Origin of the sequence: Microbacterium deminutum (genome assembly GCF_039530205.1) — a bacterium.
Lineage (GTDB): Bacteria > Actinomycetota > Actinomycetes > Actinomycetales > Microbacteriaceae > Microbacterium > Microbacterium deminutum.
Map to the genome: position 1 here is coordinate 1 of NZ_BAAAOG010000009.1, position 115,343 is coordinate 115,343.

Here is a 115,343-nt window from a genome sequence, read left to right on the forward strand (position 1 = left end):
ATCACACCCGGCATCGGCAAAACGCATGAACGCCAACCCCAACGGGAGCGGCAGGGACGCTACGAGCCAGACACCAGGTGATCAGGATCCAACCACCGCAACGCGGCACTGTCACCCTGACACTGAGGTCACGCTATCGACCGCCGCCGACACCGCCCTAGAGCCAGCCCTTGCCCTTGAACACGGTGTAGAGCGTGAGGCTCGTCGCCAGCATGAGACCCAGCGCCATGGGGTAGCCGAACACCCAGTTCAGCTCCGGCATGTACCGGAAGTTCATGCCGTAGATGGTGCCTACCAGGGTCGGCGCGAAGAGGATGGCGGCCCACCCCGACACCTTCTTCACCTGCTCGTTCTGCTGGAGGCCCGACTCCGCCATCCGCCGCATCGCCTCGTTGTTCTCCTGCTCGACCATCGTGGCGTGCACGGTCAGCGCGCTGTCGAGCGTCGCGCGGAAGGTGTCGACCTGTTCGACGACGAGTCTGGCGTGGTCGTCCACATCCCGCAACGCGGGCGCCTCGGACTGCCCGGTCACCTCCATGACGATCTTCTGGAGGCGGTCGAACATCGACACCAGCGGGGTGGTGGCATGCTGCAGATCGATGACCTCGCGCTGCAGCCCGAAGATGCGCTTGGAGACCTTGGGGTCCCCCGAGAACAGCTCGTCCTCGATCTCGTCGATGTCGTTCTCGACGCCTTGGACCACGGGCAGATACTGGTCGATGATGTCGTCGCAGACCGCCCACACGACCGCGTAGGGCCCGAGCTTGAGCACGTGCGGGTTCTCCTCGAGCCGGTGGCGCACCGCCGCCAGGTTGGGATTCTCGGCGTGGCGCACCGTGATGACGTATCCGGGCCCGACGAAGATGTGCACCTCGCCGAACTCCACCGTCTCGGTGTCGTCCATGTACCGAGCGGGCTGCAGCACGAGGAAGGTCATCTCGCCGTAGCGTTCCAGTTTCGCCCGCTGATGTCCCACGAGCGTGTCCTCGACGGCGAGCGGATGAAGATCGAGTGCCTGGGCGATCTCGCGCATCTCATCGGAGTCGGGCCGGTATAGCCCGACCCACGCCATGCCGCCGAACGCCTTCGCCTCGTGAAGGACCTCGGCGGCCGTTCCGCTCAGAATCCGGCGGCCGTCCCGATACACGGCGGCATCCACGAGAGTCATGTGCCAACCCTAGGTCAGCCCGCGCGGGGCTAATGTCGAACGGTGACGAGTCGACGCATTCTCTACATCGGCGGTACCGGAACCATCAGCGCTGCCTGCGTGCGCAGATCCCTCGAGCGGGGGGACGACGTGACCGTGCTCAATCGCGGGTCGGCGCGCAGACCCCTTCCCGACGGCGTGCGCGAGGTCGTGGCCGACGTCCGCGACGCCGGGGAGATGCGTGCAGCCGTGGCGGGACGCGAATTCGACGTGGTCGCGGAATTCCTCGCCTTCACGACCGATCATGTCCAGCAGGACCTCGACGTGTTCGAGGGGCGCACAGCGCAGTACGTGTTCATCAGCTCGGCATCCGCCTACGAGAAGCCGCCCCGGCGGCTGCCGGTGACCGAGTCGACGCCGCTGCGCAATCCGTTCTGGCAGTACTCCCGCGACAAGATCGCCTGCGAGGACCTGCTCGTCGCCGCGCACCGCGACCGCGGGCTTCCGGTCACGATCATCCGGCCGTCGCACACCTACGACGAGCGGATGATTCCCACTCTCGGCGGCTGGACCGACATCGCACGGATGCGCGCAGGCCGGCCGGTGGTCATCCACGGCGACGGCACCAGCCTGTGGACGATCACCCACGCCGACGACTTCGCGGTCGCCTTCGCGGGACTGCTCGGAAATCCCGAGGCGATCGGCGAGGCGTTCACGATCACCGGAACGCACGCGCCGAGCTGGAACCAGATCTACGGCTGGCTCGCGGATGCCGCGGGAGTCCGCGAGCCGGATTTCGTGCATGTCTCATCCGACGCCATCACCGCGTTCGCTCCCGACCTGGGCCCCACGCTCATCGGGGACAAGGCCCATTCGATGCTGTTCGACAGCAGCAAGGTCACCGCGCTCGTCCCCGAGTTCCGCACCACGATCACGTTCGACGAGGGTGCGCGCCGCATCGTCGATCATTTCGACGCGCACCGTGAGGACCAGCGGGTCGACGCGGCGCAGGACGATCTCTTCGATCGCATCGCCGCGTACGCCCGCTCCGCCGGCTGACGCTCAGCGGGTGATGTCGCGCACCACGCCCTTCTCGAGGCGCAGCCGCCGTCGCGCCCGTTGCGCGACGGCCGAGTCATGCGTGACGACGATGAGCGTCAGCCCCTCGGTGCACAGCGACTCGAGCACGGCGAGGATCTCGTCGCGCATGCTCTCGTCGAGGTTGCCCGTCGGCTCGTCGGCGAGCAGCACGCGAGGGCGCTTCACGATCGCGCGCGCGATCGCGACCCGCTGCTGCTGACCCCCCGAGAGTTCTCCGGGTCGATGATCGCCGCGATCCGAGAGACCGACGTGATCGAGCGCCTCGGCGACGCGCGCCGCACGCTCCTGTTTCGGGATGCCGAGAGGCTCGAGCGCCATGGCGACGTTCTCGGCGGCCGTCAGCGTCGGGATCAGGTTGAACCCCTGGAACACGAAACCGATCTCGCGCGCACGCACTCTGCCGAGCTCGGCGTTCGTGGCGCCCCCGAGGTCGAGCTCGCCGAGCCGGACAGAGCCCGACGTGGGACGATCGAGGGCGCCGAGCAGCTGCAGCAGGGTGGACTTGCCGCCGCCCGTCGGGCCCTGGATCGTCACGAAATCGCCGGCGGCGATCTCGAGGTCGACGCCCGCGAGCGCCTTCACGATGCGGTCCTTCTGCCGGTAGATGCGGGTGACGTCGGACAGCCGGAAGAGCGCAGGGGTCGCGGCATCCGGATCCGTCGTCGGAGTCGCGTCGGTCAAGGTCATGGTGGTCTCTCCTGTCGAGTGGGGCGGGGCGGGCGGAATGGTGGGGGCGGTCAGGTCGGACACGTCGCTCACCCGACCGATCGCAGCGCCTCGGCGGGGCTCAGCCGCGCTGCGCGCCATCCGCCGAAAGCGCCTGCCACGAGCCCTCCGAGAACGGCGAGGCCGACCGCGGCGACGACGACCCAGAGCGTCAGGGGTGCGGATAGGACGATGTCCGTGCTGCCCTGTGCGAAGGCGCTCCGAAACGCTGGACCGCCGGTGCCGCCTGATCCCCCGGTTCCGGCGAACGCCTGCGGAGCCGTCGAGATCGTCGGCGAGATCACGTTGATGATCGCGATGCCGATGAAGCCCAGCACAAGGCCGGCCGCGCCTCCGACGAGACCCTGAGCGACGGATTCGCCGGCGACCTGGCCGACGACACGCCGGTTCGACCAGCCGATGGCCTTGAGCGTGCCGAACTCCCGCGTGCGGCGCGAGACGCCCGAGATCGTGAACAGCACGGCGAGCGCGAGCGCCACCGCGAGGACGATCAGCGAGAGCCAGGTGCCGAGGTTGGTGATGAGCGAGGATGCGCTCGAGAGCGACCCCGAGACCGTCGAGGCGAGATCGGACTGCGAGCTCACGGTCGCATCCGGCAGCTGCTTCTGAAGGGCGGTCTGCACGGCAGCGATCGCGTCAGAGGAATCAGCCTGCACATAGACGGTGGAGATCACATCGCCGGCGCCGGAGAGCGTCTGTGCGACATCCAGCGGGATGTACACGTTCGAGGCCGTGTCGGCACTGCTCGAGGCAGACGCCACGATGCCGACGATCTTCATGGTCTTCCCGCCGACGTCGAGCGTGTCTCCGACTGCCAGGCCCGCTGTCGAGGCGTAAGTCGCGTCGAGCACGGCGACATCCTTTCCGGCGTCGTCGGCGGAGAGTTCGCGCCCATCGCTGAGCGTGACGGCGGAAAGGGGACCCACAGCGCTCGCCGCGTCGTCGATGCCGAGGACGGTGAAGGAGTTCACGTCGAACGAGCCGCCGCCGAACCCGCCGGCGGCGCCGTTCTGCGGCGGCGTGCCCTGGGTGGTCGTGCCCTGCGTGGTGCCGGAGCCGGCGGATGCGTCGGGGCGCTGCGGAAGCTGACCCGAGAAGGTCATATTGGTCAGGCTGAGGGCGCCGGACGCCGCGGCGACGCCGTCGACCCCCGTGACGGTCGCGAGGGTGCTCGCGTCGAGCGTCTCGCGCATCGGGTCGGTCACGAGCCGGGACTGGCTGAGGTTCGTCGTGCCGTCACCCGCGGTCGTGCCGCTGTTCTGGTCGAACTGGAAGGCCGGACCGCCCCCTTGACCGGGCTGGGTCCGCGCGCCTGTCACGGTGAGGTCGGTGCCGACTCCGTACACCGACTGCAGCGCCTGCGCCTGCGCGTCGCGGACGCCGGCCGCGAGCGAGTTCACGATCATCACGAGCGCGATGGCGATCGCGAGGCCGGTTGCGACGATGATCGTCTGCTTCTTGCGGCCGACGAGTTCGCGCCGCAGATAAGTGCCGTACATGGGTCTCCTCCCGGCGGGCCACGCGCCTGCCGTCCGGGGCGACGCTAGAAGCGGCTGCGATGCACGAATCCAGCGAGAGCTATGAGAAGGCGATGAGCCTCCCGTCCACAGGGTCGGGAGACTCACAGGCGATGGATAGGTGCGTCCATAGGAAGCACATAGGGAGACGCGCACAATGGAGTCATGACCAGCCCTGCTCCCGCACTCCTCCGCCCCGACGGCTCCGCCCTGCGCGTCCTCGTCGTCGATGACGAGCAGATGCTCACCGACCTGCTGTCGATGGCGCTGCGGATGGAGGGATGGGACGTCCGCACGGCGGGTTCCGGGTTCCAGGCGCTGCAGACCGCTCGCGAGTTCGGCCCGGACGCCATGGTGCTCGACATCATGATGCCGGATCTCGACGGGATGGCGGTGCTCCAGCGTCTCCGGCAGTCGGGCGACGACGTGCCCGTACTTTTCCTCACCGCGAGGGACGCCGTGGTCGACCGTGTCGCGGGGCTCACCGCCGGCGGCGACGACTATGTGACGAAGCCGTTCAGCCTCGAAGAGGTCGTGGCGCGGCTCCGCGGGCTCATGCGCCGAGCCGGCACCGCGCACGCCAGCGGAGCCGAGCCCATCCTGCGCGTGGCGGATCTGACGCTCAACGAGGACAGCCACGAGGTGGAGCGCGCCGGTGGGGAGATCGAGCTCACCGCCACCGAGTTCGAGCTGCTGCGCTACCTCATGCGCAACCAGCGCCGCGTGGTCTCCAAGGCTCAGATCCTCGATCGCGTCTGGAACTACGACTTCGGCGGGCGTTCGAGCGTCGTCGAGCTGTACATCTCGTACCTCCGCAAGAAGATCGATGCCGGCCGCGAGCCGCTCATCCACACGGTCCGCGGCGTCGGGTACATGATCAAGGCCCCACAGTGACCGATCCCGGCCCGGCAGACCGCGGCGCGGCACACGATGCGGCACACGATGCGGATGCCGCGGCCGACGGCGAGGAGACGGTGGACGACGATCGGACGAATCCCCCAGCCGCCCCGCGCGACGACGCCGAGCCCGAGGCCGGGGGCGGGGCCATCCAGAAGGCGAAGGGCCGGCCGCAGCGCGAGCCGAAGCCCAAGCGCGAGCCGAAGCCGAAGAAGGCGAAGGGGCCGAAGCCGAAGAAGGCGAAGGGGCCGAAGCAGCGTCGGCGACGCCGACCGTGGACGCTGCAGCGCCGTCTCATCGTCACGGTGGTCGGCATCACGTCCGTCATCATGGTGCTGGTCGCCGTCGCGACCAGCGCGATCCTGGGCTCCGTGCTCGAGGGCCAGCTGAACGCCCAGCTCGAAGTGCTGAAGAATCACTCGGCCAACGCTCGTCCCCTCATCGAGGGCGGTCTCACCGCCGAGGAGATCATGCATGAGCAGCCGCAGCCGCCGGGCACGCTGCTCGCGTTCGCGACGCCGACCGACCCGCCGAGCGGTGCCGTCACGACGAGCCAGGGCGATGTGGTGGCACTGACGAACACTCAGATCCAGCAGCTCGCCGAGGGCCTCCGCGGTCACGGACAGCTCGTGGTCACCATCGATCAGTTCGGCACCTATCGCATCGAGGCGTATCAGCTCGGCCCGTCGGTCGTCGTTGTGGGCGTGTCCCGCTCCCAGGTGGCGGAGACGCTTACCCAGATGCTGGCCACCATCGCCCTGCTCACTCTCGGCGGGCTCCTGCTCCTCGCCGCGGCAACGGCCTGGACCATCCGCGCCGGTCTCGCCCCGCTTCGCTCGGTCGCTGACACTGCCGCACGGGTGTCGAAGCTGCCGCTCGACCAGGGCGAGGTCTCGATCTCAGAGCGCGTCCCGCCGCGAGAGTCCGACCCCCGCACCGAGGTGGGGCGCGTCGGCGAGGCTCTCAACACGCTGCTCGACCACGTCGACGAGTCGCTCGACGCGCGTCAGCGCAACGAGGCGCGCATGCGGCGGTTCGTCGCGGATGCGAGCCATGAGCTGCGCACGCCGCTCGCGTCGATCCGGGGATATTCCGAGCTGTCGCTGCGCGCACTCTCGCAGAGTCATGACCCGCAAACGCTCGAGACGACGGAGTCGTCGCTCGACCGCATCCAGGCCCAATCCCTGCGGATGACGACCCTCGTCGAGGATCTGCTGCTGCTCGCGCGTCTGGACGAGGGCCAGGAGCTCGTCTACGGATCGGTCGATCTGTCGCGGCTCGCGGTCGAGGCGGTGGGCGACGCCCGCCCCGCAGGTCCCGACCACAACTGGGTGATCGATATCGGCGAAGAGCCCGTGATGATCGCCGGCGACAACGGCCGCCTCCATCAGGTCGCGGCGAACCTGCTCGCCAATGCCCGCACGCACACTCCGGCGGGAACAACGGTGACCGTGAGCGTGGGCACTGAGGGGCGGGATGCTGTACTCCGCGTCCATGACGACGGCCCGGGCATCGATCCCGCGATCTCCGCCGAGCTGTTCGAGCGCTTCTCGCGAGCCGACCGGTCGCGCGCGCGCCAGACCGGCGGCACGGGACTCGGCCTGTCGATCGTCCGCGCGATCGTCGAGGCCCACAGCGGATCCATCTCGGTCCGGAGCCTCCCCGGCGACACGACGTTCGAGGTGCGCCTGCCGAGGCGGCCCGAGGATCCGTCCTGACCCGCGACCTCGCGAGGATCAGTAGCCGCTGAACGCGTCCGTGGTGATCGAGCGCGCCTGATCGAGAGCCGGTGCGAGGTCGGCGATCAGCGCAGCCGGGCCCGAGATGAACGCGTGGCGCGACGCGATGTCGGGGACCACACGCAGCAGGCCCTCGGCGTCCAGGCGCACCCCGCGCGCCCAGGACCAGTGCTGCGGCAATCCGCCCGGCTCGTCGCGCGTGAACACGACGACGCGCGCGTCCGAGGCTTCGAGCTCGGTACGGAAGGGCAGCTCGGATGCCTCGGACGCGACGTAGACGAGCACCACATCGCGATCCTCGCCCGCCAGGCGCGCATGACGCAGCTGCGAGACGAACGGGGTGATCCCGATTCCGGCCGCCACCATGAGAACGGGCGCGCCGCTGCGCCGGGGCAGCAGGAAGTCGCCCCAGACGCCCGTCACCGCCAGCCCCGACCCCGCCGTCACCTCGGCGAGGGCCCGCTTGTAGGAGCTCTGCGGCGCGCTGGACGCGCCCTCGCGGAACGCCACCGTCAGCAGCGGAAGGTCTTCGGGCGCGGACGCGATGCTGAACTCGCGCCGGGTGCCCCGCGCGTCCGGGTGTCGATGCGGCACCTCGAGCTCGAGGTACTGCCCCGGGATGAAGAACAGCCGGCTGTGCGCCCGGAAGGTCAGCTCGCGGACGGTCGGCGTGAGGTCGGCGCGGGACTCGAGCGTGAGGCGCACGGCGGTGCGCAGCGAGAACGCGAAGGCGACGAGGTTTCCGATGAGCAGCGCCCGCTCCTGGCCGAGGGTGATCACACCGAGGTCGATGGGCCAGCCCGCCAAGACTCCGACGACGCCGGCGACCGTGAACTGCTGCCAGCGCCGCGGCGGCAGCGTCAGCGGCTCGGACAGCATGAACGCGCCGAGGAACAGGAACGGCGACGACCAGAGGATCTGCCAGAAGACATCCAGGGCGGAGACGGAGACTCCCGCGGACTGGTACTGGACCATCGTCCGGATCATCGCGACCGCGACGGCCACGACGAGGAAGAGCACGATCATGCGGATCTTCTCGGTGCGCCACAGCACCGTGAGACCGAGCAGCATCACCGGCCCGGCGAGCGCCGGGGTTCCCACCCACCACGATGAGGATCCGAGCGCGGGGACCGCCAGACTCAGCAGCGTGAGGACAGCCGCCCCGATGGCGGCGGGGTTGAAGATGTGGCGGCCCTGCCAGGCGATGACGTACTTCGACAGTGCCGCGACGGCCCCGGCGATGGCGATGCCGCCGAGCGCCGCGAGGTCGATCGTGGGCCTCAGCACGAAGAGCAGGATCTGGGCCGTGATGAGCGAGGATTCGATGCGCCACGGCAGATGAAGCACGCGCTGGGCCGCGGCATCCACCCCGACCGACACCACGATGAGCACGGCGAGCGTGGCGATCAGCTCGAAGGGGGTGGGGGCGACCTGACCGAAGAACGACAGCAGGAGCGCGATGCCTGCGAGCGTCGCGAGTGCCAGGAACGCGAGGCGGTACATCGAGACCTTGCCGAGGACCGCGAAGACCCGGTTCCACATCGAGGTGAGAGTCGCCAACACGGTCATCGCCTCCGCAGATCGGTCACGGATCCACGCTAGCGGTCCGCACGAACAGCTCTGCCCGGCAGCCGGGCGACCACTGCAGAGTGCCGTCCGTGGTCATCCGGACCCACTGGGCTCCCCACTCGTACGCGAGGCGCGGACCGCCGTCGAAGAACAGCGCCGTCGCGAGGGCGTCGGCGCGCATCGCCGTGTCGGCGACCGCCCACGACGCCGCGATCGCGCGCACCGGCATCCCGGTACGGGCGTCGAGGACGTGGTGGAGCCCGTCTCCCCAGGCCCGCCGGTTGGTCGCGGACGCGCAGAGCGCGGCATCCGTCACCTCCCAGACGCCGATCGCGCGTCGCGTGTCGAAGGGATGCTCGAGCCCGACCCGCTGCGTGGCGCCTCGCATCGCGAGATCGCCGCTGGCGTCCACGACGACGTCGCCGGTGCTCACCGGCGCGACGATGTCCATCACGAGATCGACCAGCCGGCCCTTGCCGAGAGCGCCGACGTCCAGCAGGGCGGGCCGCGTGAGGGCGAGCCGGCCGGAATCCCACGAGACGATCTCCCGCCAGGCGGCCGGCGCCGGAATCGCACCGCGATCGAGGAGCGACCCATCGGCGTCGTAGCCGAGGCTCTCGAGCGACGCGCCGATGAGCGGATTCACCGCGCCGTCGGTCGCCTCGGAGAGCGCCGCGTACGCGTCGAGCATCGGCGCGGCGTCGGGCGGTGCGGCGACGGCGCCCGCGCTGCGCGCCAGCCGCGACACCAGCGAGTCGTCACGGAACCGCGACCAGTCCGCGTCGAAGGCGGCGATCAGCGCTTCGACCGCGCGCCGTGCCGGGTCTGCGAGGGGCTCGGATGTCTCGATCTGCCAGGACGTGCCGATCGCGTCGAACGCCCAGACCGACGGCCGCGCGGACATACTGCTCAGGCCGCGGCCTCGGCCTTGATGGTCTGGATGGCCTCGTTGAATCCGCCGCTCGTGAGCGATGAGCCGGCGACGCGACTGACGGCGATCTTGTCGATGTCCTGCCCGACGACGACGTCGGCGATTCCGCCGATGAACCTCGACTGGTACTCCACGGACTCGTGCTTCTGCGGATTCCCACTGACCTCGACGTCCGTGATGACGTCGTCCTTGAGGGTGACCGTCACGGAGAGGGTCTCGACGGACTCGGGCGTGGCGTAGGTGCCCTGCGCGGTGTAGGTCCCGTCGGTGTACGTGCCCCCGCCGGACGAGGAACCGGTGCCGGTCGTGGATGACCCGGAGGTGCCGGATGTGGAGCCGCTGGAGCCGTTCGACGTCTCGGCGACCGCTCCGGAGCAGCCTGCCAGGGCGATCGTGCCGGCGATGCCGACCACGGCGACTCCTGCGCGCAATGAGCGGGGTGCGGCGGTGTGGATCATGGGGGTCCTCCTTCTGCGGATCCTCGCGTCGAGGTGCTGCCACCCTAGGGACGGCTCTCAGCCATCCTCCCTATGTCAGCTATGAGTCCCCTTTGAGCGGTGATGTCGCCGCGACGCCGGATGAGCTTGAGCAGCTCGACGGCGAAGAAGATCCCGATCGACAGCACGATCGGGAGACCCCACGACCAGATCGCGAGCGGCCGCGACCCGAACAGATCGTTCATGAACGGCACATACGTGTACACCAGCTGCAGCAGGATGAGCGCGAGAGCGGACCACCAGATGACCGGATTGCCGCGCAGGATCTCGGGGGTGATGCTCGATCGGGAGAGGAACCGGCAGTTCAGCAGGTACGCGAGCTGACCGATGGCGAGGACCGCCACCGCCTCGGTACGGGCGTACGCGAGATCGCCGCCGGTGGCTGCCACGGCGTAGAACACGGCGAGCGTCGCCCCGCCGATCAGCAGCGACACGATGAGGACGAAGCCCAGCTCGCGCCGCCGGATGATCGAGCCGCCGGGCTCGCGCGGCGCGCGCGACATGATCCCCTTCTCGGCCGGCTCGTACGCGAGGGCGAGCGAGAGCGTGAGGGCGGTCACCATGTTGACCCACAGCACCTGCACGGGGGTCAGCGGCAGCGCGAGGCCGAACACGACGGCGACGAGGATCACGAGCGACTGCGCTCCGTTGGTCGGCAGCAGGAAGACCACGGACTTGCTGAGGTTGTCGTAGATCCGGCGTCCCTCACGGATCGCGCTGCGGATCGTGGCGAAGTTATCGTCGGCGAGCACGATCTCCGCAGCCTCTTTCGTGGCCTCCGTGCCCTTGATGCCCATCGCGATGCCGACGTCGGCGCGCGTGAGCGCGGGGGCGTCGTTCACGCCGTCGCCGGTCATCGCGACCACTTCGTCGTGCGACTGCAGGGCGCGCACGATGCGGATCTTGTGCTCGGGGCTCGTGCGCGCGTACACGTCGACGTCGCGGACGACGTCCTTGAGCTGCTCCTGGGTCATCGCCTCGAGCTGGGCGCCGGTCAGCACGCGGACGTCATCGCCGGTCGCCAGGCCGAGTTCGCGGCTGATCGCGACGGCGGTGCCGGCGTGGTCGCCGGTGATCATCTTCACCCGGATGCCGGCGGTGTGACAGTCCGCGATGGCATCGATGGCCTCGGGACGCGGCGGGTCGAGGATGCCCCACAGGCCGAGGAACTCGAGGCCCTCGAGGTCGCCGACGGTGATCGCGTCGACATCCGCTCCCACCGGGCGCCGTGCCGCCGCCAGCAGGCGCAGACCCTGTCCGCTGAGGTCGTCGATCACCGCCCCCCATCGCGGGATGTCGAGCGGCTCCGGCCCGGATGCGCCGCGCTGCGTCGTGGAGCGCTCGAGCAGCCGGTCGGGTGCACCTTTGACGAGCACGGCCCGCGACAGGTCGGGGCCCTGGTTGAGGGTCGCCATGAACTTGTTGGCCGAGTCGAACGGGACGACGGCCACGCGCGTGCTGCCCGCAGCCTTCACCCCGCCCTTCATCGCGGCGACCTTGAGCGCGCCCTCGGTCGGCTCTCCGACGAGCACCCACCCGCTGTCATCGCGCACGACGTGCGCGTCGTTGCACAGGTTCGCCACGGCCAGGATCGCCGCGAGGTCGTGACCGGCCGTCGAACCGGCATCCGGTTCGATCGTGCCGACGGGGTCGTAGCCGAGCCCGGTGACCGTGTACGACGTCACCGGCGTGACGACGCGGCGGACCGTCATCTCGTTCTTCGTGAGGGTGCCGGTCTTGTCGGAGCACACGGTCGTGACGGACCCGAGGGTTTCGACCGCGGGCAGCTTGCGCGTGATCGCGTTGCGCTTGGCCATCTGCTGCACGCCGATCGCGAGCGTGATCGTCACGAGCGCAGGAAGCCCTTCGGGGATCGCGGCGACCGCGAAGCCGATCGTCGCCGAGATGAGCTCGCCGAAGTCCATCCCGTGGAGGTAGCGCCCGATCGCCAGCATCACGACGGCCATGCCGAGGATGACCAGCGTCAGCACCCGGCCGAACTGGTCTAGCTGCTTCGTCAGCGGCGTGTCGAGGGATCCCGCCTCGCCGACGAGTTCCTGGATCCGGCCGATCTCGGTCTGCGGCCCGGTCGCGGTGACGATGCCGCGCCCCTGGCCCGCCGAGACGATGGTTCCCGAGAACGCCATGGACGACCGATCGCCGATCCCGGCATCCGGCCGCACCGGATCGGTCGTCTTCGAGGACGGCACCGATTCGCCGGTGAGCGCCGCCTCCTCGATCCGCAGCTGGAACGCCTGGATGAGGCGGATGTCGGCGGGCACCTTGTCGCCGGGCATCAGCCGCACGACATCGCCCGGGACGAGATCGGCCGCCGCGACCGTGGCCCACGCGCCGTCGCGCCGCGCATGCGCGTCGGCGGACAGCATTCCGCGGATCCCGGCGAGCGCCTTCTCGGCGCGACCCTCCTGCACGAAGCCGATCACGGCGTTGATGATCGCGACGGCCATGATCACCCAGAAGTCGAGCCAGTCCCCCATGATCGCCTTGACCGCGGCGGCGCCGAGCAGGATGTAGATCAGCGTGTCGTTGAAGTGCGAGAGGAAGCGCAGGATCGCCGGCGTCCGCGCCGGCTCTGGCAGCAGGTTCGGGCCGACCGAGGCGAGGCGCGCAGATGCCTCGTCGCCGGTGAGCCCACCGTCATCCGTCTCGAGCGCCCTCTCGACCGCGGCGACATCACTCGCGAACGGGGTGTCCACGCGGTGGCGGACCGCGACCTCGGGCTCCGTCATGCGCGCCTACGCGGCTCCGTCGAACATGCTCGTGACCGAGCCGTCCTCGAAGACCTCGTGGATGGCGCGGGCGAGCAGCGGCGCGATCGGCAGGATCGTGAGGGTCGGGAACTGCTTCTCGGGCGGGATCGGGATGGTGTCCGTCACGACGACCTCGTCGATCGCCTCGCTCTGCAGCTTCTCAGCAGCAGGATCGCTGAAGATCGCGTGCGTGGCGGCCACGATGACCTTCTGCGCGCCGTTCTTCTTGAGCGCCTCGGCCGCCTTCACGATGGTGCCGCCGGTGTCGATCATGTCGTCGACGAGGAGGCACACCCGGCCGTCGACCTGGCCGACGATCTCGTTGACGGTGACCTGGTTCGCGACTTTGGGGTCGCGGCGCTTGTGGATGATCGCGAGCGGCGCCCCGAGGCTGTCGGACCAGGTGTCGGCGACCCGCACGCGGCCGGTGTCGGGCGAGACCACCGTCAGGTGCGTGCGGTCATGCTCCGACAGCGTCCTCTCGAAGTACTCGAGCAGCACGGGCTTGGCGAACAGATGGTCGACCGGTCCGTCGAAGAACCCCTGGATCTGGGCGGCGTGCAGGTCGACGCTCATGACGCGATCGGCGCCCGCCGTCTTCCACAGGTCGGCGACGAGGCGCGCGCTGATCGGCTCGCGGCCGCGGCCCTTCTTGTCCTGGCGCGAGTACGGGTAGTACGGCGCGACGACGGTGATCCGCTTGGCCGACGCCCGTTTGGCGGCGTCGAGCATGATGAGGGTCTCCATCAGCCACTCATTGACGGGCGGTCCGAACGTCTGGATGAGGAAGAAGTCGCAGCCGCGGATCGAGACCTCGAAACGGGTGAGGATCTCGCCGGAGGCGAAGGTGCGGTACTCGGTGGGTACGAGTTCTGTGCCGAGTTCTTGCGTCACCGCCGCCGCGAGCGCCGGATGCGATCGTCCGGTGCCGACGACAAGCCGCTTCTTGGTCCGCGCGACCAGACCGGGAGCGATGTCGTTTTCACGGTCGAGGTCAACCGTCTTCACTTTCTTGCGCGCCATCGTCCGCCTTCTGTGCGGACCGAGCCTGCGCCGCGACGTGTGCCGCGGCGGTTCCCGGTCTGTTCGTCTCGACCCAACCCTCGATGTTGCGCTGAGGGGCGATGCTGAGTGCCAGAGCACCAGCGGGCACATCCTTGCGGATGACCGCCCCTGCCCCGGTCTTCGCGCCGTCTCCGATCCTAACGGGCGCCACGAACACGTTGTGCGACCCGGTGTGCACCTCATCGCCGATCTCGGTGCGGTGCTTGGTGATGTCGTCGTAGTTCGCCGTGATCGCCCCCGCGCCGAGGTTGACGCCGGTGCCGATGCGGGTGTCGCCGATGTACGAGAGGTGGGGCACCTTGCTGCCCGCCCCGATCGTGGAGTTCTTGGTCTCGACGAACGTGCCGATCTTGCCGTTCTCACCCAGGTATGTTCCCGGGCGGAGGTAGGCGAAGGGTCCGACGTTCGCGCCGGCGCCGATGACGGCGAGCGTCGCATCGGCGCGGGTGACGGTGGCGCCCGCCCCCACTTCGCAGTCCACCAGGCTCGTGTCGGGTCCGACCGTCGCGCCCTCGTCGATCACCGTGGCCCGGAGGATGTGCGTGTTCGGCAGCACGGTGACGTCGGGCGCGAGTTTCGCGGTGACGTCGATCCACGTCGTGGCAGGGTCCAGGATCGTCGCGCCCGCGAGCTGCCACTTCCGCACCGTGCGTGCGTTCAGCACGCGGGCCGCTTCGGCCAGCTGCACCCGGTCGTTCACGCCCAGGGCTGTCGCGGCATCCGGCGCCATCGACACCGCAACCGCCAGACGGGAGTCTCGCAGCAGCGCCACCACGTCGGTGAGGTACATCTCGCCCTGCACGTTCGCGGTGCCGATGAGCGAGATGTGCGCGCGCAGCGCCGGCGCCTGGAAGACGTAGACACCCGCGTTGATCTCGGAGACGGATGCCTCAGCCGCCGTCGCGTCCTTCTGCTCGACGATCCGCTGCACCGCGCCGTCGGGGTCGCGGATGACGCGGCCGTAGCCCGTTGCATCGTCGACCCGGGCGCTGAGCACGGTGGCCGCCGCCGCGCCGTCGCGGTGGGTCCGTACCAGTCCGGCGAGGGTGTCGGCCTCGATCAAGGGCACGTCGCCGCTCAGCACGAGGATGTCGCCGTCGAACCCGGGCAGCTGTTCGAGCGCCATCTCGACGGCCCGCCCGGTGCCGGGGACGTGGTCCTGGTCGACCACGACCACGCCGGGGGCCGCGTCGACGACCGCCTCTGCCACGAGGTCCCGCTCGTGCCGCACGACGACGACGACCCGCTCGGGCGAGAGCGACGCGGCGGTCTCGAGCACGTGCCCGACGAGCGACCGGCCGCCGATGCGATGCAGCACCTTCGGCACCGAGGACTTCATGCGGGTGCCCTGGCCCGCGGCCAGGACGATCACGGCGAGACGGGCATCCACGATGTTCTCGGTCATGCTCCGCCGCCAGGACTCGAACCTGGTCCTAACAGCTCCAAAGGCTGTCGTGCTGCCATTACACCACGGCGGACCGCGGCGCCCGAGGACGGGAGCCGCCCGTCAAGTTTGCCAGACGCGCACAGCCCCTCCTCGTCCCAGGCCTCCGGGTTTGGGGCGTCATCCGTCCGATGCGCCCCAAACCCACCGGACAACGCAAAATGGGGTCATGGTCAAGGAGACGGACGAGGTGGACCGGATCGTCGAGGCGTGGGTGGCGCAGCGCCCCGACCTGGACTTCTCTCCCCTCGGCGTGCTCTCGCGGGTCGATCGGCTCTCGCGCCACCTCGATCGAGCGCGTCGCGACGCCTTCCGCCGCAGCGACCTGGAGCCGTGGGAGTGGGACGTGCTCTCGGCCCTCCGCCGCGCGGGCGAGCCGTTCCAGCTGAGCCCCAAGCAGCTGCTGCTCCAGACGCTGGTCTCGAGCGGCACGATGACCAACCGCATCGATCGGCTCGTCGACCGGCGGCTGGTGAGACGCGAGGCCGACCCGGGCGACGGGCGCAGCATCCTGGTGATCCTCACCGGCGACGGAAAGACACGGGTGGATGCCGCGATCACGCGTCTCGTCGACGCCGAGGCCGTGCTGCTCGGCACGCTCTCGCGCGCCGACCGCGAGCGGCTCGCGGGCCTGCTGCGCAAGCTCAGCCTCGGGTTCGACGCCTGAGTCCCGGGGGCCGGCGCTGCCCCCGCCGAATCCTCCGCTCGCCGGAGGGTTGCGGCGCGGCGGAGGTCCGCCGTACCCGTCCGGAACCTCCCCACGCCGGTGACCCTCCTCCGAGCGGAGGACGCCGCCGAGCGGAGGACGCCGAGGGTGTCGAGCGCGGGGCTGAGTCAGCAGATTCGCCGCTGCGCGGCCTGCTCTGTCCGCCGAGACATTCCCCCGCCGGCCTGCGGCCGGCTCCCGCCAACCCGATGCCGGCTCGGCGGACAGAGCACACCCCTCCGCTGGTGTCGGGCGCTCAACGTCGCCGAGTCTGTCAGAGCCACCGCATCGATTCAGCCGAGCTGCTCCGTGAGGTCGAACCAGCGCAGCTCGGCCGCGTCGCGCTCGGCCTCGAGGCCGCCGATCCGGCTCATCTCGGCGCCGATCCCGACGTAGTCGGCCTGATCGTGGTCGGCCAGTGACGTGCGCGCGGCCGCGATGTGGCCCTCCAGCTTCTCGAGGCGGCGTTCGAGCGCGGCGAGCTCCTTCTGCGCGGCGCGCAGGTCGGCGCCGGCGAGCCCGGACCCCATCGGCACCGCCGACGCGGCGGCCGCCGACCGGACGGGTGTCTCGCGCTCGTGCCTGCGCAGCCGGAGATACTCGTCGACGCCTCCCGGCAGGTGCCGCAGGCGACCGGAGAGGATGGCGTACTGCTGGTCGGTCACGCGCTCGAGGAAGTACCGGTCGTGCGAGACGACGATGAGCGTGCCCGGCCAGCTGTCGAGCAGATCCTCCATGGCGGCGAGCATGTCGGTGTCGAGGTCGTTGGTCGGCTCGTCCAGGATCAGCACATTGGGCTGTTCGAGCAGGATCAGCAGCAGCTGCAGGCGGCGCTTCTGGCCGCCGGACAGATCCTTCACGGGAGTGGACAGCTGCGCGGTCGCGAAGCCCATGCGCTCGAGCAGCTGGCCCGGCGTCAGCTCCTGCGCCTTCGATCCGCTGCCGAACTCGTAGGTCGTGCGCAGACGGGCGATCACCACCCGGACCGGATCGTCCAGGTGGTCTTCCAGTTCGTCGAGGCGCTGCGTCAGCGTCGCGACCTTCACCGTCTTGCCGCGCTTGACGCGCCCCGCCGTGGGTGCGACGTCGCCCGAGATGAGCCCCAGCAGCGTGGACTTGCCGGCGCCGTTGACTCCCAGGATGCCCGTGCGCTCACCGGGGGCGATGCGCCACTCCACGTCGTGCAGCACGTCCTTCGCCGGCCCTGACCTCGTCGGAGGAAAGGACACCGAAGCATCCAGCAGGTCGACGACGTCCTTGCCCAGCCGGGTCACAGCGAGCGACTGCAGCGCCACCGAGTCGCGGATCTCGGGCTCGTCGGCGATGAGCGCATTCGCCGCATCGATCCGGAACTTGGGCTTCGACGTGCGGGCGGGGGGACCGCGGCGCAGCCATGCAAGCTCCTTGCGGGCGAGGTTCTGCCGTCGCGCCTCGATGACCGCGGACTGCCGGTCGCGTTCCACCCGCTGCAGGATGTACGCCGCGTAGCCGCCGTCGAACGGCTCGACGATCCGGTCGTGGACCTCCCACGTCTTCGTGCAGACCTCGTCGAGGAACCAGCGGTCGTGCGTCACGACGAGAAGGGCTCCGGATGCCGCGGCCCAGCGCCGTTTGAGATGCTCGGCGAGCCACGCGATGGCCTCGACGTCGAGGTGGTTCGTGGGTTCGTCGAGGAACAGCACATCGTCGTCGCCCGACAGCAGCGCGGCGAGCGAGACACGCCGCCGCTGTCCTCCCGAGAGGCTCGCGATGCCGGCATCCCACGGGATGTCGGCGAGCAGGCCCGCGATGACGTCGCGGGTGCGGGCGTCGCCGGCCCATTCGTGCTCGGTGCGCGCGCCGACGACCGCGGCGCCGACGGTGAGGGCGTCATCCAGGGTGTCCGCCTGGTCGAGCACGCCGACGTGGACGCCGCCACGGAATGTCACGCGCCCCGAGTCCGGCACGAGGCGCGCTGCGAGCATGGCGAGGAGACTCGACTTGCCGTCGCCGTTGCGGCCGACGATCCCGATGCGGTCACCCTCGTCGACGCCGAGCGAGATGCCGTCGAAGACGACTTTGGTCGGGTATTCCAGGTGCAGGGCCTCGGCCCCGAGAAGATGTGCCATGTCCCTCCCAGGCTAGGCGAGCCGGCCGCCTCACCCGTGCCGAGACCGGATCAGTACCAGATGCTCAGCCGCGGTGTGACATGCCACCCGAACACCCGTGCGGCACTCGCGGCATCCGTGGATCGCACTCGTCCGGCCGCCGCGAGCGTCGCGAGCGACACCCCGCCGAGATAGGCAGCGGAGAGCTCCTCGATTCCCAGCGAGACCGCGACGGCCCCGGCGGGCGCCTCCGAACCCTCCCACGTCGTCACCTCGCCCCGACCGGCGTCGTCCACGGTCAGCAGCCACCGGCCTTCGGCGAAGCCGAGCACGTCCGACACCTCGAGGGCGACGACCCCGGCGGCGCCGAAGGTGCGCGCTTCGAGCGCCGTCGGAACGTCGAGGATCCGCACGTACTGGTGATCGGCCACCATGACGGTCGCCGCTCGCTGATCCGAGATCATCCAGCGCAGCGGCTCGTCCACCGACAGCTCGTGCGCGCGCACCTCGCCGACCAGGTCGAGCTCGATGAAGAACCGCCAGAGCGCGGCATACGCGTCGTCGGTCTCGGCGAGCAGGTACGTCACCGTGACGGTCGACTTCGTGAAGTCCTTCTCGTTCTCGCGCACCGAGTAAAGCGCCAGCCCGCGGACCTCGCCCGCCTCATCCGTGTACTGGATCGCCCGCGTCTTGCCGGGATCGGTCGAATCGGGCCGCGTGCCCGCGAACGCATCCCACTGAGCGGCCGGAACGTCGATCTCCCCGGCGACGGCGAGCCGACGGCGCTCGTGCAGCGGGGCCACGAGCTCGCGCAGCCGATCGCGCGGGATGAAGTCCACCCGGCCGCCGGGGCGGGGACCGATCCAGACCGCGCGCTTCACGTCGACGTGCCACGAGGCGCTCGCGGCCGCCGGCGCGAATCCGTATCGCCCGTACAGCGGCGATTCGCTCACGGTCAGCATCGCGAGCGGGACGCCGACGGCCGCCGCCGTGCGCAGCTCGCCCTCGAGCATCGCGCGGGCGATGCCCCGGCGCCGGTGGGTGGGTGCGACCGTGACGGCCGAGATGGCGCAGGACGGGATGCCGCGACCGCCCGGCACGGTCAGCTCGCCGATCCACGATGCGATGCTCGCGACGGGCGAATCCGGCATCGGCGCGGACGGATCGTAGATGCCGGTCATCCGGCGGTAGCCGCCGCGTTCGCGACTCGCGGCGATCTGCTCGTCGGAGCGCTCGCCGTCGAGGAACCCGCGCGCAACCACCTGCAGCCACCGCGCATACGCCTCGGCGTCGTCGACGGAGACCAGTCCGGGGTGAAGGCCCGTCGCCGCGAGTCGCTCACGCGAGACCTCGTCGAGCGGCGCGACCAGGAAGGCATCGGCATCGGCGCGCACACCCTGGGTGGCAATCGGACCGGGGATGCCGGCATCCATCGTCATCTCTCATTCCTCCTCTTCGTCCAGCTTCGCTTCGCGCGCTGTTCGGCACCGACGTTCACGTCACGAGCCCCGCGGCGCGGAAAGCACGATCGTAGATCTGCCGGACGACATCCTGCTTGCGCGCGTTGTACTCCATGACGTGCTCGCCGCGCTCATTGGCGGCCGCCGCGGCAGCGCGCTTCGCGCGCGAATAGCGATCGCGATCCGCGTCGTCCTGTCGCAGCCAGTTTCGGAAGATGCGATGACGCGCGGCTTCGGCGCAGTCCGGCGAGAACACGTGGAGATTGCATCGCGGTTCCTCCCGCACGAGGCAGCGGTGCTCGTACCACCACGGCTCACGGACGCGCAGCACGAAACCCGCCGCCTCCAGAGCGGGGACATAGGATGCCTCGTCCGCCGAGTCCGCGACGACGAGGTCGATGTCGATGACGGGCTTCGCCGGCAGGCCCGGCACCGAGGTCGATCCGACGTGCTCGATTTCCAGCGCGCGGTCGCCGAGAGCACGCTCGATCATCGATGTCAGCGCCGTGAACACGGCCGGCCACTGCGGATCCCAGGGAACGACCGCGATGTCACGCGCGGGTTCGGCGCCCCCGACCCACGGGCTCGCCCCGGGCGGTGCGGGCGCATCGTCGAAGCGGACGATCTCGTCGGCGAGCAGCATCCGTCAGTTCCCCATCACCCTCGCACCGGTCACCGGGCCGTGGACATGCAGCGCCGTCAGTCCGCCGGCCGAGAGCGTGACCTGCAGCTCGAGCGCGGACTCGGGATCCGCCGCGAGGAAGGCGAGCGTCGGCCCCGAGCCCGAGATCATCCCGACGAGGGCTCCAGAGTGCTCGCCGAGCTCGAGGGCGTCGCGCAGCTCGGGTCGCAGCGACAGGGCGGCCGCCTGCAGATCGTTGCGGACCCGCTCGGCGAGGGCGACCGGGTCGCCCGCACGCAGCGCTTGCAGAACGCCCGGATCGACTGCGGGTGCGCGCGCCACGCCGATGTCCCGGGGGGCGAGCGCCCCGCCGGTCCGCTTGCGCAGCAGGTCGAGGTGTTCGTAGACCTCCGGGGTCGAGAGGCCGACATCCGACGGCACGATGACCCAGTCGAAGCGGCCCTTCGCGAGCGCGGGATTCAGCTGGTCGCCACGACCTGTGCCGACGGCGGTGCCGCCCATGAGCGCGAACGGGACGTCAGCGCCGAGGCGCGCCGCGAGCCGCTGCAGCTCGCCCGTTCCGACATCCGTCCCCCAGAGGGCGTCGCAGGCGACCAGCGCCGCGGCGGCATCCGCGGATCCGCCGCCCATTCCGCCTGCGACCGGAACGTACTTGCGGATGTCGAGATGCACACCGCCGTCGTATCCGGCCCGCTGCGCGAGCAGACGCGCCGCTCGCAGCGCCAGGTTGCGGTCATCGGCCGGGACACCCGAGACGTCGACCGAGCCCGCGATCGAGACGGTGAACTCGTCCGACGGCTGGGCCCAGACGTCCTCGTAGAGCGACACCGCCTGATACGCCGACGCGACGTCGTGGTACCCGTCCGCCTGCACGCCGCCGACCTCGAAGAAGAGATTCAGCTTGCCCGGCGCCCGCACGTGGACGCGATCGGCGGCGAGGGGGGCGGTCACAGCTGCGTCGACTCCGCCCAGAGATCGACGTCGATGCCGTCGGAGAGCGCGTCGATGCGTTCCAGCTCCTCGCTGGTGAACCCCGGTCCCTCGAGCGCGGCGAGGTTCTCGTCGAGCTGAGCGGGACGGGATGCCCCGATGAGCGCCGACGCGACGACCGGCTCGCGAAGAACCCACTGGATCGCCATCTGGGCGAGGGTCTGCCCGCGCTCCTTGGCGATGACGTCGAGGCCCCGCAGTGTGGCCAGACCCTTGTCGCTGAGCGAGGCCTTGGGAAGCGACGATCGCTTCTGGGCGCGATCGGCCGTTCCGTCTTCGAGGTACTTTCCGGTCAGCAGCCCCTGCGCGAGCGGGGTGAAGGCGATCGCGCCGATGCCGTCCTGCTTCATGACGCCGGTCAGGCCGTCCTCCACCCAGCGGTTGAGGATCGAATACGCCGGCTGATGGATGACGAGCGGGGTGCCGAGGCTCCGCGCGATCGCGACGGCGACCGCGGTGCGCTCGGCGCTGTACGACGAGATGCCGACGTAGAGCGCCTTGCCCTGACGCACCAGGGTGTCGAGGGCGCCGATCGTCTCCTCGAGGGGCGTCACCGGATCCACGCGGTGCGAGTAGAAGATGTCGACGTAGTCCAGGCCCATCCGGCTCAGCGACTGATCGGCGCTCGCGAGGATGTACTTCCGTGGCGCGAGATCGCCGTACGGCCCCGGCCACATGTCCCAGCCGGCCTTCGACGAGATGATGAGCTCATCGCGGTAGGGCGCGAAGTCATCGCGCAGCATCCGTCCGAAGTTCGTCTCGGCCGACCCGTAGGGCGGACCGTAGTTGTTCGCGAGGTCGAAGTGGGTGATGCCCCGGTCGAACGCGTGGCGCAGCAGCGTGCGCTGGTCGTCGAAGGGGATGTTGTCGCCGAAGTTCCACCACAGCCCGAGCGAGATCGGGGGAAGGTAGAGACCGGAGCTGCCGACCCGACGGTACTCGGTGCGGGAATAGCGGTCGTCGGCCGCTGTGTACGGGCGGTGGATGTCGCGGACATCGGGGCGGAACCGTGAAGCGTCGCTCATGCGTCCAGGCTATCGGCGGCGCCGCACCCGCGCAGGGCTGGTTCACGCGGCTCGGACCCAGAACCGCGGCGCAGTGTCAGCTCTGGGTCTGGCCGGGAAATGTCTTCGAAACACGCTCTGCATAGGGTGTGCCGACGGAGCGCGACACGCAGTGCGCGATCCATCGAAGGAGCATCTTCATGGCGAACCTCTCCGCACTGCCGCAGCAGCACACCTGGTCGGGCCTCGTCGACCGCGATGACGTCGTCTGGGATCGCGGGATGCTGCATCTCGTCCACGACGACGTCACGCCCGAACAGGCTCGCATCGACGATCTGCTCCTCGTCGCGGACGCCCTGGGGTCGGCGGGTGTGCCGGTCCTGCTGATCCGTCATGATCGCGTCATCCCGGCGCTCGTCGCGGACCTCGCCGACAGCGCGACCGCGCTCGCCGCCCTCGCCGACGTCGGCGCTCGGGAGCCGCTCTACCTCAAGGCCCGGCGACGGCCACCGGAGCTGGCGGCCGAGGCGGCCGTGCTCCCCGCGGCCCCGACCGCATTGCGGGTCTACCGGCCGCGGATCGTAAGGGACGGGACGCTGCGCTACGGGTCTGCGCTCGCCGCGCGGCTGGAGTTCTGGCGGTTCGGCGAGGAACTGGTCGAAGCGCCCGACGACAACGCGCTCATGCGCCGCACCACCCCTGCGCAGGATCTCGACTACACCGAGGTCGAGCGCTACGGGCGGACGTGGCGGACGATCTCGGGGATGTTCGACGTCCAGCCGGACGAGTTCACGCACGACGTGGACCTGGTGTTCTCATGGGTGGACGGCTCGTCGACCGACTTCCAGCGGGCGCGCGCGGCACAGCTGGCCGAGTATGTCGTCGGCGAGGGCGACGAGGGGCCGGCGCGCTACCGTCACGTGGACGAACTGCGCTTCGCGCTTCGCAGCGTGCACATGTACGCGCCGTGGGTCCGCCGCATCTTCATCGCGACCGATTCCCCCGTGCCGTCGTGGCTCGGCGAGCATCCCAAGGTCACAGTGGTGCGCAGCGAGGAGTTCTTCGCCGATCCGACGGTGCTCCCGACACACAACTCGCACGCCGTCGAAGCGCAGCTGCACCACATCCCGGGCCTGTCCGAGCACTTCATCTACTCCAACGACGACATGTTCTTCGGGCGACTCGTCGAGCCCGAGCTCTTCTTCTCGGCGGCGGGTGTCTCGCGGTTCGTGGAATGCGAGGTGCGCATCGGCGCCGGTGCCCCGACTCCGGCAAGGAGCGGCCACGACAACGGTCTGCGGGTGAATCGCGCACTCCTTCGCAGCCGCTTCGGCCGCACGATCCTGCGCGATCTGGAGCACTGCGCGACACCGCTGCGTCGCAGCGTCATGGCCGAGCTGGAAATGGCGTTCGCGGACGATTTCGCCCGCACCGCGGCATCCCGATTCCGCTCGGCGACGGACGTCTCGGTCACCAACAGCCTGTACCACCACTACGCGCTGATGACCGGGCGAGCGGTCACGACCACACGCCCCCGGGTGCGCTACGTGCAGACGACGCTCATCGACTCGCCGCGCCGCATGGAGCGGCTCGCGAATCGCACCGACATCGACATGTTCTGTCTCAACGACGGCGGGTCGGCTCAGATCCCCGAGGAGGTCCGCGTGAGCGCACTCAGCGCCGCGCTCGAGAAGATGTTCCCGGTGCGGCCGCCCTGGGAGCGGGACGAGATCAGCGAAGGACGCCGATCGGCTCTGTAGGCGCATCCGTCGAGGCACTGCTTGCGGCGGCGATCCCCGCCGCGGCGATGCGGCGGCGGGCCTCGTCCGGGTCGATGAACTCCAGTGTGCGGGGCGCGTGGACCGGCACCACCGTGTGGACGATGGTGTGGTCGTACACGTGGACGAGATTGAATGCCTGAGCGCCGTCCTGCGGCCGCGTTCCGCCGACCGGCACCGTGAGATCCTGCGCATAGCAGGTGGATGAGGCGACCGAGACGGGGATGCCGGCGAAGCTCGCGAACGTCGAGTAGTGCAGGTGGCCCGCGAGGATGGCGCGCACGTCCGTGCCGCGCAGCACTCTCGCCAACCGCGCCTGATCCCGCAGCTCCACTGTCGAGGCGAGGGGCAGGACGCTCGGAACGGGCGGGTGATGCATCGCGAGGATGGTGCCGAGCGGTGCGGGGGTGCGCAGCACCTCCGCGAGCCAAGCGAGCTGCTCGTCGCGCAGCTCGCCGTGATGAAGACCCGGAACCGTCGAGTCGAGGGTGACGAGCCGCAGCCCGTCCAGCTCGTCGACCCGGTCGATCGGCCGCATCGGGTCGCCGGTGTGCTCGCCCAGCAGCTGCGAGCGGAACGCCGTCCGGTCGTCGTGATTGCCCATGACCCAGAACACGCGCGTGTCGAGCCGCGCGGCGAGCGGCTCGACTACGGCCCGCAGCTCGGCATATGCGTCACTCTCGCCGAGATCGACGAGGTCGCCGGTGAAGACGATACCGTCAGGCGTCGCTCCCGACGCCTCGATCGCCTGCAGCGCGGTGCGCAGGCGAGCCGTCGCGTCCACGACGTCGAAGAGGCGAGACCCCGCCGCGCGCAGGTGCGTGTCGCTCAGATGGAGCAGCACTCGCTCCGGCGCGGCGTACTCTGCATGGCGCATTCGCTCGTTCCTTCGGCCGTGTCGAATCGCTCGCGCCGACCTGACCGAGCCCGTCAGATGTTACCGGCATGTTTCGTGAACGCCGGGAGAACAGCCGCGGAACGAACCGGTCCGCGTCACTGGACCGCACGCGCGATGCGGACGAAGTCGTCGATCGAGAGCTGCTCGCCGCGCGCCGTGGGTGCGACTCCGGCACGTTCGAGAACGGCGGATGCCGCGGCCGATCCGCCGTCGGACTGCTCGACAGGTCGGAGGACGACCGAGAGCGCCTGCCGCAGCATCTTGCGACGCTGCTGGAACGCGGCATCCACGATCGCGAACGTCCGGCGGCGCTCCTCCTCGCTGCCACGGGGCTCGGCGTCTCGCTCGAACGCGACGAGCACGCTGTCGACGTTGGGCACGGGCCAGAAGACCTGACGTGAGACGGTGCCCGCGAGCCGCCACGGGCCGTACCAAGCGGCCTTGACGCTCGGCGCGCCGTACACCTTCGACCCGGGCGGGGCGGCGAGCCGCTCTCCCACTTCGGCCTGCACCATGACCACGCCGCGCTCGATGCCGGGGAAGGTCTCGAGGAAGTGCAGCAGCACCGGCACCGAGACGTTGTACGGGAGGTTCGCGACGAGGACTGCCGGGTCTCCCGGCAGGGCGGTGACACGGAGGGCATCGGCATCCACCACGGTCAGCGCCCCATCGGCAGCTCCGTGCGCCGCCGCAGTCGCGGAGAGGCGCTCAGCAAGTCGATGGTCGATCTCGACCGCGGTGACCGTGGCGCCGGCCTCGAGGATGGCGAGGGTGAGGGATCCGAGGCCGGGACCGACCTCGACGACCCGGTCCCCTGGCTCGACCCCGGCGACGTGCACGATCTTGCGGACCGTGTTGGCGTCGATGACGAAGTTCTGCCCGAGTTTCTTGGTCGGTGTCACATCGAGGTCGGCGGCGAGCGCGCGGATCTCGCCGGCGCCGAGGAGGGTCACGGGCATGCGTTCACCCTACCGAGTGGGGCTCCGCCGCCTCATCGTAGGATGGCAGGATGCCCTCGCTCGGCGACATCATCGCACCCCGCCGGCTGGGAACCGATTTCCGCTGGCTTCTCGCGTCGTCGTGGACGAGCAATCTCGGCGACGGCATCGCCCTGTCGGCGGCGCCGCTGCTGATCGCGTCCATGACCTCGTCGCCGGTGCTCGTCGCCTCGGGTGCCATGATGCAGTTCCTGCCCTGGCTGCTGTTCGGACTGCTCGCCGGTGCCGTCGCCGACCGTCACGATCGTCGCCGGCTCGTGATGCTGGCGGATGGCCTCCGCGCCGTCATCGTGCTGGCGCTGGTCGTCTTCCTCGTCACCGGTCACGCGAACGTGGGGATGGTCCTGGCCACCTCATTCCTCTACGGCACCGCCGAGGTCTTCGCAGACTCGGCGGGCAGCACGCTGCTGCCGATGCTCGCGCGTCCTGCGGATCTGGGCGTCGGCAATGCGCGTCTCCAGGCCGGGTACCTCGTCGCCAATCAGCTCGCCGGCCCGCCGCTGGGCGCCTTCCTTTTCGCGATCGGGTCGTTCTGGCCGTTCGTCGTGCAGGTGCTCTGCGTGGCGCTCGCGGTGGTCCTGATCTCACGGATCGCCCGCACCCCGGTTCCTCCGCGCGAGACCACCGAGACGGGCGGAAAGGCGCATCCGATCCGCGAGGGTCTCCGCTGGCTGCGGGGCAGCCCGCCCGTACGCACACTCGTGCTGATCATCCTGGTCTTCAACGTGACGTGGGCGGCTCCGTGGAGCGTTCTCGTCCTCTACGCCACGGAGTACCTCCACATGGGCGCCGTCGGGTACGGCGCGCTCACGACGGCCGCCGCATTGGGCGGCCTGGTCGCGATCTCCAGATTCGGCTGGCTCGAGCGCCATGTGTCGTTCGCAACGCTCATGCGGGTGTGCCTGACGCTCGAGGTGCTCATGCATCTCTCGTTCGCCCTCACCACGTCGGCGGTGGTCGCGTTCGTGATCATGTTCGGATTCGGCGCCTACGCATTCGTGTGGGGAACGATCTCGACGACCGTCCGGCAGCGGCTCGTGCCGTTGGAGCTGCAGGGACGCATCGCCTCGGTGAACATGGTCGGCGTCTTCGCGGGACTGGTGATCGGGCAGCTGCTGGGCGGCATCATCGCCCAGACCTGGGGGCTCACGGCGCCCTGGTGGTTCGCCTTCGCCGGCTCTGCGATCACGCTCCTGCTCGTGTGGCGCTCGATCTCGAACATCGCGGCCGCCCCACCCGCGGTCGGCGCCACGGCGACTCACGACATTCCGCGGTAGCCCGAGCAGTCAGTCCTCGAACATCCCGTACACCGCGAGGGTGTTGGCGGCGAGCTGCGCGCACAGCTCGTCGAGGTCGACATCGAGCTCGTCGGCCATGAAGCGCACGGTCACCGGCACGAGGTACGGCGCGTTCGGGCGCCCGCGGTGCGGGATGGGCGTGAGGAACGGGGCATCCGTCTCCACGAGGATCCGCTCGCGGGGGGTCACCGCAAGCGCGTCACGCAGGTTCTGCGCGTTCTTGAAGGTGACGTTTCCGGCGAACGACAGGTAGTACCCGCGGTCGGCGGCGACATGGGCCATCGCCTCGTCGCCCGAGAAGCAGTGGAACACGGTGCGATCCGGCGGGCCGACGCGCTCGAGCGTCGACAGCACCGCCTCGTGTGCGTCGCGGTCGTGGATCTGCATCGCGATCCCGTGCTTCTTGGCCAGCGCGATGTGGGCCTCGAACGCCTGGAACTGCGCGCCGAACCCGTCTTCCCCGGTGCGGAAGAAGTCGAGGCCGGTCTCGCCGATCGCCCGCACCCGCGGCTGCGCCGCGAGCTCGTCGATCACGGCGATCGCCTCGTCGAATCGCCCCGCCTCGGCGTAGGCGGGTGCTTCATTCGGGTGGATCGCGACGGCAGCGAGCACCCGGGGGTGGGATGCCGCGGCATCCGCGGACCACACGCTCGACTCGATGTCGCCACCGGCCTGCACGACGCCGATGACGCCCACGCGGGCGGCGAGGTCGAGCTGCTCGGCGACGGAACGGGGCTCGTCGCCGTCGGAGATCTCGAGGTGCGCGTGGTTGTCATACACCGGCACGGCGAGCGGGGCGGGCGCGTCGGGCCACCGCACGTCACGGCCTTCCTTGTGGCGCTCCCGCACGTATTGGCTGGGGTCGGTCATCGCGTGCCCCGGCGCGTTTCGTCTCGCTTCGCTCGCTCAACGACCGGAGAAGGCGCGCCCCCGGTCGTCGAGCGAGGAGCGAAGCGACGAGACGAAACGTCGTCGGTCATACCGACTGCTCGACGCGGGGGAACAGCGGCGCCAGACCGTTGACCGAGGTGCCGGGCTTCAGTGATCCCCACGATCCCGCCTCACGGATCGGCTGGTCGACGAGGCGCCCGAGCGATTCCGCCGCGCCCAGCGCGACCCAGAGCTTCTCCGTCGAGATCGGCATGAGCGGAGACAGCAGCACCGCCAGCGCGCGCAGCCCTTCCGCGGCCGTGTAGAGCACGGTGCCGAGACGCTCGCGCTGGGCCTCGTCCTTCGCCAGCGCCCACGGCTCGTTCTCGGTGATGTAGAGGTTCAGCGCATCGACGATCGTCCAGATCGCGCTGATCGCCTCGTCGATGCGGAACCGCTCGATCGCGGCGTCGGCCGCAGGCACGGCATCCGCCACTGTCTTCTGGATCACGAGATCGCGGTCCGTGTATGAAGCCGGTGGCGGCACGACGCCCTCGAAGTACCTCTCGACCATTGCCGTCGTGCGCGACGCGAGGTTGCCGAAGCCGTTGGCGAGCTCGGCCTGATAGCGCGCCGAGAGGTCCTCCCAGGAGAACGAGCCGTCCTGTCCGAACGCGATCGCGGACAGGAAGTAGAACCGGTACGCGTCGGAGCCGAAGACGTCTGTGATCTCGGTGGGCGCGATGCCGGTGAGCTTCGACTTCGACATCTTCTCGCCGCCGACCAGCAGCCAGCCGTGAGCGAACACGCCGCGCGGCACCTCGACGCCGACGGCCATCAGCATCGCCGGCCAGATCACGGCGTGGAAGCGAAGGATGTCTTTGCCGACGACGTGGAGCGCCGGCCAGCGGCGCGCGAACTCGTCGGGGTCGGAGCCGTAGCCGACAGCCGTGGCGTAGTTCAGCAGCGCGTCGATCCACACGTAGATGACGTGCGTCTCGTCCCACGGCACCTTGATGCCCCAGTCGAACGTCGACCGCGACACCGAGAGGTCTTTGAGCCCCTGCTTGACGAACGACACGACCTCGTTGCGGGCCGACTCCGGCTGGATGAAGTCGGTCTTGAACAGGTCGAGCAGGCGATCCTGGAACTCGCTCAGCTTGAAGAAGTAGTTCTTCTCCTGCAGCAGCTCGAGCGGCTTCGAGTGGATGGCGCAGACCTTGAGACCCTCGAACGGTCCGGTGCCGTCGACGATCTCAGCCTCGGGCTTGAACTCCTCGCAGCCCACGCAATAGAGGGCTTCGTACTCGCCGGCGTAGATCCAGCCGCGGTCGTACAGTGCCTGGAAGAACGTCTGCACGTTGCGCTCGTGGCGCTCCTGCGTCGTGCGGATGAAGTCGTCGTTCGCTACGTCGAGGGTGTTCAGCAGCGGGAACCAGGACTCGCTGACCAGCTTGTCGACCCACTGCTGAGGGGTCACGCCATTGGCGCTGGCCGCTCGCAGCATCTTCTGACCGTGCTCGTCGGTGCCCGTCAGCATCCAGGTGTCATCGCCCGCCTGACGGTGCCACCGCGCGAGGGTGTCCACCGCCACGGTGGTATAGCCGTGGCCGATGTGCGGCACGTCGCTCGGATAGTAGATCGGCGTGGTGATGTAGAAGGACTGGCGGCCGGAAGTCACCCGAGGATTCTAGTCGGGCCGGATGCCGCGCCCGGCCGCGTGTCAGGAGGGCACTGCAGGGCCGTCGAATATGCGCCGTTCGTCATATTCGGGTGCCGTGCCCGCGGGTTGCCGACCGGTCAGGCCGTTTCGCGCACCACGAGCGAGGTGGGCAGAGTCACCGAGCGATGCGGCGCGCCGGCGATGACGTCGAGCAGGAGGCTGACCATCTCGTCGCTGATGCGGTCCCACGGCTGACGGATGGTGGTGAGCGGGGGCTCCTGGTTCGCGGCGAACCCGGAGTCGTCGAACCCGGCGACGGCGATGTCCTCGGGCACGCGCAGGCCCACCTTGCGAAGTGCGCCGATGGCTCCCGCGGCCATGAGGTCGGACGCGGCGAAGACGGCATCGATGTCGGACGTTCGCTCCAGCAGGCGCGTCATGGCCGCAGCACCGGACTCCTGGCCGTAGTCGCCCTCTTCCACGAGTGCGGGGTCGAAGTGCTCCCCCATCTCCTCCTGGAAGCCCACGCGCCGGAACCGGCCGCCAGGGGTGTCATTCGGCCCGGCGATCATTGCGATCCGTCGATGGCCCTGTCCGAGCAGGTATCGCGTCATGGTGCGCGCCGACTCGATCTCGTCGACGGACACGGTCGAGACCTCACCCTGGTGTCCGAGCGGGATCCCGCAGCAGACGGTCGGGATGCCGCCGGCCAGCAGGTCTGCCAGGAGCGGATCGGACTCGTGCGACGAGATGAGCAGCACGCCGTCGACGTGTCCTGCGCTGACATAGTGAGCGACGTTGGCACGTTCGCCGGGCGTCCCGGCGACGAGCAGTACCAGTGTCATCGAACGCTGCGCGAGGGCCTCAGCGGCGCCGCGGAGGAGGAGCGCGAAGGTCGGATCTGCGAACAGCAGATGCTGCGGCTCGGTGAGCAGGAACGCCAGCGAGTCGGCACGGCCGGTGGCGAGGCTCCGGGCGTGATGGTTCGCCGTGTAGCCGGTCGCGCGGATGGCCTCTTCGACGGCGAGCTGCGCGGCGGGCGAGACCCACCGCCCGCCGTTGATGACCCGCGACACGGTTCCGCGCGAGACGCCGGCAGCAGCGGCGACATCGCGTATCGTCGGCTTGCGCCGCAGCGTCGTCTCCTCCACGACGTGGACTCTACCCCGCGATGGGCACGTTCTCGCGCTCTGCCGCGAGAAACCTGTGACCGGTCACAGTTAGGTAACGGTCAAGACACGGTTCTAGCCCTCAGCACATCGGGTGGGATAGAACTGTGACCGGTCACAGTCGGAGCTTCCTCCGGATCATGGCCCGTCCCTTCTCGGATCCGATGGAGTGTCATGACCTCGACGAACGCCTGGCCCCCAGTCAGGGGAATCGCCTATGGCGGTGACTACACCCCCGAGCAGTGGCCGCGGGAGACGTGGGACGAGGATGTCGCGCTCATGCGCGAAGCGGGAGTCGACCTCGTCAGTGTCGGCATCTTCGCGTGGGCGCTCATCGAGACGAGCGAGGGCGTCTTCGACTTCGCGTGGCTGGACGAGCTGCTCGACCTGCTGCACGAGAACGGCATCTCCGTCGACCTCGGCACGCCGACCGCGTCGCCGCCCGCGTGGTTCTTCGCCGCACACCCCGAGGCCCGCGTCGTCAGGCGCGACGGCGCCGTGATGGGCTTCGGCGCGCGCGGCATGGCGTCGCATTCGTCCGCGGCGTACCGCGAGGCCATCGTGCGCATCGCGACGGCGCTCGCGGAGCGCTATGCGCAGCATCCGGCGGTCGTCCTCTGGCACGTGCACAACGAGTACGGCGTGCCCGTCGGCGAGGACTACTCCGAGCAGTCGGTGCAGGCATGGCGCGAGTGGCTGCGCGATCGCCACGGCAGCCTCGACGAGCTCAACCGCGCCTGGGGCACCACGTTCTGGGGGCAGCGGTACGGCGAGTGGGCCGAGGTCGGCGCTCCCGCGGCGGCGCCCTCCGTCGTCAACCCGGCACAGCGTCTGGACTTCGCGCGCTTCACCGACCACAAGCTGCGTGAGTGCTTCATCCTCGAACGCGACGCGATCCGGCGGTACGCCACGCAGCCGATCACCACGAACTTCATGGCGAACCAGAGCTGGACCACCGACCTGTGGGCGTGGGCGCGCGAGGTCGACATCGTCTCCGACGACCACTACCTCTGGGCGGCGGATCCCGACGGCGAGATCGGCCTTGCGATCGCCGCCGACCTGTCGAGGTCGGTCGGCGGCGGCAAGCCCTGGATCCTCATGGAGCACTCGACGTCGGCGGTCAACTGGCAGCCGCGCAACATCGCGAAGCGCCCGGGCGAGATGGCGCGCAACTCGCTCTCGCACGTCGCGCGCGGCGCAGATGCCATTCTGTTCTTCCAGTGGCGGGCGTCCCGGTCGGGCGCCGAGAAGTTCCACTCCGCGATGATCCCCCACGCCGGCACGGGGTCGCGTGTGTGGCGCGAGGTCGTCGACCTCGGCGCCGCTCTCGGCACCCTCGATGAGCTCCGCGGGTCTCGAGTGGTCGCGGACGTCGCCATCCTGTGGGATTTCGAGTCGTTCTGGGCGCAGGATCTGGAGTGGCGCCCGTCCGTCGACGTCAGCCACGCCGAGCGCGTGAGGGCCTTCTACGAGCGTCTGTGGCGAGACGGCGTCACCGTCGATTTCGCCCTTCCCGGTCAGGACCTCTCGGGCTACCGGCTCGTGATCGCACCGGCGCAGTACCTGGTGAGCGCACCGGATGCCGCGAACCTCACCAGTTTCGTCGAGCGCGGCGGTACTCTTCTCGTGTCGTTCTTCTCGGGCATCGTCGACGAGAACGATGCTGTGCACGCCGGAGGGTTCGGTGCTCCGCTGCGGGACGCGCTGGGCGTCCGCGTGGAGGAGTTCCTGCCACTTCGGGAGGGATCCACCTGCACCATCGCGCTGGGCGACGATGCATCGACCCGACTCACAGCGGATGCGTGGCAAGAGGATCTGATCCTGGAGGGCGCTCAAGTGATCGGCACGTACCTGGACGGCCCCGGCGCCGGGAAGGCCGCCATCACACGTCACGCTCGCGGCGCGGGCATCGGCTGGTACGTCAGCACGCGACTGGATGCCGATGGCCTCGCGAAGCTCATGCGCAGGGTCTACGCGGACGCGGGTGTTTCGCCATCCGATCTGCCCGAGGGTGTCGAAGTCGTTACTCGCCGAGGCGCCGACGCGGACTATGTTGTGGCCGTGAACCATCGCGAGGACGCGGTCGAGCTGCCTGTCACGGGCGTCGAGCTTCTCGCCGGACGGGAGGTCGCTGGTTCGCTCACGATCGCCGCCGGCGATGTCGCCGTCGTCCGGACCACTCACACGCGAGAAGGAGGTGGTCGCTGACCTTGTTCAGCGCCCGCGCGACCCAGAGGCACAGAACGACACGGGAGCGCGGACCGATATCGCAACCGCGTCGGGACCATCCGGCCCCGACGCTCCCCCACCACCGGTCGTGACGGCGCGACTCATCAGAGGCGAGCAGTGACGACCCCACTCTGGAAGGAAAACCCCATGCGCAAGAAGCTGGGAATCAGTGCCCTGGCATTCGCGTCGGTGGCTTTGCTGCTGGCCGGCTGCAGCGGCGGCGGCGGCGGATCAGCCACGCCGAGCGAGACGAAGATCAACGGAAAGGGCGCGGAGCTCGTGGTCTGGGTCGACGCGAACCGCGAGCCGGCCGTCAAGGCCGCTGCCGTGGACTTCGAGAAGGCGACCGGCGCAAAGGTCACGCTCGTCAAGAAGAACTTCGGCGACATCCGCAACGACTTCATCAACCAGGTGCCCACCGGCCAGGGCCCCGATATCACGATCGGCGCCCACGACTGGCTCGGCGCCCTCGTCGAGGCCGGGGTGGTCGACACGATCGACCTCGGCGACAAGGCCAGCGAGTTCAATCCCAAGGCGATCCAGGCGATGACCTACAACGGCCAGCTCTACGCGCTGCCGTACTCGCTCGAGGCCGTCGCCCTGGTGCAGAACGTCGACCTCGTCGGCGACACGGCACCTACCACCTGGGATCAGATGATCCAGATGGGCAAAGCCTCGGGCGCTGAGCGTCCCGTCGTCATCAACACGGGCGGCCAGGCCGGTGATGCGTACACGATGTACGGCAACCAGACCTCCTTCGGCGCTCCGGTGTTCATGCAGGACTCCTCGGGCGGATACACGAACGAGGTCGGCATGGGCGGCGCGGCCGGCGACGCATTCGCCACGTGGCTCGGCTCGCAGGGCAAGACCGGCACCGGATACATCTCCACGACGGTCGACTACGACACCAACAACCAGCTCTTCGACACCGGCAAGGCGGCCTTCACCATCCAGGGACCGTGGGCGATCGCGGCATTCAAGGACGTGAAGAACCTCAAGGTCAGCCCGATCCCGTCTGCGGGTGGCCAGAAGGCGGGCCCGTTCGTGGGCGTCCAGGGCTTCTACGTCAGCTCGCAGAGCAAGAACGCGCTGCTCGCGCAGGAGTTCCTCGTGAACTACCTCGCGACCGCTGACGCGCAGAAGGCGCTCTACGAGGCCGACCCGCGCATCCCGGCGTGGACGGCGCTGGCCCAGTCCGTGTCGTCCGACCCGATCATCGCCGGCTTCATCGCGTCGGCCGAGCAGGGTGAGCCGATGCCGAACATCCCCCAGATGGGCTCGGTGTGGGATCTGTGGAACGCCGCACAGGTGCAGATCATCAACGGCGCCGACCCGACGACCACCTGGAACAAGATGATCACGGATGTGACTGCGGCCACCGCCAAGTGACACAGCTGCCGGGGGCGGATTGGCAGCATCCCGCCCCCGGCACAACCCCGCCGACACCGCGGTCGTGACGAGAGGAAGAACAGATGTCGATCCCAGAGGGAAGACTCCCCGAGGTTCTGGATATGCCCGAGGACGGCAAGGCCACTCTGCCTCGGACCGAGTCCCATGCTCGTGGATGGCGGGGTCTGGGGTGGGGCTTCATCGTGAAGCTCCTCATCATGATGCTCATCAACGCGCTGGGAATCCTCACGATCCTCTCCGCCTGGCGGGTGCAATCGTGGATCATCCTCGGCGTCACGATCGCCCTCCTCGTGATCGCCGACGTCGTGTACTTCGTGCGGCGGGCGCTGCCGCTGAAGTACCTGATGCCGGGCCTGGTCTTCCTGCTCGTCTTCCAGGTCTTCATCTTCGGCTACACGGCGTACATCGCCTTCACGAATTACGGCTCCGGCCACGTCGGCACGCAGCAGCAAGCTGTGAATGCGGCGCTCATCCAGGGTGAACGGCGCATCGAGAACTCGCCGAGCTATCCGCTCTCGGTGGTCCAACGCGGCTCGGAACTCGGGTTCGCCATCGTCGATGACAAGGGCGACGTCCAGGTGGGCACCGAGACGCAGCCGCTTGAACCGTCGCCCAACGCTCAGATCGGCGATTCCGGTGCACCGAGCGACGTTCCGGGCTGGTCGGTCGTCTCCCTCAATCAGCTGATCAGCGATCAGGCGATGCAGGCCAGCGTCCAGAAGCTGCGGGTCCCTGTGTCACATGACCCGAACGACGGATCGATCCGCACCCGGGACGGCTCGACCGGTGCCGTCTACAAGTCGACGCTCGTCTGGGACGAGCAGGCGCAGACGATCACCGACACCCAGACCGGCACGGTGTACACGGCCGATGACAGCACGGGCAACTTCGTCGCCGAAGACGGCACGGCGCTTCCCACCGGGTGGGTGGTCACGGTCGGCTTCAAGAACTTCACGGCGCTGTTCACCAACCCCGCGCTGCTTCAGCCGCTCGCAATCGTGACCGGGTGGACGTTCGCCTGGGCGATTCTCTCGGTCGCGGTCCCCTTCGCGCTCGGACTGCTCTTCGCGCTCATCTACAACGACGCACGACTCAAGGGCCGAAGGATCACCCGGACGCTGTTCATCCTCCCGTACGCGTTCCCGGCCTTCATGTCGGCGCTGCTGTTCCGAGGCATGTTCAATGCCGAGTTCGGTGTGATCAACGATCTGTTCTTCGGCGGCGCGAACATCGACTGGCTCGGCGATCCGTGGCTCGCAAGAGGAGCCGTGCTGTGGGTGAACATCTGGCTGACGTACCCGTACTTCTTCCTGGTGTGCACCGGTGCGCTGCAGGCTCTTCCGTCCGACACGCTCGAAGCCGCGTCGATCGATGGCGCCGGGCGCTCGCGCGTGCTTCGCTCGATCATCCTTCCCCTCGTCCTCGTTTCAACGGCGCCGCTGCTCATCTCGTCGTTCGCGTTCTCGTTCAACAACTTCACGACGATCTGGCTCTTCAATGACGGTGGTCCTGCGATACCCGGCGCGCCATACGCGATCGGCTATACCGACATTCTGATCTCCACCATCTTCCGCATCTCGGGTCTGTCGGGCGGCAAGTCCGACTTCGGGCTCGCAAGTGCCCTGTCGATCCTCATCTTCATCGTCGTCGGCGCCATCTCGGCTCTGGCGTTCCGCCAGACCCGCAAGCTCGAGGAGTACATGTGATGTCTGCATCCACAGCGACCAGCACCTCCACGCGCGACGCGACGCGCGGGAACACGCCGGCTCCGACGAACCGCACCGCAGCCCGACGCAGGCGATGGCTCCTCGAGGTCGGCTGGAAGTACCTGCTGGCTCTCGTCATCATCTTCTATGCCGTCTCCCCCCTCGTGTACGTGCTGTCGGCTTCCTTCAATCCCAGTGGGACCCTCTCGGCGGCGAACGGACTGTTCAGCGTCGTCGACTTCGCGAACTACGCGGCTCTCGGCGGCACGAGCTTCTGGGTCTGGGCGGGCAACTCGCTGCTGATCGCGGGCGCCGCATCGATCGGTGCCGTGCTGATGGGCGCTGCCGCCGCCTACGCCTTCTCACGCTTCCGGTTCTCGGGCCGCCGCGCGAGCCTCACGAGCCTCTTGATCATTCAGATGTTCCCGCAGGCGCTCGCCTTCGTCGCGATCTTCCTCATGCTGTTCGCGCTCGGCGAGGTGGTCCCCGCCCTCGGCATCAACTCGAAGCTCGCACTCATCTGCGTGTACCTCGGCGGCGCGCTCGGTGTGAACACGTTCCTGATGTACGGATTCTTCAACACGATCCCGATCGAGATCGACGAGTCGGCGAAGATCGACGGCGCGAGCCATGCGGTGATCTTCTGGCGGCTGATCATCCCGCTCGTGACACCGATCCTCGCCGTGGTCGCCCTGCTGGCATTCATCGGCGCGTTCGGCGACTACATCATCGCGAAGATCGTGCTGGTGTCCGAGAACAACTGGACGCTCGCCGTCGGCATGTATCAGTGGGTGTCGAATCAGCTGTCGTCCAACTGGGGGCTGTTCACCGCAGGCACCGTGATTGCCTCGATCCCCATCCTCGTCCTGTTCCTGGCGCTGCAGCGCTACATCGTGGGCGGCCTCACCGCCGGGGCCGTCAAGGGCTGACCCTCAGAATCATCGATCGGAGAACCGTGGTATCTGGACGTCGCAACTTGGGACCGGTCACAGCCGTTGTGATCGCTGCCCTGTTCGCCGGGGCGGCTCCCGCCGCAGCCGCGGACGACGGACCGGTGCAGGCCGGAATCGTGGTGCAGAAGGTCGAGAACCTGCCCGCCGACTTCATCAACGGCGTGGATGTCTCGTCCGCGATCGCGCTCGAGGACTCCGGCGTGGTCTACCGCGACGCCGCAGGACACCCCGCCGACCTGTTCGCCGTGCTCGCCGGCCACGGCATCACCGACGTCCGGGTGCGGGTGTGGAACGACCCGTTCGATGCCGCGGGTCATGGCTACGGCGGAGGCAACGTGGACGTCGCGCGAGCTGTCGAGATCGGCAAGCGGGCGACGGATGCCGGGCTGCGCGTGCTCGTCGACTTTCACTACTCCGACTTCTGGGCCGACCCGGGCAAGCAGAAGGCTCCGAAGGCGTGGACGAGCCTCTCGGTGGCCGACAAGGCGACTGCGGTCAAGGACTACACCAGCGGCGCGCTGCAGCAGATGAAGGATGCCGGCGTCGACGTGCACATGGTCCAAGTGGGCAACGAGACCAACAACGGCATCGCCGGCGTCACCGGCTGGGACGACATGGCGCAGATCTTCTCTGCGGGCTCCGCCGCGGTGCGCGCCGTCTTCCCGGATGCCCTCGTGGCCCTGCACTTCACCGACCCCGAGACCGCCGGACGCTACGCGGGCTACGCCCAGGCCCTGTCGGATCGCCACGTCGACTACGACGTGTTCGCATCGAGCTATTACCCCTACTGGCACGGCACCCTTGGAAACCTCACCTCCGTGCTGAAGAGCGTCGCCGACACCTACGGCAAGAAGGTCATGGTCGCCGAGACATCCTGGGCGTACACGCTCGAGGACGGCGACGGCCACACCAACACGATCGACCTCGCGTCCGAGGCGACGCAGTACCCGGTGAGTGTGCAGGGGCAGGCGACAGCCGTCCGCGACGTCATCCAGGCCGTCGTCGACGTCGGCACCGCCGGAATCGGCGTCTTCTACTGGGAGCCCGCGTGGCTGCCGGTGGGGCCGCCCTCCGCCCTCGCAGCCAACAAGGTCCTGTGGGAGCGAGACGGCTCGGGCTGGGCCACGAGCTACGCCGGCGAGTACGACCCGACCGACGCCGGCGTGTGGTTCGGCGGCTCCGCGGTGGACAACCAGGCGCTCTTCTCCCACGACGGCACACCTCTCGAGTCGCTCAACGTCTTCGAGTATGCGCGGACGGGCTCCGTCGCGCCTCGAGCGGTGACGGATGTCGAACACGTCAGCCTGACGGTGACCGAGGGATCGCCCATCGAGCTCCCCGCCACCGTCACCGTCACCTACAACGACGGCACGACCGAGGAAGAATCCGTCACCTGGTCGGCCGCCGCCGACTGGATCGACGGTCCGGGCGAGTACCAGGTGAGCGGCGTCACGGCCTCGGGGCACGCGACATCCGCCGCGGTCGTCGTCACGCAGGAGAACCTGCTGCGCAACCCCGGCTTCGAAGGCGCCGACACCGGAATGTGGTCGACGACGGGTACCGGGCTCACGGAACGCGCCACCGACGATCCGCACAGCGGCACCTACTCGACGCACTTCTACTCGGACGGCGCCTACGCCTTCACCCTCTCCCAGGCCGTCACCGGACTCGCCGCGGGAACCTACGTGGCCCGGGCGGCACTGCAGGGCGACGGCGAGGATGCCGCGAGCACCGTCGTGCTGTCGCTCGCGAACTCGACGGGCGACGTGCAGTCGGCGCCGTTCGCGATGACCGGATGGCGCGTGTGGTCCGCTCCCACCACAGCCGATGTCACGGTGGCCGCAGGCGGGACCGCCAAGGTCACCTTCACGGGCAACCTCTCGGCGGGAGCGTGGGGGACGATCGACGACTTCGAACTCGTCCGGGCACTTCCCGCGGGAGCGGACACCAGCGCACTCGCAGCCGCCGTCGCGCGCGCTGGCGCGCTGAACCGTTCCGTGTTCAGCGCGGCCTCGCTCAAGACGCTCGACGGCGCCGTGGAAGTCGCCGACGTGGTCCTGGGTGCGATGAGCCCCGCGCAGAGCGCCGTCGACGGCGCCCTCGTCCTCTTCGACGCGGCCTTCGCCGGGCTCGAGCTCGTGGGCGAAGCGCCGCCACCGGTGGTCACCCCGGTGGCGATCACGGTGGTCGACGGCGACCCGATCGCGTTGCCGTCCACCGTTGCGGTCACCGCGTACGACGGCGCTGTCACCCACCCCGCCGTGACCTGGTCGTCGGCGGTGAAATGGATCGCAGGCACCGGTGAATACACGATTCCCGGGGTCACGGCATCCGGTCTCGCCGCCGCCGCGAGCGTGACGGTCACCGAGCGCAACTGGGTGCGCAATCCCGGCTTCGAGGACGCCGACGCGTCGATGTGGCAGGTCACCGGCGTCGGCGCCGGAATCGTCGAGTCCGCAGATGCCGCGGAGGGCAAGCACGCCGTCAGCTTCTGGCTGGGCGGCGCCTATTCGTTCGCGGTGACGCAGCAGCTGACAGGTCTTCCTGCCGGCGACTACATCCTGTCGGCCACCACGCAGGGCGGCGACTCGCCGGCGACGGATACGCGCACCCTCGAGGCGCGCGCGACCGGCGACGCCGCGAGCGCTCCGCTCGAGCTCGCCGGCTGGCAGACGTTCCGCACCGCGAAGACCGCGCCCGTCACCGTCGCCTCGGATGGCAAGCTCACCGTGTCCGTTTCGATGTCGCTGACGGGGGGCGGCTGGGGCACGATCGACGCGTTCCAGCTCATCCGGGGAGGTTCCGCGGACGTCCACACATCGGGTCTCGAGGCGGGCGTGAAGGCCGCCGAGGCGCTCGACCGCACGAAGTACACACCAGAGACCGTACCTGACCTCGTGGCGGCGATCGAGCGCGGCCACGTCGTCCTCGACGCCGACGCGCCGTCGCAGAGTGCTGTCGACGGCGCCCGTGCGGCGCTCGCGGCTGCGACCGAAGGCCTCGTGCTCAGGGATGCCGCGCGCCAGGCGCCGGCCAGCGGCGTGCTGTCGCACGACAACGGCTGGGACACGGGTCTGCAGGACGGCTCGTACAACGTGCGGATGAACCTGTGGTGGGGCGAGAACGCCACCAAGTTCCGGCTCTACGAGAACGGCGTGCTCATCAAGACGGTGCCGCTCACGTACGGCGGCGTCAGCGCGCAGTCGGCCGTGGTGCCCATCACGGGCAAGGTCAACGGCACGTATCTGTACACAGGTCACCTGATCAACTCGAAGGGCACGACCAAGGTGCAGCCGGTGACGGTCGTCGTGACCCAGGCGAATCCCGCCAAGCCCGCGATCAGCGACGACAACAACGACGGCGACGGCACGTACTCGGTCACTGCGAACCTGTGGTGGGGTACGAATGCCACGTCCTACCGCTTCTTCGAAAACGGCGTGATCGTCGGTCAGGGGACCCTGACCGCCGCTACGCCGGGCGCGCAGCGAGCGGTGCTCAAGGTCACCGGCAAACCCAAGGGCACGTACGATTACCGCGTCGAGTTCGTGAACTCTGCCGGGTCGACCTCGAGTAACGCGCTGACGGTGAAGGTCAAGAAGTAACGACGGATTCGGCGCGTTTCGTCTCGTCGCTGCGCTCCTCGCTCAACGACCGGGGGGCGGCGGCGGAGGGTTCCGCCCTTCCCCCCGGTCGTTGAGCGAGCGAAGCGAGACGAAACGCGCTCAGCCTCGCACGGCGAGGGCGGCCTGATACAGCTCTCGACTCGAGTGCCCGGTGTGGGCCGAGACCTCGGCGGCGGCATCCTTCAGCCGTGTGCCGGAACGCACGATCTCGAGCACCTGTGTGACGGCGTCCGGGAACGGAATCTCGCGCGCTTCGGCGCCGGCCACGACGATCACGAGCTCACCGCGGACGCCCGGCTCGGCCCATGCGGCCAGTTCGGCCAGCGTGCCGCGCGCGATCTCCTCATGAAGCTTCGTCAGCTCGCGGCACACCGCCGCGCGCCGGTCCGCTCCGAACGCGGTCGCCATGTCGGCGAGCGTCGTCGCGACGCGAGTGGGCGCCTCGAAGAACACCATCGTGCGCGGCTCTGCCGCGAGGGCGCGCAGTGTGGCTGCCCGCTCGCCCGGCTTGCGGGCGATGAAGCCCTCGAAGCTGAAGCGATCCGTCGGCAGACCCGACACGGCCAGGGCGGTGAGCACAGCGCTCGGCCCGGGGATCACCGTGACAGTGACACCGGCGGCCGCCGCCGCCGACACGAGTCCATAGCCCGGATCGCTCACCGTCGGCATCCCGGCGTCGCTCAAGACGAGCACATCGCGCGTCCGTGCGAGCTCGACGAGCTCAGGTGCGCGCTCCTTCTCGTTGTGGTCGTGCAGCGCGATCAGGCGGGGCCGATTCGCGATCCCGAGGGCGGCCAGGAGGCGCTGCGTCGTCCGTGTGTCCTCGGTCGCGACGACGGTCGCGCTCTCGAGCGCCTCGACGAGCCGCCGCGACGCGTCCCCCAGGTTTCCGATGGGGGTCGCGGCGAGGATGATCACGCGCCCAGCCTAGACTTGACCGGGTGACGCACGCCCCCGAGGTGGAGGCTCCCCCGCCCTCCGAGCCCCTTCTGCCGGCGACCCGTCCGAGCCTCTACGACCGCTTCTGCGAGCGTCTCCTATCGGATCCGCGCGCGCTCCGCCTCTATTCCTGGCTGGGTCCGACCCTCGTCGTCGTGCTCGCCGCGGTGCTGCGGCTGTGGGATCTGGGCACTGCCCACGATCTGATGAATCAGTTCGACGAGACCTACTACGTGAAGGACGCCTGGACGCTCTCGCGACTGGGGTACGAGGGATCGTGGCCGTCGCACGGCGACGTGACGGCGAACGATCGATTCCTCGCCGGCGATGTCAACAGCTTCTCGCGCAATCCGTCGTTCGTCGTGCACCCGCCGCTCGGCAAGTGGATCATCTCTCTCGGCATGATGGCCATCACCCCGACGAGCGGCTGGGGCTGGCGCATCATGACGGCGCTGCTGGGAACGGCGGCCGTGCTCCTGCTGATGCTCATCGCGAAGCGGATGACGCGATCGACCACGTTCGCGGTCATCGCGGGACTGCTCATGGCGATCGACGGCCTCGCGATCTCGATGAGCCGGGTGGCACTGCTGGACACCCCGCTGCTGTTCTTCGTGCTACTGGGCTTCCTGTTCGTCCTCAAAGACCGAGACCGCACGATGACCCGGATCGCCGAGACCGTGGCCGCACGCTACGAAGGCGACCAGCCACCGCTCTGGGGGCCAGTCCTGTGGAACCGGCCCTGGATCATCGCCGCGGGCGCAGCGCTCGGCGCCGCGTGCGCAGTCAAGTGGTCGGGCGTGTGGGTGCTCGCGGGCCTCGGCGTCTACCTCGTCGTGACCGACGCGCTCGCACGTCGACGAGCGGGCGTCCTCGTCTGGCCGACCGATGCGCTGCGACAGGGCGGCGCCACGTTCGTCCTCCTCGTACCCATCGCGTTCGCCGTGTACCTCGCGTCGTGGACGGGCTGGCTGGTGACGAATGGCGGCTACGACCGCCACGTCGCGGACTCGAACCCCGCGACCGGCGTCTGGTCGTGGGTGCCGCTGCCGCTGCAGAGCCTCTGGACCTATCACGTCACGATGTACAACTCGGCCGCGGGGATCGTCAGCCCGCATGTCTACCGAAGCCCCGCGTGGCAGTGGCCGCTGCTGCTGCGCCCGACCGGGATGTACTACCACCAGGATGCGCTGGGTCAGAACGGATGCCGGGCCGCGGACGGCTGCTCGGCCGTCGTCTCGAGCATCCCGAACCCCCTCATCTGGTACGCCGGCGTCGCCGCCGTGCTCTACCTGATGTACCGCTTCATCGTCGCGCGCGACTGGCGCTATGCCCTCGTGCTGACCGGAGTCGCAGTGACCTACGTGCCGTGGCTCTTCTTCCCAGAGCGCACGGTGTTCCAGTTCTACACGGTCCTCATCCTGCCGTTCATGCTGCTGGCTCTCACGTTCGCGCTGCGCGACATCGCGGGCCCGAAACACGCAGATGGGTACCGACGGCTCACTGGACAGCGACTGGTGTGGATCTTCCTGGGACTCGCGGTGCTGCTCTCGGCCTTCTGGTACCCGGTGATCTCCGCGATGACGGTGCCGTACGACTTCTGGCGGCTCCACAACTGGATCCAGGGGTGGGTCTAGTCGCGGGAGAGGCCCGCCATGTCGGTGACCGGCAGGCGACACGCGAAGTCGCGGCAGTCGTAGGCGGTAGCGACGCCTCCCGCCCGGGTCTTCGCCTCGAACAGTGAGAAACCTGCGGCCGACCACGCCTGCGCCTGCTCCTCGTCGACGATCGCGACGACATCGGCACGGATGCCGCGAGCAGCCGTGACGAGGGGATCCGAGGAGTCCGCCGAGACGACGACGATCTGCCGAGGCGGCGTGGCCAGCTGGGCGGCCACCCGCAGCAGGGCGCCGTATGCAAGAGGCTGTGCGAGCGCGTCCACGGCGTGAGCCGTGACGATCCGCTCGGCCAGGCCGCGGTACGACTCACCGGCACCCAGCAGCCACAGCGAGGCGGCGGCCCCGGCGAGCGCAGCGAAGCCCGAGGGCTCGTCGCCGTCGGAGGCGGCATCCGGAGCACCCACGCCCTGTTCTGCGAGGACCGGATCACTGCCCCCCGGAACGCCGATCCCGCCCGTCGCGTCGAGGCAGGCGTCGACGAGGCCGCGAGCCCGATTCGCGTAGGCGAGTTCGCCCGTCGCGACGGCCACCGCGGCAAGCCCGCTCGCGAGCTGTCCGTAGTCGGCGAGAGTCGCCCTGGCGCGGGAGGGGATCTCGTCGAGCGATGCGCGGACCAGACTGCCGTCGGGCGCCACATTGGTCTCGAGTACGGCATCGGCGGCCCAGCGCGCGGCCTCGAGCATCGTCGGATCGTCGAGCAGCGCGCCGGCGCGCGCGAGCGCGCCGATCGCGAGCCCGTTCCAGCCGGTGACGATCTTGCCGTCGACGGCCGGTGGCTCGAGCTCGGCGCGGGAGTCGGCGTCCCGCGCGTAGTATCCGCCTTCGCTGCGCGCCCCGTCGATCCACGACTCGGAGTCCTGCGCGGCGCCGAACCCCCCATCGGGCCGCTGGAGCACCGCGATCAGGAACTCCGCGAGGCCTCGGACGACATCCTCCCGGTGGGCGTCCAGGGCGACGTCGAGCAGCTGCGCGTTGTCGGTGAGCATCCGCTCGTAGTGCGGCACCGTCCAGTCGCGCCGCGTCGCGTAGCGGAAGAACCCGCCCTCGACGTCGTCGCGCAGCGGTGACGAGGCCATCGCGGCGAGGGCACGGTCCGCGACGCCCGTCGCCTCCGGGAAAGCGTCGCGCAGCGCCGGTGCCTGGAGGAATCGGAGCGCTGTCGCCACCGGGAACTTCGGCGTCGCGGGACCGCCGCCCCCGAACCCGCCGTACTCCGGATCCTCTCGAGAGGCAAGCGATGCCGCGGCCGCGGCGAGCTCGGCGACCGTGGGCAGCCTCGGCGCTGCGGCGGGGCCGGCTGCGGGGGCGCCGGCCTCCGCGAGAGCGGAGACGACGGCATCCGCGGTCTCGTCGACCTGTTCGCGCCGATCGGTCCAGGCCTCGCGTACGGCGGCGAGCACCTGCCGGAACGCAGGGAGCCCCGACCTCGGCTCGGGCGGGAAGTACGTTCCCGCGAAGAAGGGCCGACCCTGCGGAGTGACGAACACCGTCAGCGGCCAGCCGAGACTCGGGGTGAACGCGGCCGCGGCCGCCATGTACGCGGCATCGACTTCGGGATGCTCCTCCCGGTCGACCTTGATGGCGACGAATCCGGCGTCGAGGTCTGCGGCGGTCGCGGCATCCTCGAAGGACTCCCGCGCCATGACGTGGCACCAGTGGCAGGTCGAGTAGCCGATGGACACCACGACCGGGACGTCACGACGCCGTGCCTCCGCGAACGCCTCATCGCCCCACGGGAACCAGGCCACGGGATTGCCGGCGTGGAGGCGCAGGTAGGGGCTCGTCGCGCCCGCGAGCCGGTTCGGCATGGTGGCCTCCTCGCGTCAGTGCACTTCGTCAGGGTGCGCGCTGACACGGCCCGAGCCGTCCCCGGGGTCCATCGCGTCGATGGCGGCGATCTGGTCATCCGAGAGGTCGAAGTCGAACACGTCGAGGTTCTCTTCGAGTCGCTCGCGTCGCACCGACTTGGGGAACACGATGAACCCCTTCTGCAGGTGCCACCGCAGCACTGCCTGCGCCGGCGTCTTGCCATGAGCACGGGCCGCAGCGGCGACCGGCGCGGCGCCGAACAGGTCGTATTTGCCTTGCCCGAGTGGCCCCCACGCCTCGATTGCGACGCCGGACGCGACCGCCCAGTCGGTCACCTCCCGCTGCTGGTGCGCGGGGTGGAGCTCGATCTGATCGACGGCGGGGGTGACGCCCGTCTCGCTGACGATCCGCTCGAGGTGGGGCACGAGGTGGTTCGAGACGCCGATGCTGCGCGCGAGTCCGGCATCCCGGATCTCGATCATCTTCTGCCACGCGTGCACGTAGTTGTCGGCCGCGGGCGTCGGCCAGTGGACGAGGTACAGGTCGACCTGCGCAAGGCGGAGCTTGTCGAGGCTCTCGGCGATGGCGGCGTGCGGCGCGTCGCCGTCGTGGCGGTTGTTCCACAGCTTCGTCGTGATGAAGAGATCGCTGCGACGGATGCCGCTGGCCGCGATCGCGGCACCGACGCCCTCTTCGTTCCCGTAGATCGCGGCCGTGTCGATGTGCCGGTACCCCACTTCGAGGGCCTCGAAGACGGCACGCTCGGTGTCCGCGGGCGGGACTCGGAACACTCCGTACCCGAGCTGCGGAATGTGGTGACCGTCGTTCAGAGTGAGTTGGGGGATCGATGCCATATGGCCAAGCCTAAGAGGGTACGGGATGGGCGGGATGGGGAGGAGACCGAGATTCCATTCGCTCGGATGAGGCGGCACACCGACTTGCGTTCCGCGCAGAGCGCGACAATGGGGACGACCCGCGCCCTTGAAGGGGACCGTGGAAACCGTGGCCCACAGCGGAGGGACCGCGACGGAGTCGTGATCGCAGAGGTTCTCGGCACCCAACTCCGCCAGTTCGCCGGATGTGAACGCGAAGTTCATTGGCGTATACACAGGATGTCTGCGGCGGGCTGATCCCAGCAGACCAGCCCGGCCCTCGACAGTCGCCGCCGCGCACCGGCGCCCGCATGCCGGCGATCTGGACCCGGCGGCGAAGCCGAGGGCGCGACGCCGAAGGCGTCGGGCGGTTAAGATCGAAGGCTATGCCCGCGCCCGAACCCGTCATCGTCTACCCGCCGGAGCTGCCCGTCAGCGCCGCGCGGGAGGAGATCGCGCGCGCCATCCGCGACAACCAGGTCGTGATCGTCGCCGGAGCGACCGGATCGGGCAAGACGACACAGCTTCCCAAGATCTGCCTCGAGCTCGGCCGCACCCGCATCGCGCACACCCAGCCGAGGCGGATCGCGGCCCGCACCATCGCGGAGCGCATCGCCGAGGAGCTGCAGGTCCCGCTCGGCTCGACCGTGGGCTACAAGGTGCGCTTCACCGACAAGGTCTCGGAGGACACCCGCGTCGCGCTCCTCACCGACGGCATCCTGCTGAACGAGATCCATCGCGACCGCCTGCTGCGCCGCTACGACACGATCATCGTCGACGAAGCCCACGAGCGGTCGCTCAACGTCGACTTCCTCATCGGGTATCTCCGGCGCATCCTCCCGAAACGCCCCGACCTCAAGATCATCGTCACGAGCGCGACGATCGACCCCCAGAGCTTCGCGCAGCACTTCTCGGATGCCGCGGGCCGTCCCGCGCCGATCATCGAGGTCTCGGGACGCACCTATCCGGTCGAGATCCGCTACCGCCCTTCGACGAGTTCTGCGACCGAGGTCGGAGTCGCGGAGGCCGGCGAGAGCGACGACGTCGACGGCATCGTGGGCGCCCTGCGCGAACTCGACCGGGAACCGGCGGGTGACGTGCTCGTGTTCCTTCCGGGCGAGGCCGAGATCCGAGACGCCGCTGATGCCGTCCGGGGAATGTACGCGAAAGATGCCGCTCCCACCGAGGTCCTTCCCCTGTACGGGCGCCTCAGCTCGGCCGAACAGCACCGGGTGTTCGAGCGTTCGTCGGTGGCCGGCGTCCGCCGGCGTGTCATCCTCGCGACCAACGTCGCCGAGACGAGCCTCACCGTTCCCGGCATCCGGTACGTCGTCGACACCGGCACGGCGCGCATCTCGCGCTATTCGGCGCGCAGCAAGATCCAGCGGCTGCCCATCGAGCCCGTTTCGCAAGCGTCGGCGCAGCAGCGCTCGGGCCGCGCCGGGCGCACCGCCCCCGGAATCGCGATCCGCCTGTACGCCGAAGACGACTTCGACACGCGCGACGAGTTCACCCAGCCCGAGATCCTGCGGACGAGCCTCGCCTCCGTCATCCTGCAGATGCTGTCGCTCGGCTTCGGTGACATCTCGGCGTTCCCATTCCTCACTCCGCCCGACTCGCGCGGCGTCAAGGCGGCGCTGGACCTGCTCCTCGAACTGGGTGCAGTCGCCCAACCCCGGTCGTCGAGCGACACTTCGGCTCGCTCGCGCTCGCTCAGTGCGGGTCTTCGCGAGACGAAACGCGACCCCGCCGGACCGACGCTCACCGACCTCGGCCGCGAGATCGCGCGCCTGCCGATCGACCCGCGGTTCGCCCGCATGCTCATCGAGGCGAAGCGCGGCGGCGTGCTGCCCGACGTCCTGCCGATCGTCGCGGGCATGTCGATCCAGGACGTGCGCGAACGCCCCGAGGATCGCCGAGAGGAAGCCGACCGCCTCCACGCCCGCTTCACCGACCCGACGAGCGACTTCCTGAGCCTGCTGAATCTGTGGAACCACCTCCAGGAGCAGCAGGCCGTTCTCGGCTCGAGCGCCTTCCGGCGCCTCTGCCGCGCCGAGCACCTCAACTATGTGCGCGTCAGGGAGTGGGCCGACGTCCACCGGCAGCTCAGCGCGATCGTGGGCGCGCCCCGTCGGAGCGCCGACGCCCCGACGGCCGACCCCGACGACATCCATCGCGCGATCCTCGCCGGCCTTCTCTCGCATATCGGCATCCTCGACGAGCGCACGACCCCCCGCGCCACCGTGAACCGGTCGTTGGGCGAGCGAAGCGAGTCGAAACGCCGTCCCGACCCCGGCAGCGCGGACTACCTCGGCGCCCGAGGAGCGCGATTCGCGATCTTCCCGGGTTCGGGGCTCAGGAAGAAGCGCCCCGCTGCAATCATGGCGGCCGAGCTCGTGGAGACGTCGAGGCTCTTCGCCCGCACCGTCGCCGCGATCGACCCCGCGTGGGCCGAGGCGCTCGCCGGCGACCTCGCCAAGCGCCGGCTGAGCGAGCCGCATTGGTCGAAGGCGGCGGGGGCGGCATCCGCGTACGAGAAGGTGACGCTGTTCGGCGTCGAGATCATCCCGCGCCGCCGGGTGCAGCTCGCACGCTTCGACCGGCCGTTCGCGCGAGAGCTCTTCGTCCGCCACGCGCTGGTCGAAGGCGACTGGGACACCTCGCCCCTCGACAAGCGCCTCACCGCGTTCGAGCGCCGCAACCTCGAGCTGCGCCGGCGACTCGAGAAGATCGAGGAGCGCGAGCGGCGGCGCGACATCCTCGTCGGCGACGAGGCGGTGTTCCGGTTCTACGACGCCCGCATCCCGCGTGACGTGTTCGATGCGCGGTCGTTCGAGGCATGGTGGACGGATGCCGCGACCCGCACGCCGCGACTGCTCGACCTGACCGAGGCCGACCTGGTCGACGAGGCGTCGCGGGGTGACGAACGCGACTTCCCCGCCAGGTGGCGCCAGGGCGACCAGGTGCTCACGCTCGCCTACCGGTTCGAACCGGGCGCCGACGACGACGGCGTGACGGCGATCGTGCCGCTCGCGCTGCTCGCACAGCTGCGCGTCGAGGGCTTCGACTGGCAGGTTCCGGGCATGCGCGACGAGCTCATCACCGGGCTGCTGAGATCGCTTCCCAAGGCGATCCGCCGAAATGTGGTTCCTGCCGCCGACTGGGCGGCGAAGTTCTCGGCGGAACTCGCGGGCCAGGGCCCCGAGTCGGGCGACGGGGTGCCTTCCACACACCTCGCGGACGCGCTCGCGGCGCGCGTGCAGCGCGTCGCCAACCAGCCCGTGACAGCCGCCGACTTCGACCTGGAGCGCGTGGCGCCGCACCTGCGGATCTCGTTCCGGGCCGTCGATGAGCGAGGACGCGGCGTCGGGACTGACCGCGACCTCGCGGCCCTGCAGGATCGCCTTGCCGGTCGGGCCCGCGACTCGGTGGCGAGATCGCTCGGCGGCGCGGGCGACGTTTGGTCTCGCTCCGCTCGCTCGACGACCGATAGCGCCGCCCGGTCGTCGAGCGAGCCGCGCAGCGGCGAGCCCAGGTCGTCGAGCGAGCCGCGCAGCGGCGAGACGAAACGCCCTGCAGCACCGGCGCAGCCCGGATTCGCCGAGCGGACGGGGCTCACCGAGTGGACGTTCGGCGACCTGCCCGAAGTCGTCGACACCCGCGTGGCGGGTGGGGTGGTGCGCGGCTATCCGGCCATCGTCGACGAAGGCGGGTCGGTCGCGCTGCGCATCGAGTCGACGCCGGATGCCGCAGCCGGGGCTACGCGCGCGGGTGCGCGCCGACTCCTCCTCCTCTCGGTCGCCTCGCCCGCGACGTATGTGCTCGGCCACCTCACCGCGAACGAGAAGCTCGCGCTTGCGGCATCCCCGTATCCGTCCGCGAAAGCGCTCGTCGAGGATTGCCGGGTGGCGGTCGCTGATGCCGTGATCGCCCGCAACGCGCCCGCAGGCGTGATCCGCACCCGGGCGGGCTTCGACGCCGTGCGGGACGCGTTCTCGGCCATCGTCGTGGAAGAGCTCTTCCAGACCGTCTCGCTCACAGCAGGGATCCTCGCCGCCTCCCGGGAAGTCGACCGCGCGCTGCGCGCGCAGAACTCCCTCACCCTGCTGGGCGCCCTTGGCGACATCAAGAACCAGGTCGCCGGGCTCATCTTCCCCGGCTTCGTGGCGCGCACCGGCGCCGGGCGCCTGCCGCACCTTCACCGCTACCTGCAGGCGGCGCTGGAGCGGGTGCGCAGGCTCGCCGACAATGCGGGCCGCGACCGCCAGCGGATGTCGGACTACGAGCGGGTGCACGAGGCCTTCGCGGAGGCCGGCGGGGCGATCCCGCTGCCTGCCGACGCATCGCCCTCGCTCGCTCGCGCGAGGTGGCTGCTCGAGGAGTACCGTGTGAGCCTGTTCGCCCAGGATCTCGGCACCGCCGAACCCGTGTCGCCGCAGCGGATCCAGAAGGCGCTGCGGGAATAGCCCGCATCGACCCGGAGGTTCATCCTGCCATGGCCCAAGCGATCGTCTACACCGAGTTCGGCGGACCCGAGGTCCTCCACACTGCCGACATCCCCGATCCGGTGCCCGGCGAGGGCGAGATCGCGGTGCGGGTCCAAGCCGCCGGGGTCAACCCGATCGACGCGAAGCTGCGGGCCGGGCTTCGTCCGTCCGGGCCCATCGACGAGCCACGTCGCGTCGGAGGCGACGGAGCAGGTGTCGTGACGGCCGTGGGCGAGGGCGTCGACGGGTTCCGCGTAGGCGATCCCGTGGTCTTCTTCGGCGTGCCGGGCGCGTACGCGACCGATCTCGTAGTTGCGGTGGCGCACGCCCACCGGCGTCCGCCGCAGGTGAGCGCCGCCGAAGGAGCTGCGCTCGGCATCCCGGTCGGCACCGCGTATCAGGCGCTGCGCGCACTCGACGTGGGCACCGGCGACACGCTGCTCGTGCACGGCGGGTCCGGAGCCGTCGGTCAGGCCATGATCCAGTTCGCGGTGCTGTGGGGCGCAACGGTCATCGCGACATCGTCCGAGGCGCGGTTCGATCGGCTGCGCGCGCTCGGCGCAACACCGGTCGCCTACGGCGAGGGACTCCCGGATCGTGTGCGCGCCGTCGCGTCGAACGGCGTGACCGTGGCGATCGACGCCGCAGGCACCGACGAGGCATTGCAGGCTTCGCTGGACCTCGTCGCCGATCGCGGCCGTATCGCGACACTCGTGCGCGGAGGGGATGCCGCATCCCTCGGCATCCGTGCCTTCGGGGGCGGTTCGCCCACTCCGCTCACGCCGCAGCAGCTGGCATGGCGGACGGAGGCCGTCCCGGTGACGCTGGCGCTGCTGGCAGCCGGGCGATTCTCCGTCGAGCTCGGACCGTCGTTCCCGCTCTCGGACGCCCCCAAGGCGCACCGCGTCGTCGAGGAGGGCGGTGTCGGAAAAGTCGCCCTCCTGCCCTAGAGATCCCTCCCGGACCCCGCCCCCTCCCCCGCCCGGTCGTTGAACGAGCGAAGCGAGACGAAATGCGTACGCAACAGTTCGACACACGAGTGGGGCGCGTGAGTCCGCAGCCTGGACAATGGACGAATGCCCGAGACCCCGCGTTCGTTCGCGACGACGCAGGTGCAGGCGGGGTACCGGATCGGTGTCGCAGAGAACACCGCGGTTCCTCCGATCCACCAGTCCAACGCGTTCGAGTTCACATCCCTGAGCGAGGCTCGCGACCTGTTCGCGCTGCGGCGCGACGGCAACATCTACAGTCGCACCGCCAACCCCACAGTGCTGGTGTTCGAGCGCCGGGTCGCGGAGCTCGAAGGCGGCATCGCGGCGGCCGCGGTGGCATCCGGCCAGGCGGCCGTCGCCCTCGCACTGCTCGCCCTCGCCAAACAGGGCGAGCACATCGTCGCCGCGCGCCAGCTCTACGGCGGGACCGTGGACCTGCTGCAGGACACGTTCGCCGACTGGGGCATCGAGGTCACGTTCGTCGACCAGGACGATCCTGAAGCGTGGTCCGCAGCCGTGCGGCCGCAGACCCGGGCCTTCTTCGCCGAGTCGATCACGAACCCGATCGCCCAGGTGCTCGACGTTCGCACCGTCTCGGACATCGCCCATCGCGCGGGTGTGCCGCTCGTCGTCGACAACACCGTCGCGACGCCCTATCTGCAGCGCGCGAAGGATGTCGGCGTCGACATCGCTGTGCACTCGGCCACGAAGTTCCTCGGCGGCCACGGAACCTCGCTCGGCGGCGTCGTCGTCGACCTCGGCACGTTCGACTTCGCCGCGGATCCGGCGCGCTGGCCGCAGCTGACCGAGCCCTATCGGCGCGTGCCCGGAGGAAGCCTGGTGGACCGCTTCGGCGAAACGGGCTCGCCCTACATCACCCTCGTCAAGACGAAGTACGTGCACGACCTCGGCCCATCACTGTCGGCGTTCAACGCCTTCCAGCTGCTGCAGGGCCTCGAGACGCTCGATCTGCGGGTCGCACGCCACTGCGAGAGCGCACTAGGCGTCGCTCGGTTCCTCGAGCAGCATCCCGCTGTCGCGCGGGTGCACCATCCGGGCCTGGAATCGAGCCCCTGGCACGACGCCGCACGCACCTACCTGCCGCGCGGCACGGGGTCGGTCTTCTCCTTCGACCTCCACTCGACCGGAGACCCGGACGAGGACTTCCGCCAGGTGGAGGAGTTCATCGCACGACTCGAGGTCGTGCGGCTGGTCGCCAACATCGGCGACGCGCGCAGTCTCGTCGCGCACCCCGCGTCGATGACCCACAGTCACATGTCGCCGACGCAGCTGGCCGAAGCCGGCATCGGACCGACGACGGTGCGGCTCTCGATCGGGCTCGAAGGCCTGGGCGACATCATCGCCGATCTCGAAGGGTCGCTCGCAGCCGCGCGGATGCCTCAGCTCGAGGCGATCAGCGCCCGGTAGAACCCGATCCCCCGCAGCCACACCTCGACGCGGATGCGCTCGTCGTGGGCGTGCAGCGCGTCGCGTTCCGACCGTGTCAGGTGGAACGGCGTGAACCGGTACACGTGATCGCTCAGCGCCGTGAACCACCGGCTGTCGCTGGCTCCGAGCTGCAGATATGGCGTCGTCACGATGTGCCCGCCCAGCGACGTCGCCACGGCCGCCGCGAGTCGCTGCCACGCCTCGCCCTTCCACGGCGACACCGGCGAGGGCTCGGACGCGTGACGCACGTCGAGTTCGACGGCGGGGTCCGCGATGACGCGGCGCGCGCGCTCGACCACGCCGGCGACGGTGTCGCCCGTCAGCAGGCGGATGTTCACCGCCGCCCGCGCCGTCGTGGCGAGGACGTTCTCGCCGGGTGCACCGCTCAGCTGCGTCACAACTGCAGTCGTGCGCACGACGGCGTTCATCTCGGGTCCGAGCCTGGAGATGACGGCCGCGACGAGGTGACCCGTGATCGAGAGGGTTCGCAGCAGCGTCCGCAGCGGCTGCGCGGCGTGCGGCGCGACCGTCGTCAGCATGGCACGGACAGGCGGCGCGAGACGTGTCGGAAAGGGATGCCGGTGCAGCCGGTTCACGGCTCGCGCCAGTCGCGCCGTGGCCGGTGTCGCCGGCGGCGTCGAGGCATGGCCACCCCCTTCGCGCGCGGTGAGGAGCAGCGTCATCACCCCCCGCTCGGCGACCCCCACCATGGCGGTCGAGACGCCGACGCCCGGGATCACGCCGTCGACGACCGCGCCGCCCTCGTCGACGATGAGTGCGGGACGCACACCGCGGTCACGCAGCAGCGCCGCGATGGCACGGGCTCCGCCGCCGGCGGTCTCCTCGTCGTGGCCGAACGCGAGATACACGTCGCGAGCCGGCACGAAGCCCTCGGTCACGAGCTCCTCGACGGCCTCGAGGATCGCGACGAGCGACCCCTTGTCGTCGATGGCGCCGCGCGCGTGGATGGCGGCATCCGTCCCCTCGCCGATGATCTCGGCCGCGAAGGGCGGATGCCGCCACTCGTCCTCGACGACGGGTACGACGTCCATGTGCGCCATGAGCACCAGCGGGTCGCCCGAGGCCGCGCCGGGCCACCGATAGAGGAGCGAGTACCCGTCGACGCCCTCGCGCTCGAGTCGGGTGTGCATCGCGGGGTAGAGGCGTTCGAGCGCGGCATGGAAGGCGGCGAAGGACCCCCAGGCGACCTGCGACTCATCGACATGCGACACGGTCGGGATGCGCAGCAGCTCACGGAGGCGTTCGACGGCGGGAGTCACCCGACGAGCCTATGCGCACCCGCTAACCTCGGAGCATGACCGAAGTCCACGCTCCCGGCCTGCGCTGGGGGATCCTCGCGACCGGTGGGATCGCCCACGCCTTCACCAAGGATCTGCGCACCGCCGGCCGGGATGTCACAGCCGTCGGCTCGCGCCGCGCCGAGGCCGCCGACGCCTTCGCGGCCGAGTTCGGCATCCCGCGCGCCCACTCCTCGTACGAGGATCTCGTAGCCGATCCGGACGTCGACATCGTCTACGTCTCGACCCCGCACCCGATGCATGCCGAGAACGCGATCCTGGCGCTCGAGGCCGGAAAGCACGTGCTCGTCGAGAAGCCGTTCACGCTGAACGCCGCCGAGGCCGCCCGCGTCCGCGACGTCGCCGCCGAACGAGGCCTGCTCGCCATGGAGGCGATGTGGGCCCGGTACCTGCCGCACATGGTGCGCGTGCGCGAACTGCTCGCTGAGGGCGCGCTCGGCGACATCCGCGCCGTCATCGCCGACCACACCCAGCAGATCACGACCGACCCCTCGCACCGGCTGAACGCCCTCGAACTGGGCGGCGGAGCGCTCCTCGACCTCGGAATCTACCCGGTGTCGTTCGTGTGGGACATGGTCGGCGAGCCGGTGACGGTTGCGGCGAGCGCCACCCTCGGGCCGACGGGCGCCGACACCGAGGTCGCGACGATCTTCACGCACGCCTCCGGCGCGGTCTCGACCACCCTCTCGGCATCCCATGCCGCCGGCCCCAACACGGCACACGTGATCGGCACGGATGCCCGCATCGACATAGACGCCGTGTGGTACAGCCCGACGACGTTCCGGCTCGTCCGCCCTGACGGATCGGTCGTCGAGACCTACGAGTCGAGGATCGAAGGTCGCGGCATGCAATACCAGGCGCTCGCCGCCGAGCGTTATGTCGCCGAGGGCACGAACGACAGCGACATCCTGCCCATCGACGAGACCGTCGCGATCATGGGCACGCTCGACACGGTGCGCTCCCTCATCGGGCTTCGCTATCCGGGCGAGGACTGACATGCCCGACCTCGAGAATCAGCGCGTCGCCGTCTACCTCGACTTCGACAACATCGTGATGAGCTGGTACGACCGCGTGCACGGCCGCAATTCCTACTCTCGCGACCGGCAGCGCATCGCCGAGAAGCCGAGCGAGCCCGAGATCGCCGAGCGCCTGGTCGCCGCGACGATCGACGTCGGCGCCATCATCGACTACGCGGCGTCCTTCGGCACTCTGGTGCTGACCCGCGCGTACGCCGACTGGTCCGCTCCCGTCAACGCGGTCTACCGTTCCCAGCTCGTGGCCCGTGCGATCGACCTCGTGCAGCTGTTCCCCGCTGCCGCCTACGCGAAGAACGGCGCCGACATCCGGCTCGCGGTGGATGCCGTCGAGGACATGTTCCGCCTCCCCGACCTGACCCACGTCGTGATCGTCGCGGGCGACTCCGACTATGTCCCGCTCGCGCAGCGGTGCAAGCGGCTCGGGAGGTTCGTCGTCGGAGTGGGGGTGGCCGGCTCGACGGCGAAGTCGCTCGCGGCGGCGTGCGACCAGTTCGACGCCTACGATGCGCTGCCGGGAGTGGCTCGTCCCACGATCGAGCAGAAGAAGACGGATGCCGCGGCCTCGCGGACCCGTGTGCGCAAGCCTGCCGTCGATCCGTCCGCCGACCTCCTCGAGCGCGCCCTGCGTCTGGAGAGCGACAAGGAGGATGCCGACTGGCAGCACGCGTCCGCCGTGAAGGCCCTCATCAAGCGGCTCGACCCGTCGTTCAGCGAGAAGGCTCTCGGCCACAAGGGCTTCTCGGACTTCGTGAAGGCGCATCCCGACGTCGCCGAGGTCGACGAGTCGGGCAACATCGTGCTGATCCGCCTCGCTCCCGCGCGCCGCTGACCCGAACGGCGCTGACCCCGCGGGGGACGGGTGCACGATCCGACCGGTTCGTTCATTACCTGAATCCGGTAATGTGTGGCCTGTGGCACGCCGCAGAGTCCCTCCCGGCTCGCAGTCTTCACTTCGTGAAGCCAACCGAGCCCGGCTCGTCGAGTCTCTGAAACGGCATGGCCGCCTGACGCAGGTGGAGCTCGCCGGCAGCACCGGCCTCTCGCCGGCGACGGTCTCGAACATCGTGAAAGAGCTGACGGCGTCCGGTCTTCTGCACACGTCGTTCACCTCGCGAAGCGGACGTCGCGCCACCCTGGTATCGCTGGCTCGCCAGCTCGGCCTCGTCGCCGGAGTGCATTTCAGCTCTCGGCAGCTGCATGTCGCGATCGCGGATGCGACGCGCACAGTCGTCACGCAGAGCTCGATCCCGCTCGCCCTCGACCATCGGCACGACGCCGAACTCGACCGCCTCGCGATCCTCCTGAGCGACATGATGGAGTCGCTCGGCGGATCGGTGAGCGACCTGCTGGCGGTCGGACTCGCGCTTCCCGCCCCGATCGACCCCCGCACCGGCATGGTCTCGACCCCCGGGCTGCTGCGCGGGTGGGAGGGTGTCGACGTGGCCGAGAGTCTTCGCGCCCGGATCGGGCGCCCGGTCTTCGTCGACAGCGAGGCGAACCTGGGCGGCCTCGCCGAGGCGCGCGAGGGAAACGCGCGCACGGTGTCCTCCGCCGTGTTCATCCGCGTCGGGCACTCGATCAGCGCCGGCCTCATCGTGGGCGGCGACCTGTTTCGCGGCGTGAACGGCAAGGCCGGCCAGATCGGGCACGTCACCATCGACGAGAACGGTCCGATCTGCCGCTGCAGCAACCGCGGCTGCCTCGAGACCTATGCCGGCGGACCCGCCCTGCTGTCCCTCTTCCCGCCGGGCGAGGGGATGCAGCGCCTCGGCGACCTGCTGCAGGCCGCGGAGGCGGGTGACGGCAGCGCCCGACGCGTCATCGCGGACGCCGGCCGCCACATCGGGGTCGCGCTGGCGAGCCTGTGCAACCTCTTCGATCCGGAGCTGATCATCGTCGGCGGGGAGCTCTCCCAGGCCGGCGAGATCCTCATGGCGCCCATGCGCCATTCGCTCGAGCGGTCGGCGCTTCCCGCCCAGGGCGGGCTTCCCGAGATCATCGGAGCCTCATTCGGCGAGTGGGCCGAGACCCGGGGCGCCATCGCCATCGCGCTGGATCACGTCACCGTCGAGGCCGAAGCCCTTCCCGTCTCTGCGTAGGTCCGACGTGTCGACATCCGCGTCGCGACGACGCTTCCCGCCGCCCCGGCGAGCCCTCGCGCTCGCCGCTGCCGCGGGGCTCGCGCTGTCGCTCGCGGGCTGCTCGGGCATCGCCGGCGGTGACGGCAGCTCGGACGGAACAGGCGGAAAGGTCGCCCTCCTCCTGCCCGACGCCAAGACCGCGCGATACGAGACCTTCGACCGTCCCATGTTCGAGAACCGGATCGCCGAGCTCGGGCCGTACCAGGTGCTGTACTCGAACGCCGATCAGGATGCCGCCAAGCAGCAGCAGCAGGCGGAGTCCGCGCTGGCAGCCGGAGCACAGGTGCTCGTCCTCGACCCGGTGGACTCGGAGGCGGCGATCAGCATCGTCAGTGCCGCCAACGCACAGCACGTCCCGGTGATCTCGTACGACCGCCTGATCGGCGGCGGAGACCTCGCCTACTACGTGTCGTTCGACAACGAGAAGGTCGGCCGCCTGCAGGCGACCGAGTTCGTGAACGCCCTGAAGGCCGAAGGCGACGCCTCGGGCGGCATCCTGATGGTGGACGGCTCGCCGACCGACAACAACGCGACGCTGTTCGCGCGCGGTGCGCACAGCGTCATCGACAAGACCGGGCTGCACATCCTCGCCGAGTACCGGACGCCGGACTGGAGTCCCGACAAGGCGCAGGCCTGGGTCGCGGGCCAGATCTCGCAGTATGGCGACCAGATCAAGGGCGTGTACGCCGCCAACGACGGCATCGCCGGCGGGGCGGTGTCGGCGCTCCACGCCGCCAACGTCGAGCCGTTCCCGATCGTCACGGGGCAGGATGCCGAGCTGTCCGCCATCCAGCGCATCCTCACCGGCGACCAGCACATGACCGTGTACAAGGCGATCAAGCCCGAGGCGGAGCTCGCGGCCGAGGTCGCCGTCTCGCTCCTGAAGGGCGAGACGGTCACTGCACCTCTGGAGATCCAGGGCACGCCCGCCACCCTCCTGGACCCGGTTGGGGTGACGATCGACAACATCGGCGAGACCGTCGTCGCCGACGGGTTCTGGACGCTCGACGACATCTGCACTCCGGCGTATCGCCACGCCTGCGTGGCCGCGGGCCTTCGCTAAGCCTGAGACTATTGAGCATGACCTCGCTGACACACGCGCGAACGGGGCGAGCGCGAGAGCGCGTGCTCACGATGCACGGCATCGGCAAGCACTTCGGCGCCGTGAAGGCGCTCACGGATGTCGACTTCTGGGTCAACGAGGGCGAGGTCGTCGCCCTGATCGGCGACAACGGCGCGGGAAAATCCACTCTCGTGAAAGTGCTGGCGGGCGTCCACGCTCCCGACGCCGGATCGATCGAGTTCGACGGCGAGGTCGTGCAGATCGACAGCCCCGCGGACGCCCAGGATCTGGGCATCGCAACCGTCTTCCAGGATCTCGCGCTGTGCGACAACCTCGATGTGGTGGCGAACCTGTGGCTGGGACGCGAGCTCATCGCCGGCAACCGGCTCGACGAGGTCGGCATGGAGGAGCGCACCTGGACCCTGCTGCGTGAACTCGCCGCGAAGATCCCGTCCGTGCGGATCCCGGTCGCGTCGCTCTCGGGCGGCCAGCGCCAGACGGTGGCGATCGCCCGTTCGCTCATCGGCGAGCCCCGGGTGATCATCCTCGACGAGCCGACCGCGGCCCTGGGCGTCGCCCAGACCGCCGAGGTCCTGAACCTGATCGAGCGGCTGCGCGAGCGCGGCCACGGCGTCATCCTGATCAGTCACAACATGGCCGACGTCATGGCCGTGGCCGACCGGGTCGTCGTGCTGCGGCTCGGACGCAACAACGGCGTCTACAACGTCGTGGACGTCACCAGCGAGACCCTGATCGCGGCGATCACCGGGGCGGTGGACGGCGCCGGCTCCCGGCCGCCGGTGCGAAGGCACCCGCCGAAGCCCCCCGCCGAAGCCGGGGGCGGCACCATCATCCCCATGCCCTCCGGCCCTCGCCGGATGGCCGACGCGAACGACGGTGACGCATGAGCCCCGGACGGAAGCCCGCTACGACGTTGCCCGTGATCGAGAACGCCGAGGAGGGGATCCTGAGCCCCGGCGGCATCCGAGGAGCCGTGACGAGCCTGCTGGCGCGCGTGCGCGGCGGCGACCTCGGATCCGTTCCCGTCATCGTCGGCCTTGTCGTGATCTGGAGTGTCTTCCAGCTGCTGAACCCGGTCTTCCTGTCCAGCCGCAACCTCGTCGATCTCACCATGCAGTGCGCGGCCATCGGCACCATCGCGCTCGGCATCGTGCTGGTGCTGCTGCTCGGTGAGATCGACCTGTCGGTCGGGTCGGTGTCGGGATTGGCCGCCGCGGTCCTCGCGGTCGGATTCGTCGAACTGCAATGGAACCTCGTCGTCGCCCTGGTCGCGGCCGTCGCGGTCGGATGCCTCGTGGGGATGCTGTACGGATTTCTGTACACCCGCTTCGGCGTTCCGAGCTTCGTGATCACCCTCGCCGGGCTGCTCGGCTTTCTGGGGCTGCAGCTCTGGGTGCTCGGCGAGACCGGATCGATCAGCCTGCCCTTCGACTCCTGGATCGTCGAGTTCGCCCAGCAGCTCTTCCTGCCGCCCTGGGTGTCGTACGTCGGCGTCGCCTTGGTGGTCGGAGCGTATGCGTGGACGCTGACGCGGAAGGCGCAGCGCCGCACCGCGGCCAACCTGGTCAGTCAGAGCTATCGCGAGATCGCCGTGCGCAGCGTCATCCTCCTCGTGTTCCTGCTCGCGGCCGCGTGGTATCTGAACCTGTCACGCGGCGTCGGCGTGATGTTCCTGTTCTTCCTCGCGCTCGTGGTGATCATGAACTTCGCGCTGACGCGCACGAGGTGGGGTCGAGCCGTCTACGCGGTGGGCGGCTCGGTCGAGGCGGCTCGCCGTGCCGGCATCCGGGTCGACCGCATCTACCTCTCGGTCTTCGCGCTGTGCTCGAGCCTCGCCGCCATCGGCGGCATCCTCGCGGCTGCCAGGCTCGCCTCGGCCAACCAGAGCTCAGGGGGCGGCGACACCAACCTCAACGCGATCGCCGCCGCGGTCATCGGAGGAGCGAGCCTTTTCGGCGGGCGAGGAACCGCGTTCTCGGCAGTGCTCGGCATCATCGTGATCCAATCGATCTCGTCAGGGCTGACTCTTTTGAACCTGGACTCTTCCGTTGCGTTCATGATCACGGGTATCGTGCTCGTGCTCGCAGTGATCGTGGACTCGATTTCGAGGCGAACCCGGGCGGCGTCCGGCCGCGCGTGATTCTGGCTTCATTGGAAAAACTCGGAACCGGGTTCCACCCCCGGAATAGACCTCACCACCGAGCACATTCACCAGAATTCAGGTGGATTGTTGAGCAATGTGACACGCGTGGGCAGATCCGCCGCCGGGGTGTGAAGCCAACCGGATGCCGCGATCCCGGCGTTGCCAAAGCGTTACGTTCATAACTTGACGCCAAGGTCGATACTCGGGAGGATCGCTTTCAAGCGCGAAGTGCGCCAGGACGATCCTGGAACTCGCACCTTCAAAGACGAAAGGCGAAAGATGAAGAAGTCTGTTCTGCTTCCCGCAGCCGCACTTGCCGGTGCCGCTGTGGTGATGCTTGCCGGCTGTTCCGGCGGAAGCGGTGGAACGCCGAGTACGAGCGGTTCGGCCGCCGCGGCCGGCCGCGCATGTGTGATCCTCCCCGACGCGGCGTCCTCGCCTCGCTGGGAGAACTTCGACCACAAGTACCTGGAAGAGGGCCTCACCGCCGCAGGCTTCACGGCCGACATCCAGAACGCCCAGGGTGACGTCAACAAGTACTCGACGATCGCCGACCAGCAGATGACCCAGGGCTGCGGCGTGATGCTGCTCGTCGACTACCAGGGCGCAGCCGCGGCGGTGGCCTCCAAGGCCAAGGCTCAGGGCATCCCGGTCATCGCGTACGACCGCCCGTTCACGGGCGCCGACTACTACGTGTCGTTCGACAACGTGAAGGTCGGCGAACTCGAGGGCCAGACGGTCCTCGACGGACTGAAGACCGCCGGCAAGGATCCCAAGAAGGCAGTCGTCGTCTACATGGGCGGCGACCCGACCGACGGCAACGCGAAGATGTTCCACGACGGCGCGGACTCGGTCCTGTCGGCCGCGGGCATCAAGCCGGCGGCTGAGCCCCCGGGAGCCTGGAACCAGGCCAAGTCGCAGACCAACTTCGAGCAGGCCCTCACCTCGCTCAACGGGAAGGTCGACGGCGTGTGGGTAGCGAACGACACCAACGCGGCCGGCGTCATCAAGGTCCTGCAGGACAACAACCTGAAGGGTGTCGCGGTCTCGGGCCAGGACGCCAACGTCGCAGGTCTGCAGAACATCCTGCTCGGCTGGCAGACGGCCACCGTCTACAAGCCGGTCAAGGACGAGGCCACCGCTGCGGTCGACACCGCGGTCGCGCTGCTGAAGGGCGAGAAGCCCACCGCCAGTGCGAAGCTCGATGACGGCACGCCGTACATCCAGGTCACCCCGAAGCTCGTCGGGCCGAAGGAAGTCAAGGACGTCATCGCCGCCGGCGACGCGGCGTACTCGGACGTCTGCACCGCCGATGTGAAGGCGGCTTGCGACGCGAACGGCGTAACCCAGTAACGTTACGTTCAAGCCGCGAGGGCGCCGCGCTGTCGAAGGCGTGGCGCCCTCTGCGCGCTCGGGATACGGACACCGCAAGGAAGCGAGCATGTCAGACACGACAACATCCACAGATCCGATCATCGAACTGATCGGCGTCAAAAAATCTTTCGGTCCGGTCAGCGTCCTCAAGGGCGTCGACCTCAAGGTCTATCCCGGCAAAGTCACCGCCCTCGTCGGCGACAACGGCGCCGGAAAGTCCACTCTCATCAAGGGCCTCGCCGGCGTCCAGCCGTACGACGAGGGTGAAGTCCGCATCGACGGCATCCATCGCGACCTGCACACCCCTCGCGAGGCCGCCGCGATGGGCATCGAGGTCGTGTATCAGGACCTCGCGCTGTGCGACAACCTCGACATCGTCCAGAACATGTTCCTGGGGCGCGAGGAGCTCTCGACCGGAACGTTCGACGAGGGCCGCATGGAGAAGGACGCCTCCGACACGCTTCGGGGGCTGTCCGTCCGAACGGTGAAATCGGTGCGCCAGAAGGTCTCGTCGCTCTCCGGCGGTCAGCGCCAGACCGTCGCGATCGCCCGGGCCGTGCTGAAGAAGGCACGCGTGGTGATCCTCGACGAGCCGACGGCGGCTCTGGGTGTGGCCCAGACCGAGCAGGTGCTTCATCTCGTCGAGCGTCTGTCCGAACAGGGCGTGGCGGTGATCCTCATCAGCCACAACCTGGCGGATGTGTTCGCCGTCGCGGACGACATCGCCGTCTTGTACCTGGGCCAGATGGTGGCGCAGATCAAGACGGATGAAACCACACGCGACGACGTCGTCGGGTACATCACGGGAACCAAGACCCTGGGCGGAGTCCAGCACATGGGCACGACGACGATCGTGACGGGAGGAGCGGCATGAGTGCCACGACCAAGACCGAAGCCGGCCCCGATCCGGTCGCCGGAGACCTCATCGGCAGCGGCGTAGAGGGGGGCCTCGGTGACCAGATAGGGGCATGGTGGCACCGCGTCCGCGGCGGCGACATGGGGGCGCTCCCCGCCGTCGGCGGTCTGATCGTCCTCAGCCTGCTGTTCGCCGCTCTCAGCCCGTTCTTCCTGACCGAGCGCAACCTGGCGAATCTGCTGAACCAGGCGGCGACACTCGTCGTGCTGGGCATCGCGCTCGTCTTCGTGCTGCTGCTCGGCGAGATCGACCTGTCAGCCGGTGTCACCGGCGGCGTGGGCATGGCCCTGTTCGTGGTGCTCAACCTGCAGTTCGGGCTCCCCTGGCCGATCGCGCTGCTGCTCGGCTTCGGGTTCGGCATCGCCATCGGCGCCCTGATCGGCTTCTTCGTCGCGAGAGTGGGCATCCCCTCGTTCGTCGTGACGCTGGGTCTCTTCCTCGGTCTGCAGGGCCTCGCCCTGGTCGTGATCGGCCCGGGCGGCCTGTACCGCGTCGAGGTGCCCGAGCTCATCGCGCTGCAGAACGGCAACCTGCCGGTGTGGGGCGGGTGGGTCATGCTCGTCGTCATCCTCGCGGTATCTGCGGCGACCTCGTTCTGGGATCGCCGCCGTCGCACGCGAGCCGGCGTGCCCAACCGCGCGATCTCCCTCGTGTGGATCAAGCTCGGTGTCATCGCGGTGCTGGGCGGAGTATTCGTGTACATCCTCAACCAGAACCGCGGTCAGTCCGTCGTCGACGTGGAGGGCGTGCCGATCATCGTCCCGATCGTGCTCGTCATCCTGTGGATCGGCACCTTCGTACTCGACCGCACGAAGTTCGGGCGGTACATCTACGCGATCGGCGGCAACGCCGAAGCCGCGCGCCGCTCCGGCATCAAGGTGCGATGGATCAAGTGGTGGTCGTTCGTCATCTGTTCCACCCTCGCGGTCGCATCGGCGCTGCTCAGCGTCTCTCGTGTGGGATCGGTCGACGCCACGGTCGGCCGCGACATCGTGCTGAGCGGTGTCGCAGCAGCGGTGGTCGGTGGCGTCAGCCTCTTCGGCGGACGCGGCCGGCTCATGAACGCGGCGATCGGCGCGCTCGTGATCGCCGTCATCACCAACGGCCTCGGCCTGCTGAACCTGCCGGCAGGCGTCAACCTGCTCGTCACGGGCGGCGTGCTGATCCTGGCCGCCACGGTCGACGCACTCTCGCGAGTGCGCTCGGGCGGCGGGGCGCGAGTCTGACTGATCGGAGCGCCGGGACGGATGTCGCATCCGTTCCGGCGCTTCGTCATGTCCGGGCGGCGATCACCTCGTCGACCCACGCCGGGACGCGTACGCTGGCGAGCCCGGTCCGTGCATCGTCGAACGGGATCAGCGCATCGCTCGGCTCCAGGTTCAGCTCGACCGTCCGGGCACCGAAGGCCGCTGCGAGCGCCGCGTAGCCGGCCGCGGGATAGACGGCGCCGGAGGTGCCGATCGAGACGAAGGCATCGCACGCGACCACGGCGTCTTCGATGCGGTCGAGTTCATACGGCAGCTCGCCGAACCACACCACGTCGGGGCGCAGCGACGGCTCTCCGCACACCGGACACGGCGGGCGATCGATGAGGTCCTCGGTCCACCGCACGTGGGATCCGCACGCAGTGCACAGCGCCATCCGCAGCTCCCCGTGCATGTGGACGAGGTTGCGCGTGCCGGCGCGCTCGTGGAGGTCGTCGACGTTCTGCGTCACGACCAGCAGGCCCGGCCCGATCGCACCCTCGAGTCGCGCGAGCGCGCGGTGGGCGGCGTTGGGAGCCACAGCGGCGGCGCCCCGCCGTCGCGCGTCATAGAACCGCAGCACGGTGTCGGGGTCGCGCTCGAAACCCTCGGGCGTCGCGACATCCTCGACCGCATGGCCTTCCCACAGTCCTCCGGCATCTCGGAACGTCGGCACACCGCTCTCGGCCGAGATCCCGGCTCCGGTGAGGACGACGATTCGCACCACACCATTGTGGCCGCGCGCGGTCGCCGGGCGGCGGCTCCTTCGCCGCGGACTCATGCCGCGAACCGGCCCTCACTCCCCCGCCGCTGTGGTTGGCTGGTCGGATCGGCGCCCAGACGCGGGAAGGAGCGCGGATGTCGGACGGAGTGGGTCTGCGCTCGGCTCGAGGTCCGATCCTGCTCGCCCTGATGCTGTCGACGTTCCTGATCGCGATCGACGCGACCGTGCTCGCGACGGCGGTGCCGACCATCGTCGGCGAGTTCGGCGGGTTCGAGCAGTTCCCGTGGCTGTTCTCGATCTATACGCTGGCGCAGGCGGCATCCGTTCCGGTCTACGCGAAGCTCAGCGACATCGTCGGCCGCCGTCCCGTGATCTACACGGGCATCGTGCTCTTCCTCATCGGATCGATCCTCTGCGCATCGGCGTGGAACATGGCGGCGCTCATCGGCTTCCGGGCCGTCCAGGGTCTCGGGGCGGGTGCTATCACGCCGGCCGCGCTGACGATCGCGGGCGACATCTACACGGTGCGCGAGCGCGCCAAGGCGCAGGCCTACCTTGCGAGCGTGTGGGCGTTCTCCTCTGTGGCGGGTCCGACGATCGGCGGCCTGTTCTCGCAGTTCCTCTCCTGGCGGTGGATCTTCTGGATCAACGTGCCGCTGTGCCTCCTGGCGCTGTGGATGCTGTGGCGCAACTACCGGCAGCCGTTCGAGCGGCATCCGCACCGCATCGACTACGTGGGCGCGATCCTGCTCACCGGCGCCCTGGTGCTGATCGTGCTGGCCCTGCTCGAAGGCGGGCACGCGTGGGGCTGGACCTCATGGCAGAGCCTCAGCGCCTTCGGTCTCGGCGCGGCGCTGCTCGTCGCCTTCGGGTTCGTGGAGCGACGCGCGGAAGATCCGATCCTCGCCCCCTGGGTGTTCTCGAGCCGGATAGTCGTGACGACGTCGATCGTCGCGCTGCTGGTCGGGGTCGTCCTGATCGCACTGGTGTCGTTCGTCCCGACGTTCCTGCAGTCGACCACGGGGGCCGTGCCGCTCGCCGCCGGTCTCGCGGTCGCCGCCCTCACGCTCGGGTGGCCGATCTCGGCGGCCATCGCGGGACGGTTCTATCTGCGCATCGGCTTCCGCGCGACGACTTTGATCGGGAGCGTCCTTGCGATCCTCGGCGCGGCACTGCTCGCCGTCTTCGCCTTGTCGCCGTCCATCCCGCTGACCGCGGTGGCATGCTTCGTGGTGGGCCTGGGTCTCGGCCTCGTCGCGGCGCCGAGCCTCATCGCCGCCCAGGCATCGGTCGAGATGCGGCGTCGCGGGGTCGTCTCGGGCACGAACCTGCTGGCGCGCTCGATCGGCAGCGCCGTCGGCGTGGCGGTGTTCGGAGCGGTGGCGAACGCCATGATAGCCGCGCACGGCGGTCCCGAAGTGCCGTCGGCGATTCAAGCGGGAACGATCGCGGTGTTCATCGGCGTCGGGGGCGCCACGCTCCTGATGCTCGCCGCGTGCGCGTTCATCCCACCCGTCCACATCGCCGAACCCGAGGATGCGGCTGCGGCCGACCGCGCGACCGTGCCACCGAGCGAGGAGTGAGCGGATGCCGCGCCCCGGCGTGCGACGTCAGCCGCGAAGCATTCCGCGCAGCGTCTGGATCGTGTCGGCATCCTGGGGGCGCTTGTCGTCGCGGTACCGCTTGACGCGCGCGAACCGCAGCGCCACCCCGCCCGGGTAGCGCGTCGAGCGCTGCACGCCGTCGATCGCGATCTCGACCATGATCTCGGGCGCGATCCACACGGTGCCGGGCGTCTCGCGCACCGCGAGCTGCTGGAAGCGTTCGGTCTGCCACGTCAGCAGCGCGTCGGTGAGCCCCTTGAACGTCTTGCCGACCATGACGAACCCGCCGCCGAACTCGCCCGTCGCGTCGAGCGCGCCGAGGTGCAGGTTCGAGAGCCACCCGGTTCGTCGCCCATACCCCCACTCCGCGGCGAGCACGAGCAGGTCGAAGGTGTGCACCGGCTTCACCTTGATCCAGCTCGAACCGCGACGCCCGGCCGCGTACACCGAGTCGATCGCCTTGACGACGATGCCCTCATGCCCTGCGGCGAGCGCCTCGTGCGAGATCCGCTCGGCGTCCTGCGGATCCGCCGTGACCTCGCCGGGGATGCGATGGCCGGGCGCGATGCGGCCGAGCTCGTCGCGCCGCACTCGCAGCGGCTCGTCGATGAGGTCGCGGCCGTCGACGTGCAGCACGTCGAAGAACCAGGGGTGCAGGACCATCTCGCGCGCGAGGTCGGCGCCGAATCGCGACATCGTGTCCTGGAAGGGCCGCGGGGTGTCGTTTTCGTCGAGCGCGAGCGTCTCACCGTCGAGGATGACGTCGCGCACCGGCATCGCCCGTACGACTTCGACCACCTCGGGGAGCCGATGCGTGATGTCGGCGAGATTGCGGGTGAAGACGCGCACATCGTCGCCGCGTCGGTGCACCTGGATGCGGGCGCCGTCGAGCTTGAACTCGACGGATGCCTCGCCGACCGCCACGATCGCCTCCGAAGGCGTCGCGGCCGTCGAGGCGAGCATCGGCAGGATGGCGCGACCCACGACGAGTCCGACGGCATCGAGCTCTTCCGCTGTTCCGGTCAGGGCGAGCAGCGCCGTCTCGCCCAGGTCCCCTGAGAGCATCGCCGCCCGGCGGACGGACTCGCCGGGCCGCTCCGACGCGCGGGCGACGGCATCCAGCAGCACGCCCTCGAGCGCACCCGTGCGCAGCTCGCCCAGGATCACGCGGCTGAGGAAGTCCCATTCCGCGGCCGTCGCCCGCTCGGCGAGGGCACGCAGGCTTCCCCCTCGCGCGGCGACGGACCCCGACCCGGATGCCTCGGCCAGGCCGTCGAGCGCGGCATCGACCTCGTCGATCGTCAGCGTCGGCTCGTCGGCGTGCACGGCGTCGAGGGAGGCGAGGCCGCGCCAGCCGACTCCGAGACGGCCCTGGCGAGGACTCGCCGTGAGGAAGCCGACGGCCGGACCGACCTCGCCGGGCGCGAGCCGCCGCAGCAGGGCGGCGAGCGCCTCGATCTTGGCGAGCCGGGAACGCGTCGCCGAGACGGCGCTGACGGTGTCGACGACCTCGGCGAGCAGCATTCTCGCATTCTCGCAGGAGCCGGAGACATCGAGTCGCGGTCCGCGGCCGGCACGGTGAGGCTCAGCGACGCGAATCGGGCCGTGTACTCCACAGCGCCCACGCCACGAGCGGGGGCTGCAGGAACAGCCTGATGAGCCGAGCACGGTCGGTACGGAGCAGCGGCGCGGATCTGCCCGTGCGCCACTGATGAACGTTCCCTGGGAACACCGCGACGAAGAACGCGGCGACCGCGGCGCCCACACGCCGCTTCTCTCCGGGCAGCGCCACCAGAGCGGCGCCCAGCATGATCTCGACCGCACCCGACGCGATCACGATCGCGTCCTTGTCGAGTCCGGTCACGCGCGGCGCCCAATCCGGCACCACGATCCGGTACCCGCGCCGCCCCCAGGTCAGGTGCGACGCTCCGGCGACCAGCAGCAGGGCGGCCAGCAGCCAGCGGGCGATCGCCCGGAGGATCGGCACCCGGCGTCGATGTCGGCGGCTCATCAGGCCAGTGTGACAGCCGCGTCCGGGGGACGGCTCCCGGCGGCGGGCAGCGACCCGGTCAGAGCGAGAAGCCGTTGCGGAACCGCACGATCTTCTCGCCGGCCCGAACCGCGAACGGCAGCCGGTTCTGCGGCGGCGGCAGCGGGCAGTTCATGTGATTCGAGAAGCCGCACGGCGGCACGATCGCGCGATTGAAGTCGATCGTGATCGGGATGCTGTCGCCCACGGTCATCCCGGACGCGGCCGCCGGGTGGTCGAGGAAGAGGAATCGTCCCGCGCCGTAGGTCTCGACACCGTTGGTGGGATCGCCGAACACCAGCTGCAGCTTGGCGACCCGGCCGTTGTCGGTGTCGAACGCGCTCATCCGGTACTCGGTCCCGTCGAAAGTGAACACGAGATCGCCGGACGCCGGGAGCGACCGGAGAGCGCCGTCATCCTTCGCGTGCTCGAACGGGACGACTCTCGCGTCGCCCATCCACTCGAACCTGCCGGGGATCACCCATGCGGGGTCGAAGTCGTAGTACTCGATCTCGTCGAATGCCCGCAGCGCGGGCGAGCCCGGATCCCACACCCGGTAGCCCTGCTGGTGGGCTCCGGAGTGGATGTCGGTGCGCTCCAGCCGCGTGATGGTCGCATCGAGCGGCTGCCCGGCCCGGGCGATCGCGTCGGCGGCAGCGGGTGCCCCCGGCGGCTCCCAGTGCGTGAGCACCAGCGACAGCGCCCCCTGCGGAGCGGTCACGGCCCTGCGACGGGCCTGGATCCATGTCGTGTGCGCTTCAGGCGCCTGCATGCTCACCATGTCAGCAGACCAGAACGCGGGCGGCGCCGGGAAATTCCGTGACACCCGGTTTCGCCGCTATAGGCTGTGCGCGCGAGCGCGACCAGCCGCGCCGGCGCCACGGATCGAGGAGCATCATGTCCGACCTGCCCGTCTTCACCCTGGAGGATCTCGAGCGGATGCCGCGATTCGAGGTCGCGTCGTTCGACAACGATGCCGCCGTATCGCTCGGCGAGGTCGCCGTCGCCGTGATCCGCGAGCGCGGTCTCAACCTCGCGGTGCGGATCATGGTGTCGGGCGATGTCGTCTTCGTCGCGAAGCTCGGCACCACCGGTCCCGGCAACGACCCGTGGCTGCGCGGCAAGGCGCTTGTCGCCGAGAAGTTCGGCGAGCCGTCGCTGCTCGTGCGCCGCCGCCATGAGGCTGCCGGAACGCCGTTCGAGGACCGCGACGATATGGATCACGAGACGATGCGGGCGCATGGCGGATCCATCCCGATCTTCGTCGCGGGCGTGGTCGCGGGATCGATCACGATGTCGGGCGAGCCCGATGTCGTGGATCACGACACTGCCGCGGAGGCGCAGCGGCGGTACCTCGCCCGCTGAGCGAAGAGCGCCGCAAGAAGGGTCAGCTCGTCACGCCGGCGACATCCGCCACGGCACGGAGGAAGCCGCGGTGATCGGGGTCGTTCGGCAGCGGGACGAGGATCACGGCATCCGCACCGCTGTCATGGAACCCGGCGACACCCGCCGCCACCCGTTGCGCGTCGCCGGTCAGGATGCGCTCCACCCCGTCCGGCATGCCCCACTGCTCGAGCTGGGCTGCAGCTCGCGATGGAGCATCGTCTCCGAATGCGGCGGAGACGAACACGACCACTTCGTGCTCCGCCGGGCGTTGCGCGCTCGACCTTCCTCCGGCGATGAGCTCGCGGGCTGTCGCGAGCTGCGCGATGGTGGTGCCGGGCGTGAGGATGGACCCGTCGGCGACTTCGCCGCTCAGCGCCAGCGTCTTCGGACCCTCGCCGGCCGCGAACACCAGAGGCGCCTGCGCCGGCGGCCAGTCCAGCCGGACGTCCTCGAGGCGGACGTATCGTCCGCTCGTCGTCACGGCGTCGCCTGCGAGCAGAACGCGCAGCGCCGGCACGTACTCGCGCATGAGCGTGAGCGGCGACGCCACGCGAGCCCCGATCTGCCCCATCCACGAGAGCACTCCGTGCCCGACCCCCGGGAGCAGCCGCCCCGGGAACATGCGCTCGATCGTGGCGATCTCCATCGCCGTCAGCGCGACGTTGCGCATCGGCATCGGCGCGATGCCGATGCCGACCCGCAGCCGCTCGGTCCAGGCCAGAGCGGCGGCCGCGCTCGAGAACGCGCCCTCGCGGAAGCAGTCCTCCCACAGCCACAGTTCATCCACGCCCGCGGATTCGGCCGCCTGCACGTATCCGCGCAGCTCTTCGGGCGGGAAGTCGGGAATGAACACGGCCCCGACTCGCCGAGATGTCGTCGTCATGCGGTCATCCTGTCACCCGGCGCCGACAGCCCGAACGCAGGCGGGGCTCCGCCGGCTGACACCGGCGGAGCCCCGTCTTCGCTCGAGCTGTCAGGCGGCGGCCGCGACGCGCGACGTCGCCGACACCGCGAGGTCGCCCGCGGCGGCATCCACCGTCACCGCTCCCCCATCGCCCAGGCGTCCGCTCACGAACAGGTCGGCGATGCGGTCGTCCACCTGGCTCTGGATGAGCCGGCGCAGCGGACGAGCACCGTACTCGGGCTCGTAGCCGTTCTCGGCGAGCCAGTCGATCGCGGCATCCGTCACCTCGATCGACACCTCGCGCGCCGCGAGTCGCTTCTCGGTCGCCCGCAGCAGGAGCGACACGATCTCGCGCAGCTGCGGCCTGTCGAGCTTGCGGAACAGCACGATCTCGTCGATCCGGTTCAGGAACTCCGGTCGCATCGCCTCGCGGAGCCTGCCCATGACCCGGTCGCGCAGATCCTTCTCCGAGCCGAAGCCCGTCGGTCCGCCGCTGTCGGCGATGAAGCCGATCGCCCCGGAGCGCGACGCGAGGAATTCGCTGCCGATGTTCGAGGTCATGACGACCACCGTGTTGCGGAAGTCGACCGTGCGCCCCTGTCCGTCGGTGAGCCGGCCGTCGTCGAGCACCTGCAGCAGCAGGTTGAAGACATCGGCGTGCGCCTTCTCGACCTCGTCGAACAGCACGATCGAGTACGGGTTGCGGCGTACCCGCTCGGTGAGCTGGCCGGCCTCGTCGTAGCCGACATAGCCCGGAGGGGCGCCGATCAGCCGCGACACGGTGTGCCGCTCGCCGAACTCGCTCATGTCGAAGCGGATGACGGCGGTCTCGTCGTCGAACAGCGACACCGCGAGCGCCTTCGCCAGCTCGGTCTTGCCGACACCGGTCGGCCCGAGGAACAGGAACGACCCGACGGGCCGGCGTGCGTCGCCCATGCCGGTGCGGTTGCGACGCACGGCCTTCGCGACGGCGCCGACGGCATCATCCTGGCCGATCACCCGGCCGTGCAGTTCGGACTCGAGGGTCGCGAGGCGATCCCGCTCGGTCGCAGTCAGACGGTTGACCGGGATGCCGGTGGCCCGGCTGATCACGGCGGCGATCTGCTCCTCGTCCACGACGGTCGCAGCTGTCCCCGAGCCCGTCGACGGGTCGGCCGCAGGACGGGCGGTGGCCTCCTCGAGGCGCTGCTGCACCTCGGAGATCTGGTCGCGGATGCGCGAGGCCTCTTCGTAGTGCTCCGCCGAGACCGCCGCGTTCTTGTCGGCCTCGAGCGTCGCCAGCCGCTCCACGAGCGCACTCACGTCCACCTTCACCCCGAGTCGCAGCCGAAGGCGGGCACCGGCCTGATCGATGAGGTCGATCGCCTTGTCGGGAAGGACGCGTTCCGTCAGATAGCGGTCGCCGAGCTCGACGGCGGCGCGCAGCGCCTCGTCCGTGTAGGTGATGCCGTGGTGCGCCTCGTACGCGTCCTTCAGGCCGCGAAGAATGAGCACGGCATCCTCGACCGACGGCTCGCCGACCCTGACCGGCTGGAAGCGCCGCTCGAGCGCGGGGTCCTTCTCGATGACCCGGTACTCCTTGAGGGTCGTCGCGCCGACCAGGTGCAGCTCACCGCGAGCGAGGCGCGGCTTCAGGATGTTTCCGGCATCCATCGCTCCCTCGCCGCCGCCGCCGGCGCCGACGACGGTGTGCACCTCGTCGATGAACACGATCAGCTCGGCCTTGCGGGCGGCGATCTCGTCCATCGTCTTCGTGAGGCGCTCCTCGAAGTCGCCGCGGTAGCGGGTGCCCGCGAGCATGGCCGCGAGGTCCAGCGCGATCACGCGCTTGTCGCGCAGCTGCTCGGGCACGGATCCCGCGACGATCGCCGCCGCGAGTCCTTCGACGATCGCCGTCTTGCCGACTCCCGCCTCGCCGACGAGCACGGGATTGTTCTTCGTGCGACGGCTCAGGATCTCGATCGTCTGCTCGATCTCGTCCTCGCGGCCGATCACCGGGTCGAGGTCGCCGGCGCCGGCGCGCGCCGTGAGGTCGGTGCCGTACGTGTCGAGCATGGGGGTGCCGGATGCCGCGGCATCCGTCGTTGCGGATGTCGGCGTCGCGCCGCTCGGGGTTACCGTCTCGCGCATGCCCTGCGTGAGGGCCTCGGCGGTCACGCCCGCCCGCGCCAGCACCTGACCGGCGGGGGTGTCCTGCGCGAGCACGAGCGCGAAGAAGAGGTGCTCGGGGTCGACGTAGGTCGAGCCCGACGAGCGTGCGACCTGGAAGGCGTGGAAGAGGGCGCGCTGGACCGACGCTGCGATCACGGCGCCGTCGAGGTCCGCCGGCGTCGAGGCAGAGGGGAGCCGCTCCTCGGTGGCGCGGAGGATGGCGGCTGCGTCGGCGCCGATGCGCTGGACAGCCTCTTTCGCGGGGTCCTCTGCGACGAGGATGCGCAGGACATGGAGGGCGTCCAGTTCGTGCTGACCGCGCTCGAGGGCGAAACGGCCGGCCCGCTGGAGCACGTCCTGCGTGCGTGCGCTGAGGAACCGGCTGAGGTCGATCGACCGCTCTGCACGCGCGCGTTCGCCCGCCATGTAGCGAGCGAGGAACTCGTCGAACGAGCCGCCGTTCTCATCGGCGCCGTTCGGTGACGAGAAGTCTTCGGGCATTCCATCTCCTAGGAACTTGAGTCGGGACCTGTCAATATACAAACTTGAGCAGGCTCGTATCAAGTTCAAACCCTGAGCATCGGTGGATATTCCCACAACCGCCACTCAGATGATCGAGGGATTCACCTCGTCCCATTTCTGGGCGGTCTGCGCCAGCCAGAACATGGCGAACAGCGCGAGTGCGATGCATTCGCCGATGAGGATGAGCGGCGCACCCGTCGCCGCGACGAGATCGACGCCGGCGAGGTTGAGCACCGAGACGGCGGTGACGAAGAGCAGACTCAGGACGAACAGCACCCCGATCACGAGATACAGCGATCGGTAGCTCGTGCCCCCGGCACCGGCCGCCGCGGCGACCGACACGATGGCCATCAGCCCCAGCACAGCCCCGGTCGCGACGAGATGCCCCCACGGCACGAACGTCTCGGGATTCAGCGCCCACCACAGCGTCATCCCCAGGACGATGGCCGCCGCGACGGCGATCGTGGCGAGCAGGGCGCGTGACACGGTGCGCTGGATCAGCGCGAGGATGACGGCGACCACCACCCCCGCACCCCCGACGATCGCGAACGTGACCATGCCGTTGGCGACATCCGCCACATAGGCGGTGGGCACGCACGGCGGTGACCCCGGGCAGTCGACCGTCAGGCCGGGCACATCGCCGGTCGCGATCACGGTGGGGACGATGGCGATGAGCGGAGCGAAGATGGCAGCCAGGTCAAGGAGCGCCTGTTCGAGGCTGTGGCCCGAGAGGGCGAGGAGTCCCAGCGTCACCGCGAACAGCGAGCCGACGAACACCGTCCGCCCCGGCGTGTAGAAGAGCGCACTGATCGACGTCGGCCAGCCGAACGTGGTGCCGTACGCGATGAGCGACACGAAGATTGCCACGACGGCGCCGATGATCGCCAGCCGCACGTAGCGGTAGGTGCGCTGGGTGGAAGTGCTCGCGAGCTCCATATCGACACCCTCGTTCTCGTCGCGGGCGTCTCCGGTGAGCCGCTCGGGCTCGATCATCTCGCGCGTGCCGATGCCGCCGACGTCAGCACCGCCGCGTGTCGCTGCACGCCGGACTCAGGCCTGGTGCGGGCCGCCCGGGATCCGCACGACGACGCTTCCGCGCTTGCGACCCGTGTCGACATAGCGGTGAGCCTCGACGATGTCTGCCAGGTCGTAGGTGCGATCGACGACGGCACGGAGGTCGCCCGCCTCGGCGCGGGCGGTGATCTCGGCCATGACCGGCGCACCGAAGGCCGTTCCGGTGTGGGTGACCAGCATCCCGCTCCGGCGCGACTGGATCCGCTCGCCGAGCATGCCCCGCAGGTCGGTGATCACGAGCAGCAGCGCCCCGCCGGGCTTCATGACGCGGCGCGAGCGGGCGAACGGCGCATTCCCGACGCACTCGACGATCACGTCGTAGCGCTCGTCGCCGGCCGCGAAGTCCTCGATCGCGTAGTCGATCACGCGCTCGGCGCCGAGCGAGCGCACCAGCTCGGCGTTGCCCCCGCTGCACACCGCCGTCACCCGTGCCCCTGCCGCTGCCGCGAGCTGCACGGCGGCGGTTCCCACGGCACCGGACGCGCCGTTCACGAGGACCTCCACCCCGGGGCCGAGGTCGACCCTGTCGAAGAACGACAGCGCCGTGTACCCGCCGAAGACGAGGGCCGCGGACTCCTCGAACGACAAGCCCGCGGGCTTCCGCGCGATGCTGCCCTCGGCGCGCACCGTGACGAATTCGGCGTGACACCCCATTGCCCCGCCCTTGAGCACGATCACCTCGTCGCCCGGCGCGTAGGTGGTGACGTCGTCGCCGACGGCCTCCACGACTCCGGCGCCTTCCATGCCGAGGATCGGGGTCCGCGGACGGAACACTCCCAGTGCGGCGATCGCGAGGAACCCGAGACCTCTCGGCAGGTCTTTCGAGCGGATGCGGTGATCGGCGATGCTCACCGTCGAGGCGCGCAGTCGCACGAGGACTTCGTCCGGGGCCGGCGAGGGTTTCAGCACCCGCTCGATCGAGACGACCTCGGGGGGCCCGAATCTGCGGGCCACGGCCGCGGTCATCGTCACGCCGGTGGCGGCATCCGTCGTCTGCTGAGCCATGATGGCCTCCTTACGATGTAAGTATTACGCTGTAAGGTACCCCTTGGCGCGTGCCTTGTCCAGACCTTCACCTGACGTTGTACGGTGAGGGAGAGGAGCCCTGAATGACCGTGTCCCGCAAGACCGCCGAGCGCGTCCCGCTGACGCGCGAGCGCGTGCTGGCGGCCGCCGGCGCCATCGCCGACGCGGACGGACTCGACGCCCTCACCATGCGACGGCTCGCCGAAGACCTCGGGGTGGAGGCGATGTCGATCTACTACCACCTGCCCAACAAGGACGCGATCCTCGACGGGCTCATCGAGTCCGCGTTCGCCGAGATCGGGGCCGAGGTGGGCGGTTCCGCCCTGTCAGCCCTCGCCCCGGCAGGTTCCTGGCATGGCGCCCTTCGAGCGCGCATCCTCGGAGCGCGGCGGGTGATGCTGCGGCATCCGTGGGTTCCGGCTCTCATGGAGTCGCGCTCCGTCCTGGTTCCGACGATGGCGCGCTACATCGACGGCACCATCGCGATCATGCACGACGGCGGACTCTCGTTCGACCTCATCCACCATTCGCTGCACGCGCTGGGCAGTCGCATGTACGGGTTCGCGCAGGAGCTCACGATGGACGGCGACTCCGACGCCGCGCCCGGCGGCGATGACCTGGCGACGATGCGCGAGTTCGTCCCGCATCTCGCGGCGATGCTCGAGGACGTCGTGCACGACGACCCCGACTCCACACTCGGGTGGTGCGACGATCAGACCGAGTTCGAATTCGGTCTCGACATCCTGCTGGACGGCATCGCGCGCCGAAGCGTCGACGAGCGAGCACGTCGATGACCGCGACCGATGCCGCGGACCCAGTCCCTCATGCGCGGCTGCAGCTGCAGCCGCCGCCGCCGGAGATCGATGAGGCCCTCGCCGCCCGCATCGCTCTCGACGGCTGGAACATCGCCGGGCGAGCGCGCGCGCTCGGCAGTCACCAGGACCGCAACTTCCGGCTCGACCGAGACGGCGAGCCGCCGCTGCTGCTGAAGGTCGCCAATCCGAGCGTGAGCGCGGGCGAGCTCGAAGCGCAGTCCGATGCCGCGCGGCTGATCGCCGACGACGGCAGACTGCGCGCCCCGCGAGCGCTGCCACGACCGGACGGCGCACTGGTGGGGACCGTGGTCGTCGACGGTGTCACGATGCATGCGCGCGTGCTCCAGTTCCTCGAAGGCGAGACGCTGTCGGGCAGCGGCTACCTCTCGCCCGCCGTCGTCGCGATGCTCGGGTCGGGCGCGGCGACGGTCGACCGGCTGCTGGCCGGGCTCCAGGCCGCCGGCGCCGTGCGCGAGCACCAGTGGGACCTGCGACTCACACCGGGCGTGCTGGCCGAGCTGCTTCCCTACGTCCAGGACGTTGCGCTGCGCGACCGGCTCGCGACCGCCGCGGCCGGGGCGTGGGAACAGGTCGAGCCCGTCGCCGGCGCGCTCCCGGTGCAGTTCATCCACGGCGACCTCACCGACGACAACGTCGTGACCGGCGATCCACTCACGCGCGTCCCGGACGGCGTGATCGACCTCGGCGACCTCAATCGCACCTGGACGATCGGCGAGCTCGCCATCACCCTCTCATCGCTGCTGCATCACGACGGCATGACCCTGCCCGCCGCGATGCGCGCCGTCACCGCCTACCACGCGCTCCGGCCGTTGAGCGAGGCCGAGGCGACCGCGCTGTGGCCGCTCGTGGTGCTGCGGGCAGCGGTGCTCGTCGCGAGCGCCCATCACGTGCTGACGACGGATGCCGAGAACCTCTACGCGCTCGAAAATCTCAGCCATGAGCGCGCCATCTTCGACGCCGCGGTATCGGTGCCGAGCCCTGTCGTGACGGCTCTGGTGAGGGCGGCCATCGGGCAGGATGCCGAATCGTTCACGCCGCCGCCCGGCCTGCCGCTCTTCCCTGGGCTCGAACCGGCGGACGTCGGCGCCATCGACCTCTCGGCGACGAGTGCCGCACTGCACGACGGACGCTGGCTGTCGGCATCCGTCGAGGACGACCTCTTCACCGAGGCGCTCGCGCCGGGAGGCGCGAGTCGCGCTCTCCGCACGGACGGCGGAGGGAGCGCCGTCGCATTGGCCCGGTTCGGCGAGGCGCGGCTGACCCGCTCCCGGTTGCACGACGCGGAGGAACCGGCCAACGTGGCGCAGGGCATGGAGGTGCGGCTCGCAGCGCCGCAGCCGCTCGCCGCGCCGTGGCGCGGGATCGTCGCGCCCACGGCGACGGGACTCACCCTCCGCGCCGACGACGTGACGCTGCGCATTGACGGATGCCGCGCCGCGCACGCCAGCGGGACGTCGGTGGCAGCGGGCGATGTCGTGGGCCACGCAGACTGGCGCGCATGGATCCAGGTGACGCGCACCGGCGTCGAGGCGCCCGACTTCGTGCCACGGTCGCTCGCGGAGGCTTGGCGGGCGGTCGTGGCGGATCCGTCGAGCCTGGTGCCGGGGCATCCCGCCGCGCCCTCCTCGCCCGATGCGGCACGGCTGCTCGCCCGCCGGGAGGCGGTCTTCGCCGACGTCCAGGAGCACTACTTCGAGGAGCCCCCGCTGATGGTGCGCGGCTGGCGCGAGCACCTCATCGACGCCGACGGCCGGGTCTACCTCGACACGCTCAACAACGTCACGTCGGTCGGCCACGCGCATCCGCGGATCATCGAGGCCGTCGCCGGGCAATGGCGACTGATCAACACCAACTCGCGGTTCCACTACCCCTCGGTCGTGGAGTTCTCGGAGCGCCTCGCGGCGCTGCTCCCCGCCCCCCTCGACACCGTGTTCCTCGTCAACAGCGGATCCGAGGCCGTCGACCTCGCCCTGCGCCTCGCGCAGGCGTGGTCGGGAAGGCGGGATGTCGTGGCGATCCGCGAGGCGTACCACGGCTGGACGTACCTCACCGATGCGGTGTCGACCTCGGTTGCCGACAACCCGTCCGCGATCGAGACGCGACCGGAGTGGGTCCACACCGTCCCTGCGCCCCACCGCGGGAAGCCCGAGGCGGACACCACGATGCTCGCCGCGGAGGCCGTCGCCGAAGTCGACCGGCTGGCCGGGGCCGGCACTCCGGCCGGGGCGTTCCTGGCCGAGCCCTTCTTCGGCAACGCCGGCGGCGTCGCCCTGCCCGACGGCTACCTCGACGCCGTGTACCGGGCGGTGCGGCGGCACGGCGGCCTCGCGATCGCCGACGAGGTGCAGGTCGGCTATGGCCGGCTCGGCGAGTGGTTCTGGGGGTTCGAGCAGCAGGGTGTGATTCCGGATGTCGTCGCCGTCGCGAAGGCGATGGGCAACGGGCATCCGCTGGGGGCTGTCATCACGACCCGCGCGATCGCGGAGCGCTATCGCACGGGAGGCTACTTCTTCTCGTCCGCAGGCGGCAGCCCTGTCTCGAGCGCCGTCGGGTCGGCGGTGCTCGACATCATCCGCGACGAGGGTCTGCAGCAGAACGCCCGCGACACCGGCGCGTATCTCAGGTCACGGCTCGAGGTGCTGGGTCAGCGGCATCCGCTCATCGGCGCAGTGCACGGCTCGGGCTTCTATCTCGGACCGGAGTTCGTGCGCGACCATCGCACCTGGTCTCCTGCGACGGAGGAGACCCGCGCGATCTGCGATCGGCTGCGCGAACTGGGCGTCATCGCCCAGCCGACGGGCGATCACCAGAACATCCTCAAGGTGAAGCCGCCGATGTGCTTCACGCGCGCCAGCGCAGACGCCTTCGTCGACGCCCTCGATCGCGTGCTCACGACCGGCTGGTAGCGGTCCACGTCCAACTCGGCGGCTAGCGTGGTCCTGTGGAGTACACCCCCGACGCGCTGCGGCGGCGGCCGGACATCGAGGCTGCCGATCTGCCGGCGACGGATGCAGCGGATCGGCTGATCCTCGACGAGTCGGCCTCGGCGCGCGAGGCGTGCCCGTCGGGCGGACTCGTCGTGATCGGCGACGCATACGGCGCGCTGACGCTGGGCGCCGCCGCGACCGGTGCCCGCGGCATCCGGGTGCATCAGGATGCGCTCACCGGCGAGCGGGCACTCGCCGCCAACGCGGCTCTGTTCGGGCTGTCGGACTCGTTCGCATCGCTCGAATGCGCTCCGGAGCTGGTCGCACGGGCACGCGTCGTCCTGCTGCGCCTGCCGCGCTCGCTCGACGCGCTCGCCGATCTCGCGGGGCTCATCGCCGCCCACGCGGATCCCGACGTCGTCGTCTTCGCGGGCGGGCGCATCAAGCACATGACCGTGGCGATGAACGACGTCCTGCGGGCGCGGTTCCACACGCTCGACATCTCCCATGCGAGGCAGAAGTCGCGCGTGCTGGTGGCGCGCGGGCCTCACGACGGCCAGGATCCGCAGCCGCGGCGTGCGACGCACGACGGCCTCGTCGTCTGCGCCTATGGCGAGGCCTTCGCCGGCACATCGATCGACATCGGCACGCGTCTCCTGCTCGAGAACCTGCCGGATGCGATCGACGCCGGCGCACCCGCCATCGACCTGGCGTGCGGCACCGGAGTCGTCGGCGCATGGCTTGCTCGACGGCATCCGCGACTGCGGGTGCATGCCACCGATCAGTCGGCGGCAGCCGTCGCGTCGGCCCGGGCGACAGCGGAGGCCAACGGGCTGAGCGACCGGATCACGGTCGTACGAGATGACGGGCTGGCGCTCGTGCCGGACGCGAGCGCGACGTTCATCGCACTCAATCCGCCGTTCCACCTCGGCGGTGCCATCCATGAAGGGATCGCGCCTCGGCTGTTCGCCGACGCCGCGCGGGTGCTGGGGCCGGGGGGCGAGCTCTGGGCGGTGTGGAACTCGGCGCTGTTCTATCGCCCGGTGCTGGAGCGCCTCGTCGGCCCGACGCGCCAGATCGCGCGGAACGCGAAGTTCACGGTGACGGCGTCGGAGAAGCGCTGAGCCGCGCTACCCGTTCGAGCCCGAGTCGTCGGTGGGTGTCGGCGCGGGCAGCTGCTCGGCCGTCGGCCCGAACAGCGTCCACGTCCCGCTCTCACACTGGTAGTACTGGTTGACGGCCGTGTCGATGTACACGTCGCCGTCGGTCTGGCAGGTCTGGTCGTCCGGGGCGCCCACCCCGAGGAGTACCTGAGTGCCCGCGGTGCCGGGTGCCCCCGGTGCGCCGGGGGCTCCGGGCGTGCCGGCCGGCCCCTGCTCTCCGGTGAGGTTCTCGGCCGCGTTGGCCTTGATGTTGCCCACCCATACCCAGTCGTCCTCGAAGACGTACACGTCGGCGTTCGAGCGATCGATGTACACGTCCCCCTTGTAGCCCTTGCCCGACTGGGGAGCACCTGTTCCGGCGCGCACCGCCGACCCCGCCGGGAGGAGGTCCTCGACGATGGCCTGATAGTCCGGCGGCGGTGTCTCGCTCGGCGTCGTGGTCGGCGTCGCGGATGATGTCGGCGCGGGCTGCGGCTCCGCGGCGGTGTCGACCGACCTCGCGAGCCACGACCCGAGGAATGCGGCGACGAACGACAGCACGACCACGCCCACGCCGATCCAGATCAGCGCCGCACGACTCACGCCGGCGGGCGGCGGAGCCTCGGGCGCCGCCGGAGCGGCCGTGGGGTTCGGGGTGGTCTGGCCATCGCTCATGGGAGGGGTCCTTCCGGTCTGGCACTGCGCCACAGGGGACAGGGGCGATCGCGCACAGCCTAGGGTCCGCCCTCGCGCCGGCCATCACCCCGGCTGGATGATCTGCCCGCACCCGCGGCCCCTTTCCAAAGTCGCGCATCCGGTGTATTTTCCTCATATGGAAAATACGACGGATGCCGAGATCGGCGAACTCTTCGGCGCCCTCGCGGATCCGACCCGGCGTCGGCTCGTGCTCGAACTCCGCTCGGGCGACGCCACCGTGGGTGAACTCGCGGCCGGATTCGCGGTCGGCGTCGCCGCCATCTCGAAGCATCTGACGATCCTCCAGCGGGCCGGGGTCATCTCTCGGCACAAAGAAGCGCAGTGGCGCCGCTGTCGCCTGGAGCGCGAACCGTTCGATCGGCTCCGCGAGTGGCTCGACCACTACTCCGCCCTCTGGGACGGCAGCCTCGATCGACTCGATGACTACCTGCGCGAATCCGCGCCCGAGCGGCCGCACGACTCTTTGCACCGGCCGACGGAAGCGGCGACGCCGTGACCGGATCGACCGCCATCACGCGAGAGGCGCTGGGGCTGACCCTGAGCCGCACGTTCGATGCGCCGCGGGAGCGGGTGTTCCGTGCCCTCTCACTCGAGTCCGAGCTCATGCGATGGTGGGGACCGCCGTCATACCCGGTGGTCGCCTGCACGGTCGACTTCCGTCCGGGAGGGATCTGGCACTACTGCCTGCGTGGGCCGGCCGGCGACGAGGTCTGGGCGCGCGCGGTCTATCGCGACATCCGCGAGCCGGCCCTCGTCTCCTACGACGAGACGTCTTCGGATGCCGCCGGCACGGTCACGACAGACCGACCTGGCGCGTTCGTCACCATCCGTCTGTCGCCCGCGCCCGATGGCGGCACCCGGTTCGAAGCGCGACTGCAGTACACCGACGCGTCGGATCGGGATCGCGCTGTCCGCTACGGCGTCGAGCGTGGATTCTCCGCCGCACTGGGTCTCCTCGAAAACCATCTCCGCATGACCACCACCGCAAGCTGAGGACGACATGCCCACTCTCACTTCTGCCGACGGCACCCCGATCGCCTTCGAACTCGTCGGCGACCACGGACCCGCCGTCATCCTCGTCGACGGCGCCATGTGCTTCCGTGGTGGGGGGCCGATGCGTCCGATCGCCCGTGCGCTGGCCGGAGGGCTGACCTCGGTCCTCTACGACCGCCGGGGGCGCGGCGAGAGCGGTGACGTCATGCCGTTCGCGGTGAAGCGCGAAATAGAGGACATCGGTGCACTGATCGACACCGTGGGTGGCCGAGCCGCCCTGTTCGGCATCTCGTCGGGCGGCGCACTCGCGTTGCGGGCGGCGGCGGCTCTCGGGCAGCGTGTGAGCGCGCTCGCCGTCTACGAAGTGCCTTTCATGCCGCCGGGCGCGCTCGATGGCGCGGCCGCGTACACAGTTGCCCTGGATTCAGCGCTCGCTGCCGGGGTTCCGGACGACGCGGTCACCGCGTTCCTCCGCCGTGTCGGCACGCCCGAAGCCGGCATCGACGCCGTTCGGCACTCCCCCGCCTGGGCGGGGATGGTGGCGCTCGCCCCCACGCTCGCTTACGACGACGCCGCAATGGGCGACAGCACGGTTCCCGTCGATCTCGCGACGGGTCTCGGCATCCCGACCCTCACCTTGGTGGGGGGCGCCAGCCCGGAGTTCCTCTCCTACGGCGTGCACACGCTCGCCGATGTGGTGCCCGGAGCGCGGCTCGAGGTAATCGATGGGCAGCAACACGACGTCTCGGCCGAGGCGATCGCGCCGCACCTGCTGCGGTTCCTCGCTCGCGCTGACGCTCGGCTGTGAACCCTCGGATCAGACGGCCGCCGTCAGAAGTCCCAGTCCTCGTCGCGACCCGGGGAATCCCGCGGAAAATGAGGTCAGCGGGCAGCTCGTGCCTGCCGCGTGCCACGTGCGGCAAGAATGGCATCAGCCTGCCGACCCCGGCTTACGCAGTTGTGAGCCTAGTCGACTCGCTGGTCGACGCGCAGGGCGGTCTAACTCGGTCGACCAGGTGCGATTCCAGGCCGCCACCTCAGGATCCGGGGTCGTGAGGCACATAGGGCGCGGCGCGTCATCCGGGCATATCACCGAACCGGCATTCGGGCACGCACTTCCTCCTCGGCGAGTCACGCGATCCCGGCGACGGGCCAGCCTCAGGTGGACCAGCTCACGCGCGGGTGGTCGAGGCGATACTGGGCTCATGTCAATTCACCGCGGAACCGTCATCGATGTCGTGGACCCGGCCGGGCTTGGGCGTTTGAGCGTCGAGATACCAGCAGTCGGCGTTGAGCCGATGTGGGCTCCGGTCGTTATCCCGTTCGGTGTCGACGGCTTCCAACCACCCGAAATCGGCATCGGAGTGTGGGTCGCGTTCGAAGCAGACGATTCCACGGCTCCGGTCGTGCTGGGCGTCATTCCGCAACAGGCCACGTGAGCTGGTTCCCGGGCCGGCTTCAGCACCAATACACAATGCGGAAGGGGGCCGGGCCCCGAGCGGTGGTCGAGAGCCCTGCGCGCTGGCTGGGGCGCATGGTGACGCCGGATGACCGCCGCGCTGTCGGAATACGACCCGCGGGGCCAAGTTCGAGCGGATCAGCGGCACGCCGCGATTCAGGAGCGACTGTCCGGTTGACCGGCACCTCGGCGGCATGATTCGATCACATCGGTTCGACCTCGGTCCCTGGGCCGCTACGCTCCCCCCGTGCCCAGCACAGCACAGCAGGTCAGTGTGAGCCTTCTCCGGACTGATCGATCGCCGCCGCGGGGGTTGCCACCTTCACCCAAATCGGCGGATGTGGTTTGCGGCGCTCGCGATAGAGCACAAACGCAAACGGAGCCCAGATGATCACCGCAAGACCGACTCCGACCAGCATCCCACCGACGGTGTCGGATATCCAATGCGCTCCGAGGTAGGTGCGGCTCAGCATCATCAGCAGTGTGTAGGCGGCCCCCACGATCCATATCCACATGCGCCAGAAGATGATTCCCAGCGTCGTGGCGATGAGCGCTGCATTCGCGCTGTGGCCGGACGGGAACGAGCCGACGTCGGCCGCGACGAGGATATCCGTCGGACGCGGACGACCCACGAGGTTCTTCATGACGAGGACCACCAGCTCGCTCGCGATCGCGGCGCAGACGAAATACAGCGCCGCCCACGGCCTTCGCCAGATCAGCAGGCCGGCGATGATGACGAGCGGAACGATCGCGATCGCGCTGATGCCCCCGCCGATCCAGTTCAACACGAGCGCGGGGACCGTGAACACCGGCGCGCGAGCCTCGACCAGTTCCCCCATCCACTCCACCTCGAAACCGAACGGCTTGTCCGCCTGGCGATAGAAGATCACCGCGCCGAGCAGGACGACAAGCAGCAGCGCGGCAGCCGCTGAGACCACCCACCACAGGCGGGCGATCTTGACCGGCGCGGGGGCTGCGCCGCTGACCAGCTCCGAGACGTCTTCGTCATCCATCTGTCGATAGTACGTTCAACGGTCGCGACGACGGCCGGCGAACACGCACGACGAGCCACCCCACGACGTCCACGTTCCGCGGTGAAGGACCCCCCGAGTGCGCGGTACCCGACCCTCAGGGGCGGGTGCTGCCGCATTTCGCGTACCGCTGGAGCCCGGTCATACGGGCCCGCGTTGGCATCTCCGCGATCTCGCCGTGGTGGCTGAGTATCCGGGGGTCTGGCTACCGTCACGTGGGTGGCAGTATGTGATGCGCTGGCCGGGCTGGATCCGGCGCAGCGTGAAATAGGGCTCGCAAGCGATATCGTGCGCCAGCCCGACTCGCTGGCGAGCGCCCCGAAACTTGTACCAACTCGCGGAGAGCGCCTCGTCGGCCGCAATGGCGTCAGCCTTTTCGTCAGTGAGGTCGAGGCCCATGCTCCGACGGGCGATTGACCTCGTCAGGGCCTGCCGGAACTGCTCGAGTGTCGTGCCGACATCATTGTCCGGCGGAATCTCAGAACTCGGAATTGTCATTCACTCGCCCTTCGAAAGGCTGACCCAGAGAATACTCGCGTGCGCTGGCGGGAACCTCGGTCTCGGTGAGGACCCAGCCCAGGGCAAGGGTCGACCACACGAGCACATCCAGATCTGGACCCTCACTTTGCTCTCTGCAGGGTCCGGTTCCGCCCGCTAGGGCTCGACAGGGTCGAATCAGTTCGGCGACTCACCGGAGGGCCGGGTTGCCGGGTCCGGGTGAAATGACCCGATCTCCGAACCGCCCGGTTTCGTCGGCGGGCCGGGACCGACGATTACGCCGACCCAAGACACGCCGAGCCGGATTTCGGCGAACACGTCATCCTTCTTCTCCTTGCCGCTCGCAGACGCCGCCAGACCAAACACGCGCGAGACGTTCAGGATGACACTTGTTCTCTACTTAGTCCCTAGGTAGAATACGACTGTGACCTCGAAGGCACCGAGAATGACCATCCCGACGCAGCTGGTGCTGCGTGCGTTGCTGAGCGACCCGAACCATGAGCTATACGGGATGGAGATCGGTGAGGCGGCGGGGCTGCCAAGCGGCACGGTGCACCGGATTCTGGTCCGGTTGGAGGGGCTCGGCTGGGCGACCTCGGAGTGGGAGGACGTCGACCCCTTCGTTGTCGGCCGCCACGCACGCCGCTACTACAAGATTGACGCCCAAGGCGCGGAGGCCGCCCGCAACGCCCTCGCCAGGGCGTACCAGACCCGCCGCACGCCCCGGCGGCAAACCGGGCACGCACTGCAGATCGCGGCATCCGCGTGGTCGCTGCGTTCGGCACATCCCATCCGGACCGAGGAGGAAGAACCATGCTGACCGTGCTGCGGACCAAACCGCTGCTGTGCACCCTGAACATGTGGCACCACTGGCATGTGGAGAGCTCCCCCGACGGGGAGCGGCATCAGCGCTGCATCACGTGCGGCAAGGACCGCACCGACGTGTTCAGCTGGCGCTGGGACGGCAGCGAACCCCACATCGGCAGCAAATGGTGACCCAAATTGACGTCGAGCGGCCCAGAGCGCGGCCGACCGGTACGCGCAGCTCCCCCCGCGGGGCTGGTGCCCCGCTCCCGGCAGCCGCGGTGATGCGCGCTGATAGCCCCGACGTGAAGATCGCCCGCATCCGCGATGAGGACCGGATGGGCCCCAAGCGCCCGGAGGGCTGGACAGCAGACGACTGGTGCGCGGGCGCTGTCTGGTACGGGCTCACCTACGGCGGCGAGGTGCCGACGTCGGGCGTCATCTACGTCTGCGAGTGGACCGGCTCTGACCCTGGCCATCGTCAGAACATCCTGCATCGCGATAACTGCCCAGAACTACTGAACACCGAGCCACTCGAAACCATTGACACGTGGGAAGCCTTTCGGCGCCTCCAGGTCGCCCGCGAGTTGTCCGAGAGCGGATACTTCCGCCGCGACCTGTTCTGCGAGCTGTGCATGAGAACGCAACACCGTTAGCCCGGCGCGCATGGGGCACGCAGCGATCGGCTACGGACCTCGTCTGGCGCCGCGATGGGCTACTATCGCCATTCGCGGCGACGTTGGGCTGGTCGCGGGATCTCGGATACGTGCAGATCAAGGATGCCGTTGGCACGGTGTCTGCTTGCCGGCAGTAGGGTCGGCGTCGTGGAACCTCTGGCCCCAGGGATGCGGCGTGTCGACAGAGTCATGCGCCGTCTTCCTGGATCGTCCGTGTCGAAGGCGACGCCGGAGCAGATAGAGCGAAGCAGTGTTCTGGTGCGCCGGAAGTGATGGCGTCGATCTTGATGGGCAGCCGCCCGAGGGGGGTGGCCGTCGCGGATCGCACGATCGAGGGGATCAGGGTCCGCGTGCACGCGCCGACCATACCTGGCACAGCGCGCCCCCTGATCATCTACTTCCATGGTGGGGGTTTCGTAATCGGCGATCTGCGTGGCGGCGACTGGATGTGCGGCACGGTCGCGAAGGGGTCGGATGCGATTGTGCTGTCCGTCGAATATCGCCTGGCTCCGAAGCATCCGTTTCCTGCCGGTGTCGAGGACTGTTACGCGATGCTGGTCTGGGCCGCAGACGACGCCGCTGAACTCTGTGCCGACGCGGACCGGCTCGGTGTCATGGGCGAAAGCGCCGGAGGAAATCTCGCTGCCGTGTCGCGCTGATGGCCCGAGACAACGCAGGCCAGCTGATCCGTCACAAAGCCCTGCTGTATCCCGCGACCGGTGCGGGGGACACCGAATCCCGTCGCGCGAACGCGGACGCGTACATCCTCACGGCCGGGGACATGGCCAAGTTCGGTGAACTCTACGGCGGGGATGTCGACGACTGGCGAGTGTGGCCCCTGAAGGCGGAATCGCTGGCGGGTTTGCCGGCAACGACGGTCGTCGTCGGTGGCACGACCCCCTCCACGATGACGGCGTGAGCTGCGCGGCCGCGCTCCGCCAGGCGGGGGTTGACGTTCAGCTCATCGAATACCCGGCAATGCCGCACGGGTTCCTCGACTTCCCGCGATTCGCGAGGGACGCGGACACGGCCATGGCAGCCGTCGTCAAAGCGCAGCGATCGGCCTTCGGTTAGCACCGGCGTTCGGCCACCCCGTGAGGCGCAACTCCACGCAGCTCGCGCAAGGGCAGCGTCGGAACGAGGACTTCGCACTTCGTGCACAGCCCGTCGATCCAGCCGTGCACGCAGAGGGATCGGTTAGCGAACGGCGTCCCGGACGAAATCTCAGAGGTCGCGGTGGGCGTCCGGGTCGTCTGCGAGCCGGTCTGCCTCGCGCGCCACGGCCTCCTGCTCGGCCTCGCTCAGCGGCGGGAGGCCGACTTCGTCGGCCGGGATGCCCGCGTACGGGTCGGCGCCGGGGAACTCCTGACTGAACGAGCCCGCGATGACTCCCCCGGGGGGAACCTCGTCGCCTGCGGCGCCCAACAGTGTCTCCTCGTCGGGAGCCTGCTCCGGTACGTCGTCTCCGAGGTGCTTACGATGCCACTCGCCGCTCATGTTCACTCCCACCAATACCAACAGCGCCACCCCGATCATCATCGAGACGATGAGGATGTGGGCCAGGTTGCAGACCGCCGGCATCATCCACGGCGTGTTGATGAAGTCTACGACGTGTCCGACCGCGAACCCCGGCCCGCGCGAGCGGCGGTCAGACGCTGCGCACATGCTCCAGCACCTCAGGGCGCGCTCCTATCTTGTCTGGTGCCATGAAAGCTGACCCTGGCTGGCATCGGCAGGATGTGCGCTCCTCTCTTCCGACGAACGGGGCAGCGAGGAGCTTTGACATGACCGACGCACGGTTCGAGCACTCGACTTTCACACCAACCGATGCCCCCACTCGGCGAGTGGGCCTGTGTCCCGACGTTGCCTGTCGAGGCAGCCACCACAGATCAAATCGCAGCCAGCATCAACGACCGGCTTCTCACCACGGACGACTGACCCGAAGCGGCCCGCCAACTGCGAGCATCCTCCGTGGTGGTCGCCGCCGGCCGTCTGGGCCGCCCGCAAGGTCCCCGATACCGGCACGGCCGCGTAGGGATCCACCCTGCGCTGGTCAGTGCCTGAATGCCTCGAGGTTGAGCCCGACCAGATCGGGGCGAGTGGGAGCCAGCCGGGCAGGGACCACCATTCCGACCCGCGGCCAATGCTTGCGCGGCAGGACCGCCTCGACGCTGACGGTTCTCGACTCCATGTCGGGCGCCTCGGCGAGGACCTCGAGCGTGCACCTCGAGTACGGCGCCCGGCCGACGGGCTCCGATACCGAAAGGATCCTCGCAGTCCCCTTGACGGCCGCGTCCATGGGATCGCTGAGGAACGTCTTCAGCCACCCCGCGCCGGTCTCACCCACACTCATGCCTACAGCCTAAGGCGGTCCCGGACGACCCGATCCGGCATCCGCTCGGAGGGCCATCCGAATCGGCCGCCCGGAAGAATCCCTTACTGGGGCCAATGCCCGTTGGCGGACCACAATCGCATGCGCTCGGGCCCGCACGCCGCCTACCCCACGCGCGCACTGCCCCCTTAGCGATCGCTCACGCGCGGCTGGATGCACGCACCGACATGCTCGCGCGCTTGGGGCGAAAGATCCCGCTCGACGCACCGTCCCGGGTTCGGGCCGCTTGGCTATCGACTCGCGGTTTGCTTCGGCCACAAACGGACCAGCTGCAGTCCTCGGGTCTAGGAGCTGCTCCGTTGTCTCCGCGGTTCGGGCCCTTCCTGCTGACCGTTGGAACAGCCCCGCCAGTTCCTGGGCTTGGGACGCAGCTGGGCGACCCGAGCCCAGGTTCTCCATCTCAGAGGGTCGAGGCGAAGGGGTCGAACCCTGCGGGAAGGAGTGGAACAGGCGCGACAGTGCTCTGGATCTTGACCGTCTCACCGCTGGAGACCGATTCGGCGGCTGACAACAGGACGTCGAGCACATGGAATCCGAGTTCCCCTGAGGCGACGTGCGGACGCCCTTCGGCAATCGCGCGGACCATGTCCAGAGCGCCGAGCCCGCGGCCGATCTCGATCTGGTCGTGCTCGATCTCGATCCATGGCTGATCGAACGACATCCCGTCACGGAGGACGCCCAGCGGTTCGACGACCGCGATGCGGCCGGCGAACTGATTCGGGTCAGGGATTACGATCGATCCCTCGGTGCCGTGGATCTCGACGACGCCGTGCCGCTCGAGTGCCGAGTCGAAACTGAGCAGACTCTGCGACTGGGCACCGGAGTCGAACGCCGCGATGATCTGAATCGTCGAGGGCACCTCGACGGGGAAGGTGTCGCCCACGTTCGGGCCGGTGTGGATCTGCCGCTCCTCGCTCGCCTTCAAGCCGAAGGCCGACACCCGATCGACCGATCCGAACAGGCTCACCAGGGCGGAGAAGTAGTACGGACCCATGTCCAGCAGCGGCCCCGCGCCGTGAGCGAAGAGAAAGGCAGGGTTCGGATGCCAGAGGTCGGGTCCCTGTGTCTGGAACGCCGTCTGCGCGAACAGCGGGCGTCCGATGCGGCCCGCTTCGATCGCGCGGCGTGCCGCCTGGAAGCCTGGGCCGAGGAGCGTGTCAGGTGCCGACCCGACGCGGAGCCCCGCGGCCGCCGCCTCGCTCAGCAGGAGAGCGGCGCCGTCGCGGTCGAGGCCGAGCGGCTTCTCCGTCCAGACGTGCTTACCCGCCGCGATCGCGGCCCGCGACACCTCGACGTGCGCTGCCGGGATCGTCAGGTTGATCACCAGATCGACACCTGAGTGCGCGAGGACGTCGTCCGCGGTTCCGTGTGCGGGAACCCCGTACTTCTCGGCCTGCTCGCGGGCCCGCTCGACGACCAGGTCGCCGAGTATCACGACCTCGACGTCGGGGAACGACGCGAGGTTCTGCAGGTACGTGTCGCTGATGACTCCGACGCCGATGATGCCGATACCGACCGCGCTCATCGGACGAACCCGCCTTCGGTGAGGAACGCATAGCTCGCGGCGATGTCCTCGAACACGTCTCCCGGGGCGTTGTCGTACTCGATGACCGCGTACTTCACGGCCGTCCCCGCGCGCAGCGCGTCGGCGAGTGGCACGTCGCCCTCGCCCGGGCGGCGCTGGTCGAGGCTCGCAGAGCCGAATTCCCCGGCATCCGGACCGAACGGGTTCACCGCAGGGGCGATGCCGTCCTTCACGTGCACCGCGACGAGCCGGTCGCCCAGTCGCGAGACGAGGCCGACGCCGTCCTGGCCGCCGACGAGCGCCCAGAACAGGTCGAGTTCGATCGCGACGCGCGGGTCGGTGAGCTCGACGAAACGCTCGTACGCGGTCTGCCCGTCGAAGTCCGCGACGAACTCCTGTGCGTGGTTGTGGTAGCCGACACTCAGCCCGAAGCCTGCGGCTACGTCGACGAGGCGGTTGAGGCGGTCGGCGATATCGGTGACACCCTCGATCGTCAACCACCGGTCCGGAGCGACGAACGGGTCGATCACCGTCGTGATTCCGATCGCCGCGGCCGCCTCGAAGACGATCTCCGGCGCCGGCGTGGGGATCGAGCCGTCGGGCGTCCACAGCTCGTCCGAAAGCAGAGGCGCGTGCCCGGTCGGCGAGGACAGTCCAGCTGCGCCCAGAGCGCTGCGAATCTCATGCGGACGGCGGACGAAGTCGAACGCCTCCACATTCTTCAAGCCGATCGCCGCAAGCTTGTCGAGCGAGCCGCCCATGTCGGCGGAGAACGCCTCCGCGAGCGTGTAGAGCTGGACGGACGCTTGGGGCTTAGATGATTCAGGCAGGACCACGATGACCTTTTCTTCGGTGAGTGCGGGCAGCGATCGCGTGCCCGGGGGTAGACGAGCGAAAACCTCCAGATGGAAGTTTATGTGCAGGGCACCTCGCCGGTCAACCGTCAGCCAACGAGCGCGCGAGCAGGTGGTCGAGCATCGCGAGTGCCGCCTCGTGGTCGACTGCCGGGTCGAGCAGCCATTGGGTCTGGAGTCCGTCGGATGCGGCGACGACCAACGCCGCGACGAGCTCCGGGTCGACGTCGTCGCGAAGCCGCCCCACAGACTGCAGGTGCCGCACTCGATGAGCGAGGTCCTCGCGCACACGTGCGAATCGCTGGGTGGCGAATTCCTGCGCGGCGGAGTGGCCATCTTCGAGGGCCTTCGCGACGAGCGCCGAGTAGAGCTGGACCAACCCGGGAATCTCGCGATTGTCCTTCGCCGAGATGCGCATCAGCTCAGCTGGGCTCACGTCCGGCGCTGCCGGCCCCTCACCATCCGCCCGCAGTTCCGACTCCCGGTACACCGCGACGAGCAGTTCCTCAAGGGAACCGAAGTAGTGCGTGAGTGCGGCGTGCGTGACGCCGACCTCTTGCGCGATCGCCCGCAGGCTGGTTCTCTGCGCGCCCCGCTTGGCGAACACCTCGATCGCCCGGTCGAGGATCTCCTTGCGTCGTGCGACCCCTTTCGGATAGCTGCGCCGATCGGAAGGCAATTCGGGTGGAGGGGCGCTCATCGTCGAATTCTAGCCAGCGCGTGGCATCCGGGCTCTTCGGCCATCGGCTCCAACCAGCCGGGGTCGTCCCACACGGTGGGATGGAGCACAATGAGCGGCGAAGATCCCTGGCGGCCGAGGAGTCCGCCTCCTGGAGGTCGGCGGCACGGATGACCTCAGCAGGGGGCCGTCAGCCCATGCTCAGTGGTCGTCAGTGAAGGGTCTCGCCTCGTTTGAGCACCTCGACGTAGTCGGCAACGCGCGCGACTCGCGAAGCTGGCCGCTTGAGATTGGCCACGCGGAAGGCCATTGCGAACCGGTTCTGCGCGGACTGGGCCGCGAAGGCCTCGGCGATCTCCGGGTCCGCGTTCAGGGCTTCCTGCAGCTCCACCGGGAGGTCGCCGTCGCGTTGCCGATAAGCGCTGTCCCATCGCCCGTCCGCCTTCGCGCGGTCGATCTCGTGCTGGCCACGGGGCCGCATGCGACCTTCCTCGATCAGCCGCGTCACGTGACCGATGTTGACCTTTGACCACACGCTTCGCGGTCGCCGTGGCGTGAAGGTCTGCAGGAAGTGGTCGGCGTCAATGGATTGCGACTGCCCATCGATCCACCCGAAGCACAGCGCGACATCGAGCGCCTCTGCGTACGTGATCCCCGGTTGAGTCGACGCCTTCTTCCGCAAACGCAGTCGGACCCCGTTCGGATCGGGGTCCGAGTTCAACCAGGCTTCCCACTCCGCGACTGTGTGCACATGCAGCTCGGGCTTGATCACGTGGGTGGGCATGAGGGGAGGATAGCTCTTGCCCTCGGACCGACGCCCGCCTGCCCGCCCGAAGATGATCGATGACCCAATCGGTCGAAGCAATTGAACCGCGTCGGTGAGTACGAGGTGCTCCACGACCTTGCCCGCTGAGGGATCCGCTGTGCGCCTTGAGCGGCGTGGCAACACAGTGGCAGCAACTGAATGAAGTCGCGGCGGACGGGTCTGATCGAGGCGCGTCCATCCTGTCGACTGCAATGGTGCAGTATTGCTGAGCGACGATTCATTGACCTAGGAGGGCGTCGTTGGTCCAGCCCGTTGAAGCCCCTCCCGCACCGTCGGCCATGAGGGCCACTTGGGCGTCGCCCCTATACCGTGGCGCGACCATTGCGTTGTTCCTGTCCGGACTCGGGTTTTCAGCTGCCGCCCCGCAGATCGCGCTGTTCCTCGTCAATGTGCTGCATGTGTCGTTGTCGACGGCGGGCCTCTACTACCTCACGAACCTTACTGCGCCGGTCGCCGGGTATCTGATCGGAGCTCGATCCGACCACACAGGCAAGCGCCTGGGCCTGTTCCGACTGTGTGCCGTCGCTGGTTTCGTCGGCTGGCTCGGGATCGCATTCTCGACAGAGGCATGGATGCCGTTCGTCATCAGTGCAACCGTCCTCGCCTTCGCCGGGGCGGCGAGCTCCCAACTCTTCGCCGCAATTCACGACGATCTGAAAGCCAGCGAGAGTCCCGTCGCCGATGGTGTCACCTCGATCGTGCGGATGGCTCTGACCGCGGGCTGGATCGTCGGACCCGTGCTGGGTGCGTTCCTGACCGCCGAGTTCGGGCCTCGCACAATGCTGATCAGCACGGCGATCTTCACTCTCGCCCAGATCGTGCCGCTCGGCTTCCTGCGCTCTTCCACGACATTCGAAGCAGACTTCACCGTCGACGCAATGACGGCGGAATCCGAACGGAATGTCCGTGGCCGCGGCATCCGCATCATGCTGCCGCTGCTCACCTTCACCGGCCTCTACGTGCTCGTCTATGCCGGCGAACCGATCAAGTACGCGTACCTGCCGATTTACATGAACGACTACCTGCACCTGCCGGCAGTGGTCAGCGGCGCCGTGATCGGCATCCAACCGCTCATCGAGCTGATCCTCATGCCCATCGCCGTGATCGTCGCCCGACGCATCGGCATCATGCGACTGATGGTCATCGGCGCCGCATTCGGCGTCGGCGCGAACCTCTGCTTCGCATTGACGGATTCCGCGGCGGGGATGTTCGCGGGCCAGATCCTGATGGGCGGCGTCTGGGGCATCTTCGCCGGCCTCGGGATCATCGTCGCGCAGCGTCTGCTTGCCGAAGCGGTTGCCACGGCATCCGCCGTCTTCATGAGCTCCACGGCGGTCGCGAGCGCGCTCGGAGGACTCACAGGCGGTCTCGGGGTCGCCTTCCTCGGACTCCCGACGGTCTTCCTCGTGCCCGCCGCATACGCCGGTCTGGCCACAATCGGGATCGCCATCATGAGCCGCTCCCGCCACTCGGTGAACTGACGCGGATCCACGGGCTCGGGCAGCGACGACCAGACGAGCCACCCGCACCGACCCACGTGCCGCGAGCAGCGCACGCTGCGGGATCGGCTGCTGACCAGGTGGTCGATGCCGGTCGTGGTTCGACGGTTTCGGTGGGAAGGGCGTGCACATTGATGCTCACCACCGTGAGGATAGGCACCATGACTATCACTCGTACTCTCACCGGTGAGGGGCTGCCGACGGGATTCCCGTTCAGCCTCGCCGCTGCAAGCAACGGCACGTGCTTCATCAGCGGTATGCCCGCGCTCGGACCGGACGGTGCGTACAGGCCGGGCACGTTCCAAGAGGAGGTCGCCCTGGCGTGGCACAACATCGCCCGAATCGCCGCTGCCGCCGGGTACACCACCACGGAGATCGTCTACGTGCAGTGCGTCGTGGCCGACATCGACGACTACGCCACCCTCAACGACTGGTGGCATCAGCAGTTCCCCGACATCACAACTGCGCCGGCACGATTCACGTTCCAGGCCGCCGCGCTCCCGTTCGGCTGCAAGATCGAGATCCAGGCTGTCGCTGCTCACGGCGACTGACTCCGCCGTCAGCGCGGCCGAGACCGCCATCAATTCAGGTGATCCGACCAGAGACCGTGACGATCCATCCGCTGTCACAGTGCCCGCATGGGGATCCTCGATCGACTGCGCGGCTGGCCTTGCGTCCGAGTCGGCCCTGCAACAGTCTCGAAGTGGGAGGGCGAGCGTGGAGGCCCTGCCAGCTGGTGCGCAGGTATGGAGTGGTCTGGCGTGAGTCGCGTGGTTCGAGCTGATGGCGGGTGAGCTGATCTCCGAGACGCTGGACTATGACGGCGGCCGAGGCGTCACGGTCTACCTTCCAAGGGCGCCGATCGAGGCAGTGGTCTTCGCCGGAGATGGTCAGGAAACCGCCCAATGGGGCAGCCTTCTAGATACCGCCGACGTTCCGACGACGATGATCGTCGGTGTCCACGGTCTGACGGATGAGACGCTGCGGCTGCAGGAGTACTCTCCTGTGTTCGACGCGGGCCGCTTCGCGGCACACGAGTCCTTCTTCACCGGCGATGTCCCCCGATGGGTGCACTCGCAGTTCGGCATCGCTCTGCCAGCGGCGCGCACCGCGGTGTTTGGCGCATCTGCGGGCGGAGAACTCGCCCTCGCCCTCGGGCTCCGGCATCCCGACCGATTCGGCGCCATACTGTCAGGCTCGCCCGGGGCAGGCTACCAACCGGGTGACGAGATGCCGGCACGAATCCCCCGCACGTACCTCGTCGCCGGCACACAGGAACCGTTCTTCCTCGAGAACGCGACGCGGTGGGCGCTCGCCCTCAGCGATGCCGGCGCCGACGTCGTGCTGCAAGAGAGAGTCGCCCAGCACGGACCCGACCTGTGGCGGGCGGAGCTGCCGACCATGGTGAAGTGGGCATTCGGCTGACGCGATGCAGGTCCCATCGAGCAGAGCCTCGACCCAATCAGTTCGGACGACAAGACCGGCAATCTTGGATCGAAGCTACCGGACGACCATGCCCGATAAGGGATCCGCGACGGTCACCGCGCCGGACCACGATCGCCGCGCCACCACACCGCGACCCACAGACCGCAGCGCCGGCAAATCCGCGCTCGTCCAGCCTCGAGCTCGTGAACCTTTGCCCGCGGCAGTTCGCGGCCACAGCACGAGCACACCACCCGTTCACCGCTCATGCGCCCCCGATTGCCTCCGCCAACTCGTCGACTGTCGGCATCCCCGGCAGGCCGTCCGGCGTGCGATAGATCCGGCAGGCAAGGTCCGAAGTGCCGACCGCGGGGGGAAGCGATCTTCGTCGTCGAGGGTGATCGTGGGCGAGCCGGCGAACGGCACGGCAGCGGCTTCCCCGGGAGTGCGAAGGAGCTGACTCTCCATCCGCGTCATCGTGCCCTCGAGTCGAACCAGCGCCAGACGAACACGGTCGCCAGCATGCTCCCAGTTTGGGCACTCGCTGATGTGAAGCACCTCAATCTTCATGCCCACATTGTCCCCCGCGACTCTCTCACGGAATCGATGGCCCCAGCCGCCTGGTGACGCGCCTGCGACCCGATGGAAGCGCATGATCTGTGCGCACGAGGAAACGGCTCCGCTGACCGCCCGCAGCGGCGCCAATCCGCGCGGTGCGTCTGCTCCAAAGGCGAATTCGACATCGACGTCATCCACGTTCATCACGGTACGCGCACGCGCACCTTCTCACCCATGGCCGACGAGCTTCACGACGAGCGCGACGCCATCGCCCGCGGCGATCGGATGCGAGATCTTCGACGCCGCAACCGTGAAGGGTACTGGTGAGACCCGGTGGTACGCCACAGCCGTCGGACAGTCCTGGATGTGGAGAGTTGTTCATCCAGCACGCACCTGAGCACGCTGTGGGCGGGGTATCACCGTGCGCGTGCACCGCTCTGTCCTTTCGAGTGAGGATCTCACCGCCTCGCGTTCACCCTCGAAGAAGGGCTCAGAAATGGCGACCAGCGGATTTGCGGTCAGCGTGTACGTGGACAATCGGGAGAACGTGACGACGGCTATCACGGGGACGACCTCACCCGTCGTTCCTGTGGGGAAGATGCTCGTCGTCGAGCACATGTCCGGCTACGTCGCCGTGCGAGAAGGTGACGCCGTCGATCAAATCTCGGCGACAGGTCGCGACGATCTGTCGGGCACTACCGGGACCGTTTACCTGCCTGTGCACTTCGCCTCCCGCCCGCTGAACTTCGGCGGACAACTCGGAGTCGCGTGCATGCATCAGTTCGGAGGACCCGCCCGGCTTTACGTGTCGGCGGGGAACGGCGTCGACTTCCGTGCTGACGCAAACTCGGCCGGCATCCTCAAGGCGAATCTGGTGGGGTCCCTCATCGACGCCACCATCGCGTGAGATCCAGATGATGAAACAGCCAACCGACAAAGTTCGGCAGGATCGCGCTCCATTCCCGAACGCGTGCTGGCCCCGACCTCGACGAGCGGGAAGCGTCGATCAGCCAAGCGACACCGAGAATCGGATCGCCCGGTGCGTACTGTCAGGGACCGGGTTGTGGGCGGCGCTTACGCCGCAGATAGTCCATCACCCCGACGCCGCATCGTCTCCCTGCCCCGGGCGGCGACGTCTATGGTTAGAGCGCAATCCGATCGCGGGAGCGACCAATGTGGGGTGATATCCCGACCTGGCTGGGCTTGGCACTGGCAGCCGCAGCCCTTGTGTACGCCGCAAGACAAGTCTCGTTGGCCGCGAAGCAGCGCGAAGATTCGCTGACGGCGCAGCTCGCGACGGAGCGGAGCGTCGAGGGGTCACTGCTCCTGCAGATAGACGATCGGCTGAACGATTTCGCGGACGTGCACGTACTCCTTCGGCCCGGAGGCGCGTGGCAAGCCGAACTGGGAGGTCCCGCTTCGGCAGAGGAGTGGTCACGAGTGGAGGGATACCTTGGCGCACTCGAACGTGTCGGGGTCATGGTGGAGAGTGGATCGCTCCGTCCCGAGATCGTTGCGAAGCTATACGGATATCGCCTCCGCAACATCTACGCGAACGCGCAGATCAGAGAACAGAAGTTGGTGAGACGGGCGGACGGATGGCAGGACCTGCTGCGGTTGATTGACGTCGTCGAGGCGACAGGGTATTCCGTGCGAGCCTGAGGGAGAACGATGTGTCAGCGACGTGCTCCCAGATGAGCAGCGATCGGAGACTCCACCAGATAGGCGGATCGAGCGGGCTGTCGCAGAATGGCACGGATCCGCGGCACTCGGGTTGAGCCCGCCGGACACGGGATGAGTGCGCTGCCGGACCGGCATCCGTACGCGGCTCGACCCGCGAGGATGCTCGAACCCGGGGACCGCCAGCTGCATCCGGCTGCGGAGCGTGATTGATTGCAGGGAACACCCAGCCCACACCGACTGCGGACGACCTACACTCACTATCGGGAGCCGCGCTACAACGCGCTCATGGAGGTATGGCTCGATGAGGTTTCGCAGAGGGTTGATTCCCGCGATCGTTGCTCCGATCGCCGTCGTGGTCGCGGCTATCGCGGTGCCGTCGATCGCCTACAGCGCCTCGCCGCCTCCCGACAAGACGCCTGCCCAAGTACTGACTCTCATCGCGGGCAGCCATGACGCGCACTATTTCGGAACCGTGCAGCAGACCTCAGATCTAGGCCTACCGCCGCTGCCCACCTCGATGGCGCCCGATTCCTCCTCGCAGGGCTTGGACGCGGTGAGTCTCGTCGCACTCGTGACGGGCTCCCACTCGGCGCAGGTCTATGTCGACGGTCAATCGAAGCAGCGCGTGCAGATCCTCGACACTCTCAGTGAGCGCGACCTCATCCACAATGACACGTCGGTGTGGACGTACGACGCGAAAGCCCGCACCGCGACGCATCTGACTGCCTCACCTCACGAGCCGAACGCGCAGACCGACCAGGCGCTGACACCTGCGGCGATGGCCGACGGTTTCATCGCTTCGATCACGCCCACGACGTCGCTGACGGTCTCGACAGACACGTTCCACGGGCGTGGCGTGTATGAGCTCACGTTCGAACCGCGAACCTCGGCCACCCTCGTCGGTAACGCGGTCGTCACCGTCGATGCCGAGACCGGCGTGCCGCTGGGTGTCCACGTCACGCCACGCGGGCAGACCGCGTCGGCTTTCAGCATGGCGTTCACCTCGATCGACTTCTCGCGACCGGATTCGAGCGTGTTCTCGTTCACGCCGCCGACGGGAACGACGGTTCACGACCTGACCCCGCCGGCCGACGGTTCGAACTCGATGCATCCCGGCAACGGTGACGTGACGGCACCGACTGTGACGGGGTCCGGATGGGAATCCGTGGTCGAGGTCGCCGCCGGTACAGGAACCTCAGCAACGACAGACCAGACACCGCGCGACCTCTCTCTGCTGAACGAGCTCACCCAAAGCGTGAGCGGCGGACGGATGCTGCGGACCTCGTTGTTCACGGTGTACCTACGTGACGACGGGACCGTGTTCGCCGGGGCTGTGCCGGCCTCGACGCTGCTCGCGACCGCGAAGTGAGCAGCCCGCCCGTCGATGCTCAGGATGCTGCGACCGCCGATGCGGTGATCGTCACGCGCGGCCTGACCAAGAGGTTCGGCCGGTCGGGCGGGCGCGCCGCCGTGGACGATCTCGACCTGGAAGTGCCTCGAGGCTCGGTATTCGGCTTCCTGGGCCCGAACGGCTCGGGCAAGACCACGACGATCCGCATGCTGCTGGGACTGGCCACCCCGACGGCCGGCAACATCCGGCTCCTCGGTGGCGACATGCCTCGCGCGACCGCGACGGTTCTGCCGCGAGTGGGCGCGCTCGTGGAAGGACCGGCGTTCGCGCCGTTCCTGAGCGGCGCGGCCAACCTCGCACGCTTCGATTCCGCGGACCCGACGTCCTCGCGGAGCACCCGTGGCGAGCGCGTGCGCCACGCGCTGGAACTGGTCGGACTCGGCGCCGCAGCGCACAAGCGTGCCGGCGCCTACTCGCTCGGCATGAAGCAGCGGCTCGGGTTGGCGTGCGCGCTTCTCGGCCCTCGCGAGCTGCTCGTGCTCGACGAGCCGACGAACGGCCTCGACCCCCAAGGAACCCGCGAAGTGCGGACGCTCATCCGGGCGCTCGCCGACCACGGGACCACCGTGTTCCTCTCGAGCCACCTGCTCAGCGAGGTCGAGCAACTGTGCACGCACGTCGCCGTCATGCGGTCGGGGCGCCTTGTGACCAGCGGCACGCTCGAGTCGCTCCGCGCCGAGGGTTCACCACGTGTGCGGGTGCGCACTCCCGACGCGGAGGCCGCGGCATCCACTCTGCGACGTCTGGGACTCGAGGGTGAACGCGCGAGCGCAGATGAAGTGGATGCCGCGCTGCGGCCTGGTCTGCCGGTCGAGCTCGTGACGGCGGAGCTCGTCAATGACGGTGTGCGCGTGCGCGGCGTCGCAGTGACCGGCGCGAGCCTCGAGGAGAAGTTCGTGGAGCTGACGGGCGAGGGCTTCGATGTCGACGGTTGAAGCCTCCGTGCGGGATCGAGACGCGGGCGCCCGTCGCCGGCCCTTCGCGCTGCTCGGATCCGAGCTCGCGACAGTGTTCCGGCGCTGGCGCACGATCGTCATGCTGGTCGCGCTCGCACTGGTTCCGGTGTTGATCGGGGTGGCCGTGCGGCTCACGGGCGCCGGATCTCGCGGGCGGGGACCTGCATTCCTGAGCCAGATCACCGACAACGGCCTGTTCATCGTATTCACGGCGATCACGATCTCGATCCCGCTCTTCCTGCCGCTGACCGTCGCGGTCGTAGCCGGCGACTCGATCGCGGGCGAGGCGAACTTCGGCACGCTGCGTTATCTCCTGATCGCGCCCGTCGGTCGCGTGCGCCTGCTCGTGGTGAAGTTCGTCACAGCCTGTGCGTTCGTCATCGCCGCGGTGCTCGCGATCGTGGTCGGCGGCGTGGCTGCGGGCTCGGCTCTGTTCCCCGTCGGTCCTGTCACCCTCCTGTCGGGCGACACGGTGAGCCTCGGCGAGGCGTTCATCCGGATCCTGCTGCTCGCCGGCTACGCGGCCGTGTCGCTCCTCGGCCTGTGCGCGATCGGACTGTTCATCTCGACGCTCACGTCACTGCCGGTCGGCGCAATCGCCGCGACCGTGGTGATCGCCGGCGTGTCACAGGTGCTCGATCAGCTCCCGCAGTTCGACCTCATCCACCCGTATCTGCCGACCCACCCGTGGCTCTCGTTCGGCGACCTGCTGCGCAGCCCGATCCTGTTCGACTCCTTCGGCCAGAACCTCGTGCTGCAGCTGGCATACGTCGCGATCTTCGGCAGCTTCGCGATCGCGCGCTTCACGACGAAGGACATCTTGAACTGAGGGTCGTGGATGCCCACCCCCTCCCCCGCCGTGCCCCCGTCGGAGCGGGCTGATGGACCTCGTGTCGCGCACGGCGTCGTCCGACAGCATGTGTCGACGGCGGCGCCGATACCAGCTCCCCGCGTTGCGAGAAGTCGGGTTCCCCCGCCTCGAGCTGGCACAGGATCTTGAGACTTGTACTCTACCTAGTCCCTAGGTAGAGTACAACTGTGACTGCGAAAGCTCCGAGGATGACCATTCCGACCCAGTTGGTCCTGCGCGCCCTGCTGAGCAACCCTGATAGCGAGCTCTACGGCGTGGAGATCGGCGCCGAGGCCGGGCTGCCCAGCGGAACCGTGCACCCGATCCTGGCGCGGCTGGAGGGACTCGGCTGGGTGACGTCCCGATGGGAGGACATCGACCCATCGGTTGCGGGCCGCCCCGCCCGCCGGTACTACCAGGTCGACGCGCAAGGCGCTGAAGCTGCGCGAAACGCGCTCGCCATGGCCTATCAGTCCCGCCGCGCGCCGAGGACGTCCCTGATTCCACAGCCTGGGGAGTGAGGCACTGATCATGATGGACCGTGAGGCGCCGGAACTTCAGACCCCGGCGTTCGTGCCCTCGCTTCTCATCTCGTTGGCGGGACGGGTCCTTCCCGGCGGCTCCCGGCGTGATCGCTACCGGCAGGAGTTCCTGGCAGAGCTGTACGGGATGACCCCCGCGCGCCAGACCGCCCACGCACTCCAGATCGTGGCGTCTTCGTGGTCGTTGCGTTCCGCCACGTCACACCCACAGCGGGAGGGGAAGACAATTCTGACCATTCTGCGGAGCAAGCCGCTGCTATGTCTGCTCAACATCCGACACCACTGGGAGGTGCAGAGCACCCCCGACGGCGAGCGCTACCAGCGCTGCACCAAGTGCGGCAAGGATCGGATGGAGTATCCCTGGGGCCCCGACCCCAAGCGCTCCGCCCCCATAGGGGGGGTTGGCTAGGCTCGCCGATCGCGCACCGCGCCACGGGCCTCGATCTGCGGGCTCACGCAACGCCGCTCCACGCTCTCCAGGACCCGGCGCGCGTGAGCCGCCTCGGAAGCGCCCAGCAAGTATCGTGGCGCGACGCAACTCGACAGCCCGATCACGGGTCGCCACGATCACGCCGACCCCAAGACACGCCGAGCCAGACTTAGCCGGTGTCAGTCGCCGGATCGAAGGGTCGACTCGTCCGCCGGTTGAGCGAGCTGCTCGAGCAGTTCGGCTGCTCGTGCAGCTCCGCCGAGCGACCGCAGTTGTGCGCCGACGCGGGCTGCGACATCCCGGTATGACGGGTCTGTCGTGACCCTGTCGAATCCGGCTGCGACCTGATCCGCGGTTGGCGTGCCGGTCTTGAGGTTGACGGCTGCTCCGGTCCATGCGACGCGGGAGGCGATCTCGGGTTTGTCGAGGTCCCCTCCAGCGATCACGAGGGGGATGTCGTGGGCGAGCATCGCGAGCGTCCCGCCCCATCCTCCATTCGTCAGGGCGACATCCACTCGCGGAAGGAACTCCGCGTAAGGCAGGAATCCTGCGACCCGCGTGTTGGAGGAGACGGGGAAGGGCAGCTCATCATCTCCGGGGACGCCCGTCGCCACCACGACGAGCAAGTCGTCGCGGTCGGCCAGGGCCTCGAGCGTCGGCACGATGAGGTCGGCGGGATCGATGTTCTGCGTCCCCTGCGTGACATGTACGACCCGTCGGCCTTCGAGTTCGCTCCACCATGCCGGCAGCGCAGGCGACGCCTGCGGAGGCATCCGGAGCTCGCCGACGAAGTGCAGGAAGTCGGGCCGGTCGGTGCGCTCGAAGTCCAGCAGCGGGGATCCGCTCGCAACGATGAGCTGTCGTGAGAAGGCGATCTTCTCCATGGTCAGCCCTCGCGGCCGGAGGCCGATAGATTCCTCGGATCTCGCGATGGCCTTCACGAGCGATCGGGCGATGAGCGGCGCAGTCGCGCGGAGGGCGGCATCCCTCGCCTTGGTGAACGGGTTCGTACCGGGCCACAGACCCAGTCCGGCGGGAGGACCCTGCGTCCCGGCGAGATTGAGCGGGATGATCGAGATCGTTGCCCATGGGCCGCCGTTCTGCTCGGCGTACAGCGCCGCGCCGATCGAGACGTCGTCGCCGGCGATGGCATCCCACGGTTCCCTGACCCACTCGTCCCGAAGATCCTGCACCTGCGCGGCAGAGGTGTTGATGAAGACGTCTTCGACGTTGATGAGGAGCTGGCTGAGCCCCTTCCTGCCCCGGAGCCGAGGGAACGTCGCGGCGAGGTCAGTCTCATCGAAGTCGGGAGCGTGATGCCAGGGGACGAGCCGGGCACCCGTCGACTCGACGGCCGCGCGGAACGCGTCGCCCGAATAGACGCGCACGTCGTGTCCGCGGGCGACGAGCGCAGTCGCCATCGCGCGAATGGGATTGATATGCCCCGTGAACGGCATTGCCGAGAGCAGGAAGCGGGCCATGCGACCCAGGATGCCGTGTGGAATCAGGATCCCGCGAGCGCGAGCCCGGCGCGGCGCCGGCGTTCACAATCCGCACGTGCCCACCGCCAGTACGCCGTCACCGCGGCCAGAGGCGCGGCCCCTGGTGGGCTCAGCACTCCCCAACGCAAGCCGGTACTCGAACGGGGAAGCAACCAGGCACGCGAATACCCGCAGCCGAGCCCCCTTGGTGCATTGCCCGAGTACGGACCCGCTGCGGCAAGTCAGTAGTCGATCCAAGTCCAGCTACTCACCTCATGCCCTCGCGCGTAGGAGGATCCTTATGCGTGCCCGAGGCCGAGGTTTCCGACCTGCTTCATCCCAGGTTGTGAGCGGACGCCTGATAGCCGACATGCCGGCAAGCGTCGTGCGCTGAGTCGCATACTCCTTGGATCGCGTCGATAGGCAGCCGTGGTCGCTGAGGGAGTCGCTGCGGCTCGGCTATGCGTCCTTGCCGAACTCCGCAGCAACGTCCGTGAGGTGTGGGATGGCCCGGTCGATCATCTCCATCGTCGCGGTGAGCGACACCCGGAAGTGATGCGGTTGATCGAAGAGACTCCCGGGCATCAGGTAGACGCCTCGCGCCTCGAGTGCGCCGCAGAACGAGAGCGCATCGCCGCCAGGTGCTCTGCCCCACAGGTAGAAGGTGCCCTCCGGGCGGGTGACCTCGAATCCGGCATCATCAAGCGCCCTATACAGCCGATCGCGCTTGCGGGTCAGCTCGGCGATGTCGATCGAGAGCGTCTCCAGCGCCGGCACCGCGAACTGCATGACCGCATCAGGGAATCCCCATCCGATCGCGATTCCCAACGGCAGGAGAGCAGCGCGCAGCTCACTCCGCTCTTGCGCGGGAAGGAGCGGGGACAGCGCGAGGTACCCCAGCCGCTGCCCGGGGGCAAGGAGCACCTTGCCGTAGCTGTAGTCGATCGCGGTCCACGGGTACGAGGCGGCCGGGCTTGCGAACGGGATCCCGTCGAAGCGGATGCGCCGGTAAGGCTCGTCCGAGAGCAGCCAGATACGTCGCCCGTGAGTGCGGGAAGCTTCCTCGAGGATCTCGGCCAATGCGTCCCAGTCCGCCCTCGGGTAGACACGACCGGTCGGATTCGCCGGCGAATTGACGATCACGATCCGCGTGCGCGGCGTGATCGCCCGGGCGATCGCGTCGACATCCAGGTCGAAGTTTGCAGGGTTGAGTGCGGCGCGCACGGGAATGAGGTTTGCAAGGCGCAACATGGGCTCGTACGCGAACCAGCCGGGGATCGGGATGACAACCTCATCGCCTGCGTCCGCCAGCAACGCCAACGCCAGGGAGATGGCACCGAACGCGCCCTGCGTCATCGCGGTGTCCTCGGGTTCGAAGGCCAATCCCAGCTCGGCCCGTAATCCGGCCGTGACAACCTCCTGCGCCTCACGCTCGCTGGTCTTGTAGGCGAACCAGTCGACCGACCGTGGCTCCACCTGGGCACGGAGGGCCGCGGAAAAACCGGGCAACGCCATCTCGTGCGGATTGCCGAACGTGAAATCCAGCGCGTCGGGATTATCCCCGAGCGCCTGGATCCGTGCGAGGAACCTGGTCACCACCTGCACCGAAGCCATCGCTCCGGTCGCGCGAGCCGACATCAACACCGCGATCACCCCATCCCCAGCACCGCGTACGGGACTCTGCCAGCTTCCCAAGGCCCGCGACATGCGTCAATCACTCCCAGGACGCCGAGCTTGCGACGGGCCGGGCTGATGCTGACGGTTACTTCATCGGGGGCACAGGGCGGTCGGGATTGAGCTCCTGCATCGCGCGGTCGTCCCGGCGCTTCATCAGAAGACCGAACAGCCGAACCATGCGTTCGAGCCCATCGACGTCCGCGCAAATTCGGCAGAACTGACTGCTTACTCCGGACGCGGGCAGTCTTGGCTGGCTTCGTTCAGCGTCTCAGATGGGGATCAAGACCGCCCGCGCCGACCTCCCTTTGGCGTTCGGCGCCCGGATGGGGTCCAGTCACGCGAGCGAGCAAAGATGGACTTCCCAAACCCCTCCCAGGCGGGCAGTGTTGCTCCTAGTCCGACCTGACCGAGGAGAGCCCCCATGTCGATCTTTCGCCCGCGTCGGGCCGCCGTTGCCTTCGTCGCCGCCCTGGCACTGGTCCTCACCGGCGCTGCCACCGCTGAGGCCACGGGGGCGGCCCCGAAGTCGGCGACCGTGACCGTCAATCTCATCGCCTTCAACGACTTCCACGGCGCCATCGACCCTCCCACGGGCAGTGGTGGGCTGGTCAACGGCACACCGGCGGGCGGGGTCGAGTACCTCGCCACCGCGGTGAAGAAGCTGCGGGCCGTGCAGAAGGCGGAGTCGCCGTACAGCTTCACGGTGGCGGCCGGAGACCTCGTAGGCGCGAGCCCGCTGGTCAGCGCGGCGTTCCACGACGAGCCCACGGTCGAGGAGATGAACAGCCTCGGGCTCGACGTGACGAGCGTCGGCAACCACGAATTCGACGAGGGCGTCGCCGAACTCCTCCGCCTGCAGAAGGGCGGCTGCCACCCCGTCGACGGTTGCCAGGACGGCGATGGGTTCGCCGGGGCGAAGTACCCGATGCTGGCGGCGAACGTGGTCTACAAGAAGTCTGGACTGCCGATCCTCCTGCCCTTCACGATCAAGAACGTGGGCGGCGTCAAGGTGGGCTTCGTCGGGATGACACTCGAGGGGACTGGCGGCATCGTCAACCCGGCCGGCGTCGCCAACGTCAAGTTCCTCGACGAGGCGACGACGGCGAACTTCTACGCCCACGCGCTGCGGTTTCTCGGCGTGAAGTCGATCGTCCTGCTGCTGCACGAGGGCGGCCAGCAGGGCGGACCTGCTCCTCAGGACCCGAGCGGCTGCGTCGGCTTCTCGGGCGCAGTGACCGACATCGTCTCGAAGCTGGACCCGGCGTACGGCGTGGTGGTCAGCGGCCACACGCACCGGTCGTACACCTGCGCGTTGCCCAACTCCTCGGGCGCCAGCACCGTCGTGACCAGCGCCGGGAGCAACGGCACCCTGCTGACGGACATCAGCATGACGGTCGACAAGAAGACCGACAAGATCGTCGCGGCCGACGCGCACAACCTGATCGTCGAGAACGGAGTCAAGAACGCGGACGGGACATGGCAGCAGTCAGCCCCGGGCGTATACGTCCGCAACCCCGTGACGGTCGACGCCGCCGCCAAGGTGATCGCAGACAAGTACCGCATCGCGGTGGCGCCGCTGGCCAACCGGGTCGTCGGGTCGATCACGGCCGACATCACCCGGACGGTGAACCCTGCGGGCGAGAGCGCACTGGGCGACGTCATCGCCGACGGCATGGTCGCCTACACGTCGGCCGCCGGGGTCCAGGTCGCGCTGATGAACCCCGGTGGCATCCGAGCCGACCTGGTGTTCGGGAACTCACCGGGTGGAGAGGCACCGGGTCAGGTGACGTACGGCGAGGTGTTCACGGTGCAACCGTTCAACAACCTCGTGGTCACGGTGACGGTCACCGGCGCCCAGCTGAAAGAGGTCCTCGAACAGCAGTTCGTGGGCTACGCCGGGCAGACCGTGACGAGGATCCTGCAGGTGTCGAACGGGTTCACCTACCAATACTCCGCATCCGCGCCGCTCGGGAACAAGGTCAGCAACCTGGCGCTGAACGGCACCCCGATCGACCCCGCAGCGACATACCGGGTGAGCACCAACGACTTCCTAGCGAACGGGGGCGACGGGTTCACCAACCTCACCGCCGCCACCGACCGTGTCACTGCACCGGGGTTCGACGTCGATTCGCTCGCCGCGTACCTCGGCGCCGCACCGCGGGGGCCAGGACCGCACAACCGGGTCACAGTAGTTCCATGACAGCACCCTGACGACAACAGTCAGATCAACACCGACCCCAGCACCTTGGTGCACGGACAGGGATCCGTTGGGGGCGGGTTGAGTTTCGGGGTGGTGTCGCTTCGGCGATGTTCTACTGTCGCGTCATGCGGGTGGTCCTATCGGGGACTCACGCGAGCGGAAAGAGCACGCTGATCTTTGATCTCGTTCTCCGCCATCGTGGGGTCGCCATGCCGCCCGATCTGTGCGCCGTTGTGACGAGACGGGGGAAACCCACGGGCCATGTTCGCGTCGCACAGGCCCACCTTCGGGTCGCGACAGTCGGCTCGGCGCACTCGAGTCAGCCGTCCCGTGGATGCCTCGGAGCCTTGACGTGTCGACAGTTGACGTGGATCATCAGACCCAATCGCCGTCCTGTGGGAGGTATCGTGCCGCATCCACGTCTCGAACCCCCCTATGATCTCAGCCCGCTCCGCACGGTGCTGATCGGTATCGATTTCCAGCAGGCCTTCGGTGAGGGGGCCTGGGAACATGTCCCTGGTGCGTCCGCCGCTATCGACAACTTCCGCGTCGCGGCACGAGCGTGGCGTTCCGCAGGAGGGCGCGTCGTGATGATTCGAGAGGCATACACCCCCGACGACTTCCCCGCAGCGATCCGCGACGAGATCGTACTCGTCCACCCGCTCATGCTCGGAAGCGCCAACTGCGAGTTCCACCCCGACCTGCTCGTCGACGGAGACCTGAGCATCGTCAAGAAGGGTTTCTCCGCGTTCGCCGCGAGCGAATTGCCTGCCCTGCTGGACGACCGAGGCTGGGACACGGTCGTCATCGGTGGCCTGACGACACCGATCTGCGTCACCACGACGGCCGATGGTCTCAGCATGGCGGGCACCAAGGTCGTCATCCTCAGCGACGCGTGCGCGTCCCAGCCCTTCGACGGGGTGCCGGGCGAACTCGCCCACAACGTCGCGCTCGCACGCTTCCGTTACCAGTTCGGGCAGACCCTCACGACCGAGGAGTTCCTCACGCGCCTCTGATGGTCGCGGGCGAGGCTCGTCGGGAGGACATTCGTGCGTCGGCCGCCCGGCCTGTGTCGTCTGTTGGGCTCACAGCGCAGGGGTCTTTGGCGTCGTCGCGGCCACGGTGGGACTCTGCCACGACGTCGATGGCAGGGTTGCGCAGCCTCGTCGCTCGCCACGAGCGGAATCCTGAACCGTGATGGCCCACTCTGAGCAGGCGCACTGATCCCCGCCTGAGCCGCCCTCGCCCGACCCGGCCAGCGTCGAGCTCGCCGCAAGTCGCTCCGGTCGAGACGGTGTCGCTTACGCCTTCAACGTCACATCGCCTCAACTCTGGCTCTCATGGCGGACAAGTAGGCAGCGTAGCTCCATGTCAGGTTGTGAACACTGCGCTCAAAGCCGGTTGCGCCGTCGAATTGCTCCGAGAGCTCCAAGTTGTCACTGTGGTAGATAACGGCACGCAGCATCGAGTCGCCGGTCGCGACCAAGGCGGCGGCAGCGGACGCGGGGGCGGTCGACGCGCCGATGCCGGATTGGGCGAAGAATCGTGTTGACAAGTCATCTACGGGGACGTTCCCGTTCGCCCTGATATCGGCGGCGAGCTGGTAATGCAGTTCAGCAACGTTGCACGTCGACAGGGCCCAAGGATGACCACCTGGTATCGGGTGCGAGGTGTCGCCATCGTAGACATCGCCGGGGTAACGGCCGAACAGCGGCCCGATGCCGTACTTCTCCTTATCCGCCTTGTTGATCGGGTAGAAGACGATGCCGCCCTCCTCCCATTGCGATCGCAGCTGGGCCGCCGTGGCCAGCAGTTTGGTGTCCCCGACGGGAATGGCGCCGTAAATGGCTGACTGGACGACGTCGATGTTCGGGTCATAATCGCTGACGACCGGATTGTGGGGCGATGGCGGGACCCCGTTACCGGAGTCGGCCATCAGACTCACGTACTTGCCTCCGTCCCAGTGTCCTGCTACGGCTTGGCGGAGCCAGTCAATCGCGGGCTGCAGCCCAGCGGGCTTGTCGATACCGGCGATGGTTGATGCTTCGATGTCTTCGAAACAGCGAAGCTGGGCGGACCTGGCGAAGAGGCTGTAGCCGGTGTGCTCCTCCCAGAGATTTGTGGTGGGAGCCTTGTAGACCTCGAGGAGGAAGGCCACATTCGCATTCACCAGCCCGGCTGCCTGACTCTGGATGTCGGGATCGAGCTGATCATACGCGGCTAGAAGACTGGTCGATTGCAACGCCGGACCATCGTTCTGCTCGGTCCATGGGCGGGGGTCTCCGGCAATGGTGAAGCACGCGTGACCCTGGCTCAACGGGGGTTGGATGTTGGACCGGCAGAGGCCCGCGAACCTTACATAGTTATTGAGCGTCTCCACGGTCCCTCCTGGGCCTGGGGGCATGCCGGCCTTAGCCACCTCCATGGCCGCGATAGCCGCATCGCGCACCCAGTTGAAGACATAGTCCTCGTCGATGCCTGGAGTATCAGCCGGGAAGGATGGGGCGGCGATCACGCAGCCCGGCATCGAGTCCCTGGAAATGTCACCCGGCGCCTGCGGGTCGCTGAAGATGAAGCCGTCACTGGCGATGTTCCGAAACATGAATGTGTACATGAGCGGCACCAGCGACGCCAGATCGACCCCTCCTGGGGCGAAGGAGTTTTGCACTTTCACCCGTGCCCGGGAAATGCCGGCAGGCCGGTTCGTCCGGGCACGAATCGTGGCTGCACTGGTTCCGGACAAGGACATCTGCAAACTCCATTCCCTTGAAGAGGCCTAGGTCAACTCGCGGATCAACGGAAGGTCTTCGCGGCGCTTCTCCCCTACGCCGACGACGCGGCCGCTGTCGTCATGATTGTCGCGAATTGAATGGGGATCAAGTGCGCAAGGCCGGCAGAACGGTCGGTCTCGACCTCTGTCGTCGAAGGGCCGGCATCCCCGTCCGTCCGGCGACGACCTGCGTCCCCGGCACCGAGGAACCGTTCTTCCTCGACAACGTCACCCGGTGGGCGCTCGCGTTACGCGCGGCGGTTGCCGACGTCGCGCTGCAACAGAGAACCAGCGACCACGGCCCCGGACTGTGGCGAGCCATGCCGCTGAGGGATCATTCATCAACTCAGCCCTGGATGATGCTTGGCCGCGCGCCCGGGACGCTGGAGAAGTGGCTTTTCAACAACAGCACTTAGCCTGGGCGGATGCTCAACGTCACCTATCGCGAAGTCGGGGCCACTTCCGGCGAGCTGCCGGCCGGGTACCACCACGTTCGCGCTGAGTGCGTCGTCGGCCATGGTCGGGAAGAGTTCGAGCGAGCGTCCGACGATCTGTTCGCCGGAATGGTGCAACGTCGGGCTGGTGCAACCATCCACCTGTCCGACATCCCGCTGCGCGAGGGCACGCACGTGCGGATGCTGTTGCGTCTCGGGCCGTTGACATTCAGGATTCCCTGCGAGGTGGTGTGGGCAGAAAGGACGACCGGCCTCTGCGGCTTCGCCTACGGGACCCTGCCCGGCCACCCGGAGCGTGGCGAAGAGCGCTTCGAGCTCCGCCTCGACCCCTCCGGCCAAGTGATCTTCCGGATCGTTGCGTTTTCTTCGCCCGCGCGTTGGTTCACCCGGCTCGGAGGACCGGCCGCTCGCCGCGTTCAGACGCGAATGACCCGCCGCTACCTCAAAGCCCTCGTCACGACGCCACCAACGGGTGGATAGCGTTTCCGTTCGGGAGCTCGGTCTTCGCGACGGGACCCCGCCCTCAAGCGGATCACCGACTGTGTGCCCTAATCGGGGGTCGCTCGCGGCTTGAGCCGGCATGGTGGCAGTGGCGATGCGGTACCTGGCGTTGTCAAAGCTGCTCCTGCTGGCTAGATTCGCCTTGTTCCCTAGGGAAGGACAGATTATGAGCAGCCGCGATCGTTGAAATACCAAAGCGAGCCCCCGCCGACTGAGTCGCGCGGGGGCTTCGTCTTCCCCGCGACCCGACTCTGATCACGATTGTCCCGGGAGAGCGCCGCAGAGGTCCCCGTTTCGAGGACGGCAGGCATAGGGATCGCTTGGCGGCCGTTTGGAACGCGGGTCGCGGTGTCGCGTGTATAGGTACTTAGCGCCGATTGAGGTACAGTCTCGACAGAAGTCTGGTGAAATCGACTTTCACTAAGCGAAACCGTCCTCGGCCTTGTTGCGAGCGGGTGTACCGCTGCCAGTGGCCATAGCAATCGGGTTAGCAGTTTGGCACGCGAGGATAGGAGTCCCTATGACCAGCAAGATCTCCGATGTGCGCATGCGGGACCCCTTCATCCTGGAGTCACCACCAGGGCGTTTCACTCTGGTGGGAACGACGGATGCAAACCTCTGGGGCGGTCCCGCAACCGGCTTCGACTGTTACACCAGCGCAGATCTCGAAGACTGGGAAGGCCCGATCCCGGCCTTCCGACCGCCGCCAGACTTCTGGTCGGACACACAGTTCTGGGCCCCGGAGATTCACCCATACGAGGGTCGGTTCTACATGTTCGCGACGTTCGCCAACTCGAGCAAAGGAGCCGGCCCCCGTGGCGTAGCGGTACTGGTCTCGGGTCATCCCACCGGGCCGTTCACGCCATGGAGCGATGGTCCCCTGACGCCTCGACAAGTGCCGTGCCTGGACGGCACACTCTTCGTGGACGACGGGTTGCAGCCATGGCTGGTCTACAGCCGCGGCGCCGAGGGGCTGCCCGGCGGTGCGCCCGGAATTTCTGATGGCGAGATGTGGGCAATTCGGCTCTCGTCCGACCTGAAAACAGCCGTGGGTCAGCCTGAACTGCTGTTCACGGCATCGAGCGCTGGATGGAGCAAGCCACTGTGGTTCCCCGAGGGAGTGGAACCACCCGAGCAGCTTAACCTCGGCAAGGACCCCCTCTTCACCGACGGACCGTTCCTGTTCCGATCCTCGGACGGTCATCTCCTGATGCTCTGGTCCAGTTTCGGTGAGGAAGGATACGCGATGGGAATCGCGAAGTCCGAAACCGGGACAGTCCTAGGTCCCTGGACCCAAAGACCTCGACCCATATGGGCGCGCAACGGCGGCCACGGCATGATCTTCACCAATGCCTCCAAGGCATACCTGGTCTTCCACTGGCCGAACGACACCCCCAATGAGCGCGTCAAACTCGTGGAGGTTGAAATCGGCGCCGATGACGTCCACATCGTCGGTTAGCCCCTCGCGATACAGACATGCGAGCCGATCACATCCGACGCGGCAATGCGCAGTCGTTTCCGCGAGTGGATGCGTTCTTAAGCTAGGCCGAGACCCAGTTGCGATGCGACGATTCCCGTCGAGCACGTTGCGGTCATGACTCGTCCAACACACGATCGACCACTGACCTCACGACTCCTGCCTGCTGCTGGAGTCGTGAGTGGCGATCGGCTCTCGAATGAACGAGCTGCTCGCAAGACGACCGGCTATCGGATGCCTCCGGGGAGACCAGAGACTCGGCGTAGTGAGGGTCAGATGCGCCGACGTGGTCTTCAGCCGTGCGCGGGCAACTGCTGCAGAGTCCAGGTGTTGCCATCCGGATCGGCGAAGGTGACAAATCGCCCCCACTCCTGCTCGTCTACGCCGTTCGCATCGACGCCGGCTTCGCGAAGCTGCGCGAGCGCGGCATCCGCATCAGCCACAACGACCTGGATGTTGTCCAGGCCGCCCGCCTCCATCTTGCTGCCCAGGCCAGTGCCAATGGCGATCGAGCACGCGGAACCAGGGGGCGTCAGCTGCACGAATCGCAGACCCTCGTACGGCTCGGAGTCGAAATCGGCGTGAAAGCCGATGCCGATATAGAACTCCTTGGCGCGGTCGACGTCCGACACGGGTACGAAGATCAGCTCGATCTTCCAGTCCATGATGTTCCTCTCGGTCGTGGCTTGCACTCTCAGGTTAGGAGGCACTTCGGACAGAGCACGTCCGCGATGCGCCCCCCAACCGTAGACCGACTGCCGCGGCGGGCCCCCACGCCTTTGATGCCGCTGGCCCCGCGCTCAGCCCGTTCGCGTCCGCGTCGACGCCTCAACTGGTCGAGGTCAAGATCGCTGCGACGATGACGACGGGCGTCCAACCGTCTAGCCTGCACAGCGACCGACGTACGGACGCGAAGCGACCGTCCCGTCTGAACGAGGAGACGAGTCTCACATCTGCGGGGCGAGCAACCTTGACCGCGGTCAGTAGCGGATGATGGCGGTACATCGGTGCGACTGGCGCGTTCGACCGGCAGTTGCCCAAGCGCGCGGATGGCTTCAGCCGAATCACGGAGCGTCTTCGCGGACGACTGCAGGACACGACCGAGACCGACACCCTGGACTGTGCGCACGTCTGCCGAGCTTGTGCAAATGCGGACCCCCCGTCTGCCTCGCGTCTGATGCTCCTGACGATGACGAGCGTGAGGTGAACGAGTCACTCGAGCGCCCGCTGAGAGTGGATGACGAGACCCGATCGGTCGTGGCGATCCGAGCTAGCCGGTGAGGACGCGGTCCAGTTTCGCGAACGTACGTCGCCAACCTTGTGCGTAATCGTGATCCGACCCGCCGCGGAGCTCGCCGTGCACGAAACGCATTCGCGTCCCGGTTTCATCCGCCGCGAAGAGCACCTTCACTCGTGATGGGGGGTTGGTTTCGGTGACCCACGACCAGGTGAAATCCAGTTCGGTCATTTCCTCGACGCGGAGATACTCGCCAGTGCAGGTGTGCAGGTCACCGCTGGAATCTTGAAATGAGATGACGAAACGGCCACCTGGTCTCACGTCGAGTGCCGCCGATGTCACGACGCCGTCGGGGTCCGAGCCCCACCAGCGACGCACGAGCGCCGGATCCGTCCATGCGTCCCAAACGACTTTCTGGACAGCATCGAAGTGGTGATGGACGGTGATCGATGATGCGGGCTCCTCGGCCATGCGACGAATGCTATCGCCGCGGTCCCCCCTGGCGCACCGAAGGCGACACGGCCGATCGACCGTCAATTCTTCACGAGCTTCGTGGCGAGCCTCCGTCGGCGCCCACGCTCGCAGAGGGACCCCGTGCGGGCGAACGGTGTCGTTCATCACCTCAGGGCGCGCTCTCCAGGATCGGGTCTGGACGCGGCTGTGCGGCGCTGAGTGTGCACCGTCCGGCACCCCGCCATCCATTCGCCCTAGCGTCGCGCCGCGCTGGGTGGCGGCGTGCTACCCCCAGCCGAGCTCCCGCAGCCGGGCGTCGTCGAGCCCGAAGTAGTGCCCGATCTCGTGCACGAGCGTGATGCGCACCCGAGTACGCAGCGCGTCGAGGTCGGCGCTGTGCTCCTGCATGTTGTTCTTGTACAACGTGATCCGGTCGGGAAGCTCCCCGAAGCCGTAGACCCCGCGTCTTGTCAGCGGATGTCCTCGGTACAGCCCGAACAGCCGCGGCCGCTGCCCCACGGGCTGGTCTTCGATGACGATCCCGACGTTCTCGAGCCCGCCGACCATGTCGTCGGGCAGAGCGTCGAACA

Annotated in this window: 96 protein-coding genes, 1 tRNA gene and 1 pseudogene (1 of these 98 running past the window's edge); 52 read left to right on the forward strand and 46 right to left on the reverse strand. The window is 68.7% G+C overall.

The genetic code is table 11. The features are described 5' to 3' along the window. Positions 1-157 precede the first annotated feature (157 nt). Positions 158-1,168: a magnesium and cobalt transport protein CorA gene (locus ABD212_RS16415; RefSeq protein ID WP_344096681.1), complete on the reverse strand. Its 1,011-nt coding sequence runs from the start codon at positions 1,166-1,168 to the stop codon at positions 158-160. A 42-nt stretch (positions 1,169-1,210) separates the two neighbouring features. Between ABD212_RS16415 and ABD212_RS16420 the strand changes: the two genes are divergently transcribed. Next, a complete protein-coding gene (locus tag ABD212_RS16420) occupies positions 1,211-2,206 on the forward strand; it encodes an NAD-dependent epimerase/dehydratase family protein (protein WP_344096683.1) in 996 nt (331 codons plus the stop codon). 3 nt (positions 2,207-2,209) lie between these two features. Here the strand turns inward: ABD212_RS16420 and ABD212_RS16425 are convergent, their stop codons facing one another. Together ABD212_RS16425 and ABD212_RS16430 are read right to left on the reverse strand one after the other, a co-directional pair. Continuing rightward, on the reverse strand, positions 2,210-2,935 hold the full coding sequence (locus ABD212_RS16425; RefSeq protein ID WP_344096685.1) for an ABC transporter ATP-binding protein: 726 nt from the start codon (positions 2,933-2,935) through the stop codon (positions 2,210-2,212). Between the two features lie 68 nt (positions 2,936-3,003). Further along, the gene (locus tag ABD212_RS16430; protein WP_344096687.1) at positions 3,004-4,473 is read right to left on the reverse strand and encodes an ABC transporter permease; all 1,470 of its coding nucleotides are present in this window, start codon (positions 4,471-4,473) and stop codon (positions 3,004-3,006) included. 183 nt (positions 4,474-4,656) lie between these two features. Between ABD212_RS16430 and ABD212_RS16435 the strand changes: the two genes are divergently transcribed. Together ABD212_RS16435 and ABD212_RS16440 are read left to right on the forward strand one after the other, a co-directional pair. Then, positions 4,657-5,385, forward strand: coding sequence for a response regulator transcription factor (locus tag ABD212_RS16435; RefSeq protein ID WP_344096689.1), 729 nt, complete (start codon positions 4,657-4,659; stop codon positions 5,383-5,385). After that, positions 5,382-7,106 carry a sensor histidine kinase gene (locus ABD212_RS16440; protein ID WP_344096691.1) on the forward strand — a complete coding sequence of 575 codons (1,725 nt, stop codon included), beginning with the start codon at positions 5,382-5,384 and terminating at the stop codon, positions 7,104-7,106. The genes ABD212_RS16435 and ABD212_RS16440 overlap by 4 nt, the downstream gene beginning before the upstream one ends. 18 nt (positions 7,107-7,124) lie before the next feature. Here ABD212_RS16440 and ABD212_RS16445 read toward each other — a convergent pair whose 3' ends face one another. The 7 genes from ABD212_RS16445 to ABD212_RS16475 all read right to left on the reverse strand — a co-directional run bounded on the left by ABD212_RS16445 (position 7,125) and on the right by ABD212_RS16475 (position 15,438). After that, positions 7,125-8,696 carry an FAD-dependent oxidoreductase gene (locus ABD212_RS16445; RefSeq protein ID WP_425561288.1) on the reverse strand — a complete coding sequence of 524 codons (1,572 nt, stop codon included), beginning with the start codon at positions 8,694-8,696 and terminating at the stop codon, positions 7,125-7,127. A gap of 16 nt (positions 8,697-8,712) precedes the next feature. Next, complete coding sequence (locus tag ABD212_RS16450; protein WP_344096695.1) at positions 8,713-9,600, reverse strand: FAD:protein FMN transferase; 888 nt, start codon at positions 9,598-9,600, stop codon at positions 8,713-8,715. A 5-nt stretch (positions 9,601-9,605) separates the two neighbouring features. Continuing rightward, positions 9,606-10,085, reverse strand: coding sequence for a hypothetical protein (locus ABD212_RS16455; protein ID WP_344096697.1), 480 nt, complete (start codon positions 10,083-10,085; stop codon positions 9,606-9,608). Positions 10,086-10,129: 44 nt separating this feature from the next. Continuing rightward, positions 10,130-12,874 carry a cation-translocating P-type ATPase gene (locus tag ABD212_RS16460; protein ID WP_344096699.1) on the reverse strand — a complete coding sequence of 915 codons (2,745 nt, stop codon included), beginning with the start codon at positions 12,872-12,874 and terminating at the stop codon, positions 10,130-10,132. Positions 12,875-12,880: 6 nt separating this feature from the next. Then, on the reverse strand, positions 12,881-13,918 hold the full coding sequence (locus ABD212_RS16465; RefSeq protein ID WP_344096701.1) for a ribose-phosphate diphosphokinase: 1,038 nt from the start codon (positions 13,916-13,918) through the stop codon (positions 12,881-12,883). Further along, positions 13,890-15,365, reverse strand: a complete 1,476-nt coding sequence (glmU, locus tag ABD212_RS16470) for a bifunctional UDP-N-acetylglucosamine diphosphorylase/glucosamine-1-phosphate N-acetyltransferase GlmU (protein ID WP_344096703.1) — start codon at positions 15,363-15,365, stop codon at positions 13,890-13,892. The genes ABD212_RS16465 and glmU overlap by 29 nt, the downstream gene beginning before the upstream one ends. Before the next feature lies 1 nt (position 15,366). Further along, positions 15,367-15,438, reverse strand: a tRNA-Gln gene (locus ABD212_RS16475). Between the two features lie 135 nt (positions 15,439-15,573). Between ABD212_RS16475 and ABD212_RS16480 the strand changes: the two genes are divergently transcribed. Next, positions 15,574-16,071, forward strand: a complete 498-nt coding sequence (locus ABD212_RS16480) for a MarR family winged helix-turn-helix transcriptional regulator (protein WP_344096705.1) — start codon at positions 15,574-15,576, stop codon at positions 16,069-16,071. A gap of 332 nt (positions 16,072-16,403) precedes the next feature. On the opposite strand, the gene ABD212_RS16485 is transcribed toward ABD212_RS16480, so the two are convergent. Genes ABD212_RS16485 through ABD212_RS16505 form a run of 5 tightly spaced genes read right to left on the reverse strand, consistent with a single transcriptional unit; the run spans position 16,404 to position 22,315 of the window. Then, a complete protein-coding gene (locus ABD212_RS16485) occupies positions 16,404-18,218 on the reverse strand; it encodes an ABC-F family ATP-binding cassette domain-containing protein (RefSeq protein WP_344096708.1) in 1,815 nt (604 codons plus the stop codon). Positions 18,219-18,268: 50 nt separating this feature from the next. Then, positions 18,269-19,636: a GNAT family N-acetyltransferase gene (locus ABD212_RS16490; RefSeq protein WP_344096710.1), complete on the reverse strand. Its 1,368-nt coding sequence runs from the start codon at positions 19,634-19,636 to the stop codon at positions 18,269-18,271. 55 nt (positions 19,637-19,691) lie between these two features. Then, a complete protein-coding gene (locus ABD212_RS16495) occupies positions 19,692-20,300 on the reverse strand; it encodes a GrpB family protein (protein ID WP_344096712.1) in 609 nt (202 codons plus the stop codon). A 3-nt stretch (positions 20,301-20,303) separates the two neighbouring features. Further along, the gene (locus tag ABD212_RS16500; protein ID WP_344096714.1) at positions 20,304-21,251 is read right to left on the reverse strand and encodes a 4-(cytidine 5'-diphospho)-2-C-methyl-D-erythritol kinase; all 948 of its coding nucleotides are present in this window, start codon (positions 21,249-21,251) and stop codon (positions 20,304-20,306) included. Continuing rightward, positions 21,248-22,315 carry an aldo/keto reductase gene (locus ABD212_RS16505; protein ID WP_344096716.1) on the reverse strand — a complete coding sequence of 356 codons (1,068 nt, stop codon included), beginning with the start codon at positions 22,313-22,315 and terminating at the stop codon, positions 21,248-21,250. Before ABD212_RS16505 ends, ABD212_RS16500 begins: the two co-directional genes overlap by 4 nt. Before the next feature lie 179 nt (positions 22,316-22,494). On the opposite strand from ABD212_RS16505, the gene ABD212_RS16510 reads away from it, so the two are divergent. Beyond that, positions 22,495-24,054: a stealth conserved region 3 domain-containing protein gene (locus ABD212_RS16510; RefSeq protein WP_344096718.1), complete on the forward strand. Its 1,560-nt coding sequence runs from the start codon at positions 22,495-22,497 to the stop codon at positions 24,052-24,054. Here the strand turns inward: ABD212_RS16510 and ABD212_RS16515 are convergent. Beyond that, on the reverse strand, positions 24,026-24,949 hold the full coding sequence (locus tag ABD212_RS16515; RefSeq protein WP_344096720.1) for a phosphodiesterase: 924 nt from the start codon (positions 24,947-24,949) through the stop codon (positions 24,026-24,028). The genes ABD212_RS16510 and ABD212_RS16515 overlap by 29 nt on opposite strands. Before the next feature lie 116 nt (positions 24,950-25,065). Then, on the reverse strand, positions 25,066-25,929 hold the full coding sequence (rsmA, locus tag ABD212_RS16520; protein WP_344096723.1) for a 16S rRNA (adenine(1518)-N(6)/adenine(1519)-N(6))-dimethyltransferase RsmA: 864 nt from the start codon (positions 25,927-25,929) through the stop codon (positions 25,066-25,068). A gap of 50 nt (positions 25,930-25,979) precedes the next feature. Here rsmA and ABD212_RS16525 point away from each other — a divergent pair, with 50 nt between their 5' ends. Beyond that, positions 25,980-27,245, forward strand: a complete 1,266-nt coding sequence (locus tag ABD212_RS16525; RefSeq protein ID WP_344096725.1) for an MFS transporter — start codon at positions 25,980-25,982, stop codon at positions 27,243-27,245. A gap of 9 nt (positions 27,246-27,254) precedes the next feature. Here ABD212_RS16525 and ABD212_RS16530 read toward each other — a convergent pair whose 3' ends face one another. The 3 genes from ABD212_RS16530 to ABD212_RS16540 form a co-directional block, all read right to left on the reverse strand. Further along, complete coding sequence (locus ABD212_RS16530; RefSeq protein WP_344096727.1) at positions 27,255-28,136, reverse strand: TatD family hydrolase; 882 nt, start codon at positions 28,134-28,136, stop codon at positions 27,255-27,257. 106 nt (positions 28,137-28,242) lie between these two features. Then, the gene (gene metG, locus ABD212_RS16535) at positions 28,243-29,817 is read right to left on the reverse strand and encodes a methionine--tRNA ligase (RefSeq protein WP_344096729.1); all 1,575 of its coding nucleotides are present in this window, start codon (positions 29,815-29,817) and stop codon (positions 28,243-28,245) included. Between the two features lie 119 nt (positions 29,818-29,936). Then, complete coding sequence (locus tag ABD212_RS16540) at positions 29,937-30,950, reverse strand: LacI family DNA-binding transcriptional regulator (protein WP_344096732.1); 1,014 nt, start codon at positions 30,948-30,950, stop codon at positions 29,937-29,939. A gap of 192 nt (positions 30,951-31,142) precedes the next feature. On the opposite strand from ABD212_RS16540, the gene ABD212_RS16545 reads away from it, so the two are divergent. From ABD212_RS16545 to ABD212_RS16565, 5 genes are all read left to right on the forward strand, one after another. Next, the gene (locus ABD212_RS16545; protein ID WP_344096734.1) at positions 31,143-33,176 is read left to right on the forward strand and encodes a beta-galactosidase; all 2,034 of its coding nucleotides are present in this window, start codon (positions 31,143-31,145) and stop codon (positions 33,174-33,176) included. 168 nt (positions 33,177-33,344) lie between these two features. Beyond that, positions 33,345-34,586 carry a sugar ABC transporter substrate-binding protein gene (locus ABD212_RS16550; protein ID WP_344096735.1) on the forward strand — a complete coding sequence of 414 codons (1,242 nt, stop codon included), beginning with the start codon at positions 33,345-33,347 and terminating at the stop codon, positions 34,584-34,586. A 122-nt stretch (positions 34,587-34,708) separates the two neighbouring features. Beyond that, positions 34,709-36,313 (forward strand): ABC transporter permease subunit, encoded by a 1,605-nt coding sequence (locus tag ABD212_RS16555; RefSeq protein WP_425561289.1) that lies wholly within the window; start codon positions 34,709-34,711, stop codon positions 36,311-36,313. Next, complete coding sequence (locus ABD212_RS16560; protein ID WP_344096739.1) at positions 36,313-37,242, forward strand: sugar ABC transporter permease; 930 nt, start codon at positions 36,313-36,315, stop codon at positions 37,240-37,242. Before ABD212_RS16555 ends, ABD212_RS16560 begins: the two co-directional genes overlap by 1 nt. Positions 37,243-37,310: 68 nt before the next feature. After that, positions 37,311-40,868, forward strand: a complete 3,558-nt coding sequence (locus ABD212_RS16565; protein WP_344096741.1) for a glycosyl hydrolase 53 family protein — start codon at positions 37,311-37,313, stop codon at positions 40,866-40,868. Positions 40,869-40,988: 120 nt separating this feature from the next. Here ABD212_RS16565 and rsmI read toward each other — a convergent pair whose 3' ends face one another. Continuing rightward, positions 40,989-41,807, reverse strand: a complete 819-nt coding sequence (rsmI, locus tag ABD212_RS16570; RefSeq protein WP_344096743.1) for a 16S rRNA (cytidine(1402)-2'-O)-methyltransferase — start codon at positions 41,805-41,807, stop codon at positions 40,989-40,991. Between the two features lie 23 nt (positions 41,808-41,830). Between rsmI and ABD212_RS16575 the strand changes: the two genes are divergently transcribed. Continuing rightward, a complete protein-coding gene (locus tag ABD212_RS16575) occupies positions 41,831-43,462 on the forward strand; it encodes a dolichyl-phosphate-mannose--protein mannosyltransferase (protein ID WP_344096745.1) in 1,632 nt (543 codons plus the stop codon). Here the strand turns inward: ABD212_RS16575 and ABD212_RS16580 are convergent. Both ABD212_RS16580 and ABD212_RS16585 read right to left on the reverse strand, forming a co-directional pair. Continuing rightward, positions 43,459-45,312, reverse strand: coding sequence for a thioredoxin domain-containing protein (locus tag ABD212_RS16580; RefSeq protein ID WP_344096747.1), 1,854 nt, complete (start codon positions 45,310-45,312; stop codon positions 43,459-43,461). The two genes, ABD212_RS16575 and ABD212_RS16580, sit on opposite strands and share 4 nt — an antisense overlap. 15 nt (positions 45,313-45,327) lie before the next feature. After that, complete coding sequence (locus tag ABD212_RS16585) at positions 45,328-46,167, reverse strand: aldo/keto reductase (RefSeq protein WP_344096749.1); 840 nt, start codon at positions 46,165-46,167, stop codon at positions 45,328-45,330. Positions 46,168-46,571: 404 nt separating this feature from the next. Here ABD212_RS16585 and hrpA point away from each other — a divergent pair, with 404 nt between their 5' ends. From hrpA to ABD212_RS16600, 3 genes are all read left to right on the forward strand, one after another. Beyond that, the gene (gene hrpA / locus ABD212_RS16590; RefSeq protein ID WP_344096751.1) at positions 46,572-50,651 is read left to right on the forward strand and encodes an ATP-dependent RNA helicase HrpA; all 4,080 of its coding nucleotides are present in this window, start codon (positions 46,572-46,574) and stop codon (positions 50,649-50,651) included. 29 nt (positions 50,652-50,680) lie between these two features. Beyond that, positions 50,681-51,622 carry a quinone oxidoreductase family protein gene (locus ABD212_RS16595; RefSeq protein ID WP_344096753.1) on the forward strand — a complete coding sequence of 314 codons (942 nt, stop codon included), beginning with the start codon at positions 50,681-50,683 and terminating at the stop codon, positions 51,620-51,622. Positions 51,623-51,748: 126 nt separating this feature from the next. After that, positions 51,749-53,092 carry an O-acetylhomoserine aminocarboxypropyltransferase/cysteine synthase family protein gene (locus ABD212_RS16600; RefSeq protein WP_344096756.1) on the forward strand — a complete coding sequence of 448 codons (1,344 nt, stop codon included), beginning with the start codon at positions 51,749-51,751 and terminating at the stop codon, positions 53,090-53,092. On the opposite strand, the gene ABD212_RS16605 is transcribed toward ABD212_RS16600, so the two are convergent. Continuing rightward, entirely contained in the window at positions 53,065-54,393 is a 1,329-nt protein-coding gene (locus ABD212_RS16605; protein ID WP_344096758.1) for a M20/M25/M40 family metallo-hydrolase, read from the reverse strand. The genes ABD212_RS16600 and ABD212_RS16605 overlap by 28 nt on opposite strands. 35 nt (positions 54,394-54,428) lie before the next feature. Here ABD212_RS16605 and ABD212_RS16610 point away from each other — a divergent pair, with 35 nt between their 5' ends. The 9 genes from ABD212_RS16610 (at position 54,429) to ABD212_RS16650 (ending at position 64,353) form a co-directional block, all read left to right on the forward strand. Then, positions 54,429-55,427: a Gfo/Idh/MocA family protein gene (locus ABD212_RS16610; protein ID WP_344096760.1), complete on the forward strand. Its 999-nt coding sequence runs from the start codon at positions 54,429-54,431 to the stop codon at positions 55,425-55,427. A 1-nt stretch (position 55,428) separates the two neighbouring features. Beyond that, positions 55,429-56,298 (forward strand): NYN domain-containing protein, encoded by an 870-nt coding sequence (locus ABD212_RS16615; protein WP_344096762.1) that lies wholly within the window; start codon positions 55,429-55,431, stop codon positions 56,296-56,298. A gap of 82 nt (positions 56,299-56,380) precedes the next feature. Continuing rightward, positions 56,381-57,568 (forward strand): ROK family transcriptional regulator, encoded by a 1,188-nt coding sequence (locus tag ABD212_RS16620; RefSeq protein WP_344096764.1) that lies wholly within the window; start codon positions 56,381-56,383, stop codon positions 57,566-57,568. A gap of 7 nt (positions 57,569-57,575) precedes the next feature. Continuing rightward, on the forward strand, positions 57,576-58,673 hold the full coding sequence (locus ABD212_RS16625) for a sugar ABC transporter substrate-binding protein (protein WP_344096766.1): 1,098 nt from the start codon (positions 57,576-57,578) through the stop codon (positions 58,671-58,673). 17 nt (positions 58,674-58,690) lie between these two features. Further along, positions 58,691-59,581: an ATP-binding cassette domain-containing protein gene (locus tag ABD212_RS16630; RefSeq protein ID WP_344096768.1), complete on the forward strand. Its 891-nt coding sequence runs from the start codon at positions 58,691-58,693 to the stop codon at positions 59,579-59,581. Beyond that, positions 59,578-60,834, forward strand: a complete 1,257-nt coding sequence (locus ABD212_RS16635; RefSeq protein ID WP_344096771.1) for a sugar ABC transporter permease — start codon at positions 59,578-59,580, stop codon at positions 60,832-60,834. Before ABD212_RS16630 ends, ABD212_RS16635 begins: the two co-directional genes overlap by 4 nt. A gap of 282 nt (positions 60,835-61,116) precedes the next feature. Then, positions 61,117-62,190, forward strand: coding sequence for a sugar ABC transporter substrate-binding protein (locus ABD212_RS16640; protein ID WP_344096773.1), 1,074 nt, complete (start codon positions 61,117-61,119; stop codon positions 62,188-62,190). An 88-nt stretch (positions 62,191-62,278) separates the two neighbouring features. Then, positions 62,279-63,085 (forward strand): ATP-binding cassette domain-containing protein, encoded by an 807-nt coding sequence (locus ABD212_RS16645; RefSeq protein WP_344096775.1) that lies wholly within the window; start codon positions 62,279-62,281, stop codon positions 63,083-63,085. Then, positions 63,082-64,353: a sugar ABC transporter permease gene (locus tag ABD212_RS16650; protein WP_344096777.1), complete on the forward strand. Its 1,272-nt coding sequence runs from the start codon at positions 63,082-63,084 to the stop codon at positions 64,351-64,353. The genes ABD212_RS16645 and ABD212_RS16650 overlap by 4 nt, the downstream gene beginning before the upstream one ends. 46 nt (positions 64,354-64,399) lie before the next feature. Here the strand turns inward: ABD212_RS16650 and ABD212_RS16655 are convergent, their stop codons facing one another. Then, entirely contained in the window at positions 64,400-65,095 is a 696-nt protein-coding gene (locus ABD212_RS16655) for an NAD-dependent deacylase (protein WP_344096779.1), read from the reverse strand. 134 nt (positions 65,096-65,229) lie between these two features. Between ABD212_RS16655 and ABD212_RS16660 the strand changes: the two genes are divergently transcribed. Next, complete coding sequence (locus tag ABD212_RS16660) at positions 65,230-66,678, forward strand: MFS transporter (RefSeq protein WP_344096781.1); 1,449 nt, start codon at positions 65,230-65,232, stop codon at positions 66,676-66,678. A gap of 27 nt (positions 66,679-66,705) precedes the next feature. On the opposite strand, the gene ABD212_RS16665 is transcribed toward ABD212_RS16660, so the two are convergent. The 3 genes from ABD212_RS16665 to ABD212_RS16675 all read right to left on the reverse strand — a co-directional run bounded on the left by ABD212_RS16665 (position 66,706) and on the right by ABD212_RS16675 (position 69,509). Next, on the reverse strand, positions 66,706-68,223 hold the full coding sequence (locus tag ABD212_RS16665) for an ATP-dependent DNA ligase (RefSeq protein WP_344096784.1): 1,518 nt from the start codon (positions 68,221-68,223) through the stop codon (positions 66,706-66,708). Positions 68,224-68,284: 61 nt separating this feature from the next. Further along, entirely contained in the window at positions 68,285-68,710 is a 426-nt protein-coding gene (locus ABD212_RS16670) for a DoxX family protein (RefSeq protein ID WP_344096786.1), read from the reverse strand. 58 nt (positions 68,711-68,768) lie between these two features. After that, positions 68,769-69,509: a DUF1684 domain-containing protein gene (locus ABD212_RS16675; protein ID WP_344096788.1), complete on the reverse strand. Its 741-nt coding sequence runs from the start codon at positions 69,507-69,509 to the stop codon at positions 68,769-68,771. A 116-nt stretch (positions 69,510-69,625) separates the two neighbouring features. Here ABD212_RS16675 and ABD212_RS16680 point away from each other — a divergent pair, with 116 nt between their 5' ends. After that, positions 69,626-70,093, forward strand: coding sequence for a heme-binding protein (locus tag ABD212_RS16680; protein ID WP_344096790.1), 468 nt, complete (start codon positions 69,626-69,628; stop codon positions 70,091-70,093). Positions 70,094-70,115: 22 nt separating this feature from the next. Here ABD212_RS16680 and ABD212_RS16685 read toward each other — a convergent pair whose 3' ends face one another. From ABD212_RS16685 to ABD212_RS16700, 4 genes are all read right to left on the reverse strand, one after another. Beyond that, entirely contained in the window at positions 70,116-70,997 is an 882-nt protein-coding gene (locus ABD212_RS16685; protein WP_344096792.1) for an LLM class flavin-dependent oxidoreductase, read from the reverse strand. Between the two features lie 90 nt (positions 70,998-71,087). Continuing rightward, positions 71,088-73,670: an ATP-dependent Clp protease ATP-binding subunit gene (locus tag ABD212_RS16690; RefSeq protein WP_344096795.1), complete on the reverse strand. Its 2,583-nt coding sequence runs from the start codon at positions 73,668-73,670 to the stop codon at positions 71,088-71,090. 105 nt (positions 73,671-73,775) lie between these two features. Continuing rightward, entirely contained in the window at positions 73,776-74,684 is a 909-nt protein-coding gene (locus tag ABD212_RS16695; protein WP_344096797.1) for a hypothetical protein, read from the reverse strand. Between the two features lie 57 nt (positions 74,685-74,741). Further along, a complete protein-coding gene (locus ABD212_RS16700; protein WP_344096799.1) occupies positions 74,742-75,770 on the reverse strand; it encodes an NAD(P)-dependent alcohol dehydrogenase in 1,029 nt (342 codons plus the stop codon). Positions 75,771-75,874: 104 nt separating this feature from the next. On the opposite strand from ABD212_RS16700, the gene ABD212_RS16705 reads away from it, so the two are divergent. The 3 genes from ABD212_RS16705 to ABD212_RS16715 are packed head-to-tail and all read left to right on the forward strand — an operon-like array spanning position 75,875 to position 80,678. Next, the gene (locus ABD212_RS16705; protein ID WP_344096801.1) at positions 75,875-76,585 is read left to right on the forward strand and encodes a TetR/AcrR family transcriptional regulator; all 711 of its coding nucleotides are present in this window, start codon (positions 75,875-75,877) and stop codon (positions 76,583-76,585) included. Continuing rightward, positions 76,582-79,533 (forward strand): aminotransferase, encoded by a 2,952-nt coding sequence (locus tag ABD212_RS16710; protein WP_344096804.1) that lies wholly within the window; start codon positions 76,582-76,584, stop codon positions 79,531-79,533. The genes ABD212_RS16705 and ABD212_RS16710 overlap by 4 nt, the downstream gene beginning before the upstream one ends. Before the next feature lie 35 nt (positions 79,534-79,568). Continuing rightward, positions 79,569-80,678 (forward strand): class I SAM-dependent methyltransferase, encoded by a 1,110-nt coding sequence (locus tag ABD212_RS16715; RefSeq protein WP_344096807.1) that lies wholly within the window; start codon positions 79,569-79,571, stop codon positions 80,676-80,678. Positions 80,679-80,684: 6 nt separating this feature from the next. On the opposite strand, the gene ABD212_RS16720 is transcribed toward ABD212_RS16715, so the two are convergent. After that, positions 80,685-81,371 (reverse strand): hypothetical protein, encoded by a 687-nt coding sequence (locus ABD212_RS16720; RefSeq protein ID WP_344096809.1) that lies wholly within the window; start codon positions 81,369-81,371, stop codon positions 80,685-80,687. Positions 81,372-81,528: 157 nt separating this feature from the next. Between ABD212_RS16720 and ABD212_RS16725 the strand changes: the two genes are divergently transcribed. The 4 genes from ABD212_RS16725 (at position 81,529) to ABD212_RS16740 (ending at position 83,845) form a co-directional block, all read left to right on the forward strand. Beyond that, the gene (locus ABD212_RS16725) at positions 81,529-81,909 is read left to right on the forward strand and encodes an ArsR/SmtB family transcription factor (protein ID WP_344096811.1); all 381 of its coding nucleotides are present in this window, start codon (positions 81,529-81,531) and stop codon (positions 81,907-81,909) included. Next, complete coding sequence (locus ABD212_RS16730) at positions 81,906-82,406, forward strand: SRPBCC family protein (RefSeq protein WP_344096813.1); 501 nt, start codon at positions 81,906-81,908, stop codon at positions 82,404-82,406. Before ABD212_RS16725 ends, ABD212_RS16730 begins: the two co-directional genes overlap by 4 nt. 7 nt (positions 82,407-82,413) lie before the next feature. Continuing rightward, on the forward strand, positions 82,414-83,214 hold the full coding sequence (locus ABD212_RS16735) for an alpha/beta fold hydrolase (protein WP_344096816.1): 801 nt from the start codon (positions 82,414-82,416) through the stop codon (positions 83,212-83,214). Between the two features lie 397 nt (positions 83,215-83,611). Next, positions 83,612-83,845 carry a phage baseplate assembly protein V gene (locus ABD212_RS16740; protein WP_344096819.1) on the forward strand — a complete coding sequence of 78 codons (234 nt, stop codon included), beginning with the start codon at positions 83,612-83,614 and terminating at the stop codon, positions 83,843-83,845. Between the two features lie 289 nt (positions 83,846-84,134). Here ABD212_RS16740 and ABD212_RS16745 read toward each other — a convergent pair whose 3' ends face one another. Then, on the reverse strand, positions 84,135-84,878 hold the full coding sequence (locus tag ABD212_RS16745) for a phosphatase PAP2 family protein (RefSeq protein WP_344096821.1): 744 nt from the start codon (positions 84,876-84,878) through the stop codon (positions 84,135-84,137). Positions 84,879-85,839: 961 nt separating this feature from the next. On the opposite strand from ABD212_RS16745, the gene ABD212_RS16750 reads away from it, so the two are divergent. The 4 genes and pseudogenes from ABD212_RS16750 to ABD212_RS19030 all read left to right on the forward strand — a co-directional run bounded on the left by ABD212_RS16750 (position 85,840) and on the right by ABD212_RS19030 (position 87,949). Beyond that, a complete protein-coding gene (locus ABD212_RS16750; protein ID WP_344096824.1) occupies positions 85,840-86,214 on the forward strand; it encodes a PadR family transcriptional regulator in 375 nt (124 codons plus the stop codon). After that, entirely contained in the window at positions 86,208-86,390 is a 183-nt protein-coding gene (locus ABD212_RS16755) for a hypothetical protein (RefSeq protein ID WP_344096826.1), read from the forward strand. Before ABD212_RS16750 ends, ABD212_RS16755 begins: the two co-directional genes overlap by 7 nt. 113 nt (positions 86,391-86,503) lie before the next feature. Continuing rightward, the gene (locus tag ABD212_RS16760; RefSeq protein ID WP_344096828.1) at positions 86,504-86,854 is read left to right on the forward strand and encodes a hypothetical protein; all 351 of its coding nucleotides are present in this window, start codon (positions 86,504-86,506) and stop codon (positions 86,852-86,854) included. A gap of 308 nt (positions 86,855-87,162) precedes the next feature. Next, a pseudogene (locus ABD212_RS19030) lies at positions 87,163-87,949 on the forward strand (alpha/beta hydrolase). Between the two features lie 150 nt (positions 87,950-88,099). Here the strand turns inward: ABD212_RS19030 and ABD212_RS16775 are convergent. From ABD212_RS16775 to ABD212_RS16800, 6 genes are all read right to left on the reverse strand, one after another. Then, the gene (locus tag ABD212_RS16775) at positions 88,100-88,540 is read right to left on the reverse strand and encodes a signal peptidase II (protein WP_344096835.1); all 441 of its coding nucleotides are present in this window, start codon (positions 88,538-88,540) and stop codon (positions 88,100-88,102) included. A gap of 388 nt (positions 88,541-88,928) precedes the next feature. After that, positions 88,929-89,228, reverse strand: a complete 300-nt coding sequence (locus ABD212_RS16780; RefSeq protein ID WP_344096837.1) for a hypothetical protein — start codon at positions 89,226-89,228, stop codon at positions 88,929-88,931. Positions 89,229-89,667: 439 nt separating this feature from the next. Next, positions 89,668-90,792, reverse strand: coding sequence for a Gfo/Idh/MocA family protein (locus ABD212_RS16785; protein WP_344096839.1), 1,125 nt, complete (start codon positions 90,790-90,792; stop codon positions 89,668-89,670). Continuing rightward, the gene (locus tag ABD212_RS16790) at positions 90,789-91,553 is read right to left on the reverse strand and encodes a sugar phosphate isomerase/epimerase family protein (RefSeq protein WP_344096913.1); all 765 of its coding nucleotides are present in this window, start codon (positions 91,551-91,553) and stop codon (positions 90,789-90,791) included. Before ABD212_RS16790 ends, ABD212_RS16785 begins: the two co-directional genes overlap by 4 nt. Before the next feature lie 175 nt (positions 91,554-91,728). Next, positions 91,729-92,346 (reverse strand): TetR/AcrR family transcriptional regulator, encoded by a 618-nt coding sequence (locus ABD212_RS16795; RefSeq protein WP_344096841.1) that lies wholly within the window; start codon positions 92,344-92,346, stop codon positions 91,729-91,731. A 190-nt stretch (positions 92,347-92,536) separates the two neighbouring features. After that, complete coding sequence (locus ABD212_RS16800) at positions 92,537-93,109, reverse strand: YdeI/OmpD-associated family protein (RefSeq protein WP_344096843.1); 573 nt, start codon at positions 93,107-93,109, stop codon at positions 92,537-92,539. Between the two features lie 368 nt (positions 93,110-93,477). On the opposite strand from ABD212_RS16800, the gene ABD212_RS16805 reads away from it, so the two are divergent. The 10 genes from ABD212_RS16805 (at position 93,478) to ABD212_RS16850 (ending at position 102,481) form a co-directional block, all read left to right on the forward strand. After that, positions 93,478-94,632, forward strand: coding sequence for an MFS transporter (locus ABD212_RS16805; protein ID WP_344096845.1), 1,155 nt, complete (start codon positions 93,478-93,480; stop codon positions 94,630-94,632). A 179-nt stretch (positions 94,633-94,811) separates the two neighbouring features. Further along, positions 94,812-95,201 carry a RidA family protein gene (locus ABD212_RS16810; RefSeq protein WP_344096847.1) on the forward strand — a complete coding sequence of 130 codons (390 nt, stop codon included), beginning with the start codon at positions 94,812-94,814 and terminating at the stop codon, positions 95,199-95,201. A 232-nt stretch (positions 95,202-95,433) separates the two neighbouring features. Then, on the forward strand, positions 95,434-96,075 hold the full coding sequence (locus tag ABD212_RS16815; protein WP_344096849.1) for an alpha/beta hydrolase: 642 nt from the start codon (positions 95,434-95,436) through the stop codon (positions 96,073-96,075). Between the two features lie 1,051 nt (positions 96,076-97,126). Then, positions 97,127-97,537 carry a hypothetical protein gene (locus ABD212_RS16820; protein WP_344096851.1) on the forward strand — a complete coding sequence of 137 codons (411 nt, stop codon included), beginning with the start codon at positions 97,127-97,129 and terminating at the stop codon, positions 97,535-97,537. A gap of 266 nt (positions 97,538-97,803) precedes the next feature. Next, positions 97,804-98,292, forward strand: a complete 489-nt coding sequence (locus ABD212_RS16825; protein WP_344096854.1) for a hypothetical protein — start codon at positions 97,804-97,806, stop codon at positions 98,290-98,292. 322 nt (positions 98,293-98,614) lie between these two features. Beyond that, a complete protein-coding gene (locus ABD212_RS16830) occupies positions 98,615-99,682 on the forward strand; it encodes a LolA family protein (protein ID WP_344096856.1) in 1,068 nt (355 codons plus the stop codon). Beyond that, positions 99,679-100,659 (forward strand): ABC transporter ATP-binding protein, encoded by a 981-nt coding sequence (locus ABD212_RS16835; RefSeq protein WP_344096858.1) that lies wholly within the window; start codon positions 99,679-99,681, stop codon positions 100,657-100,659. The genes ABD212_RS16830 and ABD212_RS16835 overlap by 4 nt, the downstream gene beginning before the upstream one ends. Then, positions 100,646-101,509 carry an ABC transporter permease gene (locus tag ABD212_RS16840; RefSeq protein WP_344096860.1) on the forward strand — a complete coding sequence of 288 codons (864 nt, stop codon included), beginning with the start codon at positions 100,646-100,648 and terminating at the stop codon, positions 101,507-101,509. The genes ABD212_RS16835 and ABD212_RS16840 overlap by 14 nt, the downstream gene beginning before the upstream one ends. 230 nt (positions 101,510-101,739) lie before the next feature. Continuing rightward, positions 101,740-102,051: a PadR family transcriptional regulator gene (locus ABD212_RS16845; protein ID WP_344096863.1), complete on the forward strand. Its 312-nt coding sequence runs from the start codon at positions 101,740-101,742 to the stop codon at positions 102,049-102,051. A gap of 10 nt (positions 102,052-102,061) precedes the next feature. Continuing rightward, on the forward strand, positions 102,062-102,481 hold the full coding sequence (locus ABD212_RS16850; RefSeq protein ID WP_344096866.1) for a hypothetical protein: 420 nt from the start codon (positions 102,062-102,064) through the stop codon (positions 102,479-102,481). Between the two features lie 200 nt (positions 102,482-102,681). Here ABD212_RS16850 and ABD212_RS16855 read toward each other — a convergent pair whose 3' ends face one another. Together ABD212_RS16855 and ABD212_RS16860 are read right to left on the reverse strand one after the other, a co-directional pair. Then, positions 102,682-103,983: a glycosyltransferase gene (locus ABD212_RS16855; RefSeq protein ID WP_344096868.1), complete on the reverse strand. Its 1,302-nt coding sequence runs from the start codon at positions 103,981-103,983 to the stop codon at positions 102,682-102,684. Between the two features lie 459 nt (positions 103,984-104,442). After that, positions 104,443-105,579, reverse strand: a complete 1,137-nt coding sequence (locus ABD212_RS16860; RefSeq protein ID WP_344096870.1) for an aminotransferase class I/II-fold pyridoxal phosphate-dependent enzyme — start codon at positions 105,577-105,579, stop codon at positions 104,443-104,445. A gap of 502 nt (positions 105,580-106,081) precedes the next feature. Here ABD212_RS16860 and ABD212_RS16865 point away from each other — a divergent pair. After that, positions 106,082-107,860 (forward strand): bifunctional metallophosphatase/5'-nucleotidase, encoded by a 1,779-nt coding sequence (locus ABD212_RS16865; RefSeq protein WP_344096872.1) that lies wholly within the window; start codon positions 106,082-106,084, stop codon positions 107,858-107,860. 209 nt (positions 107,861-108,069) lie between these two features. Then, the gene (locus ABD212_RS16870) at positions 108,070-108,876 is read left to right on the forward strand and encodes a cysteine hydrolase family protein (protein ID WP_344096915.1); all 807 of its coding nucleotides are present in this window, start codon (positions 108,070-108,072) and stop codon (positions 108,874-108,876) included. A 299-nt stretch (positions 108,877-109,175) separates the two neighbouring features. On the opposite strand, the gene ABD212_RS16875 is transcribed toward ABD212_RS16870, so the two are convergent. Continuing rightward, positions 109,176-110,609: a glycoside hydrolase family 15 protein gene (locus ABD212_RS16875; RefSeq protein WP_344096874.1), complete on the reverse strand. Its 1,434-nt coding sequence runs from the start codon at positions 110,607-110,609 to the stop codon at positions 109,176-109,178. Between the two features lie 131 nt (positions 110,610-110,740). On the opposite strand from ABD212_RS16875, the gene ABD212_RS16880 reads away from it, so the two are divergent. The 3 genes from ABD212_RS16880 to ABD212_RS16890 all read left to right on the forward strand — a co-directional run bounded on the left by ABD212_RS16880 (position 110,741) and on the right by ABD212_RS16890 (position 113,045). Continuing rightward, positions 110,741-111,046 (forward strand): hypothetical protein, encoded by a 306-nt coding sequence (locus ABD212_RS16880; protein ID WP_344096876.1) that lies wholly within the window; start codon positions 110,741-110,743, stop codon positions 111,044-111,046. 9 nt (positions 111,047-111,055) lie between these two features. Further along, positions 111,056-111,565, forward strand: a complete 510-nt coding sequence (locus tag ABD212_RS16885; RefSeq protein ID WP_344096878.1) for a DUF1990 domain-containing protein — start codon at positions 111,056-111,058, stop codon at positions 111,563-111,565. Positions 111,566-112,106: 541 nt separating this feature from the next. Then, positions 112,107-113,045 (forward strand): glycoside hydrolase family 43 protein, encoded by a 939-nt coding sequence (locus tag ABD212_RS16890; RefSeq protein ID WP_344096880.1) that lies wholly within the window; start codon positions 112,107-112,109, stop codon positions 113,043-113,045. A gap of 311 nt (positions 113,046-113,356) precedes the next feature. Here the strand turns inward: ABD212_RS16890 and ABD212_RS16895 are convergent, their stop codons facing one another. From ABD212_RS16895 to ABD212_RS16905, 3 genes are all read right to left on the reverse strand, one after another. Continuing rightward, the gene (locus tag ABD212_RS16895) at positions 113,357-113,728 is read right to left on the reverse strand and encodes a VOC family protein (RefSeq protein WP_344096882.1); all 372 of its coding nucleotides are present in this window, start codon (positions 113,726-113,728) and stop codon (positions 113,357-113,359) included. A gap of 605 nt (positions 113,729-114,333) precedes the next feature. Next, positions 114,334-114,771 carry an SRPBCC family protein gene (locus tag ABD212_RS16900; RefSeq protein ID WP_344096884.1) on the reverse strand — a complete coding sequence of 146 codons (438 nt, stop codon included), beginning with the start codon at positions 114,769-114,771 and terminating at the stop codon, positions 114,334-114,336. A 267-nt stretch (positions 114,772-115,038) separates the two neighbouring features. Continuing rightward, positions 115,039-115,343, reverse strand: the 3' portion of a protein-coding gene (locus ABD212_RS16905) for a metallopeptidase family protein (RefSeq protein ID WP_344096886.1). Its footprint extends 46 nt past the window's final position; only the last 305 of its 351 coding nucleotides appear in the window; its start codon lies beyond the right edge, outside the window; its stop codon occupies positions 115,039-115,041.

Coding starts and splice junctions, on each gene's coding strand:
- ABD212_RS16705 (WP_344096801.1), top strand. CDS start 75,875: ATGACCGTGTCCCGCAAGACCGCCGAGCGCGTCCCGCTGACGCGCGAG.
- ABD212_RS16815 (WP_344096849.1), top strand. CDS start 95,434: ATGGCGGGTGAGCTGATCTCCGAGACGCTGGACTATGACGGCGGCCGA.
- ABD212_RS16640 (WP_344096773.1), top strand. CDS start 61,117: ATGAAGAAGTCTGTTCTGCTTCCCGCAGCCGCACTTGCCGGTGCCGCT.
- ABD212_RS16600 (WP_344096756.1), top strand. CDS start 51,749: ATGCCCGAGACCCCGCGTTCGTTCGCGACGACGCAGGTGCAGGCGGGG.
- ABD212_RS16450 (WP_344096695.1), bottom strand. CDS start 9,600: ATGTCCGCGCGGCCGTCGGTCTGGGCGTTCGACGCGATCGGCACGTCC.
- ABD212_RS16580 (WP_344096747.1), bottom strand. CDS start 45,312: ATGCCGAACCGGCTCGCGGGCGCGACGAGCCCCTACCTGCGCCTCCAC.
- ABD212_RS16480 (WP_344096705.1), top strand. CDS start 15,574: ATGGTCAAGGAGACGGACGAGGTGGACCGGATCGTCGAGGCGTGGGTG.
- ABD212_RS16725 (WP_344096811.1), top strand. CDS start 81,529: ATGGAAAATACGACGGATGCCGAGATCGGCGAACTCTTCGGCGCCCTC.
- rsmA (WP_344096723.1), bottom strand. CDS start 25,929: ATGCCCGTGACCCTCCTCGGCGCCGGCGAGATCCGCGCGCTCGCCGCC.
- ABD212_RS16695 (WP_344096797.1), bottom strand. CDS start 74,684: ATGATCGAGCCCGAGCGGCTCACCGGAGACGCCCGCGACGAGAACGAG.
- ABD212_RS16545 (WP_344096734.1), top strand. CDS start 31,143: ATGACCTCGACGAACGCCTGGCCCCCAGTCAGGGGAATCGCCTATGGC.
- ABD212_RS16460 (WP_344096699.1), bottom strand. CDS start 12,874: ATGACGGAGCCCGAGGTCGCGGTCCGCCACCGCGTGGACACCCCGTTC.
- ABD212_RS16850 (WP_344096866.1), top strand. CDS start 102,062: ATGATGGACCGTGAGGCGCCGGAACTTCAGACCCCGGCGTTCGTGCCC.
- ABD212_RS16610 (WP_344096760.1), top strand. CDS start 54,429: ATGACCGAAGTCCACGCTCCCGGCCTGCGCTGGGGGATCCTCGCGACC.
- ABD212_RS16710 (WP_344096804.1), top strand. CDS start 76,582: ATGACCGCGACCGATGCCGCGGACCCAGTCCCTCATGCGCGGCTGCAG.
- ABD212_RS16615 (WP_344096762.1), top strand. CDS start 55,429: ATGCCCGACCTCGAGAATCAGCGCGTCGCCGTCTACCTCGACTTCGAC.
- ABD212_RS16525 (WP_344096725.1), top strand. CDS start 25,980: ATGCCCTCGCTCGGCGACATCATCGCACCCCGCCGGCTGGGAACCGAT.
- ABD212_RS16900 (WP_344096884.1), bottom strand. CDS start 114,771: ATGGCCGAGGAGCCCGCATCATCGATCACCGTCCATCACCACTTCGAT.
- ABD212_RS16530 (WP_344096727.1), bottom strand. CDS start 28,136: ATGACCGACCCCAGCCAATACGTGCGGGAGCGCCACAAGGAAGGCCGT.
- ABD212_RS16465 (WP_344096701.1), bottom strand. CDS start 13,918: ATGGCGCGCAAGAAAGTGAAGACGGTTGACCTCGACCGTGAAAACGAC.
- ABD212_RS16430 (WP_344096687.1), bottom strand. CDS start 4,473: ATGTACGGCACTTATCTGCGGCGCGAACTCGTCGGCCGCAAGAAGCAG.
- ABD212_RS16495 (WP_344096712.1), bottom strand. CDS start 20,300: ATGCTGCTCGCCGACGAGATCGTCCGCTTCGACGATGCGCCCGCACCG.
- ABD212_RS16845 (WP_344096863.1), top strand. CDS start 101,740: ATGACCATTCCGACCCAGTTGGTCCTGCGCGCCCTGCTGAGCAACCCT.
- ABD212_RS16685 (WP_344096792.1), bottom strand. CDS start 70,997: ATGACGACGACATCTCGGCGAGTCGGGGCCGTGTTCATTCCCGACTTC.
- ABD212_RS16825 (WP_344096854.1), top strand. CDS start 97,804: ATGTGGGGTGATATCCCGACCTGGCTGGGCTTGGCACTGGCAGCCGCA.
- ABD212_RS16735 (WP_344096816.1), top strand. CDS start 82,414: ATGCCCACTCTCACTTCTGCCGACGGCACCCCGATCGCCTTCGAACTC.
- ABD212_RS16415 (WP_344096681.1), bottom strand. CDS start 1,168: ATGACTCTCGTGGATGCCGCCGTGTATCGGGACGGCCGCCGGATTCTG.
- ABD212_RS16885 (WP_344096878.1), top strand. CDS start 111,056: ATGCTCAACGTCACCTATCGCGAAGTCGGGGCCACTTCCGGCGAGCTG.
- ABD212_RS16665 (WP_344096784.1), bottom strand. CDS start 68,223: ATGCTGCTCGCCGAGGTCGTCGACACCGTCAGCGCCGTCTCGGCGACG.
- ABD212_RS16595 (WP_344096753.1), top strand. CDS start 50,681: ATGGCCCAAGCGATCGTCTACACCGAGTTCGGCGGACCCGAGGTCCTC.
- ABD212_RS16795 (WP_344096841.1), bottom strand. CDS start 92,346: ATGAGCGCCCCTCCACCCGAATTGCCTTCCGATCGGCGCAGCTATCCG.
- ABD212_RS16650 (WP_344096777.1), top strand. CDS start 63,082: ATGAGTGCCACGACCAAGACCGAAGCCGGCCCCGATCCGGTCGCCGGA.
- ABD212_RS16820 (WP_344096851.1), top strand. CDS start 97,127: ATGGCGACCAGCGGATTTGCGGTCAGCGTGTACGTGGACAATCGGGAG.
- ABD212_RS16745 (WP_344096821.1), bottom strand. CDS start 84,878: ATGGATGACGAAGACGTCTCGGAGCTGGTCAGCGGCGCAGCCCCCGCG.
- ABD212_RS16435 (WP_344096689.1), top strand. CDS start 4,657: ATGACCAGCCCTGCTCCCGCACTCCTCCGCCCCGACGGCTCCGCCCTG.
- ABD212_RS16750 (WP_344096824.1), top strand. CDS start 85,840: ATGACCATCCCGACGCAGCTGGTGCTGCGTGCGTTGCTGAGCGACCCG.
- ABD212_RS16830 (WP_344096856.1), top strand. CDS start 98,615: ATGAGGTTTCGCAGAGGGTTGATTCCCGCGATCGTTGCTCCGATCGCC.
- hrpA (WP_344096751.1), top strand. CDS start 46,572: ATGCCCGCGCCCGAACCCGTCATCGTCTACCCGCCGGAGCTGCCCGTC.
- ABD212_RS16740 (WP_344096819.1), top strand. CDS start 83,612: ATGTCAATTCACCGCGGAACCGTCATCGATGTCGTGGACCCGGCCGGG.
- ABD212_RS16515 (WP_344096720.1), bottom strand. CDS start 24,949: ATGCGCCATGCAGAGTACGCCGCGCCGGAGCGAGTGCTGCTCCATCTG.
- ABD212_RS16455 (WP_344096697.1), bottom strand. CDS start 10,085: ATGATCCACACCGCCGCACCCCGCTCATTGCGCGCAGGAGTCGCCGTG.
- ABD212_RS16890 (WP_344096880.1), top strand. CDS start 112,107: ATGACCAGCAAGATCTCCGATGTGCGCATGCGGGACCCCTTCATCCTG.
- ABD212_RS16425 (WP_344096685.1), bottom strand. CDS start 2,935: ATGACCTTGACCGACGCGACTCCGACGACGGATCCGGATGCCGCGACC.
- ABD212_RS16895 (WP_344096882.1), bottom strand. CDS start 113,728: ATGGACTGGAAGATCGAGCTGATCTTCGTACCCGTGTCGGACGTCGAC.
- ABD212_RS16490 (WP_344096710.1), bottom strand. CDS start 19,636: ATGACGATGGATGCCGGCATCCCCGGTCCGATTGCCACCCAGGGTGTG.
- ABD212_RS16865 (WP_344096872.1), top strand. CDS start 106,082: ATGTCGATCTTTCGCCCGCGTCGGGCCGCCGTTGCCTTCGTCGCCGCC.
- ABD212_RS16555 (WP_425561289.1), top strand. CDS start 34,709: ATGCCCGAGGACGGCAAGGCCACTCTGCCTCGGACCGAGTCCCATGCT.
- ABD212_RS16510 (WP_344096718.1), top strand. CDS start 22,495: ATGGCGAACCTCTCCGCACTGCCGCAGCAGCACACCTGGTCGGGCCTC.
- ABD212_RS16755 (WP_344096826.1), top strand. CDS start 86,208: ATGCTGACCGTGCTGCGGACCAAACCGCTGCTGTGCACCCTGAACATG.
- ABD212_RS16700 (WP_344096799.1), bottom strand. CDS start 75,770: ATGGCTCAGCAGACGACGGATGCCGCCACCGGCGTGACGATGACCGCG.
- ABD212_RS16790 (WP_344096913.1), bottom strand. CDS start 91,553: ATGGGCGGCTCGCTCGACAAGCTTGCGGCGATCGGCTTGAAGAATGTG.
- ABD212_RS16840 (WP_344096860.1), top strand. CDS start 100,646: ATGTCGACGGTTGAAGCCTCCGTGCGGGATCGAGACGCGGGCGCCCGT.
- ABD212_RS16690 (WP_344096795.1), bottom strand. CDS start 73,670: ATGCCCGAAGACTTCTCGTCACCGAACGGCGCCGATGAGAACGGCGGC.
- ABD212_RS16560 (WP_344096739.1), top strand. CDS start 36,313: ATGTCTGCATCCACAGCGACCAGCACCTCCACGCGCGACGCGACGCGC.
- ABD212_RS16660 (WP_344096781.1), top strand. CDS start 65,230: ATGTCGGACGGAGTGGGTCTGCGCTCGGCTCGAGGTCCGATCCTGCTC.
- glmU (WP_344096703.1), bottom strand. CDS start 15,365: ATGACCGAGAACATCGTGGATGCCCGTCTCGCCGTGATCGTCCTGGCC.
- ABD212_RS16810 (WP_344096847.1), top strand. CDS start 94,812: ATGACTATCACTCGTACTCTCACCGGTGAGGGGCTGCCGACGGGATTC.
- ABD212_RS16550 (WP_344096735.1), top strand. CDS start 33,345: ATGCGCAAGAAGCTGGGAATCAGTGCCCTGGCATTCGCGTCGGTGGCT.
- ABD212_RS16485 (WP_344096708.1), bottom strand. CDS start 18,218: ATGGCACATCTTCTCGGGGCCGAGGCCCTGCACCTGGAATACCCGACC.
- ABD212_RS16645 (WP_344096775.1), top strand. CDS start 62,279: ATGTCAGACACGACAACATCCACAGATCCGATCATCGAACTGATCGGC.
- ABD212_RS16680 (WP_344096790.1), top strand. CDS start 69,626: ATGTCCGACCTGCCCGTCTTCACCCTGGAGGATCTCGAGCGGATGCCG.
- ABD212_RS16505 (WP_344096716.1), bottom strand. CDS start 22,315: ATGAGCGACGCTTCACGGTTCCGCCCCGATGTCCGCGACATCCACCGC.
- ABD212_RS16785 (WP_344096839.1), bottom strand. CDS start 90,792: ATGAGCGCGGTCGGTATCGGCATCATCGGCGTCGGAGTCATCAGCGAC.
- ABD212_RS16675 (WP_344096788.1), bottom strand. CDS start 69,509: ATGGTGAGCATGCAGGCGCCTGAAGCGCACACGACATGGATCCAGGCC.
- ABD212_RS16445 (WP_425561288.1), bottom strand. CDS start 8,696: ATGACCGTGTTGGCGACTCTCACCTCGATGTGGAACCGGGTCTTCGCG.
- ABD212_RS16855 (WP_344096868.1), bottom strand. CDS start 103,983: ATGGCCCGCTTCCTGCTCTCGGCAATGCCGTTCACGGGGCATATCAAT.
- ABD212_RS16775 (WP_344096835.1), bottom strand. CDS start 88,540: ATGTGCGCAGCGTCTGACCGCCGCTCGCGCGGGCCGGGGTTCGCGGTC.
- ABD212_RS16670 (WP_344096786.1), bottom strand. CDS start 68,710: ATGAGCCGCCGACATCGACGCCGGGTGCCGATCCTCCGGGCGATCGCC.
- ABD212_RS16635 (WP_344096771.1), top strand. CDS start 59,578: ATGAGCCCCGGACGGAAGCCCGCTACGACGTTGCCCGTGATCGAGAAC.
- ABD212_RS16870 (WP_344096915.1), top strand. CDS start 108,070: ATGCCGCCCGATCTGTGCGCCGTTGTGACGAGACGGGGGAAACCCACG.
- ABD212_RS16630 (WP_344096768.1), top strand. CDS start 58,691: ATGACCTCGCTGACACACGCGCGAACGGGGCGAGCGCGAGAGCGCGTG.
- ABD212_RS16585 (WP_344096749.1), bottom strand. CDS start 46,167: ATGGCATCGATCCCCCAACTCACTCTGAACGACGGTCACCACATTCCG.
- ABD212_RS16720 (WP_344096809.1), bottom strand. CDS start 81,371: ATGAGCGATGGCCAGACCACCCCGAACCCCACGGCCGCTCCGGCGGCG.
- ABD212_RS16780 (WP_344096837.1), bottom strand. CDS start 89,228: ATGAGTGTGGGTGAGACCGGCGCGGGGTGGCTGAAGACGTTCCTCAGC.
- ABD212_RS16875 (WP_344096874.1), bottom strand. CDS start 110,609: ATGTCCTTGTCCGGAACCAGTGCAGCCACGATTCGTGCCCGGACGAAC.
- ABD212_RS16800 (WP_344096843.1), bottom strand. CDS start 93,109: ATGCCCACCCACGTGATCAAGCCCGAGCTGCATGTGCACACAGTCGCG.